The organism is Treponema sp. OMZ 805 (assembly GCF_050937395.1).
Taxonomy (GTDB): Bacteria; Spirochaetota; Spirochaetia; order Treponematales; family Treponemataceae; genus Treponema.
Genome location: NZ_JACCLP010000002.1, coordinates 56,865 through 172,207, shown reverse-complemented (window position 1 = coordinate 172,207; position 115,343 = coordinate 56,865). Strand labels below are relative to the sequence as shown.

Below are 115,343 nucleotides of genomic sequence, written 5' to 3'. Positions count from 1 at the left end.
GCCGAGGCGGGAGCGAGCACCGTCATATTGGGAATGCTGCGCAAAAAGCAGATATCGTAGAGGCCTTGGTGGGTTTCGCCGTCATAGGGAACCGCTCCCGCACGGTCTATCGCAAAGATAACCGGCAGTTTTTGCAGTGCAACGTCATGGATAATTTGGTCGATTGCCCGCTGCAAAAACGTACTGTAGATAGCTGCGATAGGCCGTAAACCGGCCGCGGCAAGTCCGGCGGCAAAAGTTACCGCATGTTGTTCGGCAATACCGACATCAAAAAAACGATCGGGAAACTGCTGCCGGAACCGCTCAAGTCCGGTTCCCTGTGCCATTGCAGCGGTAATTGCGGCGATATCGTCTCGTTTTGCCGCCTCATCAATGATAATATGAGAAAATGCTTCGGTAAAAGAGTTTGTACTCGCCTTTTCAATTTTTCCGTCGGCAATATTGAACGGTCCGATGCCGTGGAAGGCGGAAGGATTATTTTCCGCGAGCGGATAGCCTTTCCCTTTCTTTGTTTCAATATGAATAAGTACCGGCGCATCAATATTTTTGACATTGCGGAATACTTTTTCAAGCTCTTTTTCATTATGCCCGTTCAGCGGCCCGACATACTCAAATCCGAGATCGGTAAAAAGATTGTTTCTGTAAAAAATCCCCTTGGCGCCCCGCTTTAACCGGTGAATCAAAAAATTAATGCGCCTACCTAAAAACGGAATTTTGCCGACAGCGGTATCAAATATATACTTAAACTGCTGATATCCTTTCCGCACGGTTAAGCGGCTCAGGTATTCGGAAACCGCCCGTATATTCGGAGAGATGGACATCTTATTATCGTTAAGGATAACAACCAGATTCTTTGTAAGCGGGGTAACATTCAGGAGCGCTTCAAAGGCCATTCCTCCGCTTAAAGCCCCGTCGCCGATAACAGCGATAACCTTTCCGCTCTGGTGCTGTAGCTTTCGCCCGATAAGAATTCCCTCGGCTGCTGAAATTGAGGTAGAGGCATGTCCTGTGTTGAATGCATCATGGGGACTTTCTTCCCGTTTGGGGAACCCTGCAAGGCCGTCTTTTAAGCGGAGTGTTGAAAAATTATCATACCTTCCTGTTAGGAGCTTATGAGGATAGGATTGATGCCCCACATCCCAGATGATTGCGTCTTTTGGACTCGAAAACACTCGATGCAGTGCGATAGTTAACTCTATAACGCCAAGATTGCTGGCAAGATGCCCGCCGTTTGCGCCGACTGTTTCCAGAATAACGCTGCGCATTTCCTGCGCTAATATATGTAGATCCTCTCTTGAAAGAGATTGTAGGTCTTTCGGGTCATGTATTGATAAGAGTACGTTTTTATCCATGTATATGTTCAGTGAACTGCCGGATATATAAAAAAAGGGCTGTGAAGATACTCAACAAAGCCCTTTCTCACCGTAATAAAAGCGATAGAACAATACGCCTATAATAATCTTGCAAACAATAAAAATCCTTCTTATATGCTTTATACACCGGTATAGTGGTATAATCGAGAAGGATACAAGATTATTGAAAACCTCTAAAAAGCGTAATGATATTTTTAGAGGTTACTTGTTCTTATGTCTATTCTTTCGAAGCTTCTTCTTTCGTTTATGCGTTGCTATTTTCTGTCGCTTCCGTTTTTTTCCGCAGGGCACGTGAACACACTCCTTATTTATAAAGATAGGAGATAATAGCCGAACAGCAGTAAAAAGTCAAGGCTGCCGTTTTTTTCCATAAAATAGAGTAGGGCAGTAACAGGGCAGTCGCTTTCTCAGTTTTCCAATTTTATGGAAGAAAAACAGAAAACAGAATATTTTGCGGGATGTTAAAAGAGAGTCTGATGCGTTTACCCTGCTGGCGAATCTGGACAATGTCGGTGTTTTCCGCTATGCTTAACAACCTTGTATGGATTATGTAGAAAGTTTATTTAACACGAATTTTTTAGAGTATGCCAGTTATGTTATCCGTGACCGCGCAATTCCCGACGTAGAGGATGGTTTAAAGCCGGTACAGCGGCGTATCCTACATTCTCTTTTTGAGATGGATGACGGAAAGTTCCATAAGGTTGCCAATGTCGTCGGCTATTGTATGAAGTATCACCCGCACGGGGACGCTTCCATCGGCAACGCATTGACGGTACTCGCCAATAAAAGCCTCTTTATCGACAAGCAAGGGAACTTCGGAAACCTCTTTACGGGGGACGAAGCTTCCGCCCCGCGGTATATCGAATGCCGCATCACCGAATTTGCAAAAGATATCCTGTTTAATCCCCATATTACGCGATATGTTCCTTCTTATGACGGCAGAAATAAAGAGCCGGTTGTATTCCGTGCTAAACTGCCTGTCGTACTACTCATCGGGGCGGAAGGCATCGCCGTCGGCATGTCTACCAAAATACTTCCGCATAATATCCGCGAAATTATCGAGGCGGAAAAAGCCTGCCTTTCCGGTAAATCTTTTACACTCTATCCCGACTTTCAAACCGGCGGACTTATCGACGTGTCCGACTATCAGGACGGCAAGGGCAAGGTGCTGGTGCGGGCAAAGTTGGACACCTCCGACGATAAACGGATTGTGATCCGTGAACTCCCCTTCGGCAGCACTACAGAAAGCCTCATTGCTTCTATAGAATCGGCGTCGAAGTCGGGAAAGATAAAAATTTCGGAAATTAACGACTATACGGCGGAACAAGTAGAAATAGAACTCAAGCTGCCGCGCGGCGTGTACGCAGCGGATGTTGTCGATGCGCTCTATGCCTTTACCGACTGTGAGCAGTCTATCTCCTGTAATTTGCTGGTCATTCAAGACAATCTGCCGGTTCAAACGACTGTTACCGAGGTGATTAAAACCCACGCGAAACAGCTGACCGCCCTGCTGAAAGATGAGCTTTTGTATGAGCAGGAGATGCTGACCGACCGGCTGCACTTGAGAACGCTTGAGCGGATATTTATCGAAGAGCGAATTTATAAAAAGATTGAAACGATGAAAACAGCCGAGTCGGTCATTAAGGCGGTTATCAAGGGTTTTGAACCGTTCAAAGCGGAGCTGATACGGGAAGTAACGGAAGACGATGTAGACCGGCTCCTCAAAATCCCCATTCGGCGTATTTCGCTCTACGACATTCAAAAAAACCGTGCCGAAGTGCAGGAAATTTCCGCCCGGCTCAAAGAGATTGCCCGTCTTTTAAAGAATCTCAAAAAATATGCCCTCAGCGTTCTTGACGGAATCCTTGCGAAACTGCCGCCCGAAGTTACGGCGCGTAAAACGGAGATTACCGGCTTTACCAAGGTAGATGTAAAAGAAGCCGTTAACCGCGATTTATCGCTCCGCTATGACGAAGCAACCGGCTACCTCGGCACTGCCGTAACTACCGGAAAAGAAATACTCAAAGTTTCGCCGTATGACCGTGTTTTTATCCTGCGCAAAAGCGGGGTGTACACCGTTATGGATGTGCCCGACCGGCTCTTTGTCGATACCGGTATGTGGTATTGCGGGTTTGCTGAAAAAGAATTATTGTCACAAATCCTCTTTACGGTTATTTATAAAGATGAGAAAACACAGTATCCGTATATCAAACGGGCACGGGTTGAATCTTATATATTGAACCGTGATTACCTGTTCGTACCGGATACGGCGACCGTACTCTACGCAAGCACGGCTGAAAATTTTGAGTTTACGGTGCAGTACGCGCCCAAGCCTCGGACAAAGAAAAACGAAGCGCGCTTCAAAACCGCGGATTATCCCGAAAAGGGATTAAAGGCGCAGGGGGTACGCCTTGCGGAACGGGAAGCGGAAGCGGCGGCGCCGGTAGCGAAAAAAAATACTAAAAAGTAATGGTGAATCTCTAAAAATGTGAGTTTTTAGAGATGACCAAAGGTTATGCTGAGTTGTCTTTGTCCGGATAATTCAGTACCTTGTAGGGAGGAACACTGCCTATGCAAACAATCAATGAATTGGGACATTATACCTTTCAAGCGATGCTGGAGAATAGCATCAAGCGGTTCGGGGCACGTCCGGCGCTTTCATTTGTGTCGGGAGAGCCGATTTCATACAATGAAGCCGGTAAGCAAATAAAACAGCTGCAACAAAATTTGTATCGGCTTGGCGTTAATCCCGGTGATAAGGTCGCAATTTACAGCCACAGCGTGCCCCATTGGGGAATCGCCTATTTTGCAATTGTTACGATGGGGGCTATCGCCGTGCCGCTGTTGCCTGATTTTACCGACAAAGAGGTTAAGGCTTGTTTGGAACATTCCGAAACAACGATGATTATCGTTTCGGAAAAACTGATGAGCAGAGTGCCCGAAACCGTTTCCGTCCTCATCGATATTCAGGACTTTTCGGTTAAAAAAGGTACGGAAACAAGAGACGGCGCCCCTCCGCCTCATACCTGCAGGGAAAACGATACCGCTTCCGTTATTTATACGTCCGGTACGACGGGTCGTTCCAAGGGCGTGGAGCTTTCGCATAAAAACCTTGTCTGCAATGCAATCGCAGGGCAGTCCTGCCAACGCATTAACGAGTATGACAGGGCGCTTTCCATTCTGCCGCTTTCGCATGTCTATGAATTTACGATCGGCTTTTTGATGTTCTTTTTAAACGGCGCCTGTGTGTACTACCTTGAAGGGATTCCTTCGCCGCGGATACTCCTGCCTGCTCTGTTGAAAGTACGTCCGACAATGATGCTGAGCGTTCCTATCGTCATGGAAAAAATATACCGGAACAAGATACTCCCGGCTTTTAACTCCTCGCCGTTCCGCGCACGGATGTACCATACTAAGCTCGGTAAAAAAATCCTAAACCGTCTTGCCGGAAAGCAGCTGAAAAAAACATTCGGCGGACACTTGAAATTTTTCGGATTAGGCGGCTCGAAAACCGATACAACCGTTGAAGAATTTTTGAGAGATGCTAAGTTCCCGTATGTTATCGGGTACGGTTTGACGGAAACGGCGCCGCTTATTGCCGGCTCGACCGTCCGCCAAAGTGTTCCGGGCTGGATCGGTTACGCCGTCCCCGATGTCGAGGTTAAAATCGATAACCCTGATCCCAAAACCGGCATCGGCGAACTGTTGGTCAAGGGACCGAATGTGATGAAAGGTTATTACCGCGACCCTGAGCTTACAAAAAATTCATTTACCGAAGACGGCTGGTTCAAAACCGGTGATCTTTTTGTAATGGACAAAAAAGGACATTTAGCAATTAAAGGCCGTTCAAAAAATATGATTCTCGGCGCCAGCGGCGAGAATATCTACCCCGAAGATATTGAGTTTGTACTGAATCAGCATCCGCTTGTAACGGAATCGCTCGTTGTTGAGGGGGAAAAATCATCCCTTGTTGCCTACGTGCAGCTTGATGAAGAAAAACTTGCAGCCGAGGTACAAAAAGAGCAAAATCAAAATAAAGAAGGTTCCGCCATTCAGAATCTACAATCTGCCGTAGCGGACGCTGTTTCGGGCATTACCGATGCAATGGCCTATAAACGGGCGGAAATCTTAAACGAGATTAAATTTTTCGTTAATTCCAGTGTGAATAAGATGTCACGGATCGATAAGATCGAGCAGGTCGAAGCCTTTGAAAAGACCGCCAGTCAAAAGATAAAACGATATCTGTATCATTTTAAGAACCGAGGGAAAAAGGAAGGCGAAGCTCCGTCCGGGAAATAATACATCCGCCGAAACCCTGCGTCTAATTTTGCCGGGGGCAGAATGCGTTTACCCTGCAGAAGTTTGACATTTGAAGGACTTACCGCTATACTTTTTTTTATGCTCAGTAATTTTCATACGCATACGTATCTGTGCAAACACGCTGAGGGCACTCCAATTGATTATGTACGGCAGGCTGCTGCTGACGGTTGTTCCGCACTCGGATTTTCCGATCATTGTCCTTATCCGCATGACGATATGTGGCTTTATTGCCGGATGGCGGCGGCTGATATACCGCTGTACAAGCGCCTTGTTGAAGAAGCAAAAAAAGAAGCCGATTTTCCCGTATACTTCGGCTTTGAGTGCGAATGGTCGCCGCAACACCGCAGCTGGTTTAAGGATGAACTGATCGGCCGCTACGGAGCCGATTATTTGGTGTTTGGTTCTCACTGGTTTCCGCTGCACGGCGGACTTGAATATATCGCAACTGTTACCGAAAGGCGGCGGCTGCATACCTATATCGATTTTACGATTGAGGGGATGCAGTCGGGGTTCTATGCATTTTTGGCTCATCCCGATTTGTTTTTGAGCAGCATCCGGTCTATCGACGCAGACTGTCTTGCCTGCATTGATGCGCTCATCGATGCGGCAAATGATTTGGGTATGCCGCTTGAAATCAATGGGTACGGACTGATTAAATCGAAGGTGCAGCGGGATTACGGCGCAGACTATCAATATCCCGTAGCCACGTTTTGGAAACGGGCAGCGCAAAAAAATGCCCGTATTATCTGCAATGCCGATGCGCACCAAATAGAACAGGTTTTAGCTGGAGTACGAAACGGTATCGACTATGCGGAAGACCTCGGCATACCGATACTCGATGCGGCGGAAGCGCTGGGCTTTGCTCATAAGTAGGATAGGTTCATCGGTATGTTGAAAGAGGGCATTTTTTTGAGGATATGCTATGCATAAGAATACGCCGCATACTGCCGAACGGAAGGCCGCCCGTGCCGTTGTGGAAGGCCGAGTGCAGGGCGTCGGATTCCGCTATTGGACGGTACAGGTAGCGCGGGAATTCGGTATCACCGGTTGGGTACGGAACTGTCCCGACTATTCGGTGGAGATATTTGCGGAAGGAGAAGGCACCGCGCTCTACGAATTTTTCGATGCGGTGCAGCACAGCCATCCACGCGCCTATATTTCCAATTTTACCGTTACAGCGGCGCAATATCAGGGGTTGCATTCGTTTAAAATACAGCATTAGGAACTTTTAATGATGCATCTACTGAGGAGAACATAATGGTTATTAAAATAGTGCTTCCGTTTTTATATCTCGGGTTCGGTTTTCTTGTTGGGAAAACGCCGATCGATATAAAAAATCAGACGGCATATTTGCTTACCAGAATAATTATTCCGTTGATTATTATTTACAATATCTCAACGTGCCGTGCCGACTTATTTGTCAGCATATTCGCTATGATTATTATGATGACGGTAATGATGTATATGAGCCGTCTTTTCAGCGCCGATGCCGTCGAACAGTTATGTTTTTTCTATTTGAATATCGGGTGGCTTTCGTTGCCGATTGTTGCATCGGTATGGGGAGACGGCGCCGCAACCGCCGTACTTTCGCTGTATATCGGAAACTCTCTTTTTGGAAATTCCATCGGCGCAGGGATGCTGATCAATAATGGCGCTGCAAAGATTGATATAAAACGGACACTGAAATCTCCTCCCGTTGCGGCGCTCATTATCGGCATTATCTGTATTCCTTTCGGGGACAGTATCAAACTTTATTTGCCGCCCTTATATCGAATCCTTAAATTGGTTATGAGTATTTTAGGTATGGGTGTGCTCGGTATGTGGCTTGCAAAGATTAAGCTTGAAATAAAAGATTTAAAACTCACGCTTAAACTGGCGGTACTACGGGCGCTTACGGTCGCCTGTTTGATGACGCTCTTTATCTTTATTGCGGGGCTGCTGCATTTGGAATTGGTAACCGCCAATAAGCAGGCGCTGTATATGATCTGTATCTTGCCGCCTGCCGCCAACATTATCGTGCTGGAAACACATTACTGCCATACGGGAAAATCCGCCGGCCTTACCGCGTGGGGAACGCTGTTGAGTTTAGCGCTTATCCCGATCTATATTGTGGTAACACGGCTGCTGTTTTAAACCATGGCAAACGCATCAGGCTGTTTTTTTAATAGCCCCGCAGAATAATTGAGGTCGTTCAACCAGAGTTGAACCTCTTCGCGGTTCAAATGGTCTCACGGCCTCAATTATTCTGCGATTTTTATCTATTCTGCCTGATGCGTTTGCCCGTCCAGCACTGGAAAAAAGTGCGAAATTTTATTTAAAATTTCGCACAGAAGGAAAGCAACCGCTTAAAATATTTCTGATGCGGTTGCTCTGCGTTTTAAATGCTACCGGAGCAGTTAAGCCGTTTCCCAGTTTTTGACGTACCCTTCCAGTTCATCCAGCATTGCAAGAATGTCAGCTTTGTTTTTTTCAGAATAGGTCTCAGCTTCTTTTCCCAGCTTTTTAAAAAACGGAAGCAATGGGGTCAGCTTCGCCATGGGTACCTTTGTCGGATGGTACGTTATCAGCACACTTCCGGTAACGGGATTATGCTCAATGGCTTTGACGATTGACGAGAGCGCCGGAGCTTGCAGGATGGATAATGCCCGTTCGGTGATTGCGGTGTCTTTAAAGACAGGCGCTCGCAGCCGTATGCGGCCGGGGAAAAAGCCGGTAATCATCGCGCATCCTTTAATAGCTTTTGCATGGATTCGATACTGACGGCAATGGTCAGCGAATTATGCAGCGCCGCCGCGAGTGCGGGCGGAATAAGGCCGAACATACCGGCAAACAGGAGCAGTGAGTTGCCGACGATAATCAGCTTGTTGTTTTTATCTATCCGCGACAGTGTTTTTTGACCGAGCTTCCGCACCGTAATTAAACCGGAAAGTCCGTCGTCAGCCAGTACGATATCGGCGGTGTCTCCCGCAATGGAAGAACAATTACCCATCGCAATGCCGACATCCGCGGCGGAAAGCGCAGGCGCGTCGTTGATTCCATCACCGATCATAATCACCTTGTGTCCGGCATCCCTCGCTTCCTGCACATAGCGCACCTTATCTTCCGGCAGCGTCTGTGCATGATATTCCGTAATACCGGCTTGAGCTGCGACTTTTGCCGCCGCCTGTTCGGCATCGCCTGTAATCATAACGCAATTACGCACACCCAATCGTTTCAGCTCGGCGACGGTTTCTGCGGTACCTTCTCGAGCAGGATCCCCAATAGTCAAAATACCGGCGAGCTGTCCGTCAATCGCCAAGTAGAGTAAAGAATAGCCGGATTTTTCGGCAGATTTCTGCACGCGGGCTATCGCTTTGGTTGTCGGAACTTTTTCATCTTCAAAAATAAAATGAGCGCTTCCGATACAGAGCCGCTTGCCCTCTAACGAAGACGCGATACCGTGTGCGACAATGTATTCAACCTTTGCGTGGCGTTCGGGATGTACAAGGTTCCGGTCTTGGGCGGCTTGCACAACGGCTCTTCCCAGCGGATGCGGAAAATGTTCTTCAAGGCATGCAGCGAGCCTAAGCACTTCATCCTTTGCAAAAGCGCCGAACGGATGCACTCCGGCTAAAACCGGTTCCGCATAAGTAAGAGTTCCCGTTTTATCGAAAATGACGGTATCGGCAAGCGCCGCCGCTTCCAAATACTTTCCGCCTTTTATCGAAATACCGTGCTCCGCCGCTTCCTTCATTGCAGAAAGAACGGCAATAGGTGCGGCAAGCTTCATCGCGCAGGAATAATCAACCATCAATGTAGAAATAGTCTTGGTGATATTTCGTGTAAATAAATAGGTTAAGCCGGTCAGTAAAAAATTGAAGGGCACTACTTTTTCCGCGATAAGTTCCGATCGTTTTTGAGCGGCAGCTTTTAAAGATTGCGAGCGGTCGATCATCGCGATGATATTGTTCACCTTTGTTTCCGACCCGACCGTGCGTACACGGATATACAGTTCCCCTTCCAACAGAATAGTGCCGGCAAAGACCGATATTCCGCTCTTTTTTTCTACCGGCAGCGATTCTCCGGTAATACTCGCTTGGTTCACAAGGCCTTCACCCTGTTCAACATTCCCGTCTGCGGGGATTTGGCTTCCGGCGCGGACAACGATAAGATCATCTTTTTTAAGTGCGGAAGGCGGGATTGTCCGTTCTTGATCACCTTCGATGAGATGTACCGGCTCATTTGAAATCAACAGCATTTGCGCCAGATTATTGTACGATTGGCGGCGGGTCAGCTCTTCAATTTCTTCCCCCATATCGAGCAATGTTGCTACAAAACGAGCCGTCTGCGCCTTGCCGTCCAGAACGGCAACCGTCAGCGCCGTTGCATCCAGTAAATCCGTGCTAAAGAATTTTCCTGCAAAGATGGACTGTACCGCTTTTATAATACGCGGGACAATCCTTTTGTAGAGCAACAGATTGCGAAGCGGCATCGGGAGAAGCGATCGTACGGTAACGTCAAAGAGCGTAGACGCTAATACATCGAATACACTTTCGGGTGCAGGAATTTTTGCGACGGAGTCAAGCAGACTTTCATCGGACAGGTATTTGTCTGACAGCGCCCTGAATAAGGCGAGCACCTCATCTTCCGAAAGAGTCTTTACATCGTAATACACTAAAAAGGATGCGACTTTGGGATTAACTTGAATATCGGTTATGCCGTCTTGCACCGCGACGAGGGTTTGCGCAAGGATAGCTTGCCGCGGCAAAATTTCAACCGCATTGTAGTGCAGCCGTATTCTGCCGGGCAGGGAGTGTTTAACGGTTACGTTCATCGATAAATTGATAAAAAGCTTTTATGCGTTTTGCGATTGGTTATATGCAGCTTCGGCTGCGATATCCTGTGCGTCCTCTTTCACCGCTTCCATAAAGGCCACGGCATCCTGTTTAAGCTGCATACCTTTTTCCGTAACTGCTATACAGGCCTTGCGAAAAGCCGGAGTTTTAATAACGGATGCTGCTACGAGACCCGCTGCAACACCTACGCCGAATGCCACCCATTTATTTGAAAACATAGTTTACCTCGCTTAATTATGATAAGAGTACTCCCAAAAATCTCGATTGTGGGAGATACCTATTAAAAGCCGCCAGCAGCTTTGCTGATAAGGCGTTCTCGTGTGTGCAACGATAACAGTTTTTGATAAAAAACGCAATAAGTAGGTAAGTAGGTAAGTTCTTTACATAGAATCGTTATTCACGTTATTCCGTTATTCTTGACACGAAATAGCAATATATGATAGTATCTTCCCCGTCAACTTTCCCCGGTTGTGTAATGGTAGCACCGCAGATTCTGGTTCTGCTTGTGGGGGTTCGAATCCTCCCTGGGGAATACGCCGAAAAACCTCTAAAAATGATTATTTTTAGAGGTTTTCGCTTAGTAGAGCAACCGATGCTCTGTTTTTGGTCCCTTCGTCTATCGGTTAGGACATGAGATTCTCAATCTTAAAAGACGGGTTCGATTCCCGTAGGGACCGGTTCTCATTTTAGATGTACTGTTCCGTTATATATGCAAACCCCATCTTTTTTTCTATAATGATTTTATGAAAAAGTTTACCGGTTTATCTGTCTGCGACGGTCTCGTTGCATGTCGGCTTGTGTGTATTCCTGAAAACGTTATACAGGCCACCCCCGCCTACGCAATTACCGCAGAAAATATTCGCCATGAACAAGAACGGCTGCGGATTGCGGTGCAAGCTGCTCAAGAAGAGCTAAGGCAGGCGCTTACTCAATACCGAACAACAAATGCTCCCTCAAAAGCCCCCGAACAGGCTATTTTAGAATCCCATCAAGCAATGCTTGCCGACGAAGAATTCATGCGCGGTATTTATACGGAAATAGAAACTTCGCTGACGAATGCCGAAGCAGTGCTCAAACGGAAATTAGATGAAGTTACTACGATGCTGACCGCTTCCGGCGACAGCTATCTTTGCGAACGGGCGGTTGATATTCAGGATGCTTACGAACCGGTGTTTTCTCATTTGAATCCGCAGCCTAAGCAACCACCCTCTCGATTTGTCGGCGTACAGCCGGACACCCTGCTTGCAGCACGGGTGTTTAAACCGTCCGAAGCGCTCGAAATAAAAAAACTTGCACCCTGTGGGATTATTATGGAAGAAGGAGGCGCAACCAGTCATATTGCGATTATGGCACGAGCGTGGAACATTCCGACATTGATTGCCGTTCAAGGCCTTATGGAGTCGGCAAAAAGCGGAATGTATGCCGTGCTGGATTCCACGAACGGAACGTTGATTTTGGAACCCGATGAGGAAACCGTCGCTCAAATAAAATCTGCAGGTACTGAACAAATTGAGGTAACCGAAGAAGCACGGGACTATGCGCAAGTGTATACGCAAGACGGTATTCCCGTTCATTTGAGTGCAAACATTGTACTTACGGAAGAATCGGAGATGTCGGCTGTTCAGAATACTGCCGGAATCGGACTCTTCCGCTCTGAATTTTTATTTTTAGGGGACAGTGATATCCCCGATGAAGAACATCAATACATAGCATACCGTACCGTTTTGGAACGGATGGGTTCAAAACCGGTGTTGATCCGCACCTTTGATGCCGGCGCCGATAAAATGCTGAAAGAACAGGAAAACCTTTTGGAACGGAATGCGCTTCTCGGCTGGCGGGGTATTCGGTATTGTTTGGATCGACCCGAAGTCTTTAAGCCTCAGCTGCGGGCGCTGCTGCGAGCGGGGCGTACCGGCAATCTGCATATTCTTCTTCCGATGATCTCCTGTAAAAAAGAAATCATCGCAGTGCGGAAGTTAATCAAAGAGATTGAGCTGGAGTGTGAACAAAATCGGATACCGTATAAAAAAGATATTCCGGTGGGGATTATGATAGAAGTTCCTTCCGCCGCAATCGCCGCCGACCTGTATGCACCGGCGGTCGACTTTTTTTCCATTGGTACCAACGATCTTATTCAATACACGATGGCGGCGGATCGGGAAAACCAAACCATTGCGCATTTAGCCGACTGTTTTCAACCCGCGGTACTGCGGCTTATCCGCCATGTTATCGAAGCGGAACCGCTCCTGCACCGTACCGGCGATTCGCGCGGCGGGTTTGTATCCATGTGCGGAGAGATGGCTTCCAAGGCGGAGGCTGTTCCGCTTCTGCTTGGGATGGGGTTACGCAGGTTCAGCATGGCAGCACAGAAAATACCGGAGATTGCGCAGCGCATCGAATCTATCCGGCTTTCCGATGCAGAGGCTCTCTACAAAGCTGTCAGCCGGTTTGACAGCTCCGAAGAAATCCGCCGCGAAACGATGGAGCGATTCCCACTGTAGGAGCAATATATTATTCATACTTATATTGTATAAAGCTATTTACCTTGTTTCGTTTACAGGTATCTTTAAACAGAATTTTTTCATTAGGATTTTCGTCTCTTACTTTTTCCAATTGCTCAATTAAAACTTCATACGCTTCAGAGAAATTATTGTTCTTCTTATATTTTGCTTTATTAGCTAACAATTTAAAAATCCCATCTTCAATTTTATAGGTGACATTATTATTAACAAGAGAGAGTTTTAATCCTTCTATAAATTCTTCGTAATCTAATGATTGATGGAAAGTTACAAAACCAATTTGACCGGATACAATTTCACCTTGTTCATCGTCAATGTCAATCAAAAACTTATTATATTCTGCCATAACTTTTTGATGGTCATCAAAATCTTTAAACGAAGGATTTATAAGTGATACTGCAAGAGAAGCGGTAATATATGTTTTACCTGTTCCATGCGCCCCTTGTAAAATAATATTTTTCTTTGTACGTAAGATACCGGTATAATTTTTTATTTTATTTAACATATCTTTTTCTCCACTATATATTGAGATGAGATTGATTACATCTTGTTCAGAATACTGATAGCAATTAGAAAACGTAACTCCTCTATTTATCTTTAAATAATCCTTTTCTTTGAGCTTGTAAATACAAACTTTACAGCCGTTAGCAAAACTTTGTGCGTCATAAAAATCAAAGTCAGGATATGTCGAACTAATTAAATCATTTTCATCTATATCTGAAATATCAAAATCTGATAAAGCAAATCCCTCGCTTTTTACAATGCCAATTGCTTTTACTATACGACCACTATTTATAAGTAATATATCATCGGGCATGACGTTATTTTTAAACTTATCTCTACAATCTTCATCTCCGACAAAAACTATTTGTAACTTCAAAAATACATCAAGAATCTCTCTGTCATTATAATCGATGTAATTGCTCTTTTCTATATCCGCTTCACTGATAATACCTGTTAATTCTTTTACGAGCGGAGATAATGTGATGGTTTGCTGTGTTTCTCCGATAGAGGTTTTGAAAAAATCTTCAACCAACCGCGAAAGACTTTTGTTGTTGTTTGCCACATAGCGTTTCATTGCATCGATAATATCCTTTTCCATTTTTAATGTTAATTTTGCTTGCATCTACAGCACCTCTTGTACGTATAGATATAATTGATACGTATCGTCAAGAATTATTATTTCTGCTAGGTGCTTGAGAGAGCTGCGGTAATTTTCTATAATCACGTCCGATAAGGAAAGAGAATGAGTAAAAATCGCAGGATAAATACAGAAAGAGACGATAGAAATGAAGTAGGCAATACCGATACGATAATGCACGGGCACACAGCAGCGGATGCAGGACTGGAATTTCCAGATGCAGACCCTACAGCTTCGGAAGGAACGGAAGGTGGGTTCGATTACCGCAAAAAATACGAGAACACGCCGCTTGTGGTGATAGCAGGGCGGCCGAATGTAGGAAAGTCTACCCTATTCAACCGGTTTTTGCGGAAGCGCCGCGCTATTACCGACCCGACCCCCGGCGTAACCCGCGACCCCATCGAGGAGCAGGCAATTATCAACGGGAAGCCGGTACGGCTGATGGACACGGGCGGTTTTAAGCTGACCCGCAGCGGCGACAAAAAAGAAGACTTGATGGATGAGCTGGTTATAGAAAAAACGCAGGAAGCGCTCCGCCGTGCCGATAAAATTCTTCTATTATTAGAAGCTTCTGCACCCACAGCGGAAGACGAAGAGTTTATCCGCTTTCTGCGTCCCTACTGGGATAAGCTCATCACGGCGGTAAATAAAACCGAAGGCGGGCGCGGCGAAGCGGAAGCCTATAACTATCTCAGCTTCGGTTTCCCGACGCTCCTGTGTATCAGTGCCGAACACGGGGACAATATCACGCCGCTTGCCGAAGAGATAACCAAGGGCTTGGACTTTTCGCAGGTATGCGAAGCGCCCGCCGATACTGCGATCCGCATCGCGCTCATTGGAAAACCGAACACCGGTAAGTCCACGCTTAGCAACTACCTCACCAAGACCTCCGCATCGATTGTTTCGGAGATTGCCGGTACAACACGCGATGTGGTGGAAGGTGAGTTTTTCTATAAAGACAGACAGTTTATCATTCAGGACACCGCCGGCATCAGGCGTAAAACAAAGGTAAAAGAGGATATCGAGTATTACTCGGTTGTCCGTGCAATGAAGAGCTTGGAACATGCCGACATTGTGTTTCACCTGATCGATGCGGAGGAAGGGCTAACCGAACAGGATAAAAAAATCATCGTGCAGGCGACCAAGCGGGGGCTGGGCGTCATCTTTGTGTTGAATAAATGGGATTTGGTGAAAGGCGAAAAAAAATTCCGCGATGCGGAGCAACATATCAAGATTATGTTCGGCAAGATGGAATATGCCCCGATTGTGCCGGTGTCCGCGCAGAACGGAAGCGGCATTCCCGACCTCTTGAACACCGCACTGGAACTCTTCGATCAGCTCACCAAAAAGGTAGAAACCTCTGCACTCAACCTCGCGCTCAAGGACTGGCTCGAGGCGGTGCCTCCTCCGCACGGGCAGCGTAATTCTTTCACGCTTAAATATATGGTGCAAACTTCCGCACGACCGGTTGAGTTTTTAATTTTTGCCAATAAACCCGACCTTGTCTCCGAATCCTATCTCCGGTACATTACCAACCGAATACGCAAAGACCTCGGCTTTACATCGATTCCCTTTTTGGTACGGGTAAAGGGCAGCCGGGTAAAATGGGAAGACAGGGTAAAACCGTGACAGGCTTTTCCATCGGCGAAGTTGAAAAGATAACCGGCATTAAGGCGCATGTTCTCCGCTACTGGGAGCAGGCGCTGCCCTTTTTGCGGCCGCAAAAGGATGAGCAGGGGCGACGGCTGTATACCGACCATCACCTCGATTTAATCTTCCGTATGAAGTATTTGATTGAGATACGGAAGTTTACGCTTGAAGGCGCAGGGCAACAACTCCTTTCCGATCTTTCCGGCAAGGGAGGGAGCAGCCGTATCACCGAACTTTCCGGCATCCGCAGTGAATTGCTCGATATGTACCGGCTGCTGCAAAGAAATAAAAATGTGTTTAAACCGGCTCCCGAATCCTAACAACCGGATTTGAAGCGGCACCTATAGCTTTTTGGTTTACTGCCGATACTATGAAAGCTATGGTAGTACCTTTACCGAAAAAAATCGCTTTGTTTTTTTGTGCAGCCGTGCTTTATACAGTCGGCGCTTATACCTATGATTCCGTCAATCCTGAAAGGAACACCACCGTACCGCAGGGACAGATTGAATGGAAGCCGGTCTTTCCCCGCGCCCTTTTCCTCGATAGGTCAGAGATTGCCGTGATGGAAACAGGCGGTCTGGCAGGTCCTATTGAGTATCAGGATATTATAAAGAACAGAGAGCGAGCGGAACAAGGCTTACAATCGGTATTGCTCAATAGCGATGTTTTTGCCCTGTACGGAAAGCCTAATGCCCGCACGATGGGGATACTCGGTCAGTATTCGCTTGAAGAGATTGAACCGATTATGAACGAATTCGTTAAACTCTACGACTCCGCAAACGGCAATCGAAAAATCATCCCCGCATTTTATATCATTTACGGTACCTGTTGGCCTGCCGGCGAAATCGGTATACTTTCTACCGCTATTGTAGAGCAGTATATTACATTTGCAGCGGAACGGGGTTGGTATGTGTTCCTCGACCATCAAATCGGAAAGTATCCGGTTGCCGAGGCAACGAAAAAATTGCTCCCGTTCTTAAAATATCCGAATGTTCATCTCGCACTTGATCCCGAATGGCGTACCACAAAACCGATGCAGGAAATCGGCTCTGTGACGGCAGAGGAAATCAACGAAGCGCAGCAAATAATACAGAACTATATGATTGAGCATGGTATCGGCGGCAGGCGTATGTTGGTTATCCATCAGTTTAATGCGCGGATGATTAAACAGCGGCAATTAGTAAAAAGCAATTATGAGCGGGTGCAGCTCATCCACTGTTCCGACGGTTTTGGATCGCCGAAGTTAAAAAAAGAGACGTATGCGTATAATGCAGCGGCAAAAAATATTCCGCTCAAATCTTTCAAGCTTTTTTTGAAGCCGATGGTTGAGGGCGCCGGGTATGATATTCCAATTATGAAACCGGAAGAAGTATTTTCGCTTAAACCGCGCCCATATTTGATTATGTATCAATAGGAAGGAACGTTGGAGATGGGGGGAATTGAACCCCCGTCCTAAAAAGAGATACAGGAGCATCTACAGGTTTATCGGCGCGAGGTGATTGTCGGGATCCGGTGTCAGCGCCGAAAGCGTCGAATCCGTATTGCGGGAAGTGTCCTTTCTACCGTCCGCATCCGGTAAAAAGCAAGCTCCGAATAGCGTCGGAACTCTACCTCGCTCGGAAGCAACACTCGGTAGGTTCCGCGATTACGCAGCTAATGCGTAGTCGGAACTGTCATTGTTGGCAGTTATAAAGTTTGCCGCTTTTTAGGAGCACGGCTCTCCACCTGCAACTCAAGCCTCTGCTTCCTAGTCGAAACCGGAACATCCCCATGCTTGGTTTGATCGAATATACGGATTTATACGGTTACTGTCAAGCCTGTTGATTCCGATTGCTTCTGATGCAATGCGTATACTTGCAATTTTTCATATCCATTGTTATAATTTTACTATCATAATTCCGGAGGAATTTTATGCAAAAGATATGCCGTTGTTTCATTTTCTGTATTATACTGTTCGGAGCAGTAAGCGTATTTCCGCTCGCAGCCGAATCAAAAGAAGCTGATGTATATTATGTCAACACTCAGCTTTTGAAGATATTTACCCATCCAAAGGGTTACTATGTCATCTATCGTCGGGCAGGGTTAGAGACCGGAGAAGCATTTATCCCGTTCGAATGGTTCAGCCCAAAAGAAAACAAGGCTGATATTGCGTTTATTAATACCCGTATTAATCCCTATCTCTCTTTCTTTATCCGCGATGGAAAATGTGAATACATTAAAATTTCTGCTCCACGACAAGATTTAAATACCCCAACATGGGGGCTTTTATCCAATCCTCAACAATATAATGATAAATTTGACGGAGTAGAGTCACTCGCGCTTGAGTTCTAATCCGTATCGGAAATTGGCATAAGGAGTTCTAAAAATCCGATTGATTTTCAGAGCTCCTCGTCGGCTTAAAAATAGCTTGGAGCTATATGCCTGTTTTCCATTTAAACTAGGTTATTCATGGCTAATATTATTACACCTGCCGTTCCGCAGAAATTAATCGATTTTTTGCATTCATATCCGATGTTCCTCATAGCCGGTCATAAAGAGCCTGACGGAGACTGTATCGGAAGCAGTATTGCGATGTCTCTTTTCTTACAACGACTCGGAAAAAAAACGCAGCTGCTTTCTGCAGGGCCGTTCCAACGGTCTGAAATACGGATATATGAATCGCTTTTTTCTGCGCAGGTACCGGAAGCGCTCATCAAACACCCTGAAAACACAGGCGTCATCATTGTTGACTGTTCGGGAATAGATCGGACGGGCGACATTGCCGAACAATTAAAAAACTTTCCTTCAATCTGCATTGATCACCACGCTACCAATACGATGAATGAAGCAGGATCGCTTGTATATGCAGAAGCTCCTTCAACAACATTTATTATCCAAACAATCATCGAAAAGATGACCGGCTCCGTAACACGGGATGAAGCGGAGATGCTGTTTTTCGGGCTTTGTACCGACACCGGTTTTTTCCGCCACTTGGATGAACGGAGCGGCGAGGTTTTTGCTCATACAGCACGGTTGGTACAGGCGGGGGCAAACCCGAAATACACCTTTGCAGCCATTAACGGCGGTAAGTCATTCGGCTCACGGACGCTTATCTCGCGCGTATTAGCCCGTATGAAGCCGTATTATGACGGAAGGCTTATCGTTTCGTATGAAACGTATCAGGATAAGCAAGAAATCGGCATCGAAAACAGAGATTCCGATATGGCATATCAGCTTATCCAGAGCATTGCAGGAGTAAAGGCAATTTGTATTGTCCGGCAGGATACCGAAACACATTGCAGCGTCGGCTTCCGATCTCTCGATACCATCGATGTTAGCATTATTGCCTCTTCATTCGGCGGCGGCGGGCATAAGCAGGCCGCAGGGCTTTATATAGAAGGAATTGCCGAACAATTAATACCGAAGTTTGTCGCAGCGTTTGCCCCGCAGTTTCAAAATTGATATTTACAGGGCAACCGCATTATAAAATATTTGCAGCGGTTGCCTTCCTTCTGTGCGAAATTTTGCTTAAAATTTCGCACATTTTTCCAGCAAAGGGGGAAACGCATCAGGCAAAATAGATAAAAATCGCGGAAAAATTGAGACTGTGAGACCATTTGAACCATCTTCAACTGTTGTACATCCGTGTACAACAGTTGAAGGCGAATTTTGGCAAAGCCAAAATATCGCTGCTATATGGAACCACTGCCCTCCTTGGCAGTTCCGGTTGAGTAGTCTCAATTTTTCCGCGGGGGTGTTAAAAAAACGACCTGATGCGTTTCCCCTGTTGATATTCATTCACCTCTTTACATAATATTCCTTTTACAGTATACTATCCTGCGTTTTATTTTGAATGCTGATAGATAAAGCTAAGGAAGGTGAACTATGGCACGCAGATGCGATATTTGTGGAAAAGGGCCGATGAGCGGTAATACGGTTAGTAAATCAATGAATCACCAACGCCGCGTATGGCGCCCCAACCTTATCGACGTAAAAACGGAAATTGATGGAAGAACGTTAACCCTGAAACTGTGTTCCCGCTGCTTAAAGAGCAACTATGTTGTTAAGAAAGTCTAAGCACCCGTTTTTTATTCTTGTTAAAAAGAGTCCTCAGTAAGGACTCTTTTTTTATATCTGCTCGATATTCCAACAAAATCACCTGAGGTATAAGGAATGATACGGTATAGATACAAAAAAATAGTATGCATTTCGATTTTATTGACTACCCTGCTCTTTATCGCCCATGTTCAACTGATAGCCCATCCGCATCTTTTCGTTTCCACTCAAACCGAGTTCGTATTGAACAACGGAAAAATTCAAGGTGCGTATGAGACATGGACATTTGATCGTTTTTTTAGCGCGGATATTATTCAAGGATATGATCTGAACCGAGACGGTCTTTTTGATAGAGCTGAAACAAAGGATGTCTATGACAATGCCTTTATCAACACTAAAAACTATTCGTATTTTACCTTTATCCGGCAAGGTGATAAACGGGAGAGCCCTGCACAGGTGAGCGATTTTTCGGTACGTCAAAAAAACGGCATCGCTTCGTATCGATTTTATGTTGATTTGTCAAAATACAACGGCAATTTCTACTTTGCTGTATACGATTACACCTTTTTCTGTGATTTCCGATATGATGAAAAGACGCCGGTGGTTTTTACCGGAGCTTCCGGCAAAACGATGCCGACATACACGATTGTCGAAAATAAAAAATATCCGGTATATTACGACCCTTTTGATACCGCCGATATGACAATGACATACAATTCGTGGAAGCCGGGATTACAAACATATTATCCTAGAGAAATTCATATTACCTACTAAGGAACACCACATAATGCGATACGGAGTAATGCTGAAAAATCAATATAAATACGTTTTATATTATTTGAAAAGGAAACACATAGGAGTAGAAACGATACGGCTCGGAATTATCCTGTTTGTATTCTGTATTATGACCGTCGGGCTCTGGGCAAACCCCTTTACCGGCAAAAAAGATACGCCTGCACCCATCCGCACGGAAAAAACGGCTGATTTTATTGTGAACCGGCAAGCTCAGCTGCATACAAAACTCGGCGACTCCATCTATGAGTGGACACAGACAAATTCTGCACAGGCATTCCGGACAATTATCGCACTTGCTTTTTTTTATGGGATTGTACACGCACTGGGACCGGGACACCGGAAAACACTCGTGTTTTCATTTTATCTGACACGCCAAGCCCCTGCGTGGGAACCTGCCGTCACCAGCCTTATCTTAGCGGGACTACACGGCATAACGAGCATCCTATTACTGTTTATCTTTCGCAATGTGAGCGGCGCATTATCCGCACATACCGACTCTGCAGCAATTTACCTTGAAGGTTTTTCCTTTATTCTGCTGATGCTGCTTTCCGTAGCTTCCATCCTCCATTTGTTGTCCGGTATATTTCCCAATCGTTTTCCCCGCTTTCGTTTCAGCCGCCGCTCACTCGCACCCGGGCAAAGCAGCAAACCGGCGTATAATACCGGCAGCTACGGTTCCGCACGGTATAAAAACCACCGCCCGCAGTACAGCAGCGCCGGAAACATACAATGGGGTGCTTTTTTACTCAGCGGCATATATCCCTGCCCCGCTGCCTTACTTGTACTGGTACTGGTTTCTACGTTGGATGCGGCAGGTATCGGCATCATCGCGGTTATCGGTATGTCGATAGGCATGGCAATTCCGATTACTGTCGCAGCATACCTCGCATGGACAGGACGGCAGCGTTTGTTTAAACGGATAGGCAAAACGCAAAAATATGCCGAAACAGCCGCATTAGTACTCTCGCTGGCAGCCTACAGTGCAATCTTTATCTTTTCACTTACCGCAGTACTTCCCTTCATCAAAAGCGTGATAGGGTAATTCTATGGACTACCTAAACCACCTCTACGGCAGAGATATAAAAACCGTAAAAAAATTACAGCACGGAACAGTGCATACCGTCAAAACACGGAACGGAATATGCTACGTTACATCGTATCGTATTTTCCCCGGTGTGAATGTTATGTTTAACGACATCCATACCGATACATTATGTCCACCTTCCGCTGCGGATCTGCTCAATAACAATATCAAGCAATACGAACTGAACCATTGCAGAGAAGGCGCATTTGAATCGATATTAAAAGACGGAACACAGGTCAGCATGAATGCCGGTGACTTTGCAATCAATCCTTTAGAAAATTGTTCGCAGCATTCTCGGTTTCCGATACGGCACTATCACGGTATCAGCATTTACATTATTCCGGCGGAATTAGGAGAAGAAGCCCGCACCTTGCAGCAGTATTTTTGTATCGATTACGGAATCATTTTAGAACACCTGTGTAAGAACGGAACCCTCTTTTTGAAACGAGCAACGCCCGAACTTGATCATATATTTCACGAAATGTATCACGTGCCGGAAGAAATTGCCGTTCCGTATCTAAAAGTAAAAATACAGGAATTGTTTTTGTATTTAAGCATATTAAAAAGCGGCATCGATTTTATCGACCGTGAATACGCGCAAAAAAACAATCGGGAAATTATCAAACGCCTCCATCAGTTTGTCATAAAAAACTCAAATAAAAACTACAGTTATGCGCAGCTTTCCGCCATCTTTCATATTAAAACGACAACAATGAAAACCTGCTATAAATCGGTTTATGGAACAACCATTCACGAAACGCTGGTTTAACTTCGGCAGCCGCAATAAGACTGCCTCGTTAACCGGTGAGTTTGCCATACGGCAAACATCACAGATTATATGTACGCTATCGCGTACTAATTGAACAACTTCCAAAGTTGATACTTTGTTCAGTTGTCCAATTTTAATGGTCAAAAAAGCGCGGCTTCAAAAAGCAATCGATCTTCTTAAAAACTCCTCCGCAAACATTACGGAAATTGCTTTGGAAATCGGCTACTCAAGCCATGCAAAATTTTCGGAAGCCTTTAAGCAAGCCTATAACCTGCGGCCGAGCGAATATAAAAAAATAATCCGGTAGCTCTAAAAAGATACCCGCTTTTTAAAATAGCATCATTATATGGGTGTTGCCGGTACCTTGCTCTAAAACAACTGCTTGCAAGGTACCGGCCGCTCTGTACGGGGCTATCGGTACAACCGTGCAGAGATTGCTGCACGGTTGTGTACAATTTTGTACATTTTGAAAAATGTACAAAATTCCCCTCCCGCCGCTAACGCTGTTTGGAACCGCTGCTTACTGACAGGATGTCAGTGGTTCCAAACAGTATCGAGTTTTTCTTATGAAAAACTCGAAGTTCAGAAATGTCCACGGACGGACATTTCTGAACAATGCCATCCGTGGCACGTTCAAAAATTGACTTCCTTGTCAATTTTTGAATGCGAGTTTTTGTTGTGCAAAAACATCGCTGCTGCGTGGAACCTCCGCCGTCCGTGGCGGTACTGACGGGCTTCTTTATCCGACTTATCGGGTACAACTTGTCCGATTCGGAAAGAACAATAATGTAAACCGATGGTAATATCTTTTTAATTGGAGGTATAAGTTGGGCGGCGAAAATGGTGTCGCCCAACTTAACCGACGAGTTTCGGCTGCTGCCGAAACATCGCAGATCGTATGTGCGCTACCGCGCACGAATGCGACAAGTTTCAGAAACTGATGTTTCTTCAACTGTTGCATTTTAAAGGAGGTATTATTATGTCAAATAGGTTATCCGTAAAGGATTTGGCGACGATCGGTATTTTTTCGGCAATAATGATCGTTGTGTTTATTGCATTCTCGATGATCACCGGCGCGTCCTTATTTTTTAATATGGTGTTGAATGCCGTGTTTGCAGCGTTTATCCTCGCACCGTTTTTTGTGTATATGGCAATGAAGGTCAATAAACCGGGCGTGGTTCTTATTTATAATACGCTGCATGCTGTTTTAACAACCGTCTTTATGGGACCGTTTATGTTTCCTTGGTTTTTTGTCGGCGGAATTATCGGCGAACTTTCCATGTGGGGTAAAGATAGCTACCGGAACTGCAAGCGAATTACCATAGCGTGGATTATTACTTCGCTTACACGAGCCACACACGGTATGAGCGAAATTTGGTTTTTCTATAATGCTTTTGTAAAGACCGGTGTTTCGAAGGAACAAATCGATATACAAACGCAATACTATACCGATCCTAAATGGGTTGCAATCTCATTAATCCTTACCGTTATTGCTGCAATGCTCGGTTGCTATATCGGCAATAAAATGCTTAAAAAACATTTTATAAAAACAGGGTTGTTAAATTAGGTATGGATTTCCGTACTAAATTAGCGGTATTCTTTTGTACGGTATTTTTGGTATCGGTTATTTCCAAGAATACCGTATTTTTCTGTTTAATCGGTTTATTGGCAGCATATAGCGTTTTTCAAAAACACTATCGCAGTATATTCCGCTGTGTTTTTGTTTTACTCATTGTCGAAACAATACAGCTTATTTCGAAGGGTAACGGATTAGGCACAATGCTGCCTGAAATGTTTTTATTTATTATCACTCGAATGATCGCTGTGCTTATATCGGTTATTCCAATCATTAAAACACCGCCGGGAGAATTGACCGCTGTTATAAACAAATTAAAAATCAATAGAAATATTGCGTTGTCTTTTATTTTTATGATGCGTTTTTTTCCGATTATCGGAAATGAATTTAAAGAGATTATCGAGTCTTTAAAATTGCGCGGATTATTTACCTTAACAAAACCGCTGCAAACAATGGAATATGTCTTTATCCCAATGATGTTTTCCGCTTCTAAAACAGCGGAAGAATTAGCTGCTGCTGCGGAAGTACGAGGAATATCCGCTGCCGGAGTACACACCTCTAAGCGGGCTATCGTATTTACCGCCGTCGATTGGACTATCACACTGATCGCTCTTGTTATATCCGCGGGATTATATTATTGGGAACTGCATTAAAAATGATTACATTAGATCATATCTACTATTCATATCCGCAATCGTCAAAAGAAAATCTTGACGATATAACGATGGAGATACAAGATGGAGAGGCTGTCGCTTTAATCGGATTGAGCGGATGCGGAAAAACAACGATAACGCGAATTCTCAACGGGCTTGCCTATACATTTTTTTCAGGCAAAATGGAAGGCAGTATATCGCTTAACGGCATCGACCCGAGCAAAAAAGAATTATATGAAATAGGGCGGATGATCGGCTCTATTTTTCAAAATCCAAAAGTCAGTTTTTTGCAGAAGTTGTAGAAGATGAAATTGCATTCGGCTTGGAAAATTACGGTATCGAACGTACCGAAATTGTCAAGCGTATTACCGACTCTCTACGTATGATTAACGGCGAAACGTTACGAACAAGAAATCTGTTTCAGCTTTCAAGCGGCGAAAGACAGAAAGTCGCGATTGCATCAATCAATGCACTTGATCCGCCGGTCTATGTATTTGATGAACCTTCTGCAAATCTCGATATGACAAGTGTGGAAGCGCTAAAACGATTAATGGCTTTGTTAAAGAAGAAAGGAAAAACGCTTATCGTTTCCGAACATCGAATCTACTATCTCAAAGATATCATCGATCGGTATTATTACATAGAAGACGGAAAAATTATCCGCTGCTATACAAAGGAAATATTTGAACATTCACCGGTTGAATTTTTTCAGCAGCAGGGTTTACGCTTATATTCCCTTGACCGTATTGAACCGCACGGAAAAACAATATCCGGAACACGGCGCCTAACAATCGATAACATCTCTTTTTCATACAACAGACAATCGTTACTGGAAAATTTAAGCTATTGTTTTATAAGCGGCACGATATACGGCATCATCGGCGGTAACGGCGCCGGTAAAAGCACCTTCGCAAAAGTACTGAGCGGACTGCTGCGTGAAAAACACGGCAGTATTTCTTCGTGCGGAAAAGACAGCTGCAATGACATAAAACTCAACAGCCGTACACGGAGGAAAACGATATACTATTTGTCAAATAACCTTGACAGTAATCTTTTTGAAGTTTCCGCTGCAGAAGAACTGCGATTAAACGATCCCGCCGCCGACACTGCTGAAATCCTAAAAGATTACTGTTTAGATACCGTTGCGGATACACATCCGCAAATCCTCTCCGGTGGACAAAAACAACGACTAGCAATCGCCGCCGTCTCATTATTAAAAAGAGACGCGTATATTTTCGACGAACCGACGAGCGGCTTAGACGGAAAGAATATGCGCCTTATAGCCGATAAAATGCGAGAATTGCAAGCACAAGATAAAATCGTTATTGTTATTTCTCACGACTATGAATTTTTAATGGAGATTTGCAGTATTGTATTACACTTAAACGGGAATTCATTTACGGAATACACTGCTGCAAGCGATAAAGAAAAGATATTGAACATTTTGCAGCAGGAATAAACACCAAACCTGTTCGGAAACTTCCGTTTCAGAACAGGTCGACTCTGTATTAAAGCCGCGGATTATAAATACAGCTCATAAAATCAGCTAGGTGCAAAACGAATTCTTAAAATCGGCTTACCTTGTACTCTGCCTTACACTTGCCGCGTAAATTTTTCGGTAAAAAATACCAAGTTCTTTGCAAGGAATACGGCAGAATAGGTAATAATACTGCCCGCGCATAAAAGCGCAAATGAGATGCAGAAAGAATCGCCGAATTGGCTTAAACCGATTTTTCCGATATCGCTGAACGGCAAAAAGATAAATCCGGTAATCAAAAAGACACCAACAGCGAGCCAAGGAAGCAGCGACTTATTTTTCTCCTGCCGAGAGACAGCTGGAACAGTCTGTTTATTCAGTAAGTGTATTGCGTTCATTGTCGCAGCAAACATCCGCTCATCCGCTGCAATAGGTGTACGCAATATCTGCCGCTGAACATTCTCTCCAGCAACCATCCGATTAACGGCTTGCCTACATGACGTACAGCATAAAAGATGCATCTTGAGCCCTGTCGGCAACGATTCGTTTTTATCAAGTAAAAGATACTGATCTTGAAAAATATCACAATTCATAGAATCTCCATCCATTAATTGCTAATTGTGCGCAACAACCGGATACGGGAACATCGTATCCCGATGGGTGTACTCAAAAATCGTCCGGTCTTCTTTCAAATATTCCCGTAAAATTTTCTTTGCACGGAAGATATGAGATTTTATCGTATTCAACGGCAGTTCGGTAATAGCCGCAATGTCGGTATAGCTCATATCGTAAAAAAAATAAAGGTCGATACAAATACGGTAATTATCGGGTAAACTGTTTACCGCCTCACGCACTGACAAAATGATACATTCATTCAAATGTTTTTCTTCGGGATTATCTCCCCGATACTCAATTTCAGTACCATCAGCAAGTGAGGCATAGCTCCGTCGTTTTTTAGCCGAGTTAATGGCTGTATTATAGGCGATACGCATCAGCCATGTCGCAAACGGAGCCTCAGCGCGGAACGTCCCAAGTGCAGCGTATGCCTTCAACATCACGTCTTGCACAAAATCTTCACAATCATCGGTATTGTCAAAAAAACTCAGCCCAAGCATATAGACCCGTTTTTGATATTGCGCCACTAATACGGCAAAGGCTTGCGTATTGCCGTTTAATACCGCTTTGCACACTTCGTAATCCCGCAGCGTTTGATTAAGCCCTTCTTTTTTATAAACGGCGGCATAATCGGTTGTCATATTCATTGCCTATCCCTCCGTTTTTCCTTCCGGCAAAGCAACAGGCTTTCGTACTTCACTACCCCAACTGTGGCGGGTAATTACATAAAAGAGCGTAAGGCTAATACCAAGCGCGAGCGGAATTAGACCTCCGAGTAAAATATACCCAACTCCGGCAATAAAATAGAACAAACCGAATAATACACAGCCGATAACGGTCAGCATAATACCTAACAGTAAGCAAAAAAGGCGAATATTAACGGCAGGACGGATATAGGTATTTGTCTTAATTTGAAGCATAATCTGCTTATGCCGCCATAAAAAATAAAAAAAGACCAAAACACTTCCCATCACAATCCCAACAATCGGAATAACGGCGATAATAATCTGTACTGCAACCATTTTTACTGCTTCCTCCGCAAATAAACACTCAAAAACTCACCGAAGTTTTTAAAGGTTGTTCTTGTTTTAATAAAGAATAACAAATTCTTCAAAATAGATATTATGTATCTTTCCCAATACGAGCTGCTTGTTTATCCGTTCCATAAGCGTCTGTTTTATATCCTGCGGTAACTCGCTGCTGAGCCGATATGCGCTTTCGAGCGAGAACCAGTCGAGTATGCTTTTTTTAAGCGCTTCTTTTTTCGTAACCAATTCTTCCTGAAACGCCGTATCGGACGCCTTATATTCAAGGAACGGTTTTATAACAACGGTAATCGGCGGATTATCGGCTGTAACGGCACGCAGCTGACCGAGATCGCCGTATAACGCATATTCTTTAGGAGGGATATAGGCGGTACCCGCTTCCGCTTCTTCCTCCTGCCGGACGGAAGCTCGGTCTTTTGTCTTTTTGACAAAAGCGACGACTGTTCCGATTACAATAGCGGCAATCAGCATAATGATAACAATTCGCAACAATTTAAATAGTTTGTCCGACGGATATACGCTCATATTTATGATGAGTATATCAAAAAAAAACGATTGACAAAAGCCTCTTTTTATCTATAATAGGCTCATTGCAACGCGCTTTTTGCCCCGGTGGTGGAATTGGTAGACACGCTAGTTTCAGGTACTAGTGCTTTCACGGGCATGGGGGTTCAAGTCCCCCCCAGGGCAGTCCTTCTATCAGATACGGAACGTATACAATAGATACCGCCGAATAACCGCTCACCAATACCTCTCAATCAAAGCCACACAGCAGAAGCTTTTCATTCGATAATAGCTTTAACAAAATAGCTTTAAAAACTTTTACGAAAGCGTTGCATCAGAGAGGAGTTCACTATGAAAGATAAAAAACACGGCTTCTTTTATTCGCTCTTTCGCGGTTTAAATCTTATTCGTTTAATTATTCTCAATATCATTTTTTTTGTTCTGCTCTTTTTATTTGTTGCAGCGTTGTATAAATATAATGACAGTACAGGCAAACCGAAAAACACCCGTGTAACGGTTTATGCAGATTCCGTTTTATTGATTAATCCTGCAGGACGCCTGACCGAAAAGCCCGATGAATTTATCTGGCGGAATTATCTACTGCCGGATACAGCCTCCGATGCAATTCTTTTATCGGATATTACCGACGCCTTACGCCATGCCGCACATGACCGGCGTATCACGGCAGTTTTGCTCGACCTTACCGGACTCTACGGTATTTCCACAGGTCATTTTACAGAATTAAAAACCGCATTAATCGAATATAAAGATTCCAATAAACCGCTCTACGCATTTTCAACAAGCTACGGATTAGGGCGCTATTACATTGCCTCTTTTGCCGACCATATCTACCTTGATCCGATGGGCGAGGTGGACCTATCGGGCTTTTATACCGAATCGCTTTTTTACGGTGAAATGGAACATAAGCTCGGCGTTCGATGGAATGTTGCTCATGCCGGAGCTTTTAAATCGATGGCTGAAACATATTCGCGTACCGAAATGTCTACCGGAGTGCGTAACAATCATCTATCCGTATTGAAAGACTTATGGCACACATACCTACAAGACATAGCCGCAAATAGAGCCGCTGATGCAAGCCTTTTTGAAACATATACGGTAAACTATAACGACGCACTAAGAAAGGTAAACGGAGACAGCGCGCAAGCGGCAGCGGATGCAAACCTGATAACCGATATCGGTACGTATGAAGAATGCGGTGTTGAACTCGGCGTATTGGATGAGGAAACATATAATCTTTCTTCACGGGATTATATCGATTACAATAGCTATAATAAGTCTTTTAAAAAGAAAGAAACGGATAATCAAATCGGTGTCATCTATTTAACCGGATCGATTACGGGAACTACCGGCAATACTGCCGATAATGCGGATAGTCCTACCCTCATCGATTTATTCGATGAAGCAGCCGATGACGATTCAATTAAAGCAGTAGTATTGCGGATTGATTCGGGCGGCGGAGAGGTAAATGCCTCTGAAGATATACGGAGAAGCGTGGAATGGCTCTCAAAAAAAATCGGCAAGCCTGTTGTCGTGTCGATGGGCGATATAGCAGCCTCAGGAGCATATTGGATTGCTTCTTCCGCCGACTATATTTTTTGCTCACCCTATACCATTACCGGTTCAATCGGTGTCTTTGCCGTTTCACCATCTATCCAAAAAGCGGTACAAGAATACTTCGGAATTCATGTAGATGGGGTGAGTGCTTCCGGTCGTATGCCCTATTCCATTTTCCGCAATCCGACCGACGAAGAAAAAACGCAAGCCGAATTGGAAGTGATGCACACATACTCAATCTTTTTAGATAAGGTCGCGCAGGGCAGAAATCTCCCGCGTGCGACGGTCGAAGAATTAGCTCAAGGGAAAATTTATTCCGGTACGCAGGCGAAGGAGCTGCAGCTTGCCGATGAGCTTGGCGGTTTTATCGATGCCGTCAATTATGCCGCGACAAAGACAGGCATAAAGGAAACGTATTCGCTCAAGGTTTTATACAAAGAACCGCCTGTAACCGACGAAATCTTAAAGACGCTGCTTGCCGAAAATGCCCGATTCTATAAAACCGCCGATCTGCAAGTGCTGCACGAACTTTTCGGACTGCGGTCAAAAAAAGGCTTTTACGTATACACTCCCATCAAAGCGCCGATGGAAGAAAGATAGTAGGAGATATTTTTCTTTTTTTCCGACAAAAAGAAAAATATCCCCTACGACCCCTAAAAAGAAAAATAACGGCTTAGGGCTCTGCCCTAAGAACCCGCCTTTGTTTCAAGACATAGTTCTGAAAATAAAAGCTAAGAAGTGATGGTTTTAACACTAACTCGTTTCAGTACCGCAATATGGATGGCGGTGGTTTCATGCAGAAGCACAGATACAAAAATAGCTAAGAATCTCAAGAAAAAATTTCCATTTTAATTACGAACACACAAAAAAAACGCCCCCATGCCGGAATCTTCTCCAACTTGAGGACGGTCGATTTAATTTGTAATTGGTAATGTTTTTTTACTTACAACATTGCAATTTTCAGCTGCTTGCCGAAAGCGGCGGCGGCTTTTTGTAGGGTAGAAAGCTTATTCGCAAAGGAAACACGCAACTTGGTGGCCGTTTCCTTTGTCTTTCAGCTGCGGGATAGTGTTTTTGCAGTGCTCCATACGCTTGGGGCAGCGATCGTAAAAATAGCAACCTGTACGCTTTTCCGCAGGAGACGGTACGTCACCCGACAGGATAATGCGCTTGCGCTTACGCTCAATTTCGGGATCGGGGATAGGCGCTGCAGACAGGAGCGCTTCCGTGTACGGGTGCAGCGGCTTTGAGTAAAGCTCTTCGGCATCGGCAATTTCTACGATAACGCCGAGGTACATAACCGCAACCCGCGTGGAAATATACTGAATAACGGCAAGGTCGTGCGCGATAAACACATAGGTAAGCCCGAATTCATCCTGCAAATCCTTAAAGAGGTTAAGAATCTGCGCTTGGATAGACACGTCGAGCGCACTGACCGGCTCGTCTGCAAGGATCAACTCCGGCTGAAGTGCAAGCGCACGGGCAATACCGATACGCTGCCGCTGCCCGCCTGAAAACTCATGCGGGTACCGGTTGCGGAAAAAGCGGGAAAGTCCAACCTTTTCCATTAACACCTCGACACGGTCATCAATTTCTTTTTGGGTATACGAAAGGATGCCGCGTTTCGTTAAAATCCGCATCGGTTCCGCGATAATATTTCCTGCCGTCATACGCGGGTTCAGCGATGCATACGGATCTTGGAATACCATCTGCATATCTTTTCGCGCCTGCATCAGCGTGTGGTGTGAACAACCGGCAAGCTCCATCCCCTTAAACAGGACGGAACCCGATGTCGGGGTATACAGCTGCGCAATGGCGCGGGCTGCGGTTGATTTTCCGCAACCGGACTCCCCGACAAGACCGAGCGTTTCACCCTTTTTGACCGAAAAACTGATACCATCCACCGCACGGATAGCGCCTTTCTTACGAGAAAAGAGGCCGCCTTCCGCAAACGGAAAATGCATCTTTAAATCCTTGACGGTCAATAATGCTTCCGATTCGTTATATTTTTCTTCCATGATAAGCGCCTCCTATTCGTTATTTTCCGCAGCTTCAGCGGTGCCATTGTTCGATACGGAAGCAACCGAAACAGCCTCTCCGCCTTGTGTCGAACCTTGGGATACGGCGGCCGATTCCTTGGCAGCGTTTTCCGACTGATAGAGCCAGCAGCTCGTGCGGTGACTGGGCGAAAGACTGTATGAAGCGGGGTACTCCGTCTTACACTGCGGCATCGCTTCACTGCAGCGCGGATAGAACGGACAGCACGGCGGCAAGTCGATGACGTTCGGCGGTTGTCCGCTGATGGAAAAGAGCCGTCCGGCATTTTTTTTGTCCATACGCGGTACCGACTTAATCAAGCCGCGCGTATAGGGATGCGCAGGATTTGCAAACAATTCATCCACCCCGCCCTGCTCTACAATGCGTCCCGCATACATAACACATACGCGATCGCACATACCGGCCACCAATCCGAGCGAGTGTGTAATCAAGATAACGGCAGTACCGAGCCGGGCGCTCAAGTCCCCGATTAAGTCCAAAATCTGTGCCTGAATGGTAACGTCCAACGCGCTGGTCGGCTCGTCGGCAATCAGCACTTCGGGGTCGCAGCTTAATCCCATTGCAATCATAACGCGCTGACGCATACCGCCTGAGAACTGGTGCGGATAGCAGTCCACCCGTTTTTCCGCCGCCGGAATGCCGACAAGCTTGAGCATTTCGATTGCCCGGTCGCGCGCATCTTTCTTCGATAAGCCCTGATGCAGCCGAATCGTTTCGATCATCTGCGTAGAGATTTTTAAAAAGGGATTAAGACTCGTCATCGGGTCTTGGAAAATCATCGAGATTTTATTTCCCCGCAACTGCCTAATCTCTTGCTTATCCATCTTGAGCACGTCTTTGCCGCCGAACCACACCTCTCCGCCGATAATTTTCCCCGGAGGATTAGGAATCAGGTTCATAATCGCTAAGTTGGTTACACTCTTTCCCGAACCGGACTCGCCGACAATCGCCAGCATTTCGCGTTTATGCAAATCGAAAGAAACACCGTCGACAGCCTTTACGATACCGGCATCAGTCCAGAACCACGTTTGTAAATTTTTAACCTGTAAGATCTTCTCGTCTGATTTTTGATTATTCATCGTTACACCCTATTTTTACTCTGAGGATCGAAGGCATCGCGGAGGCCGTCGCCGAGAAAGTTCATTGCAAATAAGAAAACCGTCATTGCGATTGCCGGAACCAACAGCTGCCACGGATAGAGCGTCATTACGTTTACACCATCGGACACAAGCGAGCCCCATGAAGCACGGGGTGCCGAAACACCGAGTCCTAAGAACGACAGAAAACTCTCGTTCATAATAAAGCCCGGAATGGAAAGTGTTGAGTAAATGATGATGATACCGAGCGTGTTCGGTAAAATATGTTTAAAAATAATTCGCGGCGTAGAAGCCCCCATCGAACGGGCGGCTTCGACGAATTCGGCATTCTTTAAGCTGATAACCTGCCCGCGTACAACGCGCGCGATAGTCAGCCACGAAACAAGCGCAATCGCGACAAACAGGATGACGATATTCTGCCCCAAGATCGCCATCATAATGATAACGACAAGCATATACGGCAAACCGTACATAATATCGACAAAGCGCATCAATACGTTATCGAGCCAGCCGCCGAAATAACCGCTGACCGCGCCGACCAGTACCCCGATAAAAAGCGAGGTAATCGTACCGATCAATCCGATCATAATGGAAATGCGGCCGCCATATACGACACGGGCAAACATATCCCGCCCGAGCGCATCCGTACCTAAAAGATAGCGGCGGTTATGCACCGGATTGTTCGTTACTTCCCGCTGTAAAGCAGCCAACTCTTCCTTTTGTTTTTCGGAAAGGTCAGCGCGCCCTTCTTTTTTTGCCGTACGCATCATATCCGCACGGAGAACGCGCACCATCATATCCCCGGCCTTACTAAGAGAAGGAGGCAAGTTTTGGTGGATAATCGTCTGCTCGGAATAAGAATAGATCGGCAGAAGCGGCGCTAAAAGCGAAAGCACTGCGTAAAAACCGACAATAAACAATCCGGTAAGCGCCATCTTATTTTTTTTCAGGCGTCGCCATGCGTCATCCCAGAGGGATATCGGCTTCATCGATTGGTTGAATTCATTAACCGGAAGTCCACCCTTCGTTTTAACCGGTGTAGCTTCCTGAGTTTGGTTTGTGCCGTCCGTTTGTTTAACGTCCATCTTAGCCTCACTTATATGAAATGCGGGGATCGATAACCGCATAGAGAATATCAACAACAAAATTCATTAAAATCAAAATAACGGAATACATAATTACCGTTCCCATAATCAGCGTATAGTCGCGGTTGAGGGCGGACTGTACAAAAAAGGTACCGAGGCCGGGAACTAAAAATATTCTTTCGATAACAACGGAGCCGGTGATAATACCGGCAAAGGCAGGCCCAAGATAACTGATAACCGGCAGCATTGCACCCTTTAAGGCGTGCTTAAAGAGTACGACAGGATACGAAAGCCCCTTTGCATACGCCGTACGGATATAATCCGAGCGCAGCACCTCCAACACACTGGCGCGGGAAAGGCGGGCAATGTACGCAAAATACGGTAACGACAGCGCAAGCGCCGGCATAATCAGCGTTTTAAGCCCTTGACGACCGGTAATCCAGCCGGAGGTCGGTAACCATTTTAATTTTACCGCAAAAAGAAGCATCAAAAGCGGACCGACAACAAACAGCGGCACCGAAATACCGATAACCGCTACGGACATCGCCGCATAGTCGGCAATCGAATTCCGCTTTACCGCAGAAATAAGTCCCACCAGCAAGCCGAAAAAGAGCGCGCTGCAAAGAGCCGTAATACCGAGAATAAGCGAATTCGGCATTGTATTGCCGATTAAGTCATTGACGGTATAATCTTTATATCTGAACGACGGACCGAGATCTCCCCGCAGCATATTCCCCAAATACCGCACATACTGCTTCGGAATCGGTTCATCCAAATGATAGACCTTATTGATGTTTGCAAGCACCTCAGGCGGCGGATTCCGTTCAGCGGAAAAAGGTCCCCCGGGCGCAACTTTCATGATAAAAAAGCTGAATGTTACAATTAAAAAAAGCGTCGGAATCAAGCTGATTAACCGGCGTATGATAAATCGAATCATGCTTCCCCCAAATACTTTTAGGATTCAGGAAACCGTTAAAAACAATGTTAGTTGTTTCCTGCTATTCGTGCGTGTTTACGGAAGCATTGACAGGATTAAAAAAGAAACACCGATTCTCCGTTCATTATAACAAACCGGTATCCTTACGAATAATATCAATACTCCACTAAAATATATAAAGAAGCTCTGCCGGCAGATAACCTGCAGAGCTGTAAGGCAGCCCTAAAAATTTTTATTTCTAGAAGCTCCCGATATGCCGCCGGACTATCAATTACGAGATAATCCGGCAGCATGTAGACACCCAAACCTTACGGCTGTTAATGTCTTGTTATTTTACTTTCTTAATACCGACATACGGATTAATATTCTGCGGATTGGTATACCAGCCTTCCCACTTGGTCGTGTCGATAAGGTTCTGGCTGACATACGAATACATCGGCAATATTCCCTGATCTTCGGTTAAGAACACAGTTTCTGCATCGTGCAACACTTGGAAGCGTTCCGCCCCACCTTTCATAGTAGCAGCTTTACGGATCAATTCATCGAACTTAGGATTGCTGTATTCGCCATCGTTATTGCCGCTGCCGGTTATAAACAGTTCCAAGAAGGTGTTGGGATCCTGATAGTCGCCAACCCATCCGGCACGGGAAATATCGAAATCATGCTGATTACGCATATCGAGGAATGTTTTCCATTCATAATTCTGAATCTTAATATCGATACCGAGGTTACGCTTCCACGACGCCTGTACATATTCAGCAATGAGTTTATGACCTTCCAGCGTATTGTAAATAACCGTCATTACAGGGAACCCTTTTCCGTCGGGATATCCAGCCTCTGCAAGAAGCTTTTTCGCTTGCTCAGGGTCGTAGCCTGCGCCTTCACCGGGTGTATAACCTGCCATCGGAGGAACGATAGAACGAGTTGCAAGCTGACCTGCTTTTGTTACCTTTTCCACCAATTCCTCACGGTCTAAAGCCATTGTTAATGCCTTACGTACACGAACATCCTGCAACGGACCGCGTTTTACGTTAAAGATGTAGTAATAGGTAGAAAGCTGGGGCGCTACCTGATAGTCGGGCAGCTGCTTCACTTCATCGATACGGGGAACAGGAATACCGGTATCCCAATCTATCTCTCCGGCCTTATATTTTTCAAAAGACGTATTACTGTCTTCGATCGGTAAGAACGTTATGCGTGAAAGATGAATATTTTCCTTATTCCAATATTTCTCGTTCGGCACAACGGTAACTTTTTCCTGAGGTACCCATGATTCAAGCACAAAGGGACCGTTTCCAACAAAGTTGCCGGGTTTAATCCAGTCGGCGCCAAATTTTTCAATTGTATGCATCGGCACTGCATTGAAAGCATAGTGTGCAATAACATCGGCCGCATAAGGCGCCGGACCGGTCAGTTGTACTTCAAAGGTCTTATCATCCACAGCTTTAATTGCAACAGCAGAAGCATCCGCCTTACCGGTGTTGTAATCTTCCGCTCCCTTTACGATTAAACTAATCATAAAGGCGTATTGTGAACCTGTTTCAGGGGCAAGTGTACGCAACCATGAATCGACAAAGGTCTGTGCGGTAATCGGCGTACCGTCACTCCATTCTGCATTACGTAGGTGGAAGGTATAGGTCATGCCATCCTCACTGATATCCCACGATTCTGCAACACCCGGTATCGGATTACCGGTTTTGGGATCATACGTTACCAAGCCTTCAAACAACGCCATATTGATGCGGTGTTCGGGCACACCCTGAATTTTTGCAGGATCCAAGCTCTGCGGTTCAGCGCCGTTACCGATAATAAATTCCGCATTGGCATTACCGGCTGCTGAAGTTTTTTCACCGCTCTGCCCGCCGCAGCTTGCTAAAATCAGCGCGACGCTTACCAAAGCAGTTAATAAGCATACCATTTTACGCTTCATACTCTACTTCTCCTTTTAAGTTATAGTGAGTGATATTATTTAATTATACATAATCTTGTCATTATATCAAGTATATTTATACAGTAAATCAGGAAAAACCGTATATTTTTGCATTTTCTGCCAAGACAAACGCATCAGACACTTTTTTGAGTATCCCGCAGAATACTGAGGCTGTTCAACCGGAATAACGCCAAGGAATTGCCATCCGTGTCAATTCCTTGGCTGCCGGTTTTTTCAAAAACCGGTTTCTGTTTATCACCTCTGCCATCCTTGGCAGTTCTGACTGCGGCTCAAATGGTCTCACAGCCTCAGTATTCTGCGATTCTTATCTATCCTGTCCGATGCGTTTGTCCTGCAAACACGTTACTGAATAGAACCACCGCCGTCCGTGGCAAGTTCAAAAATTGACTTCCTTGTCAATTTTTGAACGCGAGTTTTTGCTGCACAAAAACATCGCTACTGCTGGGAACCAGCGGCATCCGTGCCGCTTTTGATACGTTGAGGATTTTCAGTAGCGGCACGGAAGCCGCGCGTATTAAGCAGAAACAAGTTTGACACCGGTCAAACTTGTGTTCAGCGAAGTACACGGATGTACTTCGCTGAACGAGCGACAACGCAGATGCGTCGTATATTTTCAAAAGGAAAAGGTTGACAGGGAAAAATTAACAAATATACTAGTCTACTATAAACTGTACCGAAATATCTAACGCAATATTATTTGGAGATAAATATGGCTATTGTTATGCAGGGATTGGGTAAAGCCCTTCCCTTAAAAGAGATGAAAAATACCGATTTTCCGCCGGAACTCGGCACGTCGGATGAATGGATCAGGAGTCACACCGGTATCGGATCGCGCCGGATTGCCGGAGAGGATGAAACAAGCGCATCGCTTGCGTATCAGGCATGTACGGAAGCGATAAAGAACAGTAAAACATCCGAACCTGTAACGGCAGACAAAATCGACCTTATTATTTGCGGTACTGCAACGCCTAATTTTCCGGGGTCTCCGTCAAATGCCTGCCTCATTCAAAATAAACTACAAGCAGTGCATTCGGTGTGCTTTGATCTAACGGCGGGATGTTCCGGCTTTATCTATGCGCTGGACACGGCGGCAAGTATGATGGAGCGGCACCATTGGCGGTTTGCACTTGTGTGCGGGGCGGAGGTACTTAGCCGTATTATGGACTGGACTGACCGTTCCACCTGTGTTTTATTCGGCGACGGGGCAGGCGCAGCATTGCTTGAAAACACATTTGAGCCTTCCGGACTGGGACTTGGCGCTACTATACTCGGCACTGACGGGACAGGGGCAGATAAACTCTACATTGCACCCGACCGCCGTGTACACATGAACGGCAGGGCAGTATACGATTTTGCTGTCAGTCATATTACCGAAACGGTGAAAACGCTGCTTGCAAAGGAGCACTTGAAAGCCGACGATCTTGATTTAATCGTATGCCATCAAGCAAACGAGCGGATACTGGAAGCTGCATCCAAACGGCTTAAAATCGACTTCGGTAAATTTGTCCGTAATATTGAAAACTACGGGAACACCTCGGCGGCTTCCATCCCCATCACCCTTACCGAGCTGATAGAACAGGGAAAACTGCATGAAGGTATGACCATACTGATTACCGGTTTCGGCGCGGGGCTGACATGGGGCGGCGCTATTATCCGGTTCTAATGTCTAATACGATTTTAAGATTACTATAACGATAATAGAAGGAAAATAATGGAATACATTTTTTTGTTTTCGGGACAGGGTTCTCAGTTTAAGGGAATGGCTGAAGATATCTGTAACGAATACCCGTCGGCACGCACCGTCATCGATGAGATGAGCAAGGCTTCGGGAGAAGATATCGCTTCTTTCTTGTGGAACACGGAACCGGAAGAACTTGCACGCAGCGACCGGAGCCAGATTGCAATCACCGCGATGCAGGCTGCAATTATTACAGTCTTGCAGGAACACGGTATTACGCCGACCGCCGCCGCAGGGTTCAGCCTAGGCGAATTTTCAGCGTTGTATGCCGCAAAGGTCTTAGACCTTGTAACGATGACAAAACTGGTAACTTTGCGCGGAAAAATCATGCAGAAATACTGCGAAAAACTCGATGGGCAGAGTAAAGCGTCCGGCAGCGGGTGCGGTATGGCGGCGGTACTCAAACTTGATCCTGAGCGGATTGTCGAAATTTTGAAACCGTATTCCGATCCTATGACGGGGATTGTTTTTGCGGCGAATTTGAACAGTCCGATGCAAACCGTTGTGTCAGGAACAGCCGAAGGGCTTGATGTCGCGGAAAAACTCTGCAAGGAAGCGGGCGCAAAACGCTTTATCAGGCTTGCGGTTGCAGGACCGTTCCATTCGCCGCTGATGCGCGGCGCTGCCGAAGAATTTTCCGCAGTGCTGCAGGATGTGCCGTTCAATGATCCTGTTATTCCGATTTTTTCAAACGTTACCGGAAAACGGCTTTTAACCGGAGAAGAAGCGAAAAAAAATGCCGTGCTGCACTTAACGCATCCCGTGCGCTGGCTTGAGGAAGAGCGGGAAATCGCATCGTTAATCGGAACGGCGGAACGTCCGCTGTTGGAAATAGGGCCGGGCATGACGCTCTGCAATCTGTGGCGGGACAGCGGCTGCGCAGGAAACTGCCACCCCACCGGTACCGCTGAACAATTATCGGCTGTGATAGACACTAGCCGTTCATAAGAGGTTTATATGTTATTACAAGGAAAAAAAGCATTGGTAACCGGTTCTTCACGCGGAATCGGGAAAGAGATAGTCCGTAGGTTTCTGGAAGAAGGAGCTGAGGTATGGGGGCTCTGCACAAAGCCCTCGCAAGGAAAGTCGGAAATGGAAGCATTCGCCGCACAGCACAACAGCGTATTCCACGAAATATACGCCGACTGCGGAAATGCCGAAGCGCTGACCGCTACGGTAAAAGATGCGCTCAAGCAATCCGGTGGATTCCATATTTTAGTCAACAACGCCGGAATTACGCGGGACGGACTGTCGTTCCGTATGCCGCAAGATGACTGGGACGCTGTACTGCGCGTCAATTTAACTGGGGCTTTTTTAACATCGCAAATTGTCTCTTCCGATATGCTGCGGAAGCGGGAGGGCTCCATTATCAATATGGCCAGTATCGTCGGTCTGCACGGACAAGGCGGGCAAGTTAACTATGCGGCAAGTAAGGCCGGCTTAATCGGTATGACCAAAAGCCTTGCAAAGGAGATCGGCAGCAGAGGGGTACGGGTCAATGCGATTGCGCCCGGCTATATCGAAACGGATATGACATCGTCATTACCGGAAGAAATGCGGAAGAATTGGATAGAAACGGCTATTCCTCTAAAACGCGGAGGTACGCCGCTTGATGTTGCAAATGCGGCTGTCTTTTTAGCATCCGATTTATCCGTGTATATTACCGCACAAGTACTCGGCGTAGACGGTGGTATGGGCGCCTAATCATAAGGAGAAAAGAATGAGAAGAGTTGTAATTACCGGTCTTGGCGCCGTTTCCGCTTTGGGAAATACGGTTGCGGAAACATGGGAAGGAATAAAAGCAGGTCGCTGCGGAATTGATAAGATTACCGTCAACTACGACCCCGGAGATGATAGGGTTAGAATTGCGGCTGAATGTAAAGAGTTTGATCCTGCCGCGTTTATGGATAAAAAGGATGCCCGTAAGATGGCGCGCTTTTCGCAGCTTGCAGTGGCGGCCGCGGTACAGGCAGTCGCAGATGCCGGACTTTCAAAAGAAACGATAGAGGGCGACCGTACCGGTGTGATGATCGGAAACGGCATCGGCGGTTTTGAAATCCATGAAAGTTCGTTCAAAAAATACTTTGAAGCGGGACACTCGCGGATACCGCCGCTCGCTATTCCGCTGCTCATTCCGAACGAGGCAGCAGGCAACGTCAGTATGCATTTCGGACTACACGGCGTTTCGTGGACAATTACGACCGCCTGCGCTTCCAGTACCGACGCTTTGGGCAATGCCCTCGATTTAATCCGTTCGGATAGAATGGATATGTGCCTTGCAGGAGGAACCGAGGCCGCAATTACAGGGTTCGGTATCAATGCGTTCAGCGTACTGCAAACGCTCGCGTCGGACTATAACGATGAACCACACAAAGCCTGTTGTCCCTTTGATAAAAAGCGCTCGGGTTTTGTGATGGGGGAAGGCGCAGGTATACTCATTCTTGAAGAATACGAACATGCAAAGAAGCGTGGGGCAAAGATATATGCGGAGCTTGCAGGCTACGGCGGTTCCTCCGATGCATATCACCTGACCAGCCCTGACCCTTCCGGTATCAGTGGAGCTTTGGCGATGACGAAGGCCTTGGAAGACGCGGGGGTAAAACCGGAAGATGTGCAGTATTATAACGCGCATGGAACATCTACTCCGATCAACGACCCCTCAGAAACCGCGATGATTAAAAAAGCTTTCGGGCAACATGCGTATAACCTGAAAATTTCTTCCACGAAGTCGATGATTGGACACTGTTTGGGAGCTGCCGGCGCGTTGGAGGCAATTATCTGCGTAAAAGCAATTGGAGAAGGCTTCTGTCCGCCCACCGTGAACTTAACGGAACCTGATTTGGAAGCAGGGTGCGATCTGAATTACCTGCCGCAAAAAGGCGTTTCCTGCCCGATCGATTGCGCTGCATCCGGCTCACTCGGTTTCGGCGGTCACAACGGCGTGTTAGTGTTCAAAAAAGTAAAGTAGGAAAAATTGGGCAACCGCATTAGGAATATCTCAAGCGGTTGCCTTCCTTTTGAGATGCGCGAAATTTTAGATAAAATTTTGCGCTATTTATTTAGAAGAAGGGTAAACGTATCAGACAAATAGGTAAGAATCGCAGAATAATGGAGATTGTTCTGCGGGATATCCATAAAAATGTCTGATGCGTTTACCCTAAAGGAGAAAACGATGACAAAAGATATTGAAGCCTTGCTGCCGCACCGGAAGCCGTTTTTGTTTGTCGATGAAATTATCCGTGCCGATGATGAAGGCAGCGAAAGCCGGTATACCTTTAAGCCGGATGAGTTCTTTTTTAAGGGGCATTTCCCCGAATATCCGGTAGTGCCCGGCGTCGTGTTGGTTGAAACAATGGCACAGGCAGGAGGCGCTGCGCTCAGCTCCATGGGCAAGTTTGAAACAGGTGCGCTGTTCTTTTTGGCGACTATCGACAAAGTGAAACTCCGCGCACAGGTACGCCCGGGAGATACGGTACGCATCGAGGTAAAGAACTTGCGCGTTTCGTCCCAGATGATTAAGCAGTCCGGTAAAATCTACAACGGTGATGCCGTCGCTGCGGAAGCGGAGTGGATGTGTTTAGTAGGTAAAGCCTAGGGAATCAGCCTATCTATCCAAAAACTCGATAATGCGCTGTGCTACTAATTCCCGCTCGACATCATCGGTAACGATATGACTGCTTTCTTCCAAGATGACATACTCATTCGGCGCCTTGAGCAGCCGGTCGATAAGTTCTTTTTCCTTAAACGGTACCGACTGATCCGATTTTGATAAAACTGTTATCACTTTTGACCGAATATTCGGAAGCTGCTGAATCGCCATCTTCTGCAGTTTGTACAAGTCCGCAGCCTTGCCGACATAATCATAGTTGCAATAGTCCTTGACGCAATCATAATATTCGGGTTCTTTATAAAACGTTTTCCCTTCCGTCGGAATGGTCTGTACAAAGTATTTTAAGTACGGTGTCAGTTTGATTCGCGAATCGGCGGCCATAAATGCGGGCGCACAGAGGAAGATTTTTTCAGGCTGAAATTTTGCCGCAAGGAGCGCAGTCAACACGCCGCCCATCGAAAGTCCGCCGACATATACCGTCCGATATGCTTCGGATAAATCGAGGTATTCATCATACACGCGCCGCAGCCAATCCTTCCACGAACTTGCGATAAAGTCCTCTTTATTTGTTCCATGACCCGGCAGGCGTGGGATCGACACGGTGTATCCCGCCTTATGTAGCTGCGTGCCGAGCCACAGCATTTCCCGCGGAGAACCCGTATACCCGTGTATCAACAAAATGGCTTTATCTCCACCCTGAAAAAAATGAGGTTTGGTGAACCGATTTATTTTTGCCGGATTATTGTCGTAGAACATCTGAAGCTCCTATCATCATTTTATACTATGAATAAACAATACCCCGTTCCCGCCCTTTTGTAAATATACGGCACATCTTGTTGTATGGCACATCTTGAGGGATAGAAGCGCCATGCGAAATTCGGATTTTTAGAAATCTCCTTAAAATATTGAAGAAATGCACAAATATTGATAATAAAATCTTGAAGAAACGCACAAATTACTATAAATAAACTTTGAAGAAATGCACAATATCCGGTAATATATTGGTATATGGTTTTTAAAAGAAAGGCTTATGATCGACTTCTGGATTGGAAAAAGCATTATGCGGACCGTTGTGCGGTATTGCTTGAAGGGGCGCGGCGTGTCGGGAAATCAACCATTGCGGAAAGTTTTGCCAAGAATGAATATAAATCATATCTTCTTATTGATTTCTCAAAAAGTGTAGATAATATCGTAAAATGTTTTGACGACATAGGAAATCTCACTTTGTTTTTTTTAAGGTTGCAAGCGGAGACGGGCATAACACTGTATGAACATGAATCCCTTATTATCTTTGATGAGATTCAGCTTTTCCCGAAAGCGCGGCAGGCAATCAAGCATCTTGTTCATGATGGCCGCTATCATAAAAGCGGGGAGTACCCATTACTACGAAGTTGATTTTTTAATTTCAAACGGCAATAAAATATCAGTGTTTGAAGTAAAGTCATCCGGAACAGGTAAGCACGAATCAATCGGTGCATTTGCAAAAAAGTTCTCGGCAAATATCGGCGCTCTGTATGTATTGTCTCAAAAAGATGTCGGCACAGAAGGATCATTGCAAAAAAAAGCCGGTATATTTGACACCGTTTCTTATTGAGTAAATAACTAAAAACTGAGGTTTTTAGAGGTTCCCTATTGTTTTTCGATTTTTATAATTTTTTCATCTTTAATATAAGCGTCTACTGTCATTCCCTCTGTGCTCAATCGTCTTATATATCCTTGTTTTTCATAATATTTTTCATTTGCGAGTGCTTGTTGGAGACTAATCTGTTCTCCTTCTGAATCATAATATGTAAGGTACTTCAAATCAAAAACATACGCAATCTCTGTGTAGGTAGTTTCTTTTTGTTTTGAGGAAACGTCTATCCTCCAAATATCATAATGATAGAAAGGAATCGAACTAGAAGGTTCTTTTACATATGGATTTCCGACATGATATGTGTATTCACTGCTTGTTTTATATACAAAATACCAATTGCCGACAGGAGTGCTATTAAAACGTGCATCTTGATTATTTGTAGGAACGGCATTCAATCTTTTAACTTCAGACCAGAATCGACTAACTTCGCTTTTTATAACGCCATTGTCATTGCTATGCCTTGGCATAATTACTGTCCCAACAGAAGATGTGCCGCCTGAATAGTGCCCTCTACCGTTTAAGCAAAGGCAGCCGTCATTGTATTCAACAAAATTCAGAGAAAAAATAAGTTGAGGTATTCCCTCTTTATATGTTTTGACGATTGTTTTATCCATATAGATCGTATCTATTTGGTTACAAAATCTTACTACTTTATCGTATTCTGTTTTGTTTGATAGTTCGATACCATGGTCGCCAAAATATTTTATCAAATCATTTTCAGTTTTGCCGACAAAATATTGTTCTCCGTGCAGCCGTACACCTAAACTTGTGCAAGAGGTACATAGTAATAGAAATATACAACATACAGATATTACCGCCATTCTCTTTTTCATATCAAACTCCCTTACATTGTCCTTATTAGACATGAGCAGACCCGAAAGTTTAAACTCCGTGTATCCGTTCTTCCGCCGGTGCGGCAAAACTTTCGGGTCTGCCTTGTTGCTTATTTTTTACTTCCGGAAAATGATACCGTATTAAGTCCGGATACTTGCATTGTACCGTTCACTTTTTTGTCTTGTGCTATGGTACCTTCAACAGTAAAAGGCAGTTGTGTCAATGCTGTCTTTCCGGAAGCCGTAAAACTTCCATTCGACTTTATAGTACCGGTGCAGTTGGACTGTGCGCTGGTTAGCACCTGGAACCAACCGGTCAAATTGCCTTTAGTATCAATAGTGAACTCCCAAGCTCCGAGTCCTGAATCTTCTTCTCCTACCCCTGCATAAGTACCGGTATATGATATACCGCCACCACTGCCGCGGCCGACAGGGTCGGAACAACCCAAAACGGCAAGCATCATAGCACTTACCATGCTGAATACCATAAGTACAGCAATCGTTTTTTTGCTTTTCATAAAAAACTCCTTTTGATACTAGGACAGCTTTTAGAACCTTCTCGGTTAACAGAGCTGTCCGTTCACATATTAAAACTTATCTTCCATAATACCCCCCCCCCCCTAAGAAGTCAAGAGTGTTTTATCAAAGGTTCAGGTTGACAGATGCTAACCGCTAATGATAGTATTTCCCTATGATAGTTGATTGGCAAGATAAAGAGGCGCTGAAAATATGGAATATGCAGCCGTCAACGCGATTACCTCCTGAAATACAGCAAAGAGTACGACAAAAATTAATTCTCATAGATGCTGCAATTTCGTTAAGTGATTCGTGCGGAGGCTTTAATACCCCGGTGCTCTGCGCCGTAACAAAGGGTATTAAAGCCGACTGCAACCACCTTATAAGAACAACAACCCCGACGCAAAGCGCCGAGGTTGTTGTTCTAAAATCTCCGCCGTCAAATAGTTTAGAAGCTTTAAAACATGACAGAAAAGGTCAATACAGTATTAGAATAAATAATCAGTGGCGTATTTGCTTTGAATGGAACAACGGACGAGTTGTTATCGTAGATATCGTTGATTATCATTAGGAGGCATATTGATGGATGTTATACTAAAACCGGTACATGTAGGCGATATACTGTATGAAGAGTTTATGCAGCCGTATCATATAACAGCATATAGACTTGCGCAAATGACAGGGCTTTCGCAAACACAAATAGGACGGATCATAAAAGGAAAAAGAGGTATTACAGTCGATACCGCATTGCGCTTCGCGCAGGTTTTTAGCACAAGTCCTGAATTCTGGATGAATATTCAAAATAGATATGAAATTGATAGCATGAAAGCAGAAACAAAAGAAACTATTAAACAAATACAACCGATTACCCACGTGTTTGCTTAATAAATATCGGAAGGAGTTTTTTATGAAAGTAAATATACACCGGCTTTTGAAGGAAGCGAAGGACGCTGTCCCGCAGGCCGAGTGGATCGGATTACGGCGGGTTACCAACTATCTGACAGGGTTTTCCGCTATCGACGGTAAATTTGACGAGGCGGCCGGCGGCTCCGACGAGGGAGTTATGCTGGAAGTGCTGTACAAGGGAACGTTTAGCTATGCGGCGACTGCCGATTTGAGCAGCGGCGGTATTAAACGTGCAGCGGAGCAGGCTTTTGCGGCGGCACAGGCAGCGCAGCCTTACGGCATCCATCGGTTTGACCAAACGATGCGCCCGGCCGCGCAGGTACGCTATGCCACAAAGCGCGAAAAATTAAGCGGGATTCCCGCCGCTGAAACGGTGGAGCTTTTGTGCAGCATCTGCGATACCGCAAAGATTTCTTCAAAGATTATTCAGACCGCCGCTTCCTGCGAAACGGGCATCTGCGAAACTGAAATGGTTTCTACCAACGGCGCCGACATCCGGCAAACCGTTCGGTTCGGCGGTATCAGTATGAACGCCGTTGCACGGGAAGGAGATATTATCCAGCAGCGGAGTGCGCACGGACGCTCTGCACTCACTTATCAGGGAGGACGGGAACTGTTCAATCCTGCGGCGCTGCTTGAAAAGGCTCGCAAGGCGGGCACGGAAGCCGTCGAATTGCTCACCGCCGAGCCGTGCCCCAACGGTAAGCGGACGCTCGTACTGATGCCCGACCAGATGATGCTGCAAATCCATGAAAGCGTAGGGCACGCGCTGGAAATAGACCGCATCCTCGACGACGAGCGCAACTATGCGGGCGGCAGTTTTATCACGCCGGAAGATATCGGCAGTTTCCGCTACGGTTCTCCGTTGATGAACGTCGCCTTTGACCCGACCATCGCGCAGGAGCTGGCAAGCTACGGGGCGGACGATATCGGCAACGCCGCGGTAAAGGAATACCTCATTAAAGACGGCATTTTGATACGGGCGCTCGGCAGTTTGGAAAGCCAAAAGCGGTCGGGACTCCGGGGCGTTGCAAACCAGCGCTCCTGTTCGTGGAACCGTCCGCCCATCGACCGGATGGCAAACCTTAACCTCGAAGCGGGAACGAGCAGCTTCGATTCCATTATCGCCTCAATCGAAAACGGCATTTTGATGTTCTCTAACCGTTCGTGGTCGATCGACGATTACCGCAATAAATTTCAATTCGGCTGCGAGTACGCCAAGCTGATCGAAAACGGCAAACTGACAAAAACCGTCCGCGACCCGAACTACCGCGGCATTTCACGATACTTTTGGAACAGCCTCTGCGCAGTCGGCGATGAAAGCACCTTCGAGGTGTTCGGTACCCCGAATTGCGGCAAGGGCGAACCGAATCAGGTGATACGGGTAGGGCACGCAAGCCCCGTATGCGCATTCAGCGATGTTGAAGTATTTGGAGGCGGAAAATGAGTTGTGATCAAGAAATGATGTGTGAAATGGATTCCGATTTTAAATGGCATTTTGAGTCTCTTGCAGAGTTTTTCTTCGATGAGCTATTGCCCACGGAGCAAGCGTCCCTAAGCTACAATGCGGAGGACAGCTATTTCCTGCGGATGAATCACGCCAAGGTGCGGCAAAACGGGTTTGTGAAGCAGGCGGCAATTTCGATTACGCTGTATAAAAACAAGAAAACCTATCGCTTTGCTCAAGGGTTGAGCTGCCTACTTGAGCAGGATAAGGAAACGCTTGCTGCCGCGTTGGAGAATGCGCGCAGTATTATCGCGCAGCTCCCCGAAGATCCCTATCAGTCTATTCCGGTAGCAAGTGACGATTCCGAAACGATTTATGACGGTGAGCTGCTTTCGCAAGCGATAATAGAAAAGACGCTGCTTGAGCCGGTGGCGGATTTGGATTTTGCAGGGCTTTTTTCGCAAGGGATGATATGCCGCGGGGCTGCCAATACGGCCGGCGCACGGCACTGGTTCCAAACAAAGACCTTTACGCTCGACTATTCGATTTGGCTGAAAAACGGACGCGCGGTAAAAGGCTTGTACGCAGGGCGCGACTGGCAGCAGGCTGAATACGAAAAACGCATCGCCGATGCGCGGCAGAGTTTGCAGGTACTTGCACTTGAACCGAAAAAAATCGAGCCGGGCAAATATCGCGTTTTTATCGCTGCGGATGCCTTGGTGGATGTTGTAGAGTTTTTCTCATGGAACGGCTTTGGAGAGCGGGGAATGCAGCAAGGGGAAAGCGCCTATCTTGCATTAAAAGAAGGGCGAGAACATTTTGCCGATTCCTTCAATTTGACGCAAGATTTTTCCATCGGTGTGGAACCGTCGTTTAATAGCGAAGGAGAATCCGCCCCCGAAAAATTGACCGTTATCGAAAAAGGAAAGCTCATCCATACCATCGTGAGTTCCCGCTCGGAAAAACAGTACGGTACAAAGGCAAACGGCGCCGATTCAGATGAAGGATTCCGCTCCGCAGCTATCGGAGCAGGGACACTTGCCGAAGCGGATGCGCTCAAAGAACTGGGAACCGGTATCTATATTTCGAACTTCCACTACCTTAACTGGAGCGATCCGGCAACTGCCCGCGTAACGGGGATGACCCGCTTTGCCTGCCTCTGGGTGGAAAACGGAAAAGTTACAGCCCCCATTGCGGATATGCGCTGGGATGAATCGCTGTACAATATGTTCGGCGCGAATCTCCTTGCGCTTACTAAAGAACGGAAGCTCTTTGTAGAAACAAGTACCTACGAAGAGCGCGCAGTAGGCGGCTGCCTCTTGCCCGGTATCTTGGTCAAGGATTTTAACTGCACGCTGTAGAAGTTGCCGTTTTGGTGAGCATTTTTTCGTGCATAAAGATCATCACAATTAAAATCACCGCCAAATAGAGCGGCATCAGTGCGACACCGATATGATTTGCAACCAACCCGAAGATCGGCGGCATCAGACAGGTTCCGGCATACGCGGACGCCATCTGTACCCCGATCATCGCTTGAGACTTATCTTTTCCGAATTGTGCAGGTGTCGCATGGATAACAGCTCATGTGCCTGCTGGCATAATGCACTGCTACATAATTGTTGAGAGATGCATCAACACTTCCGGCACCGAGTCCGTATGGTATCGCCCACAGGCACAGTGTACTATAGGAATGACTGACCGAAAAACCGAAGAGTGCAATAGCTGTCAGTAAAACACTGAATGCCGTTACTTTTCCGGCACCGAAAATCTTTGTCAACCGGTCGCTTTGGAGGCTGGAAACAATAGTCCCGCCTGCAATAATCATAAAAATAGCACCGGAATAGGACACGGGGACAGAAAGCTCCCGATACATCGCCGGCCATGCGGAACCTAATAGAGCATCCGGCAGTCCAAGACTGATAAACGCTGCGTAAATAATTGCGAGCAATATATGTATCATAATTTTTTCAGTATACTTCCTTGATTACTTCTTCCGCAATATCAGTATCGAACACGGAGGCATTTGCAGCCCTTTTAACACATCGGAATGATAGACGCGCCCATCCGTTAAGCTCTCATACTCACCTGCCGGAATGGAATGGAGCGAAACAAAGCCTTGAGCAAAATCCGCATTCACGATAACCAATATTTTTTCTTCATTATATTCGCGATATTCGCGCCAAAAGCCGAATTGCCGGTTTGCAACAAACTCCTGCCGGTACGAACCGCGCTGTAAGGCGGGATGCTGTCTGCGTATCTTTGCAAATGTTGTAATCGAGGTGCGGATAAACCCTGCATCAAAACCGGGAGCGGTAAAATCAGGAAGCTCGCCGAACGGCGGGAGCGGCGGACGCAGTTCATAATCGCAATTATGGCTCCGAACCCCTCTGATGCCGTACTCACTGCCGTAGTAAATGGACGGAATACCGGGAATGGTAAAAAGCAGTCCGTACAAAAGATGAATATGCTGCTCCGGCTTGTTGAGCACACTAACCGCGCGGTTTACATCGTGGTTGTCCACAAAATTATACAATGCACTGTCCCTGTACATTCCTCTTTCGCTATTGTATTCCCTGTCCAAATTATATGAAAGCTCATACATATTCTGATCATTCAAACACGACCAGAGCGCTTTATACATTTGATAATTTGTTACCGAATCAAGCCTGCCGTTCCGCACCCATTCGGCATAGTCGCCATGCACCACCTCACCCATCAGCCAAAAATCGGGCTTAATACTTCGGCAAAAAGCCCCCAGTGCATCAAGGAAGTTTTTACTTAACACATCCGCCGCATCAAGCCTGAGTCCGTCTATCCCAAATTCTTCAATCCACATTTTTACTGCACCAAAGAGATGCTCCCGCACTGCGCCGCTATCACCATTCAGCTTGACCAAATCCTTGCAGCCGGCCCAGCCTTCATACTCAAAGCAATCCCCCTGCGCACCCCGCCGGGAAAAATCAAGATTGACATACCAATCCTTATAGGCGCTGCCGTATCCATGCCGCTGAATATCCTTAAACGCAAAAAAATCCCGCCCCGTATGATTAAACACCGCATCCAGCACCACCGCAAAGCCCTTTTCGTGGCACCGGCGGCAAAACTCCTTAAACCGCTCATTATTCCCCAACCGGCGCTCCACATGATAATAATCCACCGTATCATACCCATGCGCCGTTGACTCAAACACCGGTCCAATCAGCAGCGCATTACACCCCAACGCCCGAATCTCATCCAACCACCCCGCCAGTTTCTCAAAAAAATCCCCCGCCGGACACGCAAAGTCATTCCTCTTAGCGCAATTCCCCATCCCCAGCGCATAAATATGATAAAAAACCTTATCTGAAAAAACTTGAGACATAGACACCTCCGTCATTTGTTTTATTTTTTTTAGTTTTGGGCGGCTTTTTGCGATACAATCGCAAAAACCAAGGTTTAACTGCGGCTGCTGAAATGGCGCAGCCTTGTTAAACGCCGAGTTTCGGCACCGCCGAAACATCGCCTATTTACGTGTACGCTATCGCGTACCAATTCAGTAGTCTCCAAAATGAATATTTTGTTCGACGGCTGAATTTATAAGAAGCTTTCGGGGTTCCGCCTCTCGGCTCCATTCCTCCGGAACGGCTTCGCCGCCCCTACAATCCTTTCCGTAAGCCTTTTGAAAAGAGACGATGTAGATACAAGGAGCTAGCTGAAAATAAAGCGCAGGCGTATCTTTGATACGTTGAGCATTTATTTTCAGCGTACGACGCAGTAGATGCGTCGTATATTTTCAAAAGCCCCCTTTCCGTCAGCCTTTTGGAAATAGACGGTACAGATACAAGGAATTAGGCAAAAAAGTACCGGAGGCGTATCTTTGATACGTTGAGGACACTTTTTTGCCGTATGACGAAGTAGATGTGCCGTATATTTGCAAAAGGTTAAGCGACACCGTAGACAAAGCTATGTATAACGCGATAAATCGTGTGATCATCTCTAGGCAGTTTGTTCTGTACACACAGCAGTGCTACCGAAATGACATTATTGTGGAACAAGATTGAGTACAGCTCCTCTTTCCCGCGCATATTGCCGAACTCGTTTGCGGATTTTATAAAAAATTCTGCGAATACCGAATAAAAACGCTGTTTTAACGGCGTGTAGACAGCCTCGGTTTCCGCATTGCCGGGTGCATTTAAGAGTATGCTGTGCAGATTAAAAAAATCCGGATACGCAAGAGCAAAATCGATTACTGCGGTCAGAATGCGTGTCAGGCTTTTAAGAAAATCGTGCTCGTACATCGCTGCATCACTCAAACGCTGCAGCAGCTCTGCTCCCTTGGAATCCGCTATTGCCTGCAAGAGTCCCTGCTTGCTTTTGAAAAAGTAGTACAACGTCGGTTTTGTAATACCGGCGTTATCGCAAATCTCCTGTACCCCAACTCCCTCATATCCCTTTTGAGAAAAAAGGCGTATTGCCGTGTTGAGAATTTCGTTTTTGCTGTTATCGTTTGTTGTTGTATCATTCATAACGTATACCAATCGGTATATAATATACCGATTGGTATACTATGTGTCAAGTGTTTTATGTTACTGAGGCTCACATACGTTCTTTTTTATGAATGGACAGGGGGTAATCGGTACGCTATAATAAAAAAATGATTGTAAGCAAAATCCCCGGCATTGAAGCTATTGCATTCGATATAGACGGCACGCTCTATCCTGCATGGAAGCTGACGCTGCGTGCCGTTCCGTTTTTTATCCGTCATATCCGTTTTATGAAAGCTTTTGGAAAAGTTCGTCATATTTTACACGGATACAGTTCATCTGATCCGGATAAAGTGCTGCCGGATTTTTTTAATGTGCAAAACGAATTGTTGGCAACTCATCTTAATATCTCCCCGCAAGAAGTAAGCGATTTTTTAGATAGAGAAATATATAGGGGGTGGAAAAAGAAATTTGTGCGTATCCGTCCGTATCCTTTTGCAAAAGAAGCGATCATACGATTAAAAGAGGCGGGATTTAAAATCGGTATTCTATCTGATTTTCCGCCCGAACAGAAAGGCTCCGTATGGGGCATTCTTCCGCTCTGCGATGTTGCATTGGACTCCGAAGCGCTCGGCGCTCTTAAACCTTCCCGAATCCCGTTTCTTAAACTTGCCGAAGCCTTGAACACGCCGTGCGAACGGATACTGTATGTTGGGAATAGTAAAGCCTATGATGTCGCAGGCGCTTCTTCAGTCGGTATGAAGACCGCTTATATCGAAAACCCGCTTGTTTCATTTTTTAGAAAAAAACCGCCGTATGCGGATATTTCCTTTTCAAACTATCGTCAATTCTTAAACTATGTGTTATAATAATATAATAAGTAGGATAATTTTAAAAACCGCTGTTTTTAGATGTGTCCGATCTATTCATTAAAACAGAATTTATTTTAAGTAAGGGTGGAACTTAGAATGTCAATGCAACTTTTGGTCTCCGCGATAACGCTTATGCTTTCTCTGATGCTGATTCTTTTTTTTCGGCAAATGGATAAAAACAGCCGTTCGATAGAAAAAGCAAAAAAATACGGCGACCGTGTTAAAGATGAAATAGAAGGGTTTGTTAAGGAACGGACGCAGAATTTGCGTGATGCGGCGATCGAGCTTGACGCAAAACTTTCGCAAGCCATTGCGGCTGTTAACCGGCTCGATTCCATATACAACGATTTTATGAAAAAATCCGATGTGTTGACTGCCCGTTCATCATCCATCGATGCAATAGAAAAAAATGTTGCGGGGGCGGAGGAGACTATTAAGACCGTTATGGATATGGCTGCTATTGCGGAAAAAAATCTTGCGCGGGTCAGTCAGGAATCCGACTTTGTCGATTCGCTTGCAAAAAAAATTACGGATGCACGGAGCGAATTGAATCATATTTCAAAACTGATGCCCGAAATGCAGGATAGCTTTTATAAGCAGAATCGTGAACATCTCCAGATGCTTGAAGAACAGCTTACTGCGGGTTTCAATAATACCATTAGCGCTTTTGAAAACAGGGTTGCCGGCGCAGAGAAAAAAAGTGCGGAGTTGCTTGAGGTAACCTCAATCCAATTGAACGACCTTTATAAAAAGGCGTTTACGGAGGCGAGCAAAAAAGCGCAAAACCTTGGCGATGAATCTTTTGCTAAATTGCAGAACCAGATGGAAATGCAGATGCAGCATTATAAGGCGGTGCTTGATGACCGTTCCGCAGCGCTTGAGGCGGAGATTACCGCCGGTATGGCCGAAAATAAAGCGCTTGCTCAAAAGTTTAAACAGGATTGGCAAGAGGAAGCGGATAAGTTGGAAAGTTCACTACATTCAAAGTTCAGCGCTGCGGAGATTGCCTTTACACAGCGCATCACCAATCTTGAAAAGGGCTTGGAGAAAACCGAGGCGGATATGCAGAATACGAACCGGCAGCTTGATTCGCGGCTTACGGAATTTGAAACGGGATTAAATACCCGCCTCGAAAAAACGGCGGCAAAGGCAGCGCAAAGCCTGACCGCGCTGTCCCAATCGGCAGATACAAAGTTTGCCGAATATAAAAAGCAAGCGACCTACTATTACGAAAAATTTGATAAGTCCATTGCCGGTATCGATAAGCTTTCTGCCGAGATGGAAAAAGCGCAAGAATCGGTAAAAGACCGGCTTTTGCAAGACTTTGGAAAACATACCTATACCATGCAGGAAAAATACAACGGATTCGAAAAACATTTTTCCGAACGGGCGAATGCGCTTGCCGGTCGCTTGCAGGAGATAACCGAACAGCTAAATGTGCTGCGTGAAGAATCGCAAGCCGCGCTCTCCGAAAAGCTGCATACTTTTGAAACCGATTTTGCAAGCGAGTTGACCCGCCGCAGCGATGCACTCAGCGGAGACATCCAAAAGCTGCGGAATGATGTTACCGAACGACTTGCGCTGATGGGATCGGAAAGCGAGTCGGCACGTAAGGATTTGGAAGATGCGTATAAACAGGATTTAAAAGCGCGGCTCGCGCAAACGGCGGAGGAGTACAAGGGGCACTTTGCAAAATTCAAAGAAGATATTGCCGCAATCGAAGAAGGAATTGCCAAACGTATTACGGCAAGCGACGAGGCGCTCTTAGCCTATAACACTCAGTTTAAAAATATGATGGATCAGACAAAGGAAAAAGCTCAAACATATATGCGCAATGAGCTTTCCGGTCTCAAGCTTGAACTGCAGGAATCGATGCGGCAGCAGAGTGTTGAAGTTGAAAATGTTACAAAAGAGGTAAAAAACTGGCTTGATACGGTTAAACAAGAATCGGGCGGGCAGCTCGATGCAGCAAAAAACGATTTTGAAACATGGAAGGCGCGTATCGATCAACAACTGGCAGAGATGCGGGCTACGGTAGACGAAAAAGTTGCTAATTTTACTGCATCGACGGAACGAGCTATCGAAGGCATCGGTTCAAAATACACCTCGTACTATAAAGATTTCAGTGTGAAAAGCGACGAGGCGCTTAAACTGATGCAGCAGAGAATCAATGATCTGAATGCAAAGGTGCAGAGTGCCGAAGAAGAATTTTCTGCACAGGTGCGCAGCGTTACCGAAACCTTTACGCGCGATGCGGAACAACTAACCAACGAGCTGGATAAACGGATAAATAACGCAACGGGAGAAGCAAGCCATTCGCTCGACAATATACGGGAGCTGGTACACGGCCTGCGCAGTGAAGTGGAAGAAACGCAGCATGATTTATTCGAAAAGATACGGCGCGATTCCGAGCAGCTGACCGAAACCGTAGAAGAAATCGATAAGCGGCAAAACGCCTTTATTACACAGACGCGCATATTTGATCGTGCAGACGAATTGAAGGCCGATTTGGAGCAGAACATCGAAAAGTTAAAGGCGGAAGTTACCCGTTTTGAAATCTACCGCAATACAATGGATGATCTGAACCTAAAATACGAAAAGGTAACCCATCTTGAAGAGGAAGCAACACAGAAAATCGCGCGATTTATGGGTGAGCGTAAAAATATTGAAATTTTGGAAAATGACTTTGCAAAACTGAGTGTGCTGTCCGAATCGATGGATAAAAAGCTTGTTGAGCTTGCTTCGGCTGATGATGAATTACAGCGCTATCAGGTACAGATTCGGCGTATTGAAGAAAGCATTGCCGATGTAAATACCCGCTATGACCGCTTGGAGAAAAAAGGTACCGTGCTCGACCAAACGGTACAGAGCATCGATGCTGCCTTTGAAGATTTAAAGACGGTTGAAAAAGATATTAAGTCGGTACAGAGTAAGCTCTACACCATTCCGCCCGAACTGCAGGATATTCAAGAAAAGATGGAGTATCTTATTTCCAATCAGGAAAAAGCGGAGAAGGCGCGGGAGCAGCTTGATACCATCGATGAATTGCTTGGAGAGCTTGAGGGGCGCATTGAAAAACTGCACAATGCCCGTGAATGGCTTGCCGGTACTGAAACGCGCTTACAAGATATATCGAAGAATTCCGAAAATCAGTTGAAACTGTTGGCGGATTTGGTTAAGGCCGAAAAACCGGTCAACAAAACGGAAGGTGCAACGACAGTCGGTACCCGTGAGAATGTGTTAAAGCTCTTTAGAAGCGGATGGACGCAGGACGCTATTGCCAATGCCCTCAATCTATCGCAGGGCGAGGTGCAGCTCATCCTAGAGCTTGCCGAAAAATAGGCTGACGCTACGCCACTTAAATACTGTATTTGTTTTCTCCCTTATTCTACCGGTGAGCAGCTTTAAAAATACCGTTAGCTTTTAGAGCTGGTATGGGAGTAGGGAGCTAGCGAGAGAGAAGACAGGTGCACCACACGGCGGCGGCCGTACCGCTGCCGATAATGCCGACCCCTTCGCCGGTTTTTGCTTTGACAAAAATTTGATCGATTTCTACCGATAGAATTTCCGCAATAGACCGGCGGATTGCCTCGCGGTACGGCAGAATTTTCGGCTTTTGGATTGCGATAACACAATCGGCGTTTTCAAGCTGCCAGCCTGCTGTCAGAATCCGTTCCCACACCGTTTTTAGGAGCATCCGGGAGTCGGCATTCTTCCACTGCGGATCATTCGGCGGGAAAAGCTCGCCGATGTCGCCAAGACAAGCAGCTCCGAGCAAGGAATCCGCAAGCGCATGGAGTAGTACATCCCCGTCCGAATGCCCCGCTTCCCCTTTTTCAAAAGGAATATGAACCCCGCCTAAGATTAACGGTCTGCCTTCAACAAGGGTGTGGAGGTCATAACCTAAGCCGATTCGTATCATAGTGTTTTCCTTAAAGGTCTTCGCGATAAGTGATTTTCTTGTTTTCCCGCGCTCCGGGGCAGATGTAAACAGCTCCGCAATATTGGGCATAGATTTCGCTGTCGTCGGTATAGGTATTGCCGTCATTGCAAGCTTGGCGATGGGCATAGAGCAACGGCTCAAAGCGGAAGCCCTGCGGTGTTTGTACGGCGGCAAGCAGGTCTCTTCTAAGATGCCGGATAATCTTTCCCGTTTTGTCCACTTCTTTTTGTGTGTCCGTTACAGGTATGGCAGGGACTGCCGCTCCGTATTGTTCGGTTGCCGTTAATACTGAAGTAATCACTTCGACGGAAACCCACGGACGCGCTCCGTCGTGTACCAGTATAAAGGTTATGTTTTTATCCGCAAGAGCTAACAGCCCCTTATACACCGACTCCTGCCGGGTTGCTCCTCCTTCAACGATATGGAGAGTATCTCGGTGTGTACTGAAAAAAGAAGAAAGCCGCGTATCTGCAGCAAGCAGTGAATAGACCGTTTCAACTTTACCCTGAGGCACGGTTATGACATAACAGCTAACACATCCTGCCGATACAAAAGCATAAAGACAGGCAGATAGCACCGATGTATGCGTATCGGTACTTAATGGAAGAAATTCTTTTTTTTCCCCGAAGCGTTGGGAACTCCCGGCCGCTGTAATCAGAACGGCATTATTCGCCGTCATCGAAATCGTCTTCGTCATCCATATCATTTATGTTATCGTCAAACATATCATCAACCTGATCTTGCTTTCCGACAGGAGCATTTTTACTTAAAACCTCCAGATATGAATGAATCAGCGCTTCAATTTCCGCCTTCGGTTTTTGCAGTGCGTAACAGAGCTCATCGTAAAAAATGCGATAGGCGGAATCGTATAATTTACGCTCTTGGATAGGGAGTTCTTTTATTTTACTGCGGTGGTAGAGTGAGCGGACGATGGAGGCATTGTCTAAAACGCTCCCCGTTTTGAATAAATCAAGGTTCATTTGATACCGCATCTTCCAATCACTTGGGATGGGGTCAAACTTTTCGGATAAAAACGCCAGTGCAGCTTGCGCTTCATCAGCGGAAACGATCGTCCTGATACCTAACTCAGTCGCCTTGAGGGCAGGCACAAGAACTGTCATGTCGGATTCATCAAAGTAAATGACGTAATACGTCAGCATTTCATCTTTGAATTTTTTTTCGCTTATTTCGACGATTTCTCCGACACCTTGACCGGGATAGACAACCCGTTCTTTCACTGTAAATGAACATTCAGTCATATATTGCCATCATAGCATAAAGAACGGCTTTGGTCAAAGGACATAGGGCAAACGCATCAGGTCAGTTTTTCATATCCGCCACGGACGGCGGCGGTGCTAATCAGCAACAAGTTTTTCGTTAGAAAAACTTGACACGAACAGTGTACAAGGACGTACAATGTTCGTGTTACCCGCGGAAAAATTGAGACTATTCGACCAGAGCTGCCAAGGATGGCAGTGGTTCCATATAGTAGCGATGTTTTGTGCACGCACAAAACTCGCCTTCAACTGATGTACATGGATGTACAACAGTTGAAGATGGTTCAAATGGTCTCACAGTCTCAATTTTTCCGCGATTTTTATCTACTCTGCCTGATACGTTTGCTCATTTACCGGAAAAATATGTAAAATTTTACATATCAAGGAAGGTAAACGCATCAGATTGTATTTTAATCTATCGGTGATTATTGTCCGATACTTATACTGAGGCTTATTGTTATGAACATAAAACTGAAAATCGGAATCTTATCGGGCATACTGGTTTTGTTATTGCTCATTGCAGCCGGAACTTTTATGCAAATTTCAAAACCGGCTGATACGCTTGAACAGCAGATTGTACAACTTGCCGGTTATGAACGTAATATGCTCTATGCACGAGGGACTATATATCGTTACGGCATTGCCGGTGTGCATATTCCTTCTTCTGTCATCAGCGCTTTAAGTAAGTATGAGCCGACGTTAGTTGCCGTGGAATATGCCACAGAAAAATATATGGAAAAAGATAGCACATTACGGAGCCGCCTTTCGGGGTATTTTACTTCTGCCCGTTCAATAAATGCGGAATTTACCACACTGATTAATGATTATAATCAGCTGGGCGCAGCAAAGACGAAACCGTTTGATGAAAAAAAAGTGGAAACAATTGAAAAACTGGTTGGTACTCATATTAACGATTTTGAGGCGGTATCCGGTGCATTAGAGAGCGCTGCCAGCCGGTATCGGAAACAAGCCGCAATTCTTTCGGGTATATTGATTTCGGTAACATGGCTGTTGGGGCTTTTTGTTACATGGGCACTGGTACAAACTATCTATACCATCTTACTTGCCCGTAATGCAAAAAGACGAATTGTATTAAAAGCGGGGCCAAAGACCGACGGAGCGCATGATACGGCGTCGCAGCTGCGGCTTGCTTCCGGTGCAACTTCTTTCCGGTCATCACAATCGGAGCAATCAGCAGAACCGGCACCCTTTACGTTTGGCAACCATGAAGCAGGAGTTTATACAGAATCAGCGGTAGCGGCGGCATCGTGGGGGACGAAAGAGCGCAGCAATATGGAAATCCGCGTTGCCGGTAATACGCGGCCCGATACAAAGGATAGCGCTTTTGCTGAAAGACGAGCAGCTATTCTTGAGCGCAATACACAGCTGGAACAAAATCTTGCCGATCTCCAGCGCAGCTATGATTCACTGGAAAAGAAACACACCGATTTGCAAGCAACGTATAAAACGATGCAGATGACAGCAGAAAAAGAGCGCGACGGATATCATCACTCAGCAGCTCAGATGAAAGAAGTTCTTTCTTCGGTACAGCAAACCGCTGAAAACCATCGTACCGATTCCGAAACGGCGAAAAAACTGGTGGAAACATTTAAAACCGGACATCAGCTGTTCAAAACTACCCATGATCACATGCAGTTTATCATTCAAAACGTTTCGAAAATCCAAGAAATGTCTGAAATTATCGAAAGTATTGCAGAACAGACGAAGATGTTGAGTATGAATGCAGCAATTGAAGCAGCGCACGCCGGCGATGCCGGTAAAGGGTTTGCTGTTGTTGCGGAAGAGCTAAGTCGTCTTGCTGCCGCTGCACTGGAAAGTTCTCATGATATAGGCGGAACCATAAAACAAGTGGTAACCGTCATCACCGGCATTGGAACCACCAGTGATGAACTTGATCAATCCTTTGAAAAAATCCATTTGCAAACGGATGCCATCTATACATCGCTGGTAGACTTTTCTTCAAAAATTGAAAAAACCGGCGACGAGGCGAAAACGGCTCTAATGCACTTTTCTACCTTAAAATAGGTTACAGTTGCATACCGTTCAATAACGCTTTGAGCGCAGCCAGTTCTTCTGCAGTAAGCGTAACCCCTTTTCCCATTTTTTCGTGATCGGGAGACCAACTGCGGAGATCGTATTTGGGGTTGCGCCCATTCCATGCCACCGAGTTTAATTCCATCGTCCATCCGCTTTTTGAAGTAGAAAGAACCCCATGTTTTTGAGTAATTTCATAGCTAAATTCATCCGCCATAATTCCCTCCATGTATGTGTTATAGCATAATCTCATCGATAGGGCTAGCAAACAAAAATTATTTTACTTTTTTTGTTATACATGCTTGACATAAATGTAATCTTTTGCTAACATACCATCATACAAGAAGTTTCTTGTAAGGAGGTTGCTATAAGTCAAAGGCGTTCGTAAAAAGTATTGATAAGTGTGAATGATTTATACTCTATTTTTAAACCGCTCCATCTTGCATACTCCTGGAGCGGTTTTTTTATACTCGTTGCAACAGAAACTCGCTTTATGAATTTATCTTGGACAAATGTGGAGATTACTTTCCGGTACCGAACGCGCGCTTGATTGTTTCGGCGAGGTTTTCTACGCGGGATATGCCTTGTATTGCAGGTTCCGGTTCATCGCCGTCGCCGGCGGCTGCCGGAACGTAGAGCTGGGTAAAGCCGAGGCTCTGTGCGGTTTTAATCAGCGGCTTTAAGCGGCGTACCGGTCTAATCTCACCGGCAAGACTGAGTTCTCCGATAAACGCTTCGTTTTTATGCGCGGGGATATCCGTTCGTGCAGAGTAAAGCGCAAGCGCCAAGGCCAAATCGATTGCCGGTTCCCGCAGCCGGATGCCGCCGGCAACATTGATATAAATGTCCTGATCGGAGAACCGCAAGCCTATCCGTTTTTCCAGTACGGCGGCGACGCGGCTTACCCGTGCGGAATCTACCTTATCGGAAAATACGCGCGTCATCGTGCCCTTAGCGGGTACCGTCAGCGCTTGAATTTCTACCATAAATACACGGCTGCCTTCAAACACCGGCACGGTTGCAGACCCTGCAGGAAGCTCACCCTGCCGCTGAATGATAAAAAGCGCGGCGGGATCCTGTACGGCAGCCAAGCCTTTTTCATCCATCCTGAAAATCCCCAGCTCATCTACCGAACCGAAACGGTTTTTAAGGGCGCGGAGGAATCGCACATCATCTTCGTTCCGCTCAAAAGAGATAACAGTATCGACCATGTGCTCCAGAACCTTCGGCCCTGCGATGACGCCTTCCTTCGTTACATGAGCGGTAAGAAAGAGCACTGCATCCCGCTCCTTTACCCACTGCACCAATTCGTTGGCGCAGTATTTGAGCTGATTGATCGTGCCCGGGATGGTTCCCGCCTGCGGGGAAAAGAGCGTTTGTACCGAATCGATGATGACGATAAGCGGGTTGAGATTATTTAATACTTTTTCGATATTTTCTACCGAATTGGTGCAGAGTAGTTCGATGTTTTTGAGCGGAACGCCGAGCCGATCTGCACGACCGCGTATCTGACCGGCGGACTCTTCACCGGACACATAGAGCGTCCGCTGCCCTACCGCGCCGGCTGCTGTTGCAGCTGCCGCTTGCAAGAGCAATGTTGACTTTCCGATACCGGGTTCGCCGCCGATCAATACCGCCGAGCGCTTTACCGCGCCGCCGCCGAGCACCCTGTCAAATTCCGAAATGCCGGTTGTAATGCGGACGGTATCGTGTACCTCAACCTGTTCAAGCGGGATGGGATGCGCTTCGTCCGTTTGCCGCCCGGCAGCGGCGCTCGAAGCAAAGCCGGGGGTAAAGTCCGCTTCTTGGAATTGCTCCTCCAAGGTATTCCATTCGCCGCAGCCGGGACAGCGCCCGAGCCATTTCGGCTGGCTGTACCCGCATGAGCTGCACCGGAATATCTGCCCGCCGGCCTTCTTTTTTGCCATCCCCTTCGTTACCTATTCATCGTTCCGTTCGGAAAGGGTAAGCGTCAGTTTTACGGTCTTATTTCCGCGGAGCACCGTTACGGCGATGCTCTCATTCGGTTTTTTATCTTCCAAAACAGCGTAGTATTCGCTCAAGTTGCTGACAGCCTGACCGGCAATTTCGGTGATGATGTCGCCGCCGAGATAGATAACCGCAGCGCGCTTCCCAATACCGTAGCGGACGGCATTTGCTCCACCGCGAAGCCCCGCCTTTTCGGCATTACTGTTCTTTTTAACGCGGGAAACCAATAGCCCGCGCTGCACCGACAACCCTGCATAGTTTGCAATCGACGCGTTCAGCTGTACCAACTCCGCATCGATGGAAGCGCGGCGGACTTTTCCGTACTTGATAATCTCGGATACTACCCGTTTTGCCGTGTTGATGGGCACCGCAAAGCCGACGCCTGCGGAACTACCCGACGTAGAATAGATCATCGTATTGATACCGATCATCCTGCCGTCGGAATCGAGGAGCGGTCCGCCCGAGTTGCCGGGATTGATGGCCGTGTCGGTTTGAATCATATTTTTGATGATAACGTTTTTATCGGTTTGGATCGGGCGGCCGAGGGCGGACACAATACCGACCGTCAGCGTTCGTGTTAAGCCGAAGGGGTTCCCGATTGCGAGTACCCGCTGTCCCACCTTGAGTCCATCCGAATCGCCGAATTTTATCGTCGTCAACTGAGTGTTTGCAGGCGGGTCGAATTTGAGCACCGCAAGATCGTTTTCACGGTCTACCCCGATAATCTTTGCGCTGTATTGGCTGCCGTCCGAGAGAGATACGAATATCTTTGTCGCGTCCTCGATAACGTGAGTGTTGGTAAGGATGTAGCCGCGGCTATCAATAATCGAACCGGAGCCGGAACCACCTTCCTGCGGAATCGGTTCAAGGAACCAGTTTACCCCGACCGTTTCCGTGGTGATATTGACAACCGCATCATTGGTATTTTCGTACACCGAAATATTTTGCTTTTCTTCTGCGGTGTAACGGCTCGCCGGTTCCGCGGCAGCGGTCAGATACGGGCTTGTCTGCTCCGCCGATTCGGAAACACCCACACTCCCGCTGTTTTCGGCGCTACTACTCCGGACGCCGTTCTGCTGCGCAAGGGCACTGTTACTTTCAGCCAATGCTTCAAGCTCGGCTGCGGCCTCTCCCTGCGGTGTATTCGTTCCATGCCCTAAATAAAAGCCTGCCCCGTAAGCAGCAAGCGCAATAAAACAGCCGATAACGGCTGCAGAAAGAATCAGCTGTCTTCTAGTGTAAAGCTTCATACGCGCCCCTCTTAAAAATTATACCGGTATTCTAAGGAAAACCTCTAAAAAACTGCGGCTTTTAGCAGTTTCTGTTATAAATATACAAAAAAAAAGCCTACCCGCCAATAGAAAAGAATCAGGACAAACGCTGAGTTTTTGCCCTTTCAAAAAACAACATTCTCCTGTATAATTGGACATCTCTAAAAACTCAAGCTTTTAGAGGTTCTCAATTGATCTATCGAATCGATAGTACGGAGGACACAAAAAGTATGGAAAACCCGCTTGTTACAAAGAAGTTGCGCAAAACAAAAGCACGGAACTTGATCATCAGTATTTTATCTCAAGATAAAGATAAGGCATTCTCTGTCGAAGAACTGCATGAAGCCTGCGGGGAGGAGCTGCAAATTGACTTATCGACGGTGTATCGAACAATGCATACACTTGCCGAATCCAATTTTGTAACAAAGAGCATACATCCTGACGGAAAAGCCTATTTTCAGATTGCATCTCAGCAAGGAACAGAACATCACCACCGAATTGTATGCAGTAAGTGCAGGGCTTCGGCCGATATTGCCGTTTGTCCGCTTCACGATTTAGAAGACCAAATCTTATCCGAAACGGGCTTTACCATGACATCACACAGTATAGAACTTACCGGTCTTTGCCCCGCCTGCAAAGCTGAAGAGGAAGCGCAGCATACTATAGGGCATCCCTAAACAACTGAGATTTTTAGAGGTTCCCTATACCTTAAATTTTGAAACTTCTTCAGCCAAATTTTCAATACTCCGTTTATTCTTCTGTGTAATTGCATTCACTTCCTGCACGGCATTATTAATTTGTGCAGCTCCCGATGCCATTTCGTTTATACTTTCCGTGATAACACAAGTCAGATTGTCGAGTTTTTGCATTTCCTGCGAAGCTTTTTCTCCGCCTTTCAACATTTCTTCCGAACCGGTTTGCACTTCAACCGTTACCGTATTAATGCTCTTAATAGCTGCCAGTACTTCCTTACTACCATTCTCCTGTTCCTGCATCGATTCGGTAACCTGTGTACTCATGGCTTTTACCTGCTCTGCAAGATTAAAGATCGCATTAAACTTTTCTTCAACAGTTTTTGACGAAGCAGAAAGCATTTCAATTTCACTTGATAACATTTTCAATGTAGCGGTAATGCTTTTGCCTTGTGCTGCAGAATCTTCGGCAAGCTTACGGATTTCGTCTGCTACAACGGCAAATCCTTTTCCAGCTTCTCCTGCATGAGCAGCTTCTATTGCAGCATTCATTGCAAGTAAATTCGTCTGCGATGCAATGTGCTGAATAACACTTGATGCTTCCAAAAGAGAACCCGATTCTTCTGCGATTTTCTGTGTTACAGTATTAGAGGTAACAATTGTTGCCTTGCCGTCACCGGTTGCAGCGGTAAGCTCTTTGATAACAGAGTCTGTTTTCTCAAGCGTTTTTCCGATTGATGCGATATTTGCAACCATTTCTTCTATCGATGAAGAAGATTGCACGACACTTGTCGCCTGCATCTCGATACCGGCATTCAGTTGTGTAATTGTACGAACAATCTCTTCAATAACGGCAGCTGTTTCAGTGACGCTTGCTGCTTGAGTTATCGCCTGCTGCTTTACCTCATCGATGTTTGCACTAATCTCATGTACTGCACTCGCCGTTCCTGTCATATTAGATGCAAGTTCATTACCTACTTCTTTCATTATGCTCGTGTTTGTTCCGACTTGGTGAATAGACGCCGCAATTTTTGAAAGCATTTTATTGAAATATTCAGATAATAGCGCTATTTCATCTTTCCCATGAATTGGCAATCGGAATGTCAAATCCCCATCTCCTTGAGCAATATCTTTAAGCGCAGAAGCAGTATTACTCAATGGTTTGCTTACGGTTTTTCGTATTGAAAAATACAGCAACGAAATAGATATTCCTATTACAATGATTGTTACAAGCAGTGGGATTTCTGCAATGGTAAACATACCGGGTAAAAAATCATCCACAGGCGCAATAAATACAATATTATACGGAAGATTTGCAATCTGTCGTCCGCTGTATATCATCTTGCCTCTTTTTCCATCTTTCCATGTTTTTATATCAGGATATTGCGGAATCTCATTCATCGTTTCCGGTAAATATTCTTTTAATGATACGCCAAAACTTTCATTATTTGACGAAATAACGATATTATCATTTTCATCCGTTACAAATAGGATCGAATGTGCAGACGGTAGTGTTTGTTTCATTGTCTCAACCGATTCGTCAAGATCAAGCCCTACGCCAACAATCCCTAATAATTCTGATTCTTGATTATAAACGTGTGCATTGATCCACAACCCCATCACACCGGTCTCTTTGCTTTTGTTGATATTGAATGTTACTTTTTCTTTCAACTTTATCGTTTTAAAAAACCATGCATCCGCCGGTTCACTTTCCTTCAAGAGGGAATAATGAACCTTTTTATTTGCGTCCACTATATAATAATCTTTTGTCTGTGTACTTGATACCCAAGAAGAGATAATACGTTTTTCAGAAGCAAACTCTTCAAGACGACGTATAATAGCATTCTTACTTTCGCCTTCAGGCGTACCATCGTCCAACCAATCAATAAGTATTTGATTATTTGCCCACGCTTCTGAACGAGAATATCCGAACAATAAATCGGACTGTAAATCGATGCTTGCCATCGATAAAACTCCCGGAACGCCTTTGTAAAATTGTCGTTCAACTAATTGGCGAACAGAAAAAACCGAAAACCCTAATATAACACATGCCGCAATAGAAACCGTCAGTGCCATTGAAAGTGTCAGTTTAGAACGTAACGTCATATACATCTCCTTTAAAAATTAAGCAGACTGATCGAATGTGTCAGGGGGATATCTTTTAAAAGCCGTATTGGTCTTAAAAGATATCCCCCCTCGCAACAAAGTCTATAATGCTATTAGAATGCTATATAGAACATCTCTAAAAATCTCAGGTTTTAGAGGTTTCCCATAAATTTCTCCTTACTGTAACGGATAAGTACAGGTATCCGCTATAAATAAATCTTCTTCTATAATACCCCCCCCCCCCCTCAAAAGTCAAGCAAAAAAATGCTTTTTCTTGGACAGAAAAGAGAGATGGTATCCCCCTTGCCTAAGCGGAACCGGGTAGACAAAATAGATAAAATAGCATGATCTTAACGACTTGCAATTTGCTACAGAAGTCCTACAGAGTGTATAAAAACTATATTCAAAACTGTCACGAAGAATTTATCCGCTTTATGTTCGCTTTTGAAATTAAGAATTACGGATAGGGGAAATGCGTGTAAACGGCGCCGAAAAAGGCCTTGATAACGGCAAACAGCTCTTTCCGCCGCTCGGAATCTACCGTGTGCAGCTCTTTTAAAATGTGCAGCGAATGAGCAAGTCCGTTGGCGGTTAATTCGCTCATTGTTTCCGCACCGGTGCCGAACATAACCGCAAACAATGTTTCGATAAATTCTTTCCGCTCGTTATCATCAAGGTGAGAAAGCCATTCCCGCATGGTTTTTTCCGCAAAATAGCTTTCCTTTGTCCGCCCTTGCTGATAGGTTACAAACTCATCTCGTTTAATTTGCCAAGAAAACGCATCATGCTGCCAGAAGGTGTTGGTTTCGGCGCTTTCAATAACGGTATAATGCGGCAGATAGGATAAAAGCACGCCGACGACAGACGACTGCGGAATAAAAGAAGCGGTTTTAGGGATAATCGCTTGAAATCCGCTCCGCTGTTCGATATCAAACGCAAAACCGGGACCGTCAAAACAGAACACCCGCTCAATCAGCTCCCGTATCGAAGCGGCGGCAGTCCCAGCCGCATAGAGCGCAAGGTTTCCGCCCTTGGAATGCCCCGCAATGGAGAGCTTTTCGATACCGCACATACCGAGCGCTTCCGCCGCTGCCGAAAGATAATCCGCCGCCGAAGCATGAGAGGGGATGGGGTCGGGAAGGCTCAAAAGGCAGTCTTCTTTCCATCCGATTATACTATCGTCCGTACCCCGATAGACAACACAGGCACACCCCGTTGGAAGTATGGCAGTTATTGCTGCGAACTGCTTATCCGCATTGCGATCAATTTCATTTACAAAGCCTTTTAAAAGAATGGAACCGAAGCGCTCCGTTTCCGCAGCAGTTTTAAGTAAATCGGCAGTGAGCGGATTGATAAACACACCGAACTCTTCGGGGGTTCCGCGCGTAGAATCGGCGGCATAGAGATGCGCAGCTTCCTGCAGCGTAATACCGTCATCAAATTGAGCGGAAACAATATCGAAAAAGTTAAGGTAAGAAAGCTGACACAGTACCAGCGCATCTATCGCATTGAAGGGACGCGCCTCAAAAGGAAGATCGCCGCGCCAGATTACATAATCGGAAAGATTTGCCATCGACTGTTATGTTCCTGCAATGCTATTTTGCAGCAATTTTATTATAGAGCGCATCAAGGTCTGCCTGCGAAAAGTACGAAATATACACGATACCTTTTTCAAGATCGCCTTTAATTTCAACCTTTGTGCCGAGCGCATCGATAAATTGCTGCTCAATATCCTTGACCGCAAGCTGCGCGTCATCCGCATCCGGTCGGCTTACCGGCTGCTGCGCTGATTTTTTCTGTCCGGTACGGCTGCCGTTTTTCAACTGAGCCGCCTGCATCTCCGCGTCACGCACCGAAAGAGCCTGCTCCGTAATGCGGGTAAATAGCAGCGTTTGATCCGCCGGATTGATGAGCGAGAGAATTGCCCGCGCATGACCTGCGGTGATGGCGCCTTTTTCGAGCGCTGTCTGCATTTCGTCGGGCAGCTGTAAAAGCCGCATCGCATTGGCAACTGCCGATCGGCTCTTCCCTACCCGCTTGGCGGTCTCCTCCTGATTAAGATTGGACAGCTGCATAATCTCCTGATATGCCTTAGCCTCTTCAATCGGATTGAGATTTTCCCGCTGAATATTTTCGATCAGCGCAATTTCAAGCTTTTTGCTATTTTCAAATTCACGGAAGATGACCGGTACCCGCGTAAGCCCCGCTAAAAGCGCCGCCCTCGTTCTCCGCTCTCCCGCAATAATATAGTAGTCATCGCCGTTTTTTTCCGCGATAATCGGCTGGATAATCCCGTGTTCTTTGATGGACGCGGCAAGCTCCTGCAAACTATCTTCATTAAAAGTACGGCGGGGCTGAAACGGATTGGGTTTTAATAGCGCGGGGTCAAGCTCAATCGGAGCGGAACCGACAGTATCGGCGCGATTTTGAGTACCGGCTTGTTGCGCCGCTTCTCCTCGCATCACATTCTGCTGCGGCATTACAGACAAACCGCTATCCGATTGTACATCCGAAGATTGTGCAGCGGCATCGTTTGAGCACAAATCCGTGATATCGGGAGGAAGCAAGGAGTCGAGTCCTTTGCCCAGTGCAGATTTAGGCACGGTCAAGCACCTCCTGAGCAAGTTTTTCGTAGCTGCGGGCGCCGATACAGGAAGCGTCATACTTGCAGATGGGCAGCCCGTGGGAGGGCGCTTCGGAGAGGCGGACATTGCGCGGGATAATCGTACTGCATACGCGGTCTTTAAAATAGGCGGTAACCTGCTGCACAACTTCCTGTGCGAGCTTTGTGCGGGAATCGTACATCGTGAAAAAGATACCGCCGATTTTAAGGCGGGGATTGATTTTTTCCTGCACTCTTTTAACGGTTTGCAAAAGGAGCGTTAACCCCTCAAGTGCAAAATATTCACACTGCAGCGGAATAAACACTTCATCCGCAGCGGCAAGCCCGTTCAGCGTTAAAATTCCCAACGACGGGGGGCAATCAATTAAAATATATTCATATTCTTCTTTCAGGAGCGCGAGATTGTCGCGGAGAAAAAATTCTCGGGATTGCTGATCAACCAATTCGATAGTGGCGCCCGATAAATTGATATCAGCGGGGATTGCATACAAGTCCTTAACCGCCGTCGGTCTGACCGTTTTTTGAATAGGGATTTTTCCGGCAAGCGCATCATAAATACTCGGCTGCTTTTTGGAAATCCCGACACCCGACGACATATTACCCTGCGGATCAAAGTCCACAAGCAGCGTCTTTTTCCCTGCCTGTGCAAAGTATGCGCCGATATTGACGGCGGAAGTGGTCTTCCCTACCCCGCCTTTCTGGTTAACAAAAACGATACTTTTCCCCATACGGGGCAGTATACCGCATTTCCTCAAGAGATAAAAGGGCATTTATTGACTTTTCGCTGAATAATGACGATATTTAAAGCTATGAATTCAGATACTTCAAAGACTTTAGATACGCCGAACGAGGTGGATACATCAACTCAGAAAGAAGAAAAGGCGGTTATTCCAATCGAAGAGCTTTTGCCTAAAAAAATCAATCTTATTCCGCTGAACGGTCGGCCTATTTATCCGGGGATTTTTACCCCGCTGCTGCTCAACGATGCCGACGACATCCGCTCCGTCGAAGAAGCGTACGGCAGCACCGGTTTTATCGGCCTTTCGCTGTTAAAAAACGAGACGGAAGAGCCGGGCGCCTCCGATGTGTATCAAATAGGAGCCGCTGCGCGGATTATCAAAAAAATCAACCTGCCTGACGGCGGTATCAATATTCTTATTTCAACCTTGAAGCGGTTCAAAATCCGCAAAGTTGTCAACGAGAAAAAACCGATTGTCGTAGCGGTTCAGTATCTCGAAGATGAAGAAGAGAATACGGTTGAGGTAAAGGCGATGCTCCGCGGACTGATCGGAGAGATGAAAGAACTTTCCGAAAACAACCCGCTCTTTACGGAAGAGATGCGGCTCAACATTGTCAACATCGACCATCCGGGAAAGATTGCGGACTTTACTGCCAGCATTCTGAATATTCCGAAAGAGGATCAGCAAAAGATATTGGAAACCATCAACGTCCGTGAACGGATGGAAAAGGTTTTTGTTCATATCAAAAAAGAAAAAGAGCTGCTCGATGTTCAGCGGAAGATTCAGGCAGATCTGAATACGCGGATTGAAAAAAATCAGCGCGAATACTTCCTGCATGAAGAGCTCAAAAGTATCAAAAAAGAGCTGGGCTTAAGTTCCGATCCAAAGGATGCCGATGAAGAGAAATTCCGCAAGCTGATCGACTCGTTCCATTTTGAAGGTGAAGTAAAAGAGACGATAGAAGCCGAGTTTGAAAAATTCAAGTTTCTCGAGCCGAATTCGCCTGAGTACATTGTCGGACGGAATTATCTTGAAACCGCGCTGACACTCCCGTGGAACCCTCCCGAACCGGAAGCGTATAATATAGAAGAAGCGAAAAAAGTTTTGGATGCGGATCACTACGGGTTGGAGGATGTAAAGAAGCGGATTATCGAATACCTTGCGGTGCGGAAACTGAAAAACGATACGAAGGGCTCGATTGTTTTGCTGGTGGGGCCGCCCGGTGTCGGTAAAACGAGTGTCGGCAAGTCGATTGCCCGTGCGATGAATAAACCGTTTTTCCGGTTCTCGGTGGGCGGTATGCGAGATGAGGCTGAAATTAAAGGTCACCGCAGAACGTACATCGGCGCGATGCCCGGCAAAATTTTGCAGGGATTAAAAATCGTGAAAACAAAGGCGCCGGTCTTTATGATTGACGAAATCGATAAGATGGGGCAAAGCTATCAGGGCGACCCATCCAGTGCCTTGCTTGAGGTGCTCGACCCCGAACAGAATGTTTCGTTCCGCGACCACTACCTCGATCTGCCGTTTGACCTGTCGCATATCGTATTTATCCTGACGGCGAACACGCTTGACGGTATTCCGCGCCCGCTACTCGACCGCGCCGAAGTTATTCAACTCGCGGGTTATATCGATTCTGAAAAAGTAGAAATCGCAAAGCACTATCTGCTGCCGAAAAGCCTTGAAAAAAACGGCTTAAAGAAAACGCAGGTGAAATATTCCAAGCAGATACTGCTGCATATTGCGAACGGCTATGCGCGGGAGGCGGGAGTACGCAACTTTGAAAAGAACCTCGATAAGCTCCACCGTAAAATCGCCGTTGAGCTGGTTACCGGCGAGCGCGGCGAAAAAGACATATTTGCGCCCGATACCGCCGAAATCGAAAAGATGCTCGGCAAACCCATTTTCCGCGACGACGATATCAAATACGCAAAAGTTCCCGGCACGGCGATCGGGCTTGCATGGACGAGTATGGGCGGCGATACGCTGCTGATAGAAGCCTTATCGAATAAGGGCAAGGGGCAGTTCCGCCTGACCGGTCAGATGGGTAATGTGATGAAGGAGTCCGCCTCGATTGCATGGACATGGGTGCGCCACTTTGCCGATGCGCACGGTATTGCAAGCGTCAAGTGGTTTGAAAGCCACGTTATCCACCTGCACATTCCGGAAGGCGCAACTCCCAAAGACGGCCCCTCCGCCGGCATCACGATGACTGTTGCGCTGCTTTCGCTGTTGTCCGGTAAAGTCATTAAACCGAAGCTCGCCATGACCGGCGAACTCTCTCTGACCGGTCAGGTACTCCCAATCGGCGGCTTAAAAGAAAAAACCATCGCCGCCCGCCGCAACGGCATCAAGGAGATTATCATCCCTGCCGCGAATATCCGCGACCTTGAAAAAATCCCCGAGCACATAAAGAAAGGCATTCAGTTCCATCCTGTTACTAGGATGGAGGAGGTTATACAATGTGCCTTCCCCCACACCTTTTGAAATATACGGCACATCTACTTCGTTGCTGCGCACAAATTAATCCTCAACGTATCAAAGATACGCCTGCGGTTAATTTGTGCTTGCGCCTCGTATCTGCGCCGTCTATTTCAAAAGGCTTACGGAAAAGTTGTATACCGCGTGCAGCTTCTGAAAATGCTCAACGTATCAGAACGCCCAAGGATGGGCGGGGAATAAGTCAGAAACAAGTTTTGGAACAAAACTTGTCCTCTACCGATGTACATGGACGTACATCGGTAGAGAGGTACACGGATGTACAACTGCTTAACAGTCTATTTCAAAAGGCTTACGGAAGGGCATCTACTTCGTTGCTACGCAAAAATAAATGCTCAACGTAGCAGAACCGTCACGGATGTCCGTGGTTCCAGCAGAATCGAGTTCGCAATGCGGACTCGTCGTCAGAACGCCCACGGATGGGCGGGAGCGGTCAAGCAGAGAAAAAACTAAAAAGTTTTGCTTTTCTACTTGACAAAAAACATAGGAGTTTTGGCACAAAACTTGTCCTCTGCCGATGTAACAAGGAGATACATCGGCAGAGAAGTACAAGGAGGTACATTTTTGGACGAGGCTGTAAGGATTTTGAAGACTACCGATAGGTGCTTTTGCATGCTCGGCGCAGTGGTTCGTACTCCATAAGATGGGCTTTTGGCTAAAAAAGGAAGAGGTTAATACCCCCGACGCAAAGCATCAGGGTACAGTGTACAAATAAAAAAGCCTGCTCCGCGTGGTGCGGAACAGGCTTTTAAGTTTAGCTATGAGACCAAATATGGCTTAGTAGCTAACTTTGAGAGAAAGAACAAAACGACCTCTGTGTTCGCTGTCGATAACAGAGGACTTAATGATACCGCTGTGAGTATCAGTGTTAATTTTGCCATGACTCCATTTTGCCGTTACTTCAACCTTTTCAACAGGGCTGTAAGTTACACCAAGGTTATAAACAAGACCAACAGCTTGAGTACCATGGTTGGTTTCAAGCCAAAGATTTGCGAACGGCTTTATCCACATAGAATCGTTGATATTAACCGTATATGCACCCCAAACCTTTGTAAAGAACGGGAATTTAGAGCTACCGAGCAGTTTGTACATACCGATATAGACACCTGCATCCAAACCTTCAACAAGGTTGGTCGCATCCTCTTTATCGCCCTTTGTTGCAAACTGAGCAAATACTGCCATATCAATTTTGCTACTTCCAACTTTTGTATTGGCAGAAGCAACATACACACCTGCGCCTACCCATTTGTATTCAGCAGTAAATACGGTATCCCAGTCAAATGCTTTGTTATCAAACACATATTTACCATCAAAACCAGCCTTTAACTTTAATCCATCCATCGGCTCTGAGGTTACTTCAAAACCGAGATTAAGAAGACCATCATCAACCTTTTTATACTGTTTACCAAATGTAGAGTTAACGGTAAAGGCAACTGTAAGCATTTTATCAAGCGGCTTCATAGAAAAATCAAAGCCGATTCCGTAGTGATACACCTCGGCATCGCCATTCTTTGTAGCGGTAAAATAATAGTCACCAGCCGGCGGGAACCACAGAGGATCGCCATTCCATGTGCCCTTACCACCACCTTCGGTCCACTTCCAGTCCTTTGTATCAGGATCGTATATGTAGATATATTCACCCCCTTCCAATCTGGTAGAACCATCAAAATGTTTCATATGCTGGATTGCAGACGGATCGTCAGGAGCCCAGTTGCTGCTGGAACCAAGTTTTAAACCGACATCCAAGGCCATCAAGTCCTTGTTTGCATAGCCGATCTTTGTACCATAGCCACCAAATGAGGGCTTAAATCTATAGTCTTCTGGTATATACTGATCGGTATCAACAGGTTCCCATATTTTAGCATAGTCTGTTGCAAAGCTCGGCTTATTGAAGACGGTTACATAAGCGTCATAGATAACCAATTTAGCGGCAAGTTTGTCTACCTTCCCGTCCATGATAAAACGTCCACCGCTATCTTTTTCGCTGACAAGATTCAGCCCCACATCCTTTAAAGTAACTTCGCCGTATACGGGTACATCACTCTTGGTAGAAGTTTTATTAGCCTTCTTGAGGAGCGGGAATGTTACGTTCCAAGAAGCTTCGTTCTTGAATCCGTTCTTAAAACCCGGTTTAGTCTTTGAGCCAAGGTCAAATCCCCAGCTTAAGGTTGCGTCGGCTTCAATATCGACGCTCGGTTCGGTAGTTGTAGCTTCTTCTGCCCACACAAAAGTAGCAGCAAAAAGAATAGTCAAGCTTACGAGTAGATATTTTTTCATAATGAAAAATACCTCCTTTAATACTTTTTTGGCCAAAGCGTAACACGCTTTTTAGCGACCAACTTTAATTAGATATATGCTATAAGATTTTTTTTCATTTGTCAATCATTAATTTTGTAACTTTTTTGCTTTTTTTTTGTTACACGCAATCTCTCTTCCATATAATCATAAAAGCAAGAGTTATCCTCGCTTCTGTAAAATTGAGAAAGTAATGACAGCGATCCGCATGAAGCGATAGTTTTGAACACCGGAACGATTGGGGAAAGTGATACGCCTATTCCGATGCGGAGATAAATCCCTTTGTGAGCTATCTTGCAGTAAAAGAAAAAGTCGCTGCTTCAAGTCAAAATCAAGCGCTTGCCGCTCTTTTGTTTCCCTAACCGCGGTGGTCTTGGCGAGCAAAGCCCTATAGATAGGCTGTAATTTTTCTTTAGCCTGTTTAGTGATGATAGGTCTAATCCGGCTGTTGATGCTGTGTGCAGGTTAATATTATGGCAGAAAGATTTAATTTCTTATCTTGTAGCAGTTTAGATTGTAAACGAGTAGTTTTTATGATATTATGAGGAAAGGTCGAAAAGGTGTTAGACGGATTGCCCAATGGCTTGGATATTTTTTGTTTATTAGGGCAAATTAGGAAGCGGTTGTATTAAAGCTCGCACGGAAGAAAAAAAATCAAGTAAAACAAAGAGGCGATTGAAAAATGGTTTCAAAAATATAATATAAACTATAAAAATTTTATAAAAAGGAAGATTAATGAAAAAAATATTTTTTCTAACAGTAGTATATTGCTCACTACTAATTTCTTGTAAAAATAATTCCGACGGTAAAAAACTCAGTTATGATGGAAAAATATTGACCGAACAGTTAACACAAAGCGAATTTGATTACTCTAAAGCTAAAGAAGAATTAAATCGTGAGCGAACAGATTCACGAATTCCTTTTACAATGAATTTTTATGGTTGTTTGGGAAAACCTGTTTTAAAAGTAGAAGGGAATAATGACGTATATGTAATGTTAGATTCAGGCTCTACACGGAACTGGTTTTATTATTCTTTATTAGAAAAGATTAATGTGACTGAAGATGATTTCATACAAAAAGTAGTTGAATATATCAAACAGAATGAACTAGAGCTGATAAAGAATCATTCTTCAGAAAAAGAAGTTGCTCAATATTTAAAAAACGAATGGTCTAATTATAATCTTAATTATCTAGCTTCCGTATCTTTTGGAGACAATTCTCTGCGATATGATCCTAATGTTAATGAAACTTTTGATGGAGTTATCGGAGCTGAATTTCTATTGAATTATGACAGAGTTACAATAGACTTTATCAATCAATATATTATTTTAAATGACGAAAAACTTGATGGTGCTGCTTTAAAAATGTATCAAAGTCCTAATGATGAATTTGATATTTATTTTGAATATAGAGGACAACCTGAATTCGGAATGATTGATACAGGTAATTATGGGTTTACTCCAAGACATAATTTTGGAGATAGAAATCAACAATATGATATAAATGATTATTCAAATTATGGATATGGCTATAAAGATAAAGTTCCTATTACACCAAGAGTAATGTATTCTTATAATGATATAAAAATAGGTGAGGTTATTTACAACAATATGAATGGTGCTTATTCAACAATAAAAGGCTCTGGTTTTAATAAAGGAGCACAATCTCATATGATGAAACTAAATGGGCTTGGTAATGTTTTTTTCTATAACCATATAATTCAATTTGATTTTGTAGATATGCAGTTTATTATTAAATAACAATACAAACAGGAATGTATTTGAATATAAAAAAAGGGATTTGTATTCGTGAAGCAGAAAATTCATCTGTTTAAGAAAGAATATTAGTTGGACGCTCTCATAGATCCGCTAGTTTTTTAATTTAAAATATAATACAAATAAATAAGGTGTATAACAAATGGCAATAACAATGATAACAACTCTTATGCTGATGGTGTTTTATTTTCTTTTGTTGTATGGAGGTGTGGCTTTTGTTCAAAACAAGAAGTTTTTTTCTTCAGCCCCCAAAGAGGTTTATGATGCTGTTCCTGACCGAAAAGAAAGATTTCACGGTGCACATATAATCGGTTGGATTATAATTGCAATTGCTTTTCTTATCCTTTTTGGTGCATTTATACTTGGAGCATGGGACGGAATTCATAATAATTTTAATTTTATTGAATTTTTCATAAGATTTTTAATTATGCTTTACGGAATGGAAACTTTCGATATTGTGTTTTTCGATTGGGTTCTTCTCTGTCATTCAAATTTCTTTCCTCATTTTTATCCGGAAGTTAAGGATATGGTAGGTTCGCATTTATTTGGATATAATTGGAAAACACATGTCATTCATTACATTATATATATTCCGATTTGTGCTGCACTAGCGTGGATATGTACTTTGTTTTAGGATGCCCATTTGTTATGGAAAAAGAATTAAGATTATTAGTACAAAATAAATGAAAGACGTCTAACACCCGCTTCAACCTGACATTGCGGACAAGCCGCAAATGCAGGTTAAGCGGTAGTTAGATTGATGCCGCACAGCGGCACTTAAAAAGAATAAGTCTGGAGAGAAAAAATTCGTAAGTATATTTATTCTTTTAGAAAGTGAAGAAGTTAAAAATCAAACCTGTAAATTTTCGGATGCAAATAAAATTTATACAAGGAGATGGAAAATGAATTCTGAAAAAAAGACTTTTAAAGCAGTTTTAACGCTTGGAATTCTTGTGTTACTGATTTTATCATTTATAGGAATTTATAAAACAACTGGCGCATTTGTGGAAAATGATGTACTTATAGTCAAAGGTATGTACGGTGTAAAAATACCAATAGCAGAAATTGAAAATATAATAAAAATTGAAAATATTCCAATTGGAGGTAGAAGAAAAAATGGACTTTGACTTGGACCGATTAAAATAGGGCATTTCTATTATAATGAACTTTGAGATGTTCGGTTGTATATTTTAAAAGCTGGAGCGCCGTATTTATTGATAAGCTCTAAGACTGAAAAAATAATAATTGGATTAGGAAAAACTGAAAATGAGATACTGTATAGCCAGTTGAAAAAATAAATTTTAGTTATTAAAATTACAGATAATGAATATTTTAGAAAATATTATAATTATTGTAAGGATAATTATAAAACCTTAGGCTGATGCCGCAGAGCGATACCTTCGTTGTAAGTGAAACTTTCAACATATATTCATAATCTATTTGTTAATGGGAGGAAATAGGAATTCGTAATATGAGATTTGTAAATGCAATACTGAGAAATGTAATGTCAAAGTCAATAATATGTAAATATTTCGGGCGGTTTCCGTCTGACTTTATATAAATCACAAAGAAATATAGTAGTTGAATCTAGGAGGATTATATGTCTGATACAATGATAAATACATCAAAAAAACGATCTTATCAAGTTCCATATGAAGTTTTGGAAAAAGGCTTGAATCCATTCCTGTTGAATTTCTTTCAGATGTTTCTGATTTTTTTGATTTACTGGATTATAAAATAAATGTCATAAAATCTCAGAAGAAAGATAAACTATCAACTGAAGCAGGAATGGATTTATTAAAACAGATTACAGGCTGTATTTCTTCAGATATAACTATTGAAGATGCCAAATCGGAGTATTTTTCTGAAAAATATGGATCGTAAGTATGAAAATATTAATTGATACAAATATTATTCTTGATATTGTCCAAAATAGAAAAAAATTCTTTGATGCATCAAATCAAATTTTCAAAGATTGTATTTGTAAAAAACACACAGGTTTTATTACAGCGCATTCAATTTCCGATGTATTCTTTATTTCCAGAAAATCTTATAATATTGAAAGCAGAAAAAGTATAATAAAACTGCTTTGTAATTTTTTCACAATTTTATCAGAAAGAAAACAAGATTTTCTTGCTTTTGTAGACAATGCAGACTGGAATGATTTGGAAGGTGCGCTTCAAATGAAATGTTCGGAAAATGCAAATCCGGATTATATCATTACACGAGATGCTGAAAATGGATTTAGGAATTCTCCTGTCAAAATAATTAGTCCGGAAGATTTTTTAAATCTAAAATGAAATAAAACCTAACACTCGCTTCAACCTGACATTGCGGACGAGCCGAAAATGCAGGTTAAGCGGCAGTTATGTGAACAGCCCTGTGGGCAGCTTTTTTCATGAGGAATAGTATAAAAATCAAAAATAGAATATACTTAATTAATATGAATAAGTTGAAAACAACTTTTGCAAAAAAAGATATTCAAAATAGATTTAATATTTCTCTTGCCACTGTAAACAATTGGATAAAAACCGGTGTAATTCCATCTCCTAAAGACGGATATTATACAAAAGATGTATACTCAGCTTTGATCACTTCTATTGAAACAAGTACAAATAGATTGCAATCAAGAGCCAATCGCTCATACCAAAAATCTTCAGATCTTATATTTTTAGGAATCAAAGATAAAAAAAGAAAAGAGCTTCTTGTAAAACTTATTGAAGATTTTGAAACCAGTAATCTCTCTATTCTAGAAGCTACCGCTTGTCTAGGAAAACAAATTCTTATAAACAATAATTTATACAATAAAAACTCAGAAATTTTTACAAAAATAAATAGTATTTACAATGGTAAAAATATTTTCCAAAATTTTCATATAGAAAATAAGAATGATGATATTTTAGGTGCTTTTTATCAATCAGTGCAAAGCATTGCCTGTAAATCAAAGGATGGTTCATTTTACACGCCTGCTGAACTTCTTACTTCAATCGAAATTCCATTGAAAGCAAAAGTGTTAGATCCTTGTTGCGGAAGCGGAAGTATTTTAATCAATACACTTACGAAGCAGCATAATCCATCAAATATTTTTGCCTTTGATATTGATGAAACCGCTTTGTTAATCTGTTATATCAATCTTGTTCTGTTTTTTGAAGATGCATTTATTTCTCCTCATATTGAACGGCGTGATTTAATTTTTACGAATACAAGTGATTTGTTCAATCAGAATAAAGAAAAATATGATTTTATTGTTACAAATCCGCCATGGGGAAGTAAACTCGCAAAAGAACAGAAAAATTTTTTGTTAGATGCTTATCCGCTTTTAGATACAACAGAAGTTTTCAGCATTGCTTTATATAATTCAATGCAAAAATTATGTGAAAAAGGTGAATTAAATTTCTTCCTTCCGGAATCCATATTAAATGTTTCAACTCATAAGAATATTCGAAAATTTTTATTAAACTCTCATCGAAATATAGATATTCTACCATTGGGAATGGCATTTAAAGGGGTTCAATCAGAATGTGTGCTTTTAAAGCTTTCTGAAATTGTAAAAGGTTGTATCAAAATTACTGTTAAAAAAGAAAAAACGAACAAACTCAATATACATAATATTTCTGCACCGGATTATTTTATATCTTATACTATTTCTGAAAATGATGATAAAATTTTAAATAAGATTTATTCTGAATATTCCGTGAAACTTCCCACCGATACGAAATTTGCTTTAGGTATTGTAACAGGAAATAATAAAAAATATGTTCACAAAATCAAGGGTGGAAATGAAGAAGCTGTGTTTCGAGGAAAAGATATATTACCGTATAAATTAAAATCACCGGAAACTTTTATACGTTTTACTCCTGAGATATTTCAACAGGTCGCTCCCGTAGAAATGTACCGTACTAAAAAAATTGTGTATAAATTTATTTCCGATAAAATTGTCTGTGCGTTAGATAGCAATAGCTTAATTTTAAACAGTGCCAATGTTATTATATCTAATAATTATCCAATGGAAATCTTAGTGTGTTTGTTTAACAGTCCAATCTATTCTTTTATCTATCAGAAAAAATTTAAATCAAAAAAAGTATTAAAACAACACTTTCAAGATTTTCCATTACCTATGTTAAACAATGATTTGGTCAAATTATTTTATGATGTATATGCAGATATATTGACAGCCGCAAAGAAACAAGAAGATGCCGATAAAATCATTTGTTCCTATTTTAAAATATCAGATACCGAATACAATTACATTAAGGAGAGTGTTTATGGAAACACTTGAAAATGAATTGGAACTCTTGATTTCAAAAGTCAAAAATGCTGATAATTTTTGCTCTGAAATTGAAAACATTCAAAATGTATATCCGTTCAATAAATACGAGTACATTATAACAAAACTTGTTGAAGAAAAGATTCTTTCTTATGATGATTATCTTGAGCTAAGAAATGATTATGAAGGGCAGGTAATGATTACTCGTGAAAACATTGCTTCCATACAGAAATTCCAAGTTGAAGGGCGAGCATTAAGACAAGCAATAATTGAAAAATATGAAGAATAACACATAACAATAAATTCAAAGCCGACAAACCAGTCAAGCTGGTTTGCGGTTTAAAACAATGTTATGTGGACTACCCTTCGGGCAGCAAGAAGGAGAAAAATGGAAACAGAAATTCTGACAAAATTTAAATATCAGATGCCAGAAACTGAATATTCTAATGATTTTCTGAAGGTATCAAAGCTCCTACAGCCGAATATGCCCATACAGATTTGCCGCTTTTGTCAATGTATCAACAGCTTTTTCCAGTTGTCCTTTCAAGATATCGGTAGAATTGTATGTGTAGCTGCTTCATTTCATCGGGAGCTTTCATCGAGTGGTGGTACATAAACATATATCCGAAATGGCTTTTAAAAATGAGTGTAAAAATAATCTGTAATATCCGGACGGGTAAAAGTCTTAAAAGATACATCTTAGGCGGGGAAAGTTTTATACCGAAACGATATAACATAGTAAAGTTGCTTTTAATTTGTTGTGCAGTATCATACATTACTGCGATTTCTTTCCAAACCGTTTCCGGATTTTTTGCTTTGTAATACGCATCGGCAATCGGAACGACCAGCGCCAGATGGCAGACTTGCCAGCAGTGCATATTTTTTACAATTCCATGCGGTATGTTCGATACCCTAAAAATAACCGCTAATTTTCCCAACCGTGCCGATCGGTTTCCGTTAATTTCAGCAAAGGTTGTAACTTGAATAATACGCGGTGTAAAGTCCGCTTTAAGGATGCCGTTTTCATAACTGCCTCCTGCCCCCGGAAATGCCGGTATAATGCGCCCTGTTCCGCAAATACGTTCCCAATTACTATACGGTTCAAGCGTATTTACCATTGTAACAATATTCGGGCTGATATTGTACTTCAACTCTTTTAACGCCTTATGCACCTGATTTTCTTTTACGGTTAGAAAGATAAAATCATACAAATCATCATTTTCCAATGTACCGATAACGGTAACATTTGCTCTGTGGATGGTGCCGTTTTTTTCATACTGTAGACCGAGGGTTTGCAGTGTTTCAAGTCTTTCCCCTCGTGCGTACACAGCGGTGTTATATCCAGCTTCAGCAAACGCGGCGGCATACAAACTACCGATTACACCTGCACCGTAGATTAAAAGCTTCATGGTAGACTTCCTTGAAATGCGATGTTCTCGCATCGTGCTATTTGTTTCTGCAGACGCCTCTTAAAACCTTTCAGATGGAGCAGGTGCAATCACACCATTACTCCACTGTAACTTCTGCGGTGATCGGTTCCGTCAAAGAACGTATCTTTTCGGCGCTCAATGGGATATTGATCATTTCGGAGGGAATCATGCGGGCGATCCGTTTTTTTGCAAGTACGGTGTCTCCCGATTTTACCAATACGGTAGCGTTTTGATAGATGGCATCAACCCGCATAAAGAGGTTCACTCCGTCGGGCATGTGGGTCAACACTTTGCGCGGCATCACATACCGGATACCGCGTCCGGCTGTGCAGGGAATGAAAGCCGAATCGGGTAGAGCGCCGAGCGCATACAACCCTGCGTGTTTACCGGCGATTCTGCTTTCCCGTGTTACAAAATCGACGATGTCGTGTACATGCAGTACATTACCGCAAGCGAATATCCCCGGTATCTCCGTTTGCATCGTGCTGTCAACCATCGGTCCGTTGGTAATCGGATCGAGCGGAACACCGGCTTTTACCGAAAGCTCGTTTTCGGGGATCAATCCTACCGAAAGGAGGAGCGTGTCGCAGGGATAATATGTTTGCGTGCCTTCGATTTCGTTAAAATGCGAATCGATTTGCGAAACGGTAACGCCTTCCAGCCGGTTCTTTCCGTGGATAAAGCTGATATTATGGCTTAACAAAAGCGGTATACCGTAGTCCTCCAAACATTGGGCGATATTCCGGTTGAGTCCGCTCGAAAAAGGCATAATCTCTACGACGGCTTTTACCTTTGCCCCTTCGAGTGTCATACGCCGCGCCATAATCAGCCCGATGTCGCCGGATCCGTAAATGACAACCTCGCACCCCATGCGGCAGCCTTCCATATTCATCATCCGCTGCGCCATGCCCGCGGTATATACGCCTGCGGGACGGTACCCTTTTACGGCAATCGCGCCCGCAGTGCGTTCGCGGCAACCCATCGCAAGCACAACGGCTCCGGCCTGTATGGTTTTAAGCCCGCCCGTCCCCGCCGCAGTGATAAGCCGCTCCGGCGAAATATCGAGTACCATTGTATTCAGCATTATCTGAATATCCGTTTGCGCAGTCTGCATAATAAAACGCTGCGCATATTCCGGACCGGTTAGTTCTTCTTTAAATTCATGCAAGCCGAAGCCGGCGTGGATACATTGATTGAGGATGCCGCCCAATTCACGGTCGCGTTCAATAATCAGAATTTTTTTTACGCCGGTTTCCCGCGCGGCGAGGGCTGCAGCCAAACCTGCGGGACCGCCCCCGATCACTACAACATCATATTTCATCATGCTCTTTTTCCGTTTAATCAACAACCCCGGCGCAGAGCATCGGGGTATGTTGTTCTCATAAGGTGGTTGCAGTCGGCTTTCATACCCTTTATTACGACGCAGAGCGCCAGGGTATGAAACCCTCCGCACGAATAAACCTGTTCGGAACCTTCCGTTTCTGAACAGGTTACCTTGAATGCTTTGGAAAATCGCCGCTGCAGCTTTTACGCTCACCGGCATTCTTTAATCTGCCCAACACAATCTCCGTGCCTCTGTCCGATTTGGCGATGTTTTCCATCGGCAGCTGTAATTCCCTACTGAGGATTTCCAAAACGCGCGGCGTACAAAAGCCTCCTTGACAGCGTCCGGTTCCGGGGCGTACCCGCCGCTTAACACCGTCAACGGTACGCGCTCCGGCAGGGCGGCGGATTGCTTCAACGATTTCCGCCTCCGTTACCGTTTCGCAGCGGCAGATAATCCGTCCGTAGAGCGGATTTTCCGCAATCAGGGTCGCCCGCTCTTCGTTGGAAAGGGCGGAAAACTGACTGATACCTTTCCGTGCACTAACAACCTGCGGCTTTTTTATCAGCTCCGCTCCTGCATACTGCAAAAGCTCCGCAACATATTCGGCAATTGCCGGCGCCGAGCTTAATCCGGGAGATTCGATGCCTCCGGCGTGGATAAATCCCTTTGCATGTTTTGAAGCATAGATCATAAAGTCGCCGGTACTCGGGCGGGCGCGCACGCCGGTAAAGGTGCGGACGGTTTTTCGGAAGTCGAGCGCCGGTACCGATTTTTTTGCCGAACTGTCAATCTTGTTTAGCCCGGCAAGCGTTGTCGAAGTATCCTCGCGGTCGTCAACGTCCTGCGCTGTCGGCCCTGCCAAAAGGTTGTTATCATAGGTGGGAGTTACCAGAACGCCCTTGCCCATTTTGGTCGGCGCCTGAAAGATAACGTGATGCACCAGATCGCCGCACACCTTATCCAGCACACGGTACTCACCTTTGCGGGGATTGATAGTGTAATCGTAGTCGCCGATCATCGCGGCAATCTTATCCGCGTAGAGCCCTGCGGCGTTGATGACATACCGCGCAGTAAAAACACCCTGCGATGTCGTTACGGAAAAGGCATGTTCTTGCGCCGACGTTTGTGCAGTTACAGTTTGAACGGCGGTATCCTGTGTTGGCGCGTGCCAAATATCCTCATCTATTTTTTGTATACCGGTAACCTCGGCATCGCATATCAGCTCAACGCCGTTTTCTACCGCATTTTCGATAAATGCGTATGTCATGCCAAAGGGACACACGATACCGGCAGTCCCACAAAATAAAGCGCCTCTCGTTTCGGGTGAAAGATTCGGCTCTTCCGCGAGGGTCTTTTCCCAATTCCAAAGTTCAAGTTCCGGTACGCTGTTTGCGATACCTCGCTCATAGAGCATTTTGATTGCTTCCATATCTTCATCGGAAAAGGCGACAACCAACGAACCTATCTGCTTAAAATGAAACTGAAGCTGCGGCGCAAGGCGGCGGATCAATTCGTTTCCGCGTACATTGAGGCGGGATTTTAGCGTATTAGGTTTTGCGTCAAATCCGCCGTGCACAATAGCGCTGTTTGCCTTAGAGGAACCTTCGCAAACTTCCGAATGCTTTTCGAGCAATGCAATGCTCAGCCGGTACTGCGACAACTCGCGTGCAATAGCACACCCGACAACACCCCCGCCGATTATAATCACATCATACATGAGTTAGTCGTCCCAATCCATGGCACGTCTTATCGCCTTTTGCCAACCGGCATAGCGCTGTGTCCGCGCCGCTTCGTCCATCTGCACGGTGAATGCGCGGTCTACTGCCCAGTTGCGTTTAATTTCTTCCATATCTTTCCAGAAGCCGACTGCCAGTCCCGCCAAGTACGCGGCGCCGAGTGCGGTTGTTTCCAGAACCTGCGGACGGTGTACCGGTACGTTGAGAATATCAGCTTGGAACTGCATTAAAAAATTGTTGACCGCCGCACCGCCGTCTACTTTCAGCGCCTTGAGCATAATGCCGGAATCTTTTTCCATCGCGGAAAGGACATCCCGTGTCCCGTAGGCAATCGACTCAAGGGTGGCGCGGACGATGTGTTCACGCTTTGCGCCGCGGCTTAAACCCACAATCGCACCCCGCGCATACATATCCCAATACGGAGCGCCGAGACCGGTAAAAGCAGGCACAACGTATACGCCGTTGGTATCTTCTACCCGCTCCGCGTAATACTCCGTTTCGGCGGCATCGTACACCAGTCTAAGCTGATCCCGCAGCCATTGCACGGCTGCTCCCGCTACGAAGATGCTTCCCTCAAGCGCATAAGACACCGTATCTCCGATGCCCCAAGCAATGGTCGTTAAGAGTCCGTTCTTGGAGATAATCGGCGTAGCGCCGGTGTTCATCAGCATAAAGCAGCCGGTGCCGTAGGTGTTTTTCGCCATGCCCGCTTCGAAGCACGCCTGTCCGAACAGCGCCGCCTGCTGATCTCCCGCGGCTCCTGCAATAGGGATGTCGGCGCCGCCGAAGGTGCGTTCATCGGTTTTGCCGTACACGCAGCTTGACGGCTTTACCTCCGGCAGCATGATGCGCGGAATATTCAGTTCCGTCAGAATTTCATCATCCCATTGCAGGGTGTTGATATTGAACAACATGGTGCGGGATGCATTGCTGTAGTCGGTAACGTGTACCTTGCCGCGGGTCAAATTCCAGATAAGCCACGTGTCGATATTCCCGAACAGCAGCTCGCCCCGTTCCGCCCGCTCGCGTGCTCCCGCAACATTATCGAGTATCCATTTTATTTTTGTGCCGGAAAAATAGGCGTCGATGATAAGCCCTGTCTTTTTTCGTATCGTATCCGTCCAGCCCTTTGCTTTGAGTTCGTCGCAGATGGAAGCGGTACGGCGGCACTGCCACACAATCGCATTGTATACGGGCTTTCCGGTATTCTTATCCCACACGACGGTGGTTTCCCGCTGGTTGGTAATCCCGATTGCTGCAACCTCATCGGGGCGCGTTCCGGTTTCTTCCAATACTTGTCGGGCAACACCGCTCTGTGTCCCCCAAATTTCCATCGCATCGTGTTCCACCCATCCGGACTTGGGGAAAATCTGAGTAAACTCTTGTTGTGCCGTAGCGATAATCGTACCGGCTTTATCAAATAAAATAGCGCGGGAACTGGTTGTCCCCTGATCAAACGATAAAATATATTTTTTCATGCTATAAAGAACCTCTAAAAACCTCAGCTTTTAGAGGTTTTCCTTAAACTTATTTGCGATGTTTCGGCAAAGCCGAAATTTGACGGGCATCTCTAAAAATCTAACCGAGTTTTTAGAGATGCCCTATATACTATAAGTCGGTTTCGGTAATTATGCAAGTTCAAGGCCGAAGGGAAACGCATCCGGCCGTTTTTTTAATACCCCGCGGAAAAATTGATACTATTCGACCAGAGTTGAACCTCTTCGCGGTTCAAATGGTCTCATAGTCTCAATTTTTTCGCGATTTTTATCTACCCTGCCTGATGCGTTTACCTATTTACTGGAAAAATGTGCGAAATTTTAGGCAAAATTTCGCACAGAAGGAAGGCCACCGCTAAAAATATTTTTAATGCGGTCGCCTTGACTTGAAATAAACGATAGAAAATTATATATGAGAATGTATGCATCAGTACATGGCGCCTTTAAAAATCTAACAGGGGGTTTAGCGATGCCTCTATGCGAGAAAATATCGGATTGACGGAGGATTTTCAATGAAAGATGTGTTAGTGGTTATCGATATGCAGAATGATTTTGTCAGCGGGAGTTTGGGTACAAAAGAAGCGCAGGCGATTGTGCAAAATGCCGTAAAAAAGATTGAGACCTTTAAGGGGCACATTGTCTTTACGCAGGATACACACCCAAGTTCTTATTTGAAATCTCAAGAAGGAACGTTTTTACCTGTTCAGCATTGCATAAAAAACACGGAAGGGTGGGAACTTGTTGCTCCGGTAAAAAAACTCATGACCGATCAAGTCTACGAAAAGCCGACTTTCGGTTCACTTTCGCTGGCGGAAGCCTTAAAAACTTTAAATGAAAAAACACCGATCCATTCTATTACACTGATAGGATTGTGCACGGATATTTGCGTTGTGTCGAATGCGCTGTTGTTAAAAGCTTTTTTCCCCGAAGTCCCCATTCATGTCGATGCCGCTTGCTGTGCGGGAACAACGCCCGAAAATCATAAGGCAGCGCTGCAGGTTATGAGGATGTGTCAAATTATTATCGAAAATGAATAGCCGAGACTGAATAAGATTATGGATTCTACGATACGATTGCTCCCTGCCGATGCGGTGTACACTGTGTATGAGCGGCTGCGCTTGGCGAAGAAAGCTTGAAAGGCTATATCAATTTCATTAATTTGTATCCGACAAAGGCAAAGCGGATTATCGCGCTTAGCAAAATTCTGATAGACCACTATTATTCAAAAGTACCGCATTGGAAAGCCTTCCGTGTGTCGGGCGGAAAACGGCAAATGTTGTGCTGAATGTAAAGGTTGTTGCGGAAATTATCCTCTGATGTAAAAAATCTTGACCCTGCAAAAAATATCCGCTACCATAGCAGTGATATATATCGTCGGTATATTTGGCATCTGTAAAGCGATAGTTTTTGAAGATACCGATCAGCATGGGGTAAAAAATGGGCGTATCAGATACACAGAAAAAAATATTGGAAGTCGGAAAACAGGAATTTTTGGAAAAAGGTTTTAAAGATGCATCTTTAAGAAAGATTGTAGCGGATGCCGGTTTTACGCAGGGGGCATTCTACGGTTATTACCCCGATAAGGAAGCACTATTTACTGCGCTGGTGTCCGAAGCGGCAGACGGTTTGGTTGAACAATTTAAACATGCGCAAGAAGCTCACTTTGATTTAATCGAAAAAAGTGAAACGCAATTCAGCAGAAAACTGTCTACGGAATATCTGCATATTTTCGTAAACTATATTTATGATAATTTCGATGTATTTAAACTCGTAATTTGCCGGTCTGCCGGAACAAAGTACGAGCATTATATTCACGATTTAGTTGAGCTTGAGGTATCTGTCGCCGAAAAATACTACCGCCTTTTACGGAAACAGGGCAAGCTTGAAGGTACCGTGAGCCGTGAACTGCATCACATGATTACAAGCGCGTATTTTACCGCCGTGTTTGAAACCGTTGCGCATGACATGACTCGCAAAAAAGCGCTTGAGTATGTAAAAGAACTGGCTGTCTTTTTTAACTGCGGTTGGGACGGTATTTTAAAGCTAACGTAAGATTGTGAAGTGGTGTCGCTGTAAGGCCTAACGACTAACGATATGAGGAGTACTATGCGTTTTATAATTGAAACAAAAAAATCAAAAGATGAGATTCTTCAAATAATACGCGACAATACTTACATAAAAACTTCTGTATTTGATTTTCCCAAAGAGGACAAATATTTTGAAGGGAGCGTATCTGAAAATTCATTTAAAATTTGTAGATGTATACATTATCGAAATTCATTTTTACCTTTGATAATTGGAACTATTGAAGCACATGAGTATGGTTCAACAATCAACATCAGAATGAGAACGGCTATCTCTGTTATCGTTTTTTTAGTTATATGGTTGACCAGCGTGCTTGCGGGATGCCTAATAGTTCCATTCGCCGGATTTCCTATGCCGGCTGCTTTAATCCCTTATATCATGCTTGTTTTTGGGATTTTGCTTGTCATAATCCCAAATAGAATTGAAGCTAAAAAGGCAAGAGAAAAGTTAGAAGAGCTTTTAACATAAGCTTAAACGAGAATTTTTCCTACCACCCTCCACTCTCTTGACAAAACCTCTCCTTTTCTATTTTATATCAGTGATATATATCATTGATATAAATTGATGATGAAAGGATGGAAAAATTGTCAAAAACCGGTGAACATACTGCGGAAAAAACCGCTTTACAGTATCTATTGGAGCTTGCAAAACCCTGTAAGAGACTTCTCATTACTTCCGTGATTTTTGCCGTGTTGGGCGCAGCTGCGGGAATTGTACCATACCTTGCCGTGTCCCGCCTTATCATTCGGATATGCGCACGGGATTATACCCTACAGGCAATTTTTGTAACGGCACTTATTGCACTTGCCGGGTATCTTGGGCAGCTCTATCTGTCTACACTTTCTACGATACGCTCTCACCGTGCGGCGTTTACCGTGCTGAGAAACATCCGTATGCAGCTGACGGCAAAACTCTCCCGCGTTCCGATGGGTTTTATATTGGATACCCCATCCGGTAAATTCAAAACAATGCTGGTCGATACGGTAGAAAAACTGGAATTGCCGCTTGCTCATATCATACCGGAACTGACGGCTAATCTGCTGATTCCCTTTTTAATGTTAGTCTATTTCTTTTATCTTGATTGGCGCTTAGCGCTTACCGCTTTTGCAACTTTTCCGCTCGGCCTTATTTGTTATATGGGGATGATGAAGGACTACGAAAAACGGTATGCAAAAGTTCTTACGGCAAGTAAAAATATGGATGCCGCAACGGTTGAATACATCGGCGGCATCGAAGTGATAAAAGCCTTTAATCAAAGCACCGTATCATATCGGAAATATACTGAGGCAATAGCGGAAAATGAGAATGCGAAAGCGGAATGGTTTAAAAAGACCAATCCTTACTACGCTGCGGGAATTGCAATTGCTCCTTCCAGTTTATTAGGTGTGCTGCCGCTCGGCTGTTGGTTTTTCATACACGGGAGTATATCCGCCGGAAGTTTTATATCGTGTATCATCTTGTCGCTCGGTCTTATTGCACCGCTCATTCAGGCGCTGCGTTACACTGACAGTCTTGCAATGGTAGACTCTACCGTAAAAGAAATTGCGAAACTGTTGGAAGCGGAAGAAATGAATCGTCCGAAGAATGCAGTGCCCATTAAAGAAAATACTATTGCGTTTTCTCATGTATCGTTTGCATATAGCGATACGGAAGTTTTGCATGATATTTCATTTCAAGCGGTTCCGAATGGGATGACTGCATTTGTCGGACCGTCCGGTTCGGGAAAATCTACCATTGCCCGCTTAATCGCCTCGTTTTGGGAAGCGAGCAATGGTTCGGTTATGATAGGCGGCTGCGATGTACGGAACATTCCGCTTTCGCAAGTGATGGAGCGGGTTGGCTATGTTTCACAGGATAATTATTTATTCCATTTATCCATTCGGGAAAATATACGGATTGGGAAACCGGACGCTACGGATGCTGAGATAGAACAAGCGGCAAAGAAAGCAAGCTGCCACGATTTTATCAAGGCACTTCCTCAAGGGTATGATACGGTCGCAGGAGACGGAGGGAATAATCTTTCCGGCGGCGAGAAGCAGCGCATTGCAATCGCACGCGCAATACTAAAGGACAGCTCCATCATTGTGCTGGATGAAGCGACCGCTTTTACCGACCCCGAAAACGAAGCCGTCATTCAGCGTTCTATTGGCGAACTGGTCGCAGGAAAAACATTGATCGTCATTGCGCATCGGCTTTCGACTATCACGATGGCCGATAAAATTATCGTTATGAATCACGGAAGAATTGAAGCGGAGGGTAGGCATCAATCGCTGTTGGAATCGTGTGAACTGTATCGCACACTTTGGAATGCGCACATCAGCGTAAGCGACAAAAAATCTGGGGAGGCTGTATGATTACTATGTTTAAACGATTGTTGCATTTTTCAGGTGCGGAAAAAAGAAGATTGATACTCTCTTTTATTTTTCATATCGGTAATTCGTTTTTTGAGATGCTTCCCATTATGGCAATTCTGACGGTTCTCTCCGGAATCCTTTCCGCCATTTCAGGAAATGGGATGCCGTACAAAACGATTTGGGTATCGCTCGGAATTATGCTGCTCAGCATTGTGGGCAAAATCGTTTTTATCAATATCGCTTCTATAAATAGAACATTGGGAAGTTTTGCCATGTGCAGCGAGTGGCGGATGAGCCTCGGTGAAAAATTAAAGCGTGCACCGATGGGGTATTTTAGTGAGCATCGATTAGGAGACATTACCGCTGCGGTTACCACCACGCTCGGCGATCTTGAAACAAGTGCGGTAACGGTACTGGAGGCGGTTGCAGGCGGATTTATTCACGCCTTTGTTATCAATGTATGGTTGTTTGTTTATGAATGGAGAATCGGATTGCTGATGCTTGCCGGTCTTTTAATCTCGTTCTTGATTTATGCAAAAACACAAGCCGCGGGAGAAAAATATTCACCGCGCAGGCAGGCGGCACAAGCACAACTGGTAACCGGTATTTTGGAATACATTCAAGGGATGACAGTGGTAAAAGCATTCGGGCTTGGCGAGCAATCCGGTAAAACAGTTGATGCAGCAATCAGTGAAAGCGCAGCGGCAAATATCATTTTGGAAAAAATCTTCTCCGAACTCGCAGCTGCTTTTCAAACAATATTCAAAGTGGTTAGAGCAGCAATACTCATTACAGCGCCCTATCTTTTACTGCATGGAAATATAACACCGGAAAAGTGTTTGTTGCTGACTGTCGCAAGTTTTATGATTTATGCAACGGTGGAACTTGCCGGAAGTACGGCGGCTGTTGCACGGGTAGTTGATGCATCCCTTGACCGGTTGGAAGAAATATCGGATATGCCGCTGCTGGATGAAAACGGTACGGAGCATATTCCGAATAATTATGACATTACGGTTCGGAATATTTCTTTTTCGTACGATAGAAATGATACAAAAGAAGTGATACGGAATATCGATTTTACGGTGCCGCAGAAAACAAGCTGCGCGATTGTCGGACCGTCCGGTTCGGGAAAAACAACACTGTGTAATTTAATTGCACGTTTTTGGGACGTCAGTCAGGGTGAAATTTTACTCGGCGGTATCAATGTTAAAGATTATACATGCGACAGTCTTTTGAAAAATTTTTCCATCGTGTTTCAGCACGTATACCTATTTGAAGATACGATAGAAAACAATATCCGTTTCGGTAAGCCGGATGCAACGATGGACGAAGTGATTGCCGCAGCAAAAAAAGCCTGCTGTCATGATTTTATCTCTGCACTGCCGGATGGGTATCAAACGAGAATCGGAGAAAACGGCGCAACACTGTCGGGAGGAGAAAAGCAGCGTATCTCCATCGCGCGGGCAATTCTCAAGGATGCGCCTGTTGTTATTTTAGACGAAGCGACTGCCAGTGTCGATCCTGAAAATGAACACGAGTTGCAAACAGCTATCGAGGAACTGACAAAAAATAAAACGCTCTTGATGATTGCGCACCGGTTGAATACGGTACGCAAAGCGGATCAGATTATTGTGCTTGACGAAGGGCATATTGTGCAGCGGGGTACTCATGCCGAACTTATGAAACAGGATGGGCTATACCGGAGATTTGTCGGCATTCGTGAAGAAGCAATCGGATGGAAGATTGATCGGAGAGAAGCATGAAATATAAAAGATTTTATTCGCGCAGAGGGCTTGTCAATTCAGGAAAATTAACGCCGCACATATTAGATCATATAGACACAACCTATAAAGAAAAAATGCAACTTCTTATTCAAGAACTTGATCGCGGAGCATGGACAGAAAAACAAAAGGAGCGGCAAAAGAGCAGTATCATATCAAACATAGCGCTCTATAAAACTTTTATCGACAACGGAATTCCTGCGCAAGAGGCAAAGGAATTGGTAAAAGAATATTCTTTTTATATTGCCGGAAAAGCCCACCGTATTTTGAATACATTGTTTCATATTCCCGGCTTTTTTAAACTGTTTCGATTTTTTATGAGACAGGGAATGACCGGTGAAGAAATTTGGATAAGTAAAACGTTAGCCGACAATGTGAAAGAGTATTCTACGGATGTTTTAAAGTGTCTTTGGTTTGATACCTGTACTTATTTTAACTGTCCGGAAATCTGTGAGATATTTTGTTTATGTGATCATATCGTATTCGGAAATATAAAAAAATTGCAATTCGATAGGAGCGAAACATTAGGAATGGGCGGTAAAAAATGCGACTTTTGTTTTCGCTCCTGTTAAAAAATAGGGAACCTCTAAAAACCGCAAGCCTATCGGCTTGTTCTGTAAGGAAATGATTTATCATATCCGCTAAAGCGAATTGCGAATCAGTTTTTTAGAGTTGAGCTTTACTCACCGGTTTTCCTATATACTATAAAGCGGTTCGGGCAATTATGCAAGTTCAAGGATGCAGCACAATCGCATCAGGTACTTTTTATCTATCCTGCCTGATGTATTTGCCCGTCGTCTTTTCATAAACGTGAAGGTATGGTACACTTTTCTCAATTATAAAATATATCCAAAACATTAATTTTCCTATAAGCGAGGTTATCAATGAAATCATTAAAAAATGCAAAACAGCTCATACTCTTATTCGGTGTACTCGTATGCGTAAGTTATTTATCATCTTGCCAAACGGCAAATAATGCTGCTAAGGCAAAAGAGGAGCCGCAGGTATCCGGCGAAACCTCAAATTCGAAATCCGGTTTATATCGTGCCATGGCAGAAGGGGTAACAAAGCAATGCCCCTTGAAAGTTGATGAGGCGACCACGCTAACAAAGCTCGAGTATAAAGAGGAACAGCACGCACTTGCATACACATATCTCTTCTCCGGCGGTGTTTATGAAGAGTTAGACGCGCAAACGTGGGCTGTCGTCCAAAAAACAGCAACAGAGATGCTGAAAGAAAAGCTCAAGACTAATCAACCGGTTTCACAAGTAAGAAGCGATGACCTTACATTAATGTACATTTATAAAGACAAAAACGACAAAGAACTATTTGTCGTAACGCTTCTGCCCGGCGAATATTAACGGAAGCTTGCCTATATTGCGAGCATCAGAACGCGATCTTTTTATCTTTTGATACTCGCATAAATATGATCAGTGTCAGTACGGTCATCAATGTGAGAATAGCGGACATCGCTGCCGCAATCCCGTAATTTCCTCGTGATACATACGTGTAAATCTGAATTGTCAGTGTTGTCGTCCGGTAGTTGTATAAAATAACGCCGGAGGACAGTTCCGTAATAATTGCAATCCAGCTCAATAGGGCGCCTGAAATAATGCCGTTAGACATCATCGGCATCGTTACCTTAAAAAAAGCCTTCATTTTACTGCATCCGAGCGATAAAGCCGCTTCTTCAATTGACATCGGAATTTGCTGCAATGTGGCGACGGACGAGCGGATGGTGTATGAACAACGCCGTATTACCAAAGCAATGATCATGATTGCGGCGGTTCCAACCAGCACTATCGGTTTCCGGTTAAATGCAATGACAAGCGATATACCGACAACAGCGCCGGGTATGACATACGGAATCATCGACAACGTGTCTATTGTTCGATTTACGATATTATCCCGTCTAATGACCAAATAGGCAATTAATACGGAAAAGAGAACAATCAGTACGATGGCTGTTCCGCCGATTAAAAAGGTATTTGGAATGGCATTTTGTAGCTTGGAGAAGGCGTCCCGATAACTTTGCAGCGAATATCCACTGACAAACAGCTTTCCCGACGCTTTTCTAAATGACGTATAGATCACATAGAGTTGCGGGGCATAGGCCGTAAATACCACGATATAGCAAAAAGCGTGAATCAAAAAACTTTTTATTCCGTGAATTTCTTTTGATTGAATCGGATGCAGCGCATTCATCGTGAATCTGAATTTATTGTTAAAGTACCGCTGGATAAGGAATATCAGTGTGGTGATCAGAATACCGATAACCGCCACTGCGCAGGCAAAATGAGTATCGCCGCCGGTTTCGCTCATAAATGAATTATATATTTCAACAGGAAACGTCCGGTATCCTTCTCCGATAAAAAGCGGCGTTCCGAAATCGGCAAACGCGCGCATAAATACCATAAGAGCCGCGGCAATAATGGTCGGCATGCATAAGGGGATTATCAAGGTAAAAAACCGTTTAGCTCCCGAGCAGCCCATATTTTCACTTGCCTCTAAAAGGGAATTATCGATATTCCTAAGCGCACCTGAAACATACAGGAAAACAAGCGGGAAAAGCTGTAAGCAGAGCACAAGCATTATGCCCTTAAATCCGTATATGCTCGGTATTTTTATGCCCGTCAGATTTTTAATAATATTTGATATAAGACCGTTTCTGCCGAGTAGCAAAATCCATGAATAGGCTCCGATAAAAGGCGCTGACATACTGCTCATGATGATGACAATCTGCAGCATTTTAGCGCCTTTAATTTTATACATATTCATAAAGTAGGCAATCGGAACGCCGATCACTAATGCCAAAAAGGCTGCCGAAATACTGACTTTAAAAGAGTTGGCTATGGTTCCGGCATAATACGGGCGGGATAGAAATCTTTCAAAGTAACCGAATGTGAGCTTCCCGCTCGGATCTACCGCCGAATTACGCAACAGCATAACAAGGGGATAGATCATAAAAAGAGCAAATAAGAAAAGAATGCTCAAAGAGATAATAGTCCAAATATCTTTTTTCGGTTTTACTCTTCCACTACTGATGACGGTTTTCATATTCACACCTCCAGATCGTTCTGTACGCCGAGAACGATATTCTTCTTACCGTCGCCGGTGAATATGTTTATTTTTTCTTTTTTTACCCCAAGGGTGATTGACGCGCCTTTCGGTATGGTGCTGTCAATTTCGGATTCCATGACAATATTCAGTTTTGTTCCGTCTTTTAAGTGCACAAAGTAATGTGTGTTAAGACCGAGGAAAATACAGTCATCGACGACGGCAGAAATACCGTTACCGTTTTCTTTTTCAATAATAAACTCCTCGGGTCGTATGGAAATTTTTACATTTTTTTCGGTTTTAAACTTATCTTGGATATTATCAACCGCTATTCTGTCGCCGGTCGGCAAAACAAGAAAGGGAGTGCCGTCTTGTATTTCCATAGTACCGTCGAGGACGTTGGTATGTCCGATAAAGGTCGCAACAAAAAGGTTCGCCGGCCGTTGATACAGATCCTTCGGTCTTCCGATATGTTGGATGTAACCTTTATTCATAACCGCAATCCGATCGGAAACAGCCATCGCTTCTTCTTGATCATGCGTAACATAGACAGTCGTAATACCGATTTTGTTTTGAAGTTCTTTTATTGTCGTGCGCATTTCCACACGGAGCTTTGCGTCAAGGTTTGACAGCGGTTCATCCATAAGCAGAACACTCGGTTTAATAACGAGCGCACGAGCTAACGCTACACGCTGCTGCTGTCCGCCGGAAAGATTTTCGGGCATTCTGTCTTTATACTCATCAATTTGCATGAGCTTTAAAAACTTATCAACTTCTTTTTCTATTTCATCCTTAGGCAGCTTTCGATTTTTTAGACCGAAGGCTACATTAGCTTTTACTGTCATATTGGGAAAGATAGCATAGTTTTGAAAAACCATTCCGATATTTCTTTTTGCAGGGTCTTTGTCATTGATTCTATCTTCATCAAAGTAGAAATCTCCGCCTTCGATTGAATTAAATCCGGCAATCATTCTAAGAAGCGTTGTTTTACCGCATCCCGAAGGTCCGAGGAGCGTGAAAAACTCTCCCTCTTTAATGTTTAAAGAAAGGCCGTCTATAACTGTATTTTCTCCATATTTTTTTACGGCATTTTTTATAGAGATGTTTACGCTCATTTCGTTCTCCTATTGAGTTACTGCTTGTCCCCTCATACGAGGATGAACAAGCAGTAATTTTGAGTATCTCTTAACGATACTGTTGTTAGAGATCGTTTATTTTGTAACTAAATCAATCCACTTTTCCTGCCATTCTTTTTTGTGTTCTGCGCAATAATTGATATCTTCGTATGCGACATTGATGGTAGAAAAGGCGGGCATATTTTTACTGGTATTCTCGACAGAGGTCATCACAGGTCTGATTGTCGTCGGTGCATAACCTTTCTGTCCTTCTTCGGAAATGATAAAGTCGATGAAAGCTTTTGCGTTATCCATGTTCTTGCAATTTTTAACAATCGCCGCGCCGGCAGGAAGCCAGACCGCTCCTTCTTCGGGATAGACAACCATCAGATTCGTCGCTCCGTCTTCAAGCAGGCTGATACAGGGGTCTTCATAAGATACGCCGACTGCATATTCGCCGTCTGCAGTGGCTTTGTAAATCTGACTTGACGATGAGATAATCGACCCGTTCAGCTGCTTAACGAACTGTGCAACAAATTCCCAAGCTTTATCGTCATAGGGTTTCTCTCCCATAACAAGGAGCATATTGGTCAATTCCGCCCATGCGCTTGAGGAAGCCGCGGGATCTCCCATTGCAATTTTTCCCTTTAATTCAGGCCGCAGAAGGTCTTTATATCCTTTAAATTCTTCCGGCTTCAAACCGATCTCTTTAAAAACATCTTTATTGATAAGGAGCGCGGCGCTTCCGGACAATTTCGTGTAGGTGAAATAGCCGTTATAGCTTTGATATGCTTCGGGCAGATTTTTATCATTCGGCGAAACATAGTGCTCATAGAGATCGGGATGATCTTTCCAGAATGCAAGGTTCACCGCACCCCAGTTGATGTCGGCTTGCGGATTTGCTTTTTCCGCCTCAAGTCTGGCAAGAACGTCGCCGGTACCCATTGACTGGAGAATAACCTTGATGCCCGTAGCTTTCTCAAAAGCAGGAACAACGGCGGCTATTTCGGAATCGGAATTGGGAGAGTAAATAACAACTTCTTTACTCGTCTGCTTGCCGGTTTCTTTTGCAGTTGTCTGATCGGCGTCTTTCTTTGCACAAGCAGCAAATGAAAACAGCATCAGCGCAGCCGTAACCAATAAAAATAGTCTTTTTTTCATACTACCATCCTCCTATTGATGATGTTATTGTTTTTAATTTCGGCTTTCCGCCGAAGTATTGATCGCGTGCACAAATCTTTCTGCTATTTCTTTAGGGCGGGTTATTGCGCCGCCGACAACAACTGCTAGGGCGCCGAGTCTGAGCATCTCGGCGGCATCCTCCGGCCTATGAATACGACCTTCTGCAATAAGCGGAACCGCAATAGAGGTCGTTATCTTTCTCGCAAGTTGATAATTCGGGCCGTCGAGTATGGTTGCGGAATTATCGCCTACATAACCGTTCATCGTAGTGCCGACAAAATCGATTCCTGCCGCCGCCGCGTTGTACGCATCTTCAAAAGAAGCACAGTCCGCCATCAGCAACTGATGAGGATATTTTTTCTTTATCGCCCGAATGTATTCTGAGGCGGTTAAGTTTCCCGGACGTGATAACGAGGTACAGTCGATAGCAACTACCTCACAGCCAATCGCTACAAGCCGATCAACCTCATCCATAGACGGGGTAATATAGGCTCCAAAACCTTCATAATTTTTTTTGATTATTCCTATAACGGGAAGATTCACTGTTGTCTTTATGTCGGTAATATCTCTTATTCCGTTACACCGGATACCTTTAGCGCCTGCTTCTTCCGCAGCTTTTGCCATAAGGGGCATAATACCGCCTTCCGGCCTATAAAGAGGTTCCCCCGGAAGGGCTTGGCAAGACACAATAAGCCCGCCTTTTACGCAGGAGATAAATTCTTCTTTTGTCATATTGTATAACGTAACTCCAATATAATAATAGGACATACTCTCACTTTATAGTATAAAAAAAGTATACCATCCCTTCTTATGAGTTGTAAAGGAAAAATTTTATCATTTTTTTGCGATATTAGCACTTTATAATAAATATGATATAATCCGTATCTACCAATAGGAGGTACTATGCGTTCACAGCTTTTAAACCGTTCTGCAGGAATACTGCTCCATCCCACTTCTCTTCCGAGTAATGAAGGAATTGGAACGCTGGGAAAATCCGCGTATAACTTTATCGATTGGCTTCATTTCGCGCATATACGGCTATGGCAGGTACTGCCGCTCGGGCCGACCGGCTATGGGGATTCTCCCTATGCGGCATTTTCGAGCTTTGCAGGGAACCCGCTGTTGATCGACTTGGAAACACTTTCGGAGCAAGGATATTTGACTGCCGATGATATAAAGCTGCCGGAGTACCTTTCTACGGACGGTAATATCGACTTCGGCTCGGTAGTCTATTGGAAAATACCGCTCTTAAAAAAAGCCGCATCAAAATTTCTTAACAAGATTAAAGAAAAAGAAAACACCTCCGATGCGGGATTGGAAGAAGCCTTCCGGCATTTTAAAAAGAAAAAACATCTTGGCGACTATGCCCTCTTTATGTCGATTAAAGAGGTATATGATGTAAAGGCTGCTCAGGAAGGACTCTTTGGAAAACTGTGGAACAATTATTGGCCGAAGGCTCTTGCCTGCCGCGATTCGGAAACGTTAAAACGCTGGACGCAGGAGCACTTACACGAAATTGAATTGTATAAGGTTATTCAATTTTTCTTCTTTGAACAGTGGACTCATCTTCGACGATATGCAAACGAAAAAGGTATTTCGATTATCGGGGATATCCCGATCTTTGTTGCGCCGGATTCTTCGGATGTCTGGGCAAATCAAAAACTTTTTCGGTTAGATGAAAACGGCGTACCGACAGCAGTCGCCGGAGTACCGCCCGACTATTTTAGCGCAACGGGACAGCTGTGGGGAAACCCGCTCTATAATTGGGAAGCGATGAAGGCCGATAAATACCGCTGGTGGATTGACCGCATTGACGCATGTTTGGAACTCGTCGATTATATTCGTATCGATCACTTCCGGGGCTTTGAAGCGTATTGGGCGGTACCATTCGGCGCTCCGACTGCGGAAAAAGGAGAATGGCTGCCCGGCCCCGATCATCTTTTTTTTGAAGCGGTACAGCGCGCATTGCTCAAAAAGAACAGCGAATATGCCAAAGGTTTGCCGATTATTGCCGAAGACCTTGGGGTTATTACCCCGCAGGTGGAGCGTCTCCGCGACGACTTCCATTTGCCGGGAATGAAAATCTTGCAGTTTGCATTCAGCGCCGCAGAGGTGCGGGAAGCCGGCTTTACCGATGCCTTTTTGCCGCACCGGTATACGCAAAACGCTGTCGTGTACACCGGTACGCATGACAACACGACACTGCGGGCATGGCTCGATACGCTTTCGCGGGATGATTTTGAAGTGCTATTGTTCTACCTCTACGGTGAAAGACCTGCCGCCGAATTACTTGACGAGCTATTTTCGGCTGAGAGTACCGCAGTGCAACGCAATGCATCCGAAGCGGCACAGTCTATAACAGACGACGGAACAACCTTGCAAGCTGCTGCTTTTAAAGACGACCTCTGTGCCGAGCTGATTAAGCAAGCGTTTTTCTCGGTAGCGGTCTTTGCCGTTATTCCGTTCCAAGACCTGTATGCGCTGGGGGCGGAGGCGCGCATGAACGAACCTTCTACCCTTGGGAAAAACTGGACATGGCGGATGCCGCGCGGCTTGCTTACCCCCGAATGCGCTGAATGGCTGGGCGATTTAGTTATCGCATCCGGCAGGTGCGGGGAAAAATAGTTAGAGAACTCTTATTTGGACAATCTAAACGAAAAAAAGATCGGCGCTCCATTCAGCAATACTTTTTCCCGATTAATAACTCGCATACGGCTTTTGTCTTTGCATCGGCATCTTGTTTGTTGCCGCCGGATTCAAGCCGTTTGATTTCATTCAAAATGATTTGATGATTTTCCGGCGTAACTTTAAATTGCGAAGCAAACACAAGACCGAGCAGCAGCATACAGACCGGCAACACAATAAACATCAACCTGATTTTATTGAGTGTTTCTTGTTTTTGCTGCGGCTTTTGCACTTGCCCGATGCCCGAATACTGAAAATCGATTGTATCTAATAATACTTTTAAATCGTATAAATCGGATTTGGCATAAAATGCAGGCGGAAATATTTTCTTATAGACATTTCCTTCTTTCTTATATAAGCAGGTTATGAGAAATTTATCATGGGCTTGAGCAAAGTCTCCGGTATGAAATGATGGTATAATAAAATCATCAAATATATTTACAGGTATCTCTGTAAAAGAAGTATTGTTTTCAAAAAAAGAGGAAATCTCAACGCCGGCGGTATCCTTATACTTTTTATAGATATTTTTTATTATCCCGTCCGTATCTTTACTGATATATTTCAAATGCACGTTGCCGTCTTCATACAAGGTGTAATATTTCTCTATTTCCGAAAACGGTGTCGCGGTATTTTTACAAAGTGTTTCGGCTTCTGCAAATTGGCTTTGCGTCAAAATTGAAGGTACCGGATTTTTATATCCTATTTTACCTAACCCAATACCGATTGTCGGCATAATAATCAAGCCTAAGAACAGTTTCCGCGTAAGTGTCATCGCCGCCGAATATGTACCCGTACGCTGTTTTCCGCTCATCACGCGGTCTATATCGGAAATAAACGGTAATAGTTGATGAGGAATTAAGTTATTCGCTGATATGCCTATCCCCATAAGCACCATATTTAATATTACTGGGACATTGCCCGAAGTAGGAGTATGAAACCCCATCAATAAAATAGCAAGAATAAATACGGACAGGGCAACAATGTAAACAGGTTTATGCCCTTTTCGATTGATAAGATAGCTGTGCACCGGCAGCGCTACCATCATGCTAATGAGAAGACTCCCCTGCGCGATGACAAAAATGCTGCCCTTGTTTAAATAATCGACAATATAAAAGAGCACAAACGACATAAAAATATCGAGCGCACCGAAAGAGCACACGTACATCGCAATATGAATCCTACACGACTTGTTTTGAAATAACGACAAGAAATTTTTTATAAATGACTGGGTAGGTTTTTTTACGACTTCATCTTGAGGCAGTTCCCATGTTTCAAAATAGAGCGGAATCCACGGTAATGCAAAGATGAGTGCAAATACGCATCCCATGATAAAATATCCGTGTGCGCTCCCGTTGAAATGATCAATAATCGGCTGCGCCAATAATCCACCGAGCAGCGTCGCAACAAATGAAAACATCAGACGGGTGCTGTTCAGTTTATTTCGCTCAGAAAAATCTTTTGTTATTTCAGCACTTAACGATGTATATGGAATAGATGCTACTGTTGCAACTGTAAAAAAGATAATATATGCAACGGCATAAAAGATAAATTTACCGGTTTGGCTTTCAATGGTAACCGGAAACCAGATCAGAATAAACGATAGGGCTATCGGAAGAATGGAAACCAAAAACCATACGCGCCGCTTTCCGAACCGCGTCCGCGGCGTGTTATCGGCGATATATCCCATCATCGGATCGGAAATTGCATCCCATATCTTACCGATCGCCGGAATTAACCCTGCCAATGCAGGATGCACCCCGATGACATTAACCAAATAATACATTGAAAATGTCGTAACAATAAAAAAGCATCCGCCCCCGTACAAATCCCCGCCGCCATAGGCAAGGTATGTACGCCATGTCATTTTTCTTTCCTTTATGTTCATGCACCTATGATACAATAAGGGGTATTATATTACAACCAGTCCTTTTGAAAATAGAACCAAAGAATAAGCCGTTTAATACATTTCCTTTCTGTGGATATACTCATTTTCATTCCCGAGGACGATGATAAAACGGAAACGCTCGTCTCCTCATGAGCGAACAGTTGGAGATAGACGAATTGGAAGAATGCATAAAAGCAAAATCAAACGTTCCATTTTATCCCGCAGTCGATGCCAGCCTCAATAACCCCTGCAACAAAAAAGATAAGAATGCAATTTTCAGAGCATTGGGTTTAGACGACGATCTTGATTATGAGGGTAATTTAAAACTGCATGAAAAACTCAAAACGTAGTTGATAGCAAGGCGCCCTGCTCCGAAACAGAAGTTTCCAAGCACATCCATGCCAAGTTCAAAAATTGACTTCCTTGTCAATTTTTGAACGCGAGTTTTTGCTGCACAAAAACATCGCTGCTACGTAGAACCACGGACATCCCTGTCCGTTCTGATACGTTGAGGATTTTTAGTAGCGGCACCTGCTGTAAACCCTTCCGTAAGCCTTTTGGAAATAGACGATGCAGATACAAGGAGCCTAGCAAATTCCAACCGGAGGCGTATCTTTGATACGTTGAGGATCTTCAGAAGCGGCACGGATGCCGCGCGTATTAAGCAGAAACAAGTTTGACACCGGTCAAACTTGTGTTCAGCGAAGTACACGGACGTACTTCGCTGAACGAGCGACAACGCAGATGCCCTCCTATTTGTCAAAGATCAGTCGAGTTCGAAAGCGCCGGTATACAGGCGATAATACACTCCCTTCTTTTCCAGTAGGGAGGTGTGTGTGCCGCGCTCGATAATTTCGCCGTGGTCCAAGACCATGATAACGTCGGAGTTCATGACGGTGGAAAGGCGGTGGGCAATGACGAATACGGTTCGTCCTTCCATCAACCTATCCATACCTTTTTGAATGAGCGCCTCGGTTCGGGTGTCGATTGAAGAGGTCGCTTCATCCAAGATCATAACGGGCGGGTCGGAGACTGCGGCACGGGCAATGGATAATAGCTGCCGCTGCCCCTGCGAAAGGGAGTTTTTGTTGCCTTCAATAACTGTATCGTACCCGTGGGGCAGCATCATAATAAAGTTGTGGGCGTTGGCAAGTTTTGCCGCTTCGATACACTGTTCGTCGGAGGCATCCAAGTTGCCGAAACGGATGTTTTCCATAATAGTGCCGGTAAATAAATTCACCTCTTGCAATACGATACCGAGCGAACGCCGCAGGTCTTCCTTTTTAATGTGGGTAATCGGGATACCGTCGTAGGTAATAGTGCCGCTGTCAATATCGTAAAAGCGGTTGATCAAATTGGTAATCGTTGTTTTGCCCGCGCCTGTTGCCCCGACAAACGCAACTTTTTGTCCGCGCTCGGCAAAAAGATTTATATCCTTCAGCACTTTTTTATCGGGTGAGTACCCGAAATCGACATGCTCAAAAATCACCTTGCCTGTAAGACGGGTTAGTGCAACGCTGCCGTCTTCGCGTGGTTCCTTCCACGCCCATACACCCGTGCGTTCCGCCACTTCGATTAGCGCGCCCGCTTCTTCCTGTGCGTTGACAAGCGTAACGGTACCGGCATCTTCCTCCGGCGCTTCGTCCATCAGTGCAAAAATCCGCGCGGCTCCCGCAACGGCATTAATCACCGAATTAAGCTGATTGGAAAGCTGAGAAATAGGATTGGTAAAACTACGCGACAGCGTTAAAAACGAAGCGATGGTACCGAGCGTCAGCGTGTTGATCCCTGCGATAGTCGGATTGGGGGCTTTCGCAATGGCAAACCATGCCCCGACGAGTGCGACAATCACATATTGGACATAGCCGAGCGCATTCATAAAGGGCATGATGATATTTGCATACGAGTTCGCTTTTGCAGCGCTTTCCTGCCACGCGGCGTTCTTTTCTTTAAACTCAGCTTTTACCGCTTCCTCACGGCAGAATACTTTAATCACTTTCTGCCCGTTTATCATCTCTTCAACATAACCGTTCAGCTGCCCAAGCGTATCCTGCTGCCGGACAAAATAGTAGCCGCTCTTTCCTGCAACGAACTTAATCACTTTCAAAATAGAAAAGATGGAAGCGACAACAATAACCGTCAAGTACACGCTCTGGTACAGCATCGCAAAGAATACCGTCACAATCGTACACACGGAGGAAACCAGTTGCGGCATCGACTGGGTAATCATCTGCCGGAGCGTGTCGGTGTCGTTGGTGTAGCGGCTCATAATATCGCCGTGAGTATGCGTGTCAAAATAGCGGATGGGGAAGCTCTGCATCTTGCCGAACATTTCATCGCGGATCCGCTTGAGCGTCCGCTGCGCAACGTTAATCATCAAGCGGCTGTAAATCCATGAGCAGAGCACCCCGACGCCGTAAATTGCGGCGATAATCATAAGTGCCCGTAACAGACCGGTAAACACCGGATTAGTTTCCGCAAGCAGCGGCATAATATATTGATCGATCAATACTTGCAGGAACAGAGATGAAGCGGCGGTTGCTCCTGCGCTTAACAAAATACAGACCGTAACAATCACCAAAACGGCTTTATACTGTTTGAGGTACGCAAGAAGCCGTTTGACGGCAGGCATGGAAAGCTTCATTTCCGGTTTAGCTGTGTGAGCTGGTTTCATATTACTCATCGGAACCTCCGAAAGCCTCAGTTTTGGAAGCTTTTCCATAGTCTGTTGCTGCGCCGTTTTTAGCTGCGCCATCGGTACCTTTGGCTTGAGTTTCAAAGACTTCTTTATAGATGGCGCTTGTTTGTAACAGTTCACCATGCGTACCTACCGCAGTAATTGCGCCGTTATCAAACACAAGGATTTTATCCGCATGCTGCACGGAAGAAATCCGCTGCGCAATAATGATCTTTGTTGTATCCGGCAGGAAGTCTTTAAATGACTTTTGAATCAGTGCGTCCGTTTTGGTGTCCACCGCACTGGTTGAATCATCAAGAATTAAAATCTTAGGTTTTTTAAGGAGCGCTCGCGCAATACAGAGCCGCTGCTTTTGTCCGCCGGAAACATTGGCTCCGCCCTGTTCGATACGGGAGTTATACCCATCCGGCATTGCTTCCACAAATTCGGCAGCGCAGGCAAGGCGGCACGCTTCGGCAATGTCGGCATCGCTTGCATGTTCATTCCCCCACTGCAAATTACTCTTTACCGTACCGGCGAACAATTCGTTTTTCTGCAACACCATCGCCACCGCATCCCGCAGCGTTTTTATGTCGTAGTCTTTTACGTTCACCCCGCCGACGCTGACCGAACCTGCGGTAACATCGTACAAGCGGGGTATCAGCTGCACAAAAGAGGTCTTGGAAGAACCCGTGCCGCCGATAATCCCCACCGTTTCTCCCGACCGGATAACAAGGTTCGCATTGTCGATTACTTTTTTATCGGCATCCGCAGTATACATAAAGTCGGCATGGGCAAATTGAATGTCGCCGTTTTTTACCGCCATCACCGGATGCTCGGGATTTTTAATATCCGGCCGTTCGTTCAAAACTTCGGCAATGCGTTCCGCAGATGAGCGGGAAATGGTAATCATCACAAACACCATCGAAAACATCATCAAGCTCATCATAATCTGCGTTGCATACGAAAAAAGCGCCATCAGCGAGCCGGTCGTTAAGCCCTGCGCGGCATCATTCCCGCTCGCAACAATCGCCCGTGCCCCGAACCACGAAATCAAAATCATACAGGTGTAAATACAGAACTGCATCAACGGCATCATCAGTGTGATGTACCGCTCCCCTTTTGAAAAGCCCCGGTAAATCGATTCGGAAATCTTTTCAAACTTAGCAATTTCGTACTCTTGCCGGTTAAACGATTTTACCGCCCGCACACCGCGTATGTTTTCCTGCACCACATTGTTGAGCTTATCGTAGGTTTTGAAAACAGTTCTAAATATCGGATGCACCTGTCGGATAATAAGAAAGATACCGAGTCCCAAAAGCGGAATCATACCGAGAAAGATGAGGGAAATGTTGGTACTGATTCTAAACGATGCAATCATCGCAAAGATCATCATCCCGGGTGCGCGCACGGCAAGTTTTACCAGCATCTGATAGGAGTTGAGCACGTTTGTTACATCGGTGGTAAGCCGCGTTATAATGGAAGACGATGAAAATTTGTCGATATTGGAAAAAGAAAAAGTCTGCACGTTATTGTACATATCCTGCCGCAGATTTGCTGCAAAACCCGCCGACGCCTGTGCCGCCGTAACCGACGAAAACACACCGGTAAGCAACTGGATAAGCGCAAACACCAAAAGCGCCGCCCCATACTTGAATACTGTGTGCATAGCTCCGGCTTCAATTCCAAAATCAATGAGATACGCCATACAGGAGGGGATGATAATTTCAAACACCACCTCCGTAATTGTCAGCAGCACTGCGATAACGGATGTCCGTTTATATTCCCGCAGGCTTTTTGATAGAGTCTTGAGCATAGTGGAAATAGGATAGCACAGTCTGAAAAAAATGAATATACGGGCGGGTAGAATATAAATTGAAACGCCTCTATATCACTCCCGCTTTTTCAAAATGCTTTTTTAATATCCGCATAGAAATCCACGCTCCCGCGAAACCCCAGAGCATTTTCTTGGTATCATTATTTAAATTGAAATCGGCGTGAACCATTCCGCTTTTTAAATAAATAATTCTGTTGCAGACAGACAGTAAAAATTCATAGTCATGCGATATTACAAATATAAGCCTACCTGCATTTGCCTCAGTGAGAATACTTTTAGAAACCAAATCCATAGAATGTTTATCCAAGCCGCTTGTCGGTTCATCTAAAAAAAGTATCTTACAGTTATTGCAAAAAGCCGCTGCAATGGTAAGCCTTTGCTTTTGACCTCTTGAGAGGGCAAGCGGATGCCGTTCTTTTAAATCAAGAATTTCAAAATCCGATAAAACGGTTTCTTTTTCCGTGCCGTTCAAACCGCCGCCTTTCTTTCCTATATCCAATTCATCCGCTACGGTGTTACCGAAAAGTTGAAAGTCTGAGTCCTGCATGACAAAATACATACTCCCCGCTCTTTTCTTATAGCTCCGCTTTTCTCCTTTAATTAAAACGCTTCCGCTTTTTTCTTTTAACAAGCCTGTACACAATTTAGCAAGAGTTGTTTTACCCGCTCCATTTTCACCGATAATGCCGATAACTTCTTTTTCATAAGCTCTTATTGATATGTCTTTAAGCACATCGGTTTTTTCCTGTTTTGAATGTGAATATGAAATATTTTTTATTTCAAACAATGGGGTGGTTTTATCGATAATACTTTTAGAATGAACCGTATCAAGATTTTCCAAATATATGGGTCGAATATTTTTATTGTTTTTTTGCAGCTCAAAAAATTCGTCTTTTGAGTATTCGCCCGTAATTCTTCCCTTATCCATAATGAGCATACGGCTGCATAAGGCCGAAAGATAAAATAATCGATGCTCCAAAACGATAATGGTTTTCCCTTCGTCTTTTAAGCTCCGTAATATGTTTTCCAAATCAAAGATGGAATGAATATCCAGATTGGCTGTAGGCTCGTCAAATAAAAAAATATCAGGTGACATCGCATAACATGACGCGATAGCCAGTTTTTGTTTTTCACCGCTTGAAAGTTTAAAGATACTCTTCTCTTTTAGCTGATTTATTCCAAGCAGCTTCAAACTTTTGTCTACCCTTTTCAGTATTTCTTCCCTGTTCAAAAACATATTGCTGCAGCCGAAAGCCGCTTCACTAAAAGGATCGGTCATAAAAAACTGACTTCGCGGATCTTGGAATACACAGCCTACCATGCAGCCTATTTGTGAAAGCTCCATAGTGCGTATATCTTTTCCGTTTAGATAAGCTTCGCCCGTTAACACTCCGTCATAGTAATGCGAGATGAGGCCGTTGATAACAGAGCCGAGTGTGCTCTTCCCGCTTCCGCTTTTTCCGGTAATAACAACAAATTCTCCTTTTTTTATTTCGAGGTTTATATTGTCAAGAATGAGGAGACCTGTCCTTGTTTTATACGAAATATTTTTTAGCGAGAGCACATTCCGCTCCCGTATTGTGCTTTCCACAGCCGAGCATAGTACCCATCTTTTTCCAAAAGTTCATCGTGTTTTCCTTTTTCGATAAGACAGCCTTTTTGAAACACAAGGATTTGATCTGCCTTTTGAATAGTCCTTAAATGATGAGCGATCACTATGACCGTTCTGTTTTTTGCAAGTTCAGTAATTGCTTCTTGTATCAAGGCCTCGTTTACGGGATCGACATTACTGGTCATCTCGTCGAGGATTAAAATCGGAGCGTCTTTTAAAAATGCTCGTGCAATGGAAATCCGCTGTCTTTGTCCGCCGGATAAGAGACCTCCGTTTTCTCCAATATCCGTTTCATAGCCTTTCGGCAAGCTCATAATAAAATCGTGAATCTTTGCCTTTTTTGCAGCTTCGATGATTTCTTCTTTCGTTGCTCCTTTTTTTCCTACTCGGATATTTTCTTCGATGGTGTTATCGAAAAGCTGAACATTTTGCATAACAATACTGATGCGATCCAAAAGCTCATCGTAGGGAATATCTCGAATATCGGTACCGCCGAGTGTAATACTTCCGCCTTGCACATCGTAAAACCGCAACAGCAAATTCGTAACCGTTGTCTTACCGCTTCCCGATTCTCCTACAAGCGCGGTCATCGTGTTCTCAGTAATGTCAAAACTTATATTTTCCATTTTGAACTCATCTTCTTCATAAGAAAATCCCACATCGTTAAAAACAATATCGTTTTGTGCAGGAGTAACTCCGTCCGTTTTATCGGCTATTACATCAGCATGAAGAATTTTCCCCAAGCGGTGATAACTGTCTACGGCAGACACATAATACATATAGTGCGTTTCCATCGCTGCAAAAGGTTTATAAAATTCTTTTGAAATGACTGCGATAATCATAAAGCTGAGCACATCGATGCTTCCACGTAACGCGGCAAGACCTGAATACATGAAAAGAACAAAATACCCTGCATCGATTAAAAATGCAAAAACCGAAAGCTGTCTTGCCTTAAAACGGGACGCAGCCTTACTTGTTTCTCCGAATTTTTTTGTCTTTTCAAAAAGTTCATTATCCAGACTTTTATTATGCGAAAAACTTTTGAGCACCGGAATACCGCGTACATATTCGACAAATAAACTCACCATATCGGCAAGAGCGGAATTATTGTTATGCTCCGTTTTTTGTGCTCCCTTAATTGTGTAAAAAAGGTAGGCAAGCGAAAGCGGAATCGACGCGGCCATAACAAGGGCTGCACTAAGGTTGATAAGGCAAAGACCTATAAATACCGCAAAAGCAATGAGAAAATCACCGAACATCCGCGGCCACATATGACCGACTACCATGGACATATTGTCCACATCTTTATGAAGAATTGTATTTAATTCTCCCAGCCGTTCATTCGTATAAAATCCCAAACTAAACAGCTTTAATTTTACAATCATCCGCTCCCGTATTTGCTGCACCACATCAAAGCCGGCTCCGTGCTTTTTTAAGTCGGCAATCATATTGCAAAGTCCCTTAAAAACGACCAAGCCTATCAGTGTTGCAAAAGCCCCGTAGAGCCCCTGCACATTAGTCCCGGCAGCAATCTTAAACAACATCGAAAACACCGTAAGTAACATCCCCACGGAACTCAACCCGTACAAGGTAAAAAACAGAGAAGAAATACATACATTGATTTTGCCCCGCTTACTCAAAAATGCAAATAATTCTTTATACATAAAAACTCTTCTTATCTAATTGTTAATTAGGAATTAATTCCCCCGCGACTTCCCATCCGGCGGCTTTTTGTTGTTCTTGTATCATCTCAAAGTAGGTGCCGCGCTTTTGCATAAGTTCCGTATGAGTCCCTTTTTCTTCGATACGGCCGTTTTTCAACACGAGGATTTGATCCGCATTATGAATGGTGTTCAGCCGATGAGCGATGACAAAGACTGTTTTACCCTGCATCAGCGTATCCAAGGCGGTGTTGATTTTCCATTCGTTGTCGGCATCGAGTGAGGCGGTCGATTCGTCTAAAAGCACGATGGGCGCATTTTTTAAAAGAGCACGGGCAATAGCAATGCGCTGTCTTTCGCCGCCTGAAAGAGCAGCCCCGCCTTCCGCAAGCAGGGTGTTATATCCGTCAGGCAGCTCGCTGATAAACTCATGACATTGAGCCGCCTGTGCCGCAGCGATAACCTCCGATTCCGAAGCATCGGGCTTTCCGATTTTAATATTATTGTAAATGGTGTCCGACAGTAAAATGCTGTCTTGAAATACCGCACTGACGGACTGCAAAAGCGTATCGGGTTCTGTTTCTTTTATATCCTTTCCGCCGATTTTAACCGTACCTTTTTGCGGATCCCAAAAGCGGGCTATTAAATTGGCAATCGTGGTTTTGCCTGAACCTGACGGGCCGATGAGAGCAGTTACCGTTCCCTGCTTTGCCTCAAAAGAAATGGAATGCAATACCGCTGTTTGTTTTGCACCGTCTATTCCCCGTTCGGTATTAGATTCACCGCTTTGGTTTTGAAACGTATGGAACGGTTCTCGATAAGAAAATGAAACATCCTCAAAGGAAACATCAAAAGGCTGACTTTGTTCCCGCCTTGTTTCTCCCACCGTTGTGCCGGTATTTACCTTTGCAGTTCCGGCAGTTTGTACGCACGGTAGGGGCTGAGCCGTATACGCTTTCTGCACATGTTCCGCCGCAGGCTTTAAACCTTTTAGTAAACCGTATGCGTGTTCAAATGAAATTAATACCCCCGAAAGCGCAAGGCTCATCAACATAAAAGCGGTGAGTTTTTCGGGGCTGGCCGATCCACTCTTCAGAATATATACGGAAGATAAAAGAGCAAGCGGTAGTAAAAAATGAGCTGCTATAAAATAGACGGCAGCAGGCAGCGAAAGTTTTATTTCCGCTTTGATATTGGTTTTTCTTACCGTTTCCAACGACTGCAGCATTCTGTCAAATTTTTCTCCGGTTAGATTATACGCCTTAAACACTTTTATTCCTTTAATGTATTCCAGCACAATGGAAATCATACGAGCGGTGAGTCGATGCTTTTCATTTCCGAAATGTTCCGCCAAGCTGTTTCCCCAATGCAAAAACGGAACAAGCACAAGGAGCGTTATTGTTTGCGCTATCGCCAAGGGAACATCGATACAATACATACCGATTAAAATCAGCGCCGCCGTTACCGCAGTTTTTACCAGTGCGGGAAGCGTATGCGTAATGATCAGTTCAAAATTGGTAATATCTTTTACAAGGGTTTCCAAAAGAGCACCTGAACTGTGCCGGTTAAAATAGCCGAGGCTTAACGCGCGATAGTGATTTGCCAAATCGAGCCGCATTTGCGCACATACTTCCGCCCCGCGAGCAAAGCAGAGATAGTAACCCGTGCGGTAAATAATTAAACGGAATACCACCGCCCCCAAACAAATCAGCGAATAGGTAATGATAATTTCTCCGGTCAATGTGTTACGTACTAATCCTACCACCGTAAAATAGAGCATAATGTATAAGAGCATACCGCCTACAGAATCAAGCGACATTAAAATAATCGGCAGCCTTAATTCTTTCCGTTTTTCTTTTAATACATGTGCAATCAGTTTTAACATATCAGTTTTCCTCCTTTATATTTATACTGTCGTGGTTGAGAGCGGATATGTACGTGCGCTGCATCTGTGCATACAAACCGTTTGTATTCATCAGTTCAGTATGGCTACCTTGTTCAGCGATGCTGCCTTTTTCAAAGACAAAAATAGTATCCGCATTTTTTATCGTGTGCAGACGGTGCGCAATCATAATGACCGTTTTTCCTTTGAGCAAATTTTGCAATGCGACTTGAATCTTATGTTCATTTTGAATGTCTGAATATGAAGTTGCTTCATCAAAAATGAGGATAGGCGCATTTTTAACTAACGCACGCGCAATAGAAATCCGTTGCCGCTCTCCGCCTGAAACCTTTACACCCTCTGTGCCGATTTTCGTTTCATAACCGTCGGGCAAACTCATAATAAAATCGTCAATTTGAGCTGCCTGTGCTGCCTTGCGTACTTCTTCCAAAGAAGCGGCACTTCCCATGCGGATATTTTCGAGCAGCGTGTCTTCCAATAAAAACACCTCTTGAAACACAAACGAGGTAAGCGCCATAAGGTTCTCCGTTTGCAGTTCCGTAACGGGAATACCGCCGATAGAAATAGTGCCTGCAGAGCTATCCCAATATCGCCCGATAAGTTGGGCGGCGGTGGTTTTGCCTGCACCGGAAGCTCCGACAAAGGCATTGACGGTTCCCGCCTTTACACATAGCGAAACATCATTTAAAGCATTCCGTCCGTCTTCTCCATACGAAAATGAAACACCGTCAAACCGGACATCATAACGGCCATTTAGCGGAAGCGTTTTTGATCCGCTTTTCATCTGAGGCTCTTCCAAAATTTTTTTAACCGCTGCAAGTCCGCCGCCGAGTTCCATCGACTGCATAGCAATCGTAACCGAATTTAAAAACGATGTATAAAAGCACACCGTCAAAAGAATAAAAATCAAAAAAGAAGAAACGGACAGCGAGCCTCTTACATAAAGGAACCCTCCTGCCGGCAGAGTGAATAAGATTGCCGAATCCAAGATAACCGATGCTGCCGAAAGCGGATTACACGAAGCGGTGCACATCTTTTTCCAGCAAACGGTATACGTCTGTAAAGCGGTTTTATACTGTTGAAATTTTTCGGCTGTTACGCGGTACATCTTCATCACCGGCATTGCAGAAATATATTCCGTAGCCGATGCATTCAAGGCTTCCATATCCTTTGCAAAATCGTTCGCCAATCCCGAAAAATTACTTGCCGCTATCATCATCATCGGAACGGCAATACCGAGCAGCATAGGAACGAGCATAACCAATGCCATAAGCCAATGGAGATGCAGCATAAATACAAACATCGCAAGGGGAACAACCGCCGCCTGCGTGAGTTCCAAAGTGCTGTGCGCTAAAAAAGATTCCACTCTATCGATGTCATCAAACAGGGTTGTCTTGATTTTACCCGCTGCATTTTTTTGAAAAAAGCCTGCATTCAGATACGAGATATGTTGCAAGACTTTTATCTTTACCGTATGCATCGTATTAAATGCCGCCGTGTGCGAACAAATTCCCGCTATCGACATCAACACTGCCTGTACCGCTGCTGCTGCAACACACATAACAGCCCAATGTAGCAGCGCTTCCGCACTCATCGACCGAGCAATAATCATTTCCAAAATCCGGTACACCGCAATGTACGGAACCAACGACAACACCGAGCCGATCGCTGCAAGCACCATACCCGCAGCCAATTTTCCCCGCTCCGCCTTAGCCAGCGTAAAAACATACGCCGCTCCAACTTGTTTATCCGCCATAAAAACTCCTTTACCCCACCCGCCAGTTGTCTACTTTGTTTTGGGCTTCGACCATTTCTTTATAAAAGGTGCATCGTGAAATCAATTCTTCATGTGTGCCGGAATCCAGTATGCGGCCTTTATCCATAACGATTATTTTGTCCGCGTTTTGTACGGTGTTCAGGTGATGCGCAATCGTGATAACCGTTTTATTTTTTCTTAATTCTTCGATAGCCTCGTTTATGAGTTTTTCGTTTTCGCTGTCAACCGCCGCCATCGCTTCATCTAAAATAAGAATTGGAGCATTTTTAAGAATCATCCGAGCAATGGATATTCTTTGCTTTTCTCCTCCCGAAAGTTTTACCCCCATCTCTCCGACCCTTGTGTTGTAGCCATGAGGCAGGGCGGAAATAAAATCATGACATCGTGCTTTTTGAGCGGCTTCTATCACTTCCGATTCGGAAGCACCTGCCTTACCGATCGCGATATTTTCAAAGATGCTCATATTAAAAAGAATTACTTCCTGCTGAACACTTCCGATAAGAGCGGAAATGCTGTCCGTATCATAGTGTGAAATATCTTTGCCCGAAATTGTGAGCACACCTGAATCAACATCCCAAAAACCCATGATAAGATTCGCAAGCGTGCTTTTACCGCAGCCGCTCGGCCCGACAAGCGCATTTAAAGTGTTTTCTTTACACTGTACCGTAATATCTTTTAACGCAAAGCCGTCTTTTTCATACTTAAAATGTACGTTCTTGCATTCTATATCTCCTGTTTTTAGCTTTTCGTTGATCTTTTTTTTTGCAAGAGGAGCACAGAGAATCACCGCTATGCTTTTGAGCTTTTCAGTAAACACGATGGAAAAATGATGGAGCGTTGCGGTTTTACTTATTGCCGACACAAATACCGAAGATAAGATAACGGACAATATAAACTGAGCGGTAGAAATATTGTTATGTAAGAGCAGTATACTTCCTAACATCATAACCGATACCGCTCCGGCTTCCATAAAAATATCGATAAGCACCATCGGGCACGTAACGGCCCCCATACTCTTTTTTACATCTTGCACATAAGAGCGTGCAGAATCCAAAGTTCTGCTGCTAAAACACTCTTCTTTTGCAAAGGCCTTT

100 protein-coding genes, 3 tRNA genes, 1 other RNA gene and 1 pseudogene (2 of these 105 cut by a window edge) are annotated in these 115,343 nt (G+C 44.7%); 56 read left to right on the top strand and 49 right to left on the bottom strand.

Features of this window, described 5'->3' with window-relative positions; translation table 11 throughout:
- On the bottom strand, positions 1–1,352 hold the 5' portion of the coding sequence (gene dxs, locus HGH47_RS02590) for a 1-deoxy-D-xylulose-5-phosphate synthase (RefSeq protein WP_432910177.1). 517 nt of this gene lie to the left of the window's left edge; the window shows 1,352 of its 1,869 coding nt (coding positions 1–1,352); its start codon is at positions 1,350–1,352; its stop codon lies beyond the left edge, outside the window.
- Positions 1,353–1,914: 562 nt separating this feature from the next.
- Between dxs and HGH47_RS02585 the strand changes: the two genes are divergently transcribed.
- From HGH47_RS02585 to HGH47_RS02565, 5 genes are all read left to right on the top strand, one after another.
- Positions 1,915–3,843 (top strand): DNA topoisomerase IV subunit A, encoded by a 1,929-nt coding sequence (locus HGH47_RS02585; RefSeq protein WP_432910174.1) that lies wholly within the window; start codon positions 1,915–1,917, stop codon positions 3,841–3,843.
- Positions 3,844–3,944: 101 nt separating this feature from the next.
- Positions 3,945–5,672 carry an AMP-binding protein gene (locus HGH47_RS02580; RefSeq protein WP_212565437.1) on the top strand — a complete coding sequence of 576 codons (1,728 nt, stop codon included), beginning with the start codon at positions 3,945–3,947 and terminating at the stop codon, positions 5,670–5,672.
- Between the two features lie 99 nt (positions 5,673–5,771).
- Positions 5,772–6,566 carry a PHP domain-containing protein gene (locus HGH47_RS02575; protein ID WP_212566613.1) on the top strand — a complete coding sequence of 265 codons (795 nt, stop codon included), beginning with the start codon at positions 5,772–5,774 and terminating at the stop codon, positions 6,564–6,566.
- Between the two features lie 49 nt (positions 6,567–6,615).
- Positions 6,616–6,915 (top strand): acylphosphatase, encoded by a 300-nt coding sequence (locus tag HGH47_RS02570; RefSeq protein ID WP_212565438.1) that lies wholly within the window; start codon positions 6,616–6,618, stop codon positions 6,913–6,915.
- A gap of 35 nt (positions 6,916–6,950) precedes the next feature.
- A complete protein-coding gene (locus HGH47_RS02565) occupies positions 6,951–7,826 on the top strand; it encodes an AEC family transporter (protein WP_212565439.1) in 876 nt (291 codons plus the stop codon).
- 263 nt (positions 7,827–8,089) lie between these two features.
- Here HGH47_RS02565 and HGH47_RS02560 read toward each other — a convergent pair whose 3' ends face one another.
- From HGH47_RS02560 to HGH47_RS02550, 3 genes are read right to left on the bottom strand one after another with little or no spacing between them, the layout of a single operon-like run.
- Complete coding sequence (locus HGH47_RS02560; protein ID WP_212565440.1) at positions 8,090–8,413, bottom strand: HMA2 domain-containing protein; 324 nt, start codon at positions 8,411–8,413, stop codon at positions 8,090–8,092.
- Positions 8,410–10,506: a heavy metal translocating P-type ATPase gene (locus HGH47_RS02555; protein ID WP_212565441.1), complete on the bottom strand. Its 2,097-nt coding sequence runs from the start codon at positions 10,504–10,506 to the stop codon at positions 8,410–8,412. The genes HGH47_RS02560 and HGH47_RS02555 overlap by 4 nt, the downstream gene beginning before the upstream one ends.
- 21 nt (positions 10,507–10,527) lie before the next feature.
- Entirely contained in the window at positions 10,528–10,746 is a 219-nt protein-coding gene (locus tag HGH47_RS02550; protein ID WP_212565442.1) for a hypothetical protein, read from the bottom strand.
- Between the two features lie 243 nt (positions 10,747–10,989).
- On the opposite strand from HGH47_RS02550, the gene HGH47_RS02545 reads away from it, so the two are divergent.
- The 3 genes from HGH47_RS02545 to ptsP all read left to right on the top strand — a co-directional run bounded on the left by HGH47_RS02545 (position 10,990) and on the right by ptsP (position 13,029).
- Positions 10,990–11,060 (top strand) — tRNA-Gln (locus HGH47_RS02545).
- 73 nt (positions 11,061–11,133) lie between these two features.
- Positions 11,134–11,205: transfer RNA gene (locus HGH47_RS02540), tRNA-Glu, on the top strand.
- Between the two features lie 66 nt (positions 11,206–11,271).
- Positions 11,272–13,029: a phosphoenolpyruvate--protein phosphotransferase gene (ptsP, locus tag HGH47_RS02535; protein WP_432910166.1), complete on the top strand. Its 1,758-nt coding sequence runs from the start codon at positions 11,272–11,274 to the stop codon at positions 13,027–13,029.
- Between the two features lie 10 nt (positions 13,030–13,039).
- Here the strand turns inward: ptsP and HGH47_RS02530 are convergent, their stop codons facing one another.
- On the bottom strand, positions 13,040–14,173 hold the full coding sequence (locus tag HGH47_RS02530; RefSeq protein WP_432910163.1) for a DUF6364 family protein: 1,134 nt from the start codon (positions 14,171–14,173) through the stop codon (positions 13,040–13,042).
- Between the two features lie 120 nt (positions 14,174–14,293).
- Between HGH47_RS02530 and der the strand changes: the two genes are divergently transcribed.
- From der to HGH47_RS02515, 3 genes are read left to right on the top strand one after another with little or no spacing between them, the layout of a single operon-like run.
- Positions 14,294–15,817 (top strand): ribosome biogenesis GTPase Der, encoded by a 1,524-nt coding sequence (gene der / locus HGH47_RS02525; RefSeq protein ID WP_212565445.1) that lies wholly within the window; start codon positions 14,294–14,296, stop codon positions 15,815–15,817.
- Positions 15,793–16,158, top strand: a complete 366-nt coding sequence (locus tag HGH47_RS02520) for a MerR family transcriptional regulator (protein ID WP_230974446.1) — start codon at positions 15,793–15,795, stop codon at positions 16,156–16,158. The genes der and HGH47_RS02520 overlap by 25 nt, the downstream gene beginning before the upstream one ends.
- A gap of 50 nt (positions 16,159–16,208) precedes the next feature.
- Complete coding sequence (locus tag HGH47_RS02515) at positions 16,209–17,252, top strand: hypothetical protein (protein WP_212565446.1); 1,044 nt, start codon at positions 16,209–16,211, stop codon at positions 17,250–17,252.
- A gap of 7 nt (positions 17,253–17,259) precedes the next feature.
- Here the strand turns inward: HGH47_RS02515 and ssrA are convergent.
- Positions 17,260–17,608, bottom strand: a transfer-messenger RNA (tmRNA) gene (ssrA, locus tag HGH47_RS02510).
- 141 nt (positions 17,609–17,749) lie between these two features.
- Here ssrA and HGH47_RS02505 point away from each other — a divergent pair.
- The 11 genes from HGH47_RS02505 (at position 17,750) to HGH47_RS02455 (ending at position 26,209) form a co-directional block, all read left to right on the top strand.
- Positions 17,750–18,169 carry a hypothetical protein gene (locus HGH47_RS02505; RefSeq protein ID WP_212565447.1) on the top strand — a complete coding sequence of 140 codons (420 nt, stop codon included), beginning with the start codon at positions 17,750–17,752 and terminating at the stop codon, positions 18,167–18,169.
- 117 nt (positions 18,170–18,286) lie between these two features.
- Positions 18,287–19,279, top strand: coding sequence for a DHH family phosphoesterase (locus HGH47_RS02500; protein WP_432910158.1), 993 nt, complete (start codon positions 18,287–18,289; stop codon positions 19,277–19,279).
- Positions 19,280–19,702: 423 nt separating this feature from the next.
- Positions 19,703–19,894, top strand: coding sequence for a 50S ribosomal protein L28 (gene rpmB, locus HGH47_RS02495; protein ID WP_006189625.1), 192 nt, complete (start codon positions 19,703–19,705; stop codon positions 19,892–19,894).
- Between the two features lie 96 nt (positions 19,895–19,990).
- Positions 19,991–20,647, top strand: coding sequence for a DUF1007 family protein (locus tag HGH47_RS02490; RefSeq protein ID WP_212565448.1), 657 nt, complete (start codon positions 19,991–19,993; stop codon positions 20,645–20,647).
- 64 nt (positions 20,648–20,711) lie between these two features.
- Positions 20,712–21,710: a cobalt transporter gene (locus tag HGH47_RS02485; protein WP_432910155.1), complete on the top strand. Its 999-nt coding sequence runs from the start codon at positions 20,712–20,714 to the stop codon at positions 21,708–21,710.
- A gap of 4 nt (positions 21,711–21,714) precedes the next feature.
- Positions 21,715–22,521, top strand: a complete 807-nt coding sequence (locus tag HGH47_RS02480; RefSeq protein ID WP_230974451.1) for an AraC family transcriptional regulator — start codon at positions 21,715–21,717, stop codon at positions 22,519–22,521.
- Between the two features lie 136 nt (positions 22,522–22,657).
- Positions 22,658–22,828: a helix-turn-helix domain-containing protein gene (locus HGH47_RS02475; protein WP_230974452.1), complete on the top strand. Its 171-nt coding sequence runs from the start codon at positions 22,658–22,660 to the stop codon at positions 22,826–22,828.
- A 672-nt stretch (positions 22,829–23,500) separates the two neighbouring features.
- Entirely contained in the window at positions 23,501–24,088 is a 588-nt protein-coding gene (locus HGH47_RS02470) for an MptD family putative ECF transporter S component (protein ID WP_016518357.1), read from the top strand.
- Between the two features lie 2 nt (positions 24,089–24,090).
- The gene (locus tag HGH47_RS02465) at positions 24,091–24,750 is read left to right on the top strand and encodes an energy-coupling factor transporter transmembrane component T family protein (RefSeq protein ID WP_212565449.1); all 660 of its coding nucleotides are present in this window, start codon (positions 24,091–24,093) and stop codon (positions 24,748–24,750) included.
- A gap of 2 nt (positions 24,751–24,752) precedes the next feature.
- Positions 24,753–25,052 carry an ATP-binding cassette domain-containing protein gene (locus HGH47_RS02460; protein WP_432910149.1) on the top strand — a complete coding sequence of 100 codons (300 nt, stop codon included), beginning with the start codon at positions 24,753–24,755 and terminating at the stop codon, positions 25,050–25,052.
- 20 nt (positions 25,053–25,072) lie between these two features.
- Positions 25,073–26,209, top strand: coding sequence for an energy-coupling factor ABC transporter ATP-binding protein (locus tag HGH47_RS02455; RefSeq protein WP_432910146.1), 1,137 nt, complete (start codon positions 25,073–25,075; stop codon positions 26,207–26,209).
- Between the two features lie 134 nt (positions 26,210–26,343).
- On the opposite strand, the gene HGH47_RS02450 is transcribed toward HGH47_RS02455, so the two are convergent.
- The 4 genes from HGH47_RS02450 to HGH47_RS02435 form a co-directional block, all read right to left on the bottom strand.
- Positions 26,344–26,820 carry a hypothetical protein gene (locus HGH47_RS02450; protein WP_206181370.1) on the bottom strand — a complete coding sequence of 159 codons (477 nt, stop codon included), beginning with the start codon at positions 26,818–26,820 and terminating at the stop codon, positions 26,344–26,346.
- A 21-nt stretch (positions 26,821–26,841) separates the two neighbouring features.
- Complete coding sequence (locus HGH47_RS02445; protein WP_432910142.1) at positions 26,842–27,489, bottom strand: RNA polymerase sigma factor; 648 nt, start codon at positions 27,487–27,489, stop codon at positions 26,842–26,844.
- A 3-nt stretch (positions 27,490–27,492) separates the two neighbouring features.
- Entirely contained in the window at positions 27,493–27,864 is a 372-nt protein-coding gene (locus HGH47_RS02440) for a hypothetical protein (protein ID WP_212565450.1), read from the bottom strand.
- Between the two features lie 66 nt (positions 27,865–27,930).
- A complete protein-coding gene (locus HGH47_RS02435; RefSeq protein WP_432910139.1) occupies positions 27,931–28,413 on the bottom strand; it encodes a flagellar basal body-associated FliL family protein in 483 nt (160 codons plus the stop codon).
- Between the two features lie 81 nt (positions 28,414–28,494).
- On the opposite strand from HGH47_RS02435, the gene HGH47_RS02430 reads away from it, so the two are divergent.
- Both HGH47_RS02430 and sppA read left to right on the top strand, forming a co-directional pair.
- Positions 28,495–28,578: transfer RNA gene (locus HGH47_RS02430), tRNA-Leu, on the top strand.
- 165 nt (positions 28,579–28,743) lie between these two features.
- Positions 28,744–30,567 (top strand): signal peptide peptidase SppA, encoded by a 1,824-nt coding sequence (gene sppA / locus HGH47_RS02425; RefSeq protein WP_212565451.1) that lies wholly within the window; start codon positions 28,744–28,746, stop codon positions 30,565–30,567.
- A 407-nt stretch (positions 30,568–30,974) separates the two neighbouring features.
- On the opposite strand, the gene HGH47_RS02420 is transcribed toward sppA, so the two are convergent.
- The 5 genes from HGH47_RS02420 to HGH47_RS02400 all read right to left on the bottom strand — a co-directional run bounded on the left by HGH47_RS02420 (position 30,975) and on the right by HGH47_RS02400 (position 37,074).
- Positions 30,975–31,985: an ABC transporter ATP-binding protein gene (locus tag HGH47_RS02420; protein WP_432910134.1), complete on the bottom strand. Its 1,011-nt coding sequence runs from the start codon at positions 31,983–31,985 to the stop codon at positions 30,975–30,977.
- A 12-nt stretch (positions 31,986–31,997) separates the two neighbouring features.
- Positions 31,998–33,104, bottom strand: coding sequence for an ABC transporter ATP-binding protein (locus HGH47_RS02415; protein ID WP_432910130.1), 1,107 nt, complete (start codon positions 33,102–33,104; stop codon positions 31,998–32,000).
- Positions 33,105–33,106: 2 nt separating this feature from the next.
- Positions 33,107–34,207 (bottom strand): ABC transporter permease, encoded by a 1,101-nt coding sequence (locus HGH47_RS02410; RefSeq protein WP_212565454.1) that lies wholly within the window; start codon positions 34,205–34,207, stop codon positions 33,107–33,109.
- A 7-nt stretch (positions 34,208–34,214) separates the two neighbouring features.
- Positions 34,215–35,144, bottom strand: a complete 930-nt coding sequence (oppB, locus tag HGH47_RS02405; RefSeq protein WP_212565455.1) for an oligopeptide ABC transporter permease OppB — start codon at positions 35,142–35,144, stop codon at positions 34,215–34,217.
- A gap of 328 nt (positions 35,145–35,472) precedes the next feature.
- Positions 35,473–37,074 carry a peptide ABC transporter substrate-binding protein gene (locus HGH47_RS02400; protein WP_212565456.1) on the bottom strand — a complete coding sequence of 534 codons (1,602 nt, stop codon included), beginning with the start codon at positions 37,072–37,074 and terminating at the stop codon, positions 35,473–35,475.
- 730 nt (positions 37,075–37,804) lie between these two features.
- Here HGH47_RS02400 and HGH47_RS02395 point away from each other — a divergent pair.
- The 5 genes from HGH47_RS02395 (at position 37,805) to fabZ (ending at position 42,428) form a co-directional block, all read left to right on the top strand.
- Positions 37,805–38,758: a beta-ketoacyl-ACP synthase III gene (locus tag HGH47_RS02395; protein ID WP_212565457.1), complete on the top strand. Its 954-nt coding sequence runs from the start codon at positions 37,805–37,807 to the stop codon at positions 38,756–38,758.
- 48 nt (positions 38,759–38,806) lie between these two features.
- On the top strand, positions 38,807–39,781 hold the full coding sequence (locus tag HGH47_RS02390; RefSeq protein ID WP_432910123.1) for an ACP S-malonyltransferase: 975 nt from the start codon (positions 38,807–38,809) through the stop codon (positions 39,779–39,781).
- A gap of 9 nt (positions 39,782–39,790) precedes the next feature.
- The gene (gene fabG, locus HGH47_RS02385) at positions 39,791–40,537 is read left to right on the top strand and encodes a 3-oxoacyl-ACP reductase FabG (protein ID WP_432910120.1); all 747 of its coding nucleotides are present in this window, start codon (positions 39,791–39,793) and stop codon (positions 40,535–40,537) included.
- A 16-nt stretch (positions 40,538–40,553) separates the two neighbouring features.
- On the top strand, positions 40,554–41,801 hold the full coding sequence (fabF, locus tag HGH47_RS02380) for a beta-ketoacyl-ACP synthase II (protein WP_432910117.1): 1,248 nt from the start codon (positions 40,554–40,556) through the stop codon (positions 41,799–41,801).
- Positions 41,802–42,005: 204 nt separating this feature from the next.
- Positions 42,006–42,428 carry a 3-hydroxyacyl-ACP dehydratase FabZ gene (gene fabZ, locus HGH47_RS02375; RefSeq protein WP_432910114.1) on the top strand — a complete coding sequence of 141 codons (423 nt, stop codon included), beginning with the start codon at positions 42,006–42,008 and terminating at the stop codon, positions 42,426–42,428.
- A 9-nt stretch (positions 42,429–42,437) separates the two neighbouring features.
- Here the strand turns inward: fabZ and HGH47_RS02370 are convergent, their stop codons facing one another.
- Complete coding sequence (locus HGH47_RS02370) at positions 42,438–43,199, bottom strand: alpha/beta hydrolase (RefSeq protein WP_212565461.1); 762 nt, start codon at positions 43,197–43,199, stop codon at positions 42,438–42,440.
- A gap of 252 nt (positions 43,200–43,451) precedes the next feature.
- Here HGH47_RS02370 and HGH47_RS02365 point away from each other — a divergent pair, with 252 nt between their 5' ends.
- Together HGH47_RS02365 and HGH47_RS02360 are read left to right on the top strand one after the other, a co-directional pair.
- Entirely contained in the window at positions 43,452–43,838 is a 387-nt protein-coding gene (locus HGH47_RS02365) for an AAA family ATPase (RefSeq protein WP_432910110.1), read from the top strand.
- Positions 43,789–44,037 (top strand): hypothetical protein, encoded by a 249-nt coding sequence (locus HGH47_RS02360; protein ID WP_432910369.1) that lies wholly within the window; start codon positions 43,789–43,791, stop codon positions 44,035–44,037. The genes HGH47_RS02365 and HGH47_RS02360 overlap by 50 nt, the downstream gene beginning before the upstream one ends.
- Before the next feature lie 35 nt (positions 44,038–44,072).
- Here HGH47_RS02360 and HGH47_RS02355 read toward each other — a convergent pair whose 3' ends face one another.
- The gene (locus tag HGH47_RS02355) at positions 44,073–44,912 is read right to left on the bottom strand and encodes a hypothetical protein (RefSeq protein WP_432910108.1); all 840 of its coding nucleotides are present in this window, start codon (positions 44,910–44,912) and stop codon (positions 44,073–44,075) included.
- 110 nt (positions 44,913–45,022) lie between these two features.
- Positions 45,023–45,430 carry a hypothetical protein gene (locus HGH47_RS02350; RefSeq protein ID WP_432910105.1) on the bottom strand — a complete coding sequence of 136 codons (408 nt, stop codon included), beginning with the start codon at positions 45,428–45,430 and terminating at the stop codon, positions 45,023–45,025.
- Positions 45,431–45,603: 173 nt separating this feature from the next.
- Here HGH47_RS02350 and HGH47_RS02345 point away from each other — a divergent pair, with 173 nt between their 5' ends.
- The 4 genes from HGH47_RS02345 to HGH47_RS02330 are packed head-to-tail and all read left to right on the top strand — an operon-like array spanning position 45,604 to position 49,142.
- Positions 45,604–45,999: a type II toxin-antitoxin system RelE/ParE family toxin gene (locus tag HGH47_RS02345; RefSeq protein WP_432910102.1), complete on the top strand. Its 396-nt coding sequence runs from the start codon at positions 45,604–45,606 to the stop codon at positions 45,997–45,999.
- 11 nt (positions 46,000–46,010) lie between these two features.
- Positions 46,011–46,313, top strand: a complete 303-nt coding sequence (locus tag HGH47_RS02340; protein ID WP_432910099.1) for a HigA family addiction module antitoxin — start codon at positions 46,011–46,013, stop codon at positions 46,311–46,313.
- 22 nt (positions 46,314–46,335) lie between these two features.
- Positions 46,336–47,781 (top strand): TldD/PmbA family protein, encoded by a 1,446-nt coding sequence (locus tag HGH47_RS02335; RefSeq protein ID WP_432910096.1) that lies wholly within the window; start codon positions 46,336–46,338, stop codon positions 47,779–47,781.
- Entirely contained in the window at positions 47,778–49,142 is a 1,365-nt protein-coding gene (locus HGH47_RS02330; protein WP_432910093.1) for a TldD/PmbA family protein, read from the top strand. The genes HGH47_RS02335 and HGH47_RS02330 overlap by 4 nt, the downstream gene beginning before the upstream one ends.
- Here the strand turns inward: HGH47_RS02330 and HGH47_RS02325 are convergent.
- The 4 genes from HGH47_RS02325 to HGH47_RS02310 form a co-directional block, all read right to left on the bottom strand.
- Complete coding sequence (locus tag HGH47_RS02325; protein WP_432910091.1) at positions 49,126–49,296, bottom strand: hypothetical protein; 171 nt, start codon at positions 49,294–49,296, stop codon at positions 49,126–49,128. The two genes, HGH47_RS02330 and HGH47_RS02325, sit on opposite strands and share 17 nt — an antisense overlap.
- Positions 49,297–49,321: 25 nt before the next feature.
- Positions 49,322–49,741 carry an MFS transporter gene (locus tag HGH47_RS02320; protein WP_432910088.1) on the bottom strand — a complete coding sequence of 140 codons (420 nt, stop codon included), beginning with the start codon at positions 49,739–49,741 and terminating at the stop codon, positions 49,322–49,324.
- 24 nt (positions 49,742–49,765) lie between these two features.
- Positions 49,766–51,142: an alpha-amylase family glycosyl hydrolase gene (locus HGH47_RS02315; RefSeq protein ID WP_432910085.1), complete on the bottom strand. Its 1,377-nt coding sequence runs from the start codon at positions 51,140–51,142 to the stop codon at positions 49,766–49,768.
- Positions 51,143–51,701: 559 nt separating this feature from the next.
- A complete protein-coding gene (locus HGH47_RS02310) occupies positions 51,702–52,286 on the bottom strand; it encodes a TetR/AcrR family transcriptional regulator (RefSeq protein ID WP_432910083.1) in 585 nt (194 codons plus the stop codon).
- Positions 52,287–52,414: 128 nt separating this feature from the next.
- Here HGH47_RS02310 and HGH47_RS02305 point away from each other — a divergent pair, with 128 nt between their 5' ends.
- Together HGH47_RS02305 and HGH47_RS02300 are read left to right on the top strand one after the other, a co-directional pair.
- On the top strand, positions 52,415–53,113 hold the full coding sequence (locus HGH47_RS02305) for an HAD family hydrolase (RefSeq protein WP_206182417.1): 699 nt from the start codon (positions 52,415–52,417) through the stop codon (positions 53,111–53,113).
- Between the two features lie 99 nt (positions 53,114–53,212).
- Positions 53,213–56,458 (top strand): SpiroCoCo family coiled-coil protein, encoded by a 3,246-nt coding sequence (locus HGH47_RS02300; RefSeq protein WP_432910079.1) that lies wholly within the window; start codon positions 53,213–53,215, stop codon positions 56,456–56,458.
- Between the two features lie 106 nt (positions 56,459–56,564).
- On the opposite strand, the gene ispF is transcribed toward HGH47_RS02300, so the two are convergent.
- The 3 genes from ispF to HGH47_RS02285 are packed head-to-tail and all read right to left on the bottom strand — an operon-like array spanning position 56,565 to position 58,318.
- The gene (ispF, locus tag HGH47_RS02295) at positions 56,565–57,038 is read right to left on the bottom strand and encodes a 2-C-methyl-D-erythritol 2,4-cyclodiphosphate synthase (RefSeq protein WP_212565469.1); all 474 of its coding nucleotides are present in this window, start codon (positions 57,036–57,038) and stop codon (positions 56,565–56,567) included.
- Positions 57,039–57,048: 10 nt separating this feature from the next.
- Complete coding sequence (locus HGH47_RS02290; protein ID WP_432910076.1) at positions 57,049–57,765, bottom strand: IspD/TarI family cytidylyltransferase; 717 nt, start codon at positions 57,763–57,765, stop codon at positions 57,049–57,051.
- Positions 57,725–58,318 (bottom strand): CarD family transcriptional regulator, encoded by a 594-nt coding sequence (locus HGH47_RS02285; RefSeq protein ID WP_212565471.1) that lies wholly within the window; start codon positions 58,316–58,318, stop codon positions 57,725–57,727. Before HGH47_RS02285 ends, HGH47_RS02290 begins: the two co-directional genes overlap by 41 nt.
- A gap of 477 nt (positions 58,319–58,795) precedes the next feature.
- On the opposite strand from HGH47_RS02285, the gene HGH47_RS02280 reads away from it, so the two are divergent.
- Positions 58,796–60,382, top strand: a complete 1,587-nt coding sequence (locus HGH47_RS02280) for a methyl-accepting chemotaxis protein (RefSeq protein ID WP_432910073.1) — start codon at positions 58,796–58,798, stop codon at positions 60,380–60,382.
- 1 nt (position 60,383) lies between these two features.
- Here HGH47_RS02280 and HGH47_RS02275 read toward each other — a convergent pair whose 3' ends face one another.
- From HGH47_RS02275 to HGH47_RS02265, 3 genes are all read right to left on the bottom strand, one after another.
- Positions 60,384–60,608: a YdbC family protein gene (locus HGH47_RS02275; RefSeq protein ID WP_212565473.1), complete on the bottom strand. Its 225-nt coding sequence runs from the start codon at positions 60,606–60,608 to the stop codon at positions 60,384–60,386.
- Positions 60,609–60,912: 304 nt separating this feature from the next.
- The gene (gene radA, locus HGH47_RS02270) at positions 60,913–62,319 is read right to left on the bottom strand and encodes a DNA repair protein RadA (RefSeq protein WP_432910070.1); all 1,407 of its coding nucleotides are present in this window, start codon (positions 62,317–62,319) and stop codon (positions 60,913–60,915) included.
- 12 nt (positions 62,320–62,331) lie between these two features.
- Positions 62,332–63,630: a S1C family serine protease gene (locus tag HGH47_RS02265; protein ID WP_212565475.1), complete on the bottom strand. Its 1,299-nt coding sequence runs from the start codon at positions 63,628–63,630 to the stop codon at positions 62,332–62,334.
- A gap of 251 nt (positions 63,631–63,881) precedes the next feature.
- Between HGH47_RS02265 and HGH47_RS02260 the strand changes: the two genes are divergently transcribed.
- The gene (locus HGH47_RS02260; RefSeq protein ID WP_432910067.1) at positions 63,882–64,328 is read left to right on the top strand and encodes a Fur family transcriptional regulator; all 447 of its coding nucleotides are present in this window, start codon (positions 63,882–63,884) and stop codon (positions 64,326–64,328) included.
- Between the two features lie 24 nt (positions 64,329–64,352).
- Here HGH47_RS02260 and HGH47_RS02255 read toward each other — a convergent pair whose 3' ends face one another.
- The 4 genes from HGH47_RS02255 to HGH47_RS02240 all read right to left on the bottom strand — a co-directional run bounded on the left by HGH47_RS02255 (position 64,353) and on the right by HGH47_RS02240 (position 69,800).
- A complete protein-coding gene (locus HGH47_RS02255) occupies positions 64,353–66,449 on the bottom strand; it encodes a methyl-accepting chemotaxis protein (protein WP_432910064.1) in 2,097 nt (698 codons plus the stop codon).
- A gap of 457 nt (positions 66,450–66,906) precedes the next feature.
- Entirely contained in the window at positions 66,907–68,022 is a 1,116-nt protein-coding gene (locus HGH47_RS02250; protein ID WP_432910061.1) for an Mbeg1-like protein, read from the bottom strand.
- A 22-nt stretch (positions 68,023–68,044) separates the two neighbouring features.
- The gene (locus HGH47_RS02245) at positions 68,045–69,052 is read right to left on the bottom strand and encodes a ParB/RepB/Spo0J family partition protein (protein WP_432910058.1); all 1,008 of its coding nucleotides are present in this window, start codon (positions 69,050–69,052) and stop codon (positions 68,045–68,047) included.
- Positions 69,045–69,800: a ParA family protein gene (locus tag HGH47_RS02240; RefSeq protein WP_212565479.1), complete on the bottom strand. Its 756-nt coding sequence runs from the start codon at positions 69,798–69,800 to the stop codon at positions 69,045–69,047. Before HGH47_RS02240 ends, HGH47_RS02245 begins: the two co-directional genes overlap by 8 nt.
- A 63-nt stretch (positions 69,801–69,863) precedes the next feature.
- Between HGH47_RS02240 and lon the strand changes: the two genes are divergently transcribed.
- A complete protein-coding gene (gene lon / locus HGH47_RS02235) occupies positions 69,864–72,299 on the top strand; it encodes an endopeptidase La (RefSeq protein WP_414162749.1) in 2,436 nt (811 codons plus the stop codon).
- 789 nt (positions 72,300–73,088) lie between these two features.
- Here lon and HGH47_RS02230 read toward each other — a convergent pair.
- Positions 73,089–74,588 (bottom strand): MSP porin, encoded by a 1,500-nt coding sequence (locus HGH47_RS02230; protein WP_432910053.1) that lies wholly within the window; start codon positions 74,586–74,588, stop codon positions 73,089–73,091.
- Positions 74,589–74,866: 278 nt separating this feature from the next.
- On the opposite strand from HGH47_RS02230, the pseudogene HGH47_RS02225 reads away from it, so the two are divergent.
- The 7 genes and pseudogenes from HGH47_RS02225 to HGH47_RS02195 form a co-directional block, all read left to right on the top strand.
- Positions 74,867–74,962, top strand: a pseudogene (locus tag HGH47_RS02225) (phage integrase N-terminal SAM-like domain-containing protein); the annotation flags it as partial.
- Between the two features lie 379 nt (positions 74,963–75,341).
- A complete protein-coding gene (locus HGH47_RS02220) occupies positions 75,342–76,367 on the top strand; it encodes a hypothetical protein (RefSeq protein ID WP_212565481.1) in 1,026 nt (341 codons plus the stop codon).
- Between the two features lie 157 nt (positions 76,368–76,524).
- Positions 76,525–77,016 (top strand): hypothetical protein, encoded by a 492-nt coding sequence (locus HGH47_RS02215; protein ID WP_002675099.1) that lies wholly within the window; start codon positions 76,525–76,527, stop codon positions 77,014–77,016.
- A gap of 268 nt (positions 77,017–77,284) precedes the next feature.
- Entirely contained in the window at positions 77,285–77,509 is a 225-nt protein-coding gene (locus HGH47_RS02210) for a hypothetical protein (RefSeq protein ID WP_230974465.1), read from the top strand.
- Positions 77,510–78,268: 759 nt separating this feature from the next.
- Positions 78,269–78,682, top strand: coding sequence for a type II toxin-antitoxin system VapC family toxin (locus tag HGH47_RS02205; protein ID WP_212565483.1), 414 nt, complete (start codon positions 78,269–78,271; stop codon positions 78,680–78,682).
- 143 nt (positions 78,683–78,825) lie between these two features.
- Positions 78,826–80,661, top strand: coding sequence for a TaqI-like C-terminal specificity domain-containing protein (locus HGH47_RS02200; RefSeq protein WP_432910048.1), 1,836 nt, complete (start codon positions 78,826–78,828; stop codon positions 80,659–80,661).
- Positions 80,648–80,938, top strand: coding sequence for a hypothetical protein (locus HGH47_RS02195; protein WP_212565485.1), 291 nt, complete (start codon positions 80,648–80,650; stop codon positions 80,936–80,938). The genes HGH47_RS02200 and HGH47_RS02195 overlap by 14 nt, the downstream gene beginning before the upstream one ends.
- A gap of 229 nt (positions 80,939–81,167) precedes the next feature.
- Here HGH47_RS02195 and HGH47_RS02190 read toward each other — a convergent pair whose 3' ends face one another.
- From HGH47_RS02190 to glpK, 4 genes are all read right to left on the bottom strand, one after another.
- Positions 81,168–82,058 (bottom strand): ketopantoate reductase family protein, encoded by an 891-nt coding sequence (locus HGH47_RS02190; protein WP_212565486.1) that lies wholly within the window; start codon positions 82,056–82,058, stop codon positions 81,168–81,170.
- A 97-nt stretch (positions 82,059–82,155) separates the two neighbouring features.
- Positions 82,156–83,403, bottom strand: a complete 1,248-nt coding sequence (locus HGH47_RS02185) for an NAD(P)/FAD-dependent oxidoreductase (RefSeq protein WP_212565487.1) — start codon at positions 83,401–83,403, stop codon at positions 82,156–82,158.
- Positions 83,404–83,569: 166 nt separating this feature from the next.
- Complete coding sequence (locus HGH47_RS02180; RefSeq protein ID WP_432910043.1) at positions 83,570–85,123, bottom strand: NAD(P)/FAD-dependent oxidoreductase; 1,554 nt, start codon at positions 85,121–85,123, stop codon at positions 83,570–83,572.
- A 3-nt stretch (positions 85,124–85,126) separates the two neighbouring features.
- Positions 85,127–86,620 (bottom strand): glycerol kinase GlpK, encoded by a 1,494-nt coding sequence (gene glpK / locus HGH47_RS02175; protein WP_212565489.1) that lies wholly within the window; start codon positions 86,618–86,620, stop codon positions 85,127–85,129.
- Positions 86,621–87,150: 530 nt separating this feature from the next.
- On the opposite strand from glpK, the gene HGH47_RS02170 reads away from it, so the two are divergent.
- The 7 genes from HGH47_RS02170 (at position 87,151) to HGH47_RS02140 (ending at position 94,219) form a co-directional block, all read left to right on the top strand.
- Positions 87,151–87,675 (top strand): cysteine hydrolase family protein, encoded by a 525-nt coding sequence (locus HGH47_RS02170; protein ID WP_253675685.1) that lies wholly within the window; start codon positions 87,151–87,153, stop codon positions 87,673–87,675.
- 400 nt (positions 87,676–88,075) lie between these two features.
- On the top strand, positions 88,076–88,690 hold the full coding sequence (locus tag HGH47_RS02165; RefSeq protein WP_432910038.1) for a TetR/AcrR family transcriptional regulator: 615 nt from the start codon (positions 88,076–88,078) through the stop codon (positions 88,688–88,690).
- 54 nt (positions 88,691–88,744) lie between these two features.
- Entirely contained in the window at positions 88,745–89,191 is a 447-nt protein-coding gene (locus tag HGH47_RS02160; RefSeq protein ID WP_432910035.1) for a hypothetical protein, read from the top strand.
- Positions 89,192–89,298: 107 nt separating this feature from the next.
- Positions 89,299–91,077, top strand: coding sequence for an ABC transporter ATP-binding protein (locus HGH47_RS02155; RefSeq protein WP_432910032.1), 1,779 nt, complete (start codon positions 89,299–89,301; stop codon positions 91,075–91,077).
- A complete protein-coding gene (locus HGH47_RS02150) occupies positions 91,074–92,840 on the top strand; it encodes an ABC transporter ATP-binding protein (protein ID WP_432910029.1) in 1,767 nt (588 codons plus the stop codon). The genes HGH47_RS02155 and HGH47_RS02150 overlap by 4 nt, the downstream gene beginning before the upstream one ends.
- Positions 92,837–93,430, top strand: coding sequence for an L-2-amino-thiazoline-4-carboxylic acid hydrolase (locus HGH47_RS02145; RefSeq protein WP_432910026.1), 594 nt, complete (start codon positions 92,837–92,839; stop codon positions 93,428–93,430). Before HGH47_RS02150 ends, HGH47_RS02145 begins: the two co-directional genes overlap by 4 nt.
- Positions 93,431–93,742: 312 nt before the next feature.
- Positions 93,743–94,219 carry a hypothetical protein gene (locus HGH47_RS02140; RefSeq protein WP_432910023.1) on the top strand — a complete coding sequence of 159 codons (477 nt, stop codon included), beginning with the start codon at positions 93,743–93,745 and terminating at the stop codon, positions 94,217–94,219.
- A 25-nt stretch (positions 94,220–94,244) separates the two neighbouring features.
- On the opposite strand, the gene HGH47_RS02135 is transcribed toward HGH47_RS02140, so the two are convergent.
- The 4 genes from HGH47_RS02135 to HGH47_RS02120 all read right to left on the bottom strand — a co-directional run bounded on the left by HGH47_RS02135 (position 94,245) and on the right by HGH47_RS02120 (position 98,944).
- Complete coding sequence (locus HGH47_RS02135; RefSeq protein WP_432910019.1) at positions 94,245–95,915, bottom strand: ABC transporter permease; 1,671 nt, start codon at positions 95,913–95,915, stop codon at positions 94,245–94,247.
- 2 nt (positions 95,916–95,917) lie between these two features.
- Entirely contained in the window at positions 95,918–97,030 is a 1,113-nt protein-coding gene (locus HGH47_RS02130; RefSeq protein WP_212565496.1) for an ABC transporter ATP-binding protein, read from the bottom strand.
- 96 nt (positions 97,031–97,126) lie between these two features.
- Entirely contained in the window at positions 97,127–98,191 is a 1,065-nt protein-coding gene (locus HGH47_RS02125; protein WP_432910014.1) for an extracellular solute-binding protein, read from the bottom strand.
- A 33-nt stretch (positions 98,192–98,224) separates the two neighbouring features.
- Positions 98,225–98,944, bottom strand: a complete 720-nt coding sequence (locus HGH47_RS02120) for an N-acetylmannosamine-6-phosphate 2-epimerase (protein ID WP_432910011.1) — start codon at positions 98,942–98,944, stop codon at positions 98,225–98,227.
- Between the two features lie 171 nt (positions 98,945–99,115).
- On the opposite strand from HGH47_RS02120, the gene malQ reads away from it, so the two are divergent.
- The gene (malQ, locus tag HGH47_RS02115) at positions 99,116–100,837 is read left to right on the top strand and encodes a 4-alpha-glucanotransferase (RefSeq protein WP_432910008.1); all 1,722 of its coding nucleotides are present in this window, start codon (positions 99,116–99,118) and stop codon (positions 100,835–100,837) included.
- 52 nt (positions 100,838–100,889) lie between these two features.
- Here malQ and HGH47_RS02110 read toward each other — a convergent pair whose 3' ends face one another.
- Entirely contained in the window at positions 100,890–102,782 is a 1,893-nt protein-coding gene (locus HGH47_RS02110) for an MFS transporter (protein WP_212565500.1), read from the bottom strand.
- Between the two features lie 149 nt (positions 102,783–102,931).
- Between HGH47_RS02110 and HGH47_RS02105 the strand changes: the two genes are divergently transcribed.
- Positions 102,932–103,132 (top strand): hypothetical protein, encoded by a 201-nt coding sequence (locus HGH47_RS02105; RefSeq protein WP_230974469.1) that lies wholly within the window; start codon positions 102,932–102,934, stop codon positions 103,130–103,132.
- Positions 103,133–103,548: 416 nt separating this feature from the next.
- On the opposite strand, the gene HGH47_RS02100 is transcribed toward HGH47_RS02105, so the two are convergent.
- The 7 genes from HGH47_RS02100 to HGH47_RS02070 all read right to left on the bottom strand — a co-directional run.
- Entirely contained in the window at positions 103,549–105,456 is a 1,908-nt protein-coding gene (locus HGH47_RS02100) for an ABC transporter ATP-binding protein (RefSeq protein WP_212566618.1), read from the bottom strand.
- 1 nt (position 105,457) lies between these two features.
- Positions 105,458–107,275 (bottom strand): ABC transporter ATP-binding protein, encoded by a 1,818-nt coding sequence (locus HGH47_RS02095; protein WP_432910004.1) that lies wholly within the window; start codon positions 107,273–107,275, stop codon positions 105,458–105,460.
- A 70-nt stretch (positions 107,276–107,345) separates the two neighbouring features.
- A complete protein-coding gene (locus tag HGH47_RS02090; RefSeq protein WP_432910001.1) occupies positions 107,346–108,860 on the bottom strand; it encodes an ATP-binding cassette domain-containing protein in 1,515 nt (504 codons plus the stop codon).
- On the bottom strand, positions 108,848–110,572 hold the full coding sequence (locus tag HGH47_RS02085) for an ABC transporter ATP-binding protein (protein ID WP_212565501.1): 1,725 nt from the start codon (positions 110,570–110,572) through the stop codon (positions 108,848–108,850). The genes HGH47_RS02090 and HGH47_RS02085 overlap by 13 nt, the downstream gene beginning before the upstream one ends.
- Before the next feature lie 22 nt (positions 110,573–110,594).
- Positions 110,595–112,454, bottom strand: coding sequence for an ABC transporter ATP-binding protein (locus tag HGH47_RS02080; RefSeq protein ID WP_432909998.1), 1,860 nt, complete (start codon positions 112,452–112,454; stop codon positions 110,595–110,597).
- A 1-nt stretch (position 112,455) separates the two neighbouring features.
- Entirely contained in the window at positions 112,456–114,228 is a 1,773-nt protein-coding gene (locus tag HGH47_RS02075) for an ABC transporter ATP-binding protein (RefSeq protein ID WP_212565502.1), read from the bottom strand.
- A 10-nt stretch (positions 114,229–114,238) separates the two neighbouring features.
- Positions 114,239–115,343, bottom strand: the 3' portion of a protein-coding gene (locus tag HGH47_RS02070) for an ABC transporter ATP-binding protein (protein WP_212565503.1). Its footprint extends 614 nt past the window's final position; 1,105 of the gene's 1,719 nt are visible here — the last part of the coding sequence; its start codon lies off the right edge, out of view — the gene reads right to left on this strand; its stop codon occupies positions 114,239–114,241.

What these genes read in the sequence shown, in the direction of transcription:
- HGH47_RS02585 (WP_432910174.1), top strand. Translation starts at nt 1,915, where the DNA reads ATGGATTATGTAGAAAGTTTATTTAACACGAATTTTTTAGAGTATGCC.
- HGH47_RS02580 (WP_212565437.1), top strand. Translation starts at nt 3,945, where the DNA reads ATGCAAACAATCAATGAATTGGGACATTATACCTTTCAAGCGATGCTG.
- HGH47_RS02575 (WP_212566613.1), top strand. Translation starts at nt 5,772, where the DNA reads ATGCTCAGTAATTTTCATACGCATACGTATCTGTGCAAACACGCTGAG.
- HGH47_RS02570 (WP_212565438.1), top strand. Translation starts at nt 6,616, where the DNA reads ATGCATAAGAATACGCCGCATACTGCCGAACGGAAGGCCGCCCGTGCC.
- HGH47_RS02565 (WP_212565439.1), top strand. Translation starts at nt 6,951, where the DNA reads ATGGTTATTAAAATAGTGCTTCCGTTTTTATATCTCGGGTTCGGTTTT.
- HGH47_RS02560 (WP_212565440.1), bottom strand. Translation starts at nt 8,413, where the DNA reads ATGATTACCGGCTTTTTCCCCGGCCGCATACGGCTGCGAGCGCCTGTC.
- HGH47_RS02555 (WP_212565441.1), bottom strand. Translation starts at nt 10,506, where the DNA reads ATGAACGTAACCGTTAAACACTCCCTGCCCGGCAGAATACGGCTGCAC.
- HGH47_RS02550 (WP_212565442.1), bottom strand. Translation starts at nt 10,746, where the DNA reads ATGTTTTCAAATAAATGGGTGGCATTCGGCGTAGGTGTTGCAGCGGGT.
- ptsP (WP_432910166.1), top strand. Translation starts at nt 11,272, where the DNA reads ATGAAAAAGTTTACCGGTTTATCTGTCTGCGACGGTCTCGTTGCATGT.
- HGH47_RS02530 (WP_432910163.1), bottom strand. Translation starts at nt 14,173, where the DNA reads ATGCAAGCAAAATTAACATTAAAAATGGAAAAGGATATTATCGATGCA.
- der (WP_212565445.1), top strand. Translation starts at nt 14,294, where the DNA reads ATGAGTAAAAATCGCAGGATAAATACAGAAAGAGACGATAGAAATGAA.
- HGH47_RS02520 (WP_230974446.1), top strand. Translation starts at nt 15,793, where the DNA reads ATGGGAAGACAGGGTAAAACCGTGACAGGCTTTTCCATCGGCGAAGTT.
- HGH47_RS02515 (WP_212565446.1), top strand. Translation starts at nt 16,209, where the DNA reads ATGAAAGCTATGGTAGTACCTTTACCGAAAAAAATCGCTTTGTTTTTT.
- HGH47_RS02505 (WP_212565447.1), top strand. Translation starts at nt 17,750, where the DNA reads ATGCAAAAGATATGCCGTTGTTTCATTTTCTGTATTATACTGTTCGGA.
- HGH47_RS02500 (WP_432910158.1), top strand. Translation starts at nt 18,287, where the DNA reads ATGGCTAATATTATTACACCTGCCGTTCCGCAGAAATTAATCGATTTT.
- rpmB (WP_006189625.1), top strand. Translation starts at nt 19,703, where the DNA reads ATGGCACGCAGATGCGATATTTGTGGAAAAGGGCCGATGAGCGGTAAT.
- HGH47_RS02490 (WP_212565448.1), top strand. Translation starts at nt 19,991, where the DNA reads ATGATACGGTATAGATACAAAAAAATAGTATGCATTTCGATTTTATTG.
- HGH47_RS02480 (WP_230974451.1), top strand. Translation starts at nt 21,715, where the DNA reads ATGGACTACCTAAACCACCTCTACGGCAGAGATATAAAAACCGTAAAA.
- HGH47_RS02475 (WP_230974452.1), top strand. Translation starts at nt 22,658, where the DNA reads ATGGTCAAAAAAGCGCGGCTTCAAAAAGCAATCGATCTTCTTAAAAAC.
- HGH47_RS02470 (WP_016518357.1), top strand. Translation starts at nt 23,501, where the DNA reads ATGTCAAATAGGTTATCCGTAAAGGATTTGGCGACGATCGGTATTTTT.
- HGH47_RS02465 (WP_212565449.1), top strand. Translation starts at nt 24,091, where the DNA reads ATGGATTTCCGTACTAAATTAGCGGTATTCTTTTGTACGGTATTTTTG.
- HGH47_RS02460 (WP_432910149.1), top strand. Translation starts at nt 24,753, where the DNA reads ATGATTACATTAGATCATATCTACTATTCATATCCGCAATCGTCAAAA.
- HGH47_RS02450 (WP_206181370.1), bottom strand. Translation starts at nt 26,820, where the DNA reads ATGAATTGTGATATTTTTCAAGATCAGTATCTTTTACTTGATAAAAAC.
- HGH47_RS02445 (WP_432910142.1), bottom strand. Translation starts at nt 27,489, where the DNA reads ATGAATATGACAACCGATTATGCCGCCGTTTATAAAAAAGAAGGGCTT.
- HGH47_RS02440 (WP_212565450.1), bottom strand. Translation starts at nt 27,864, where the DNA reads ATGGTTGCAGTACAGATTATTATCGCCGTTATTCCGATTGTTGGGATT.
- HGH47_RS02435 (WP_432910139.1), bottom strand. Translation starts at nt 28,413, where the DNA reads ATGAGCGTATATCCGTCGGACAAACTATTTAAATTGTTGCGAATTGTT.
- sppA (WP_212565451.1), top strand. Translation starts at nt 28,744, where the DNA reads ATGAAAGATAAAAAACACGGCTTCTTTTATTCGCTCTTTCGCGGTTTA.
- HGH47_RS02420 (WP_432910134.1), bottom strand. Translation starts at nt 31,985, where the DNA reads ATGGAAGAAAAATATAACGAATCGGAAGCATTATTGACCGTCAAGGAT.
- HGH47_RS02415 (WP_432910130.1), bottom strand. Translation starts at nt 33,104, where the DNA reads ATGAATAATCAAAAATCAGACGAGAAGATCTTACAGGTTAAAAATTTA.
- HGH47_RS02410 (WP_212565454.1), bottom strand. Translation starts at nt 34,207, where the DNA reads ATGGACGTTAAACAAACGGACGGCACAAACCAAACTCAGGAAGCTACA.
- oppB (WP_212565455.1), bottom strand. Translation starts at nt 35,144, where the DNA reads ATGATTCGATTTATCATACGCCGGTTAATCAGCTTGATTCCGACGCTT.
- HGH47_RS02400 (WP_212565456.1), bottom strand. Translation starts at nt 37,074, where the DNA reads ATGAAGCGTAAAATGGTATGCTTATTAACTGCTTTGGTAAGCGTCGCG.
- HGH47_RS02395 (WP_212565457.1), top strand. Translation starts at nt 37,805, where the DNA reads ATGGCTATTGTTATGCAGGGATTGGGTAAAGCCCTTCCCTTAAAAGAG.
- HGH47_RS02390 (WP_432910123.1), top strand. Translation starts at nt 38,807, where the DNA reads ATGGAATACATTTTTTTGTTTTCGGGACAGGGTTCTCAGTTTAAGGGA.
- fabG (WP_432910120.1), top strand. Translation starts at nt 39,791, where the DNA reads ATGTTATTACAAGGAAAAAAAGCATTGGTAACCGGTTCTTCACGCGGA.
- fabF (WP_432910117.1), top strand. Translation starts at nt 40,554, where the DNA reads ATGAGAAGAGTTGTAATTACCGGTCTTGGCGCCGTTTCCGCTTTGGGA.
- fabZ (WP_432910114.1), top strand. Translation starts at nt 42,006, where the DNA reads ATGACAAAAGATATTGAAGCCTTGCTGCCGCACCGGAAGCCGTTTTTG.
- HGH47_RS02370 (WP_212565461.1), bottom strand. Translation starts at nt 43,199, where the DNA reads ATGTTCTACGACAATAATCCGGCAAAAATAAATCGGTTCACCAAACCT.
- HGH47_RS02365 (WP_432910110.1), top strand. Translation starts at nt 43,452, where the DNA reads ATGGTTTTTAAAAGAAAGGCTTATGATCGACTTCTGGATTGGAAAAAG.
- HGH47_RS02360 (WP_432910369.1), top strand. Translation starts at nt 43,789, where the DNA reads ATGATGGCCGCTATCATAAAAGCGGGGAGTACCCATTACTACGAAGTT.
- HGH47_RS02355 (WP_432910108.1), bottom strand. Translation starts at nt 44,912, where the DNA reads ATGAAAAAGAGAATGGCGGTAATATCTGTATGTTGTATATTTCTATTA.
- HGH47_RS02350 (WP_432910105.1), bottom strand. Translation starts at nt 45,430, where the DNA reads ATGAAAAGCAAAAAAACGATTGCTGTACTTATGGTATTCAGCATGGTA.
- HGH47_RS02345 (WP_432910102.1), top strand. Translation starts at nt 45,604, where the DNA reads ATGATAGTTGATTGGCAAGATAAAGAGGCGCTGAAAATATGGAATATG.
- HGH47_RS02340 (WP_432910099.1), top strand. Translation starts at nt 46,011, where the DNA reads ATGGATGTTATACTAAAACCGGTACATGTAGGCGATATACTGTATGAA.
- HGH47_RS02335 (WP_432910096.1), top strand. Translation starts at nt 46,336, where the DNA reads ATGAAAGTAAATATACACCGGCTTTTGAAGGAAGCGAAGGACGCTGTC.
- HGH47_RS02330 (WP_432910093.1), top strand. Translation starts at nt 47,778, where the DNA reads ATGAGTTGTGATCAAGAAATGATGTGTGAAATGGATTCCGATTTTAAA.
- HGH47_RS02325 (WP_432910091.1), bottom strand. Translation starts at nt 49,296, where the DNA reads ATGGCGTCCGCGTATGCCGGAACCTGTCTGATGCCGCCGATCTTCGGG.
- HGH47_RS02320 (WP_432910088.1), bottom strand. Translation starts at nt 49,741, where the DNA reads ATGATACATATATTGCTCGCAATTATTTACGCAGCGTTTATCAGTCTT.
- HGH47_RS02315 (WP_432910085.1), bottom strand. Translation starts at nt 51,142, where the DNA reads ATGTCTCAAGTTTTTTCAGATAAGGTTTTTTATCATATTTATGCGCTG.
- HGH47_RS02310 (WP_432910083.1), bottom strand. Translation starts at nt 52,286, where the DNA reads ATGAATGATACAACAACAAACGATAACAGCAAAAACGAAATTCTCAAC.
- HGH47_RS02305 (WP_206182417.1), top strand. Translation starts at nt 52,415, where the DNA reads ATGATTGTAAGCAAAATCCCCGGCATTGAAGCTATTGCATTCGATATA.
- HGH47_RS02300 (WP_432910079.1), top strand. Translation starts at nt 53,213, where the DNA reads ATGTCAATGCAACTTTTGGTCTCCGCGATAACGCTTATGCTTTCTCTG.
- ispF (WP_212565469.1), bottom strand. Translation starts at nt 57,038, where the DNA reads ATGATACGAATCGGCTTAGGTTATGACCTCCACACCCTTGTTGAAGGC.
- HGH47_RS02290 (WP_432910076.1), bottom strand. Translation starts at nt 57,765, where the DNA reads ATGATATGGATGACGAAGACGATTTCGATGACGGCGAATAATGCCGTT.
- HGH47_RS02285 (WP_212565471.1), bottom strand. Translation starts at nt 58,318, where the DNA reads ATGACTGAATGTTCATTTACAGTGAAAGAACGGGTTGTCTATCCCGGT.
- HGH47_RS02280 (WP_432910073.1), top strand. Translation starts at nt 58,796, where the DNA reads ATGAACATAAAACTGAAAATCGGAATCTTATCGGGCATACTGGTTTTG.
- HGH47_RS02275 (WP_212565473.1), bottom strand. Translation starts at nt 60,608, where the DNA reads ATGGCGGATGAATTTAGCTATGAAATTACTCAAAAACATGGGGTTCTT.
- radA (WP_432910070.1), bottom strand. Translation starts at nt 62,319, where the DNA reads ATGGCAAAAAAGAAGGCCGGCGGGCAGATATTCCGGTGCAGCTCATGC.
- HGH47_RS02265 (WP_212565475.1), bottom strand. Translation starts at nt 63,630, where the DNA reads ATGAAGCTTTACACTAGAAGACAGCTGATTCTTTCTGCAGCCGTTATC.
- HGH47_RS02260 (WP_432910067.1), top strand. Translation starts at nt 63,882, where the DNA reads ATGGAAAACCCGCTTGTTACAAAGAAGTTGCGCAAAACAAAAGCACGG.
- HGH47_RS02255 (WP_432910064.1), bottom strand. Translation starts at nt 66,449, where the DNA reads ATGACGTTACGTTCTAAACTGACACTTTCAATGGCACTGACGGTTTCT.
- HGH47_RS02250 (WP_432910061.1), bottom strand. Translation starts at nt 68,022, where the DNA reads ATGGCAAATCTTTCCGATTATGTAATCTGGCGCGGCGATCTTCCTTTT.
- HGH47_RS02240 (WP_212565479.1), bottom strand. Translation starts at nt 69,800, where the DNA reads ATGGGGAAAAGTATCGTTTTTGTTAACCAGAAAGGCGGGGTAGGGAAG.
- lon (WP_414162749.1), top strand. Translation starts at nt 69,864, where the DNA reads ATGACGATATTTAAAGCTATGAATTCAGATACTTCAAAGACTTTAGAT.
- HGH47_RS02230 (WP_432910053.1), bottom strand. Translation starts at nt 74,588, where the DNA reads ATGAAAAAATATCTACTCGTAAGCTTGACTATTCTTTTTGCTGCTACT.
- HGH47_RS02220 (WP_212565481.1), top strand. Translation starts at nt 75,342, where the DNA reads ATGAAAAAAATATTTTTTCTAACAGTAGTATATTGCTCACTACTAATT.
- HGH47_RS02215 (WP_002675099.1), top strand. Translation starts at nt 76,525, where the DNA reads ATGGCAATAACAATGATAACAACTCTTATGCTGATGGTGTTTTATTTT.
- HGH47_RS02210 (WP_230974465.1), top strand. Translation starts at nt 77,285, where the DNA reads ATGAATTCTGAAAAAAAGACTTTTAAAGCAGTTTTAACGCTTGGAATT.
- HGH47_RS02205 (WP_212565483.1), top strand. Translation starts at nt 78,269, where the DNA reads ATGAAAATATTAATTGATACAAATATTATTCTTGATATTGTCCAAAAT.
- HGH47_RS02200 (WP_432910048.1), top strand. Translation starts at nt 78,826, where the DNA reads ATGAATAAGTTGAAAACAACTTTTGCAAAAAAAGATATTCAAAATAGA.
- HGH47_RS02195 (WP_212565485.1), top strand. Translation starts at nt 80,648, where the DNA reads ATGGAAACACTTGAAAATGAATTGGAACTCTTGATTTCAAAAGTCAAA.
- HGH47_RS02190 (WP_212565486.1), bottom strand. Translation starts at nt 82,058, where the DNA reads ATGAAGCTTTTAATCTACGGTGCAGGTGTAATCGGTAGTTTGTATGCC.
- HGH47_RS02185 (WP_212565487.1), bottom strand. Translation starts at nt 83,403, where the DNA reads ATGATGAAATATGATGTTGTAGTGATCGGGGGCGGTCCCGCAGGTTTG.
- HGH47_RS02180 (WP_432910043.1), bottom strand. Translation starts at nt 85,123, where the DNA reads ATGTATGATGTGATTATAATCGGCGGGGGTGTTGTCGGGTGTGCTATT.
- glpK (WP_212565489.1), bottom strand. Translation starts at nt 86,620, where the DNA reads ATGAAAAAATATATTTTATCGTTTGATCAGGGGACAACCAGTTCCCGC.
- HGH47_RS02170 (WP_253675685.1), top strand. Translation starts at nt 87,151, where the DNA reads ATGAAAGATGTGTTAGTGGTTATCGATATGCAGAATGATTTTGTCAGC.
- HGH47_RS02165 (WP_432910038.1), top strand. Translation starts at nt 88,076, where the DNA reads ATGGGCGTATCAGATACACAGAAAAAAATATTGGAAGTCGGAAAACAG.
- HGH47_RS02160 (WP_432910035.1), top strand. Translation starts at nt 88,745, where the DNA reads ATGCGTTTTATAATTGAAACAAAAAAATCAAAAGATGAGATTCTTCAA.
- HGH47_RS02155 (WP_432910032.1), top strand. Translation starts at nt 89,299, where the DNA reads ATGGAAAAATTGTCAAAAACCGGTGAACATACTGCGGAAAAAACCGCT.
- HGH47_RS02150 (WP_432910029.1), top strand. Translation starts at nt 91,074, where the DNA reads ATGATTACTATGTTTAAACGATTGTTGCATTTTTCAGGTGCGGAAAAA.
- HGH47_RS02145 (WP_432910026.1), top strand. Translation starts at nt 92,837, where the DNA reads ATGAAATATAAAAGATTTTATTCGCGCAGAGGGCTTGTCAATTCAGGA.
- HGH47_RS02140 (WP_432910023.1), top strand. Translation starts at nt 93,743, where the DNA reads ATGAAATCATTAAAAAATGCAAAACAGCTCATACTCTTATTCGGTGTA.
- HGH47_RS02135 (WP_432910019.1), bottom strand. Translation starts at nt 95,915, where the DNA reads ATGAAAACCGTCATCAGTAGTGGAAGAGTAAAACCGAAAAAAGATATT.
- HGH47_RS02130 (WP_212565496.1), bottom strand. Translation starts at nt 97,030, where the DNA reads ATGAGCGTAAACATCTCTATAAAAAATGCCGTAAAAAAATATGGAGAA.
- HGH47_RS02125 (WP_432910014.1), bottom strand. Translation starts at nt 98,191, where the DNA reads ATGAAAAAAAGACTATTTTTATTGGTTACGGCTGCGCTGATGCTGTTT.
- HGH47_RS02120 (WP_432910011.1), bottom strand. Translation starts at nt 98,944, where the DNA reads ATGACAAAAGAAGAATTTATCTCCTGCGTAAAAGGCGGGCTTATTGTG.
- malQ (WP_432910008.1), top strand. Translation starts at nt 99,116, where the DNA reads ATGCGTTCACAGCTTTTAAACCGTTCTGCAGGAATACTGCTCCATCCC.
- HGH47_RS02110 (WP_212565500.1), bottom strand. Translation starts at nt 102,782, where the DNA reads ATGAACATAAAGGAAAGAAAAATGACATGGCGTACATACCTTGCCTAT.
- HGH47_RS02105 (WP_230974469.1), top strand. Translation starts at nt 102,932, where the DNA reads ATGAGCGAACAGTTGGAGATAGACGAATTGGAAGAATGCATAAAAGCA.
- HGH47_RS02100 (WP_212566618.1), bottom strand. Translation starts at nt 105,456, where the DNA reads ATGAAACCAGCTCACACAGCTAAACCGGAAATGAAGCTTTCCATGCCT.
- HGH47_RS02095 (WP_432910004.1), bottom strand. Translation starts at nt 107,275, where the DNA reads ATGCTCAAGACTCTATCAAAAAGCCTGCGGGAATATAAACGGACATCC.
- HGH47_RS02085 (WP_212565501.1), bottom strand. Translation starts at nt 110,572, where the DNA reads ATGTATAAAGAATTATTTGCATTTTTGAGTAAGCGGGGCAAAATCAAT.
- HGH47_RS02080 (WP_432909998.1), bottom strand. Translation starts at nt 112,454, where the DNA reads ATGTTAAAACTGATTGCACATGTATTAAAAGAAAAACGGAAAGAATTA.
- HGH47_RS02075 (WP_212565502.1), bottom strand. Translation starts at nt 114,228, where the DNA reads ATGGCGGATAAACAAGTTGGAGCGGCGTATGTTTTTACGCTGGCTAAG.